Annotated in this window: 103 protein-coding genes and 1 tRNA gene (2 of these 104 only partly in view); 57 read left to right on the top strand and 47 right to left on the bottom strand. The window is 63.8% G+C overall.

Annotated features, from left to right (window positions below; translation table 11 throughout):
- The 7 genes from NKJ80_RS02875 to NKJ80_RS02845 all read right to left on the bottom strand — a co-directional run.
- A protein-coding gene (locus tag NKJ80_RS02875) for an ABC transporter ATP-binding protein (protein ID WP_352497009.1) crosses the window boundary here: on the bottom strand, nt 1–18 show its 5' portion. The gene continues 1,077 nt to the left of window position 1, outside the view; 18 of the gene's 1,095 nt are visible here — the first part of the coding sequence; it begins with the start codon at nt 16–18; the stop codon falls past the left edge of the window.
- A 2-nt stretch (nt 19–20) separates the two neighbouring features.
- Nucleotides 21–1,067: an NAD(P)-dependent alcohol dehydrogenase gene (locus NKJ80_RS02870; protein WP_023729773.1), complete on the bottom strand. Its 1,047-nt coding sequence runs from the start codon at nt 1,065–1,067 to the stop codon at nt 21–23.
- Between the two features lie 15 nt (nt 1,068–1,082).
- Nucleotides 1,083–1,895 carry a carbohydrate ABC transporter permease gene (locus NKJ80_RS02865; protein WP_023729772.1) on the bottom strand — a complete coding sequence of 271 codons (813 nt, stop codon included), beginning with the start codon at nt 1,893–1,895 and terminating at the stop codon, nt 1,083–1,085.
- Nucleotides 1,896–1,906: 11 nt separating this feature from the next.
- Nucleotides 1,907–2,773, bottom strand: a complete 867-nt coding sequence (locus tag NKJ80_RS02860) for a carbohydrate ABC transporter permease (RefSeq protein WP_023729771.1) — start codon at nt 2,771–2,773, stop codon at nt 1,907–1,909.
- A 98-nt stretch (nt 2,774–2,871) separates the two neighbouring features.
- Nucleotides 2,872–4,143 carry an ABC transporter substrate-binding protein gene (locus NKJ80_RS02855; protein ID WP_023693095.1) on the bottom strand — a complete coding sequence of 424 codons (1,272 nt, stop codon included), beginning with the start codon at nt 4,141–4,143 and terminating at the stop codon, nt 2,872–2,874.
- 229 nt (nt 4,144–4,372) lie between these two features.
- On the bottom strand, nt 4,373–5,290 hold the full coding sequence (locus tag NKJ80_RS02850; RefSeq protein ID WP_023671262.1) for an AraC family transcriptional regulator: 918 nt from the start codon (nt 5,288–5,290) through the stop codon (nt 4,373–4,375).
- 94 nt (nt 5,291–5,384) lie between these two features.
- Nucleotides 5,385–6,194 carry a helix-turn-helix transcriptional regulator gene (locus tag NKJ80_RS02845; RefSeq protein ID WP_023745861.1) on the bottom strand — a complete coding sequence of 270 codons (810 nt, stop codon included), beginning with the start codon at nt 6,192–6,194 and terminating at the stop codon, nt 5,385–5,387.
- Between the two features lie 113 nt (nt 6,195–6,307).
- On the opposite strand from NKJ80_RS02845, the gene NKJ80_RS02840 reads away from it, so the two are divergent.
- The 9 genes from NKJ80_RS02840 (at nt 6,308) to NKJ80_RS02800 (ending at nt 15,396) form a co-directional block, all read left to right on the top strand.
- Entirely contained in the window at nt 6,308–7,444 is a 1,137-nt protein-coding gene (locus NKJ80_RS02840) for an ABC transporter ATP-binding protein (protein WP_023745860.1), read from the top strand.
- A complete protein-coding gene (locus NKJ80_RS02835) occupies nt 7,425–8,588 on the top strand; it encodes an ABC transporter substrate-binding protein (protein ID WP_023711362.1) in 1,164 nt (387 codons plus the stop codon). The genes NKJ80_RS02840 and NKJ80_RS02835 overlap by 20 nt, the downstream gene beginning before the upstream one ends.
- A 61-nt stretch (nt 8,589–8,649) precedes the next feature.
- Complete coding sequence (locus NKJ80_RS02830; RefSeq protein WP_023693099.1) at nt 8,650–9,513, top strand: ABC transporter permease; 864 nt, start codon at nt 8,650–8,652, stop codon at nt 9,511–9,513.
- Nucleotides 9,513–10,325, top strand: a complete 813-nt coding sequence (locus NKJ80_RS02825) for an ABC transporter permease (protein WP_023671267.1) — start codon at nt 9,513–9,515, stop codon at nt 10,323–10,325. The genes NKJ80_RS02830 and NKJ80_RS02825 overlap by 1 nt, the downstream gene beginning before the upstream one ends.
- A 28-nt stretch (nt 10,326–10,353) precedes the next feature.
- Nucleotides 10,354–11,115 (top strand): SDR family NAD(P)-dependent oxidoreductase, encoded by a 762-nt coding sequence (locus tag NKJ80_RS02820; protein WP_023745859.1) that lies wholly within the window; start codon nt 10,354–10,356, stop codon nt 11,113–11,115.
- Nucleotides 11,116–11,302: 187 nt separating this feature from the next.
- Nucleotides 11,303–12,706, top strand: a complete 1,404-nt coding sequence (locus NKJ80_RS02815) for an MATE family efflux transporter (protein ID WP_352497008.1) — start codon at nt 11,303–11,305, stop codon at nt 12,704–12,706.
- Nucleotides 12,707–12,856: 150 nt separating this feature from the next.
- Nucleotides 12,857–14,656, top strand: a complete 1,800-nt coding sequence (locus NKJ80_RS02810; protein WP_352497007.1) for a winged helix-turn-helix domain-containing protein — start codon at nt 12,857–12,859, stop codon at nt 14,654–14,656.
- A gap of 155 nt (nt 14,657–14,811) precedes the next feature.
- Nucleotides 14,812–15,108: a DUF4242 domain-containing protein gene (locus NKJ80_RS02805; protein ID WP_112625763.1), complete on the top strand. Its 297-nt coding sequence runs from the start codon at nt 14,812–14,814 to the stop codon at nt 15,106–15,108.
- A gap of 129 nt (nt 15,109–15,237) precedes the next feature.
- Nucleotides 15,238–15,396 carry a DUF1127 domain-containing protein gene (locus tag NKJ80_RS02800; RefSeq protein WP_352497006.1) on the top strand — a complete coding sequence of 53 codons (159 nt, stop codon included), beginning with the start codon at nt 15,238–15,240 and terminating at the stop codon, nt 15,394–15,396.
- A gap of 262 nt (nt 15,397–15,658) precedes the next feature.
- On the opposite strand, the gene NKJ80_RS02795 is transcribed toward NKJ80_RS02800, so the two are convergent.
- From NKJ80_RS02795 to speB, 8 genes are all read right to left on the bottom strand, one after another.
- Entirely contained in the window at nt 15,659–16,462 is an 804-nt protein-coding gene (locus NKJ80_RS02795) for an ABC transporter permease (protein ID WP_023671272.1), read from the bottom strand.
- Nucleotides 16,459–17,313 (bottom strand): ABC transporter permease, encoded by an 855-nt coding sequence (locus tag NKJ80_RS02790; RefSeq protein ID WP_023695891.1) that lies wholly within the window; start codon nt 17,311–17,313, stop codon nt 16,459–16,461. The genes NKJ80_RS02795 and NKJ80_RS02790 overlap by 4 nt, the downstream gene beginning before the upstream one ends.
- Nucleotides 17,310–18,347, bottom strand: coding sequence for an ABC transporter ATP-binding protein (locus NKJ80_RS02785; RefSeq protein ID WP_023671274.1), 1,038 nt, complete (start codon nt 18,345–18,347; stop codon nt 17,310–17,312). The genes NKJ80_RS02790 and NKJ80_RS02785 overlap by 4 nt, the downstream gene beginning before the upstream one ends.
- 95 nt (nt 18,348–18,442) lie before the next feature.
- Nucleotides 18,443–19,531, bottom strand: coding sequence for an ABC transporter substrate-binding protein (locus NKJ80_RS02780; RefSeq protein WP_023671275.1), 1,089 nt, complete (start codon nt 19,529–19,531; stop codon nt 18,443–18,445).
- 68 nt (nt 19,532–19,599) lie between these two features.
- The gene (locus tag NKJ80_RS02775; protein ID WP_352497005.1) at nt 19,600–20,247 is read right to left on the bottom strand and encodes an amino acid ABC transporter permease; all 648 of its coding nucleotides are present in this window, start codon (nt 20,245–20,247) and stop codon (nt 19,600–19,602) included.
- Nucleotides 20,244–20,900 carry an amino acid ABC transporter permease gene (locus tag NKJ80_RS02770; protein ID WP_023671277.1) on the bottom strand — a complete coding sequence of 219 codons (657 nt, stop codon included), beginning with the start codon at nt 20,898–20,900 and terminating at the stop codon, nt 20,244–20,246. Before NKJ80_RS02770 ends, NKJ80_RS02775 begins: the two co-directional genes overlap by 4 nt.
- Nucleotides 20,901–20,906: 6 nt before the next feature.
- Entirely contained in the window at nt 20,907–21,701 is a 795-nt protein-coding gene (locus NKJ80_RS02765) for a transporter substrate-binding domain-containing protein (RefSeq protein ID WP_352497004.1), read from the bottom strand.
- 83 nt (nt 21,702–21,784) lie between these two features.
- Entirely contained in the window at nt 21,785–22,846 is a 1,062-nt protein-coding gene (speB, locus tag NKJ80_RS02760) for an agmatinase (RefSeq protein WP_023700439.1), read from the bottom strand.
- Nucleotides 22,847–23,058: 212 nt separating this feature from the next.
- Here speB and gcvA point away from each other — a divergent pair, with 212 nt between their 5' ends.
- The 8 genes from gcvA to NKJ80_RS02720 all read left to right on the top strand — a co-directional run bounded on the left by gcvA (nt 23,059) and on the right by NKJ80_RS02720 (nt 32,150).
- Nucleotides 23,059–24,027, top strand: coding sequence for a transcriptional regulator GcvA (gene gcvA / locus NKJ80_RS02755; protein ID WP_023671280.1), 969 nt, complete (start codon nt 23,059–23,061; stop codon nt 24,025–24,027).
- Nucleotides 24,028–24,198: 171 nt separating this feature from the next.
- Nucleotides 24,199–25,503: a nicotinate phosphoribosyltransferase gene (gene pncB, locus NKJ80_RS02750; RefSeq protein ID WP_352497003.1), complete on the top strand. Its 1,305-nt coding sequence runs from the start codon at nt 24,199–24,201 to the stop codon at nt 25,501–25,503.
- A gap of 191 nt (nt 25,504–25,694) precedes the next feature.
- Nucleotides 25,695–27,137, top strand: coding sequence for a hypothetical protein (locus NKJ80_RS02745; RefSeq protein ID WP_352497002.1), 1,443 nt, complete (start codon nt 25,695–25,697; stop codon nt 27,135–27,137).
- Nucleotides 27,138–27,289: 152 nt separating this feature from the next.
- Entirely contained in the window at nt 27,290–28,594 is a 1,305-nt protein-coding gene (locus NKJ80_RS02740) for an ABC transporter substrate-binding protein (RefSeq protein WP_023671283.1), read from the top strand.
- A 259-nt stretch (nt 28,595–28,853) separates the two neighbouring features.
- Nucleotides 28,854–29,735 (top strand): branched-chain amino acid ABC transporter permease, encoded by an 882-nt coding sequence (locus NKJ80_RS02735; protein WP_023671284.1) that lies wholly within the window; start codon nt 28,854–28,856, stop codon nt 29,733–29,735.
- Complete coding sequence (locus tag NKJ80_RS02730; RefSeq protein ID WP_023689192.1) at nt 29,732–30,694, top strand: branched-chain amino acid ABC transporter permease; 963 nt, start codon at nt 29,732–29,734, stop codon at nt 30,692–30,694. Before NKJ80_RS02735 ends, NKJ80_RS02730 begins: the two co-directional genes overlap by 4 nt.
- A complete protein-coding gene (locus NKJ80_RS02725; RefSeq protein ID WP_352497001.1) occupies nt 30,691–31,416 on the top strand; it encodes an ABC transporter ATP-binding protein in 726 nt (241 codons plus the stop codon). Before NKJ80_RS02730 ends, NKJ80_RS02725 begins: the two co-directional genes overlap by 4 nt.
- Complete coding sequence (locus NKJ80_RS02720) at nt 31,413–32,150, top strand: ABC transporter ATP-binding protein (RefSeq protein ID WP_023736901.1); 738 nt, start codon at nt 31,413–31,415, stop codon at nt 32,148–32,150. The genes NKJ80_RS02725 and NKJ80_RS02720 overlap by 4 nt, the downstream gene beginning before the upstream one ends.
- Here the strand turns inward: NKJ80_RS02720 and NKJ80_RS02715 are convergent, their stop codons facing one another.
- Together NKJ80_RS02715 and pncA are read right to left on the bottom strand one after the other, a co-directional pair.
- Nucleotides 32,151–33,518 (bottom strand): sodium:proton antiporter, encoded by a 1,368-nt coding sequence (locus NKJ80_RS02715; RefSeq protein ID WP_050586861.1) that lies wholly within the window; start codon nt 33,516–33,518, stop codon nt 32,151–32,153.
- An 85-nt stretch (nt 33,519–33,603) separates the two neighbouring features.
- Entirely contained in the window at nt 33,604–34,218 is a 615-nt protein-coding gene (gene pncA, locus NKJ80_RS02710) for a bifunctional nicotinamidase/pyrazinamidase (protein WP_023695900.1), read from the bottom strand.
- Between the two features lie 283 nt (nt 34,219–34,501).
- Between pncA and NKJ80_RS02705 the strand changes: the two genes are divergently transcribed.
- From NKJ80_RS02705 to NKJ80_RS02680, 6 genes are read left to right on the top strand one after another with little or no spacing between them, the layout of a single operon-like run.
- Entirely contained in the window at nt 34,502–35,365 is an 864-nt protein-coding gene (locus NKJ80_RS02705) for an FAD binding domain-containing protein (protein WP_352497000.1), read from the top strand.
- A gap of 11 nt (nt 35,366–35,376) precedes the next feature.
- Nucleotides 35,377–38,340: a molybdopterin-dependent oxidoreductase gene (locus tag NKJ80_RS02700; protein ID WP_352496999.1), complete on the top strand. Its 2,964-nt coding sequence runs from the start codon at nt 35,377–35,379 to the stop codon at nt 38,338–38,340.
- Nucleotides 38,337–39,878 (top strand): hypothetical protein, encoded by a 1,542-nt coding sequence (locus tag NKJ80_RS02695; RefSeq protein ID WP_023695902.1) that lies wholly within the window; start codon nt 38,337–38,339, stop codon nt 39,876–39,878. The genes NKJ80_RS02700 and NKJ80_RS02695 overlap by 4 nt, the downstream gene beginning before the upstream one ends.
- Nucleotides 39,878–40,762: a UPF0280 family protein gene (locus NKJ80_RS02690; protein WP_023832560.1), complete on the top strand. Its 885-nt coding sequence runs from the start codon at nt 39,878–39,880 to the stop codon at nt 40,760–40,762. Before NKJ80_RS02695 ends, NKJ80_RS02690 begins: the two co-directional genes overlap by 1 nt.
- Nucleotides 40,755–41,339: an amino acid synthesis family protein gene (locus tag NKJ80_RS02685; protein WP_023832561.1), complete on the top strand. Its 585-nt coding sequence runs from the start codon at nt 40,755–40,757 to the stop codon at nt 41,337–41,339. The genes NKJ80_RS02690 and NKJ80_RS02685 overlap by 8 nt, the downstream gene beginning before the upstream one ends.
- Entirely contained in the window at nt 41,336–41,797 is a 462-nt protein-coding gene (locus NKJ80_RS02680; RefSeq protein WP_023711349.1) for a MarR family winged helix-turn-helix transcriptional regulator, read from the top strand. The genes NKJ80_RS02685 and NKJ80_RS02680 overlap by 4 nt, the downstream gene beginning before the upstream one ends.
- A gap of 1 nt (nt 41,798) precedes the next feature.
- Here NKJ80_RS02680 and NKJ80_RS02675 read toward each other — a convergent pair whose 3' ends face one another.
- Entirely contained in the window at nt 41,799–42,914 is a 1,116-nt protein-coding gene (locus NKJ80_RS02675) for an aminomethyl transferase family protein (protein WP_023711348.1), read from the bottom strand.
- A 70-nt stretch (nt 42,915–42,984) separates the two neighbouring features.
- Nucleotides 42,985–43,755 (bottom strand): ABC transporter substrate-binding protein, encoded by a 771-nt coding sequence (locus NKJ80_RS02670; protein WP_023700430.1) that lies wholly within the window; start codon nt 43,753–43,755, stop codon nt 42,985–42,987.
- Nucleotides 43,756–44,009: 254 nt separating this feature from the next.
- Between NKJ80_RS02670 and NKJ80_RS02665 the strand changes: the two genes are divergently transcribed.
- Complete coding sequence (locus NKJ80_RS02665) at nt 44,010–44,900, top strand: SGNH/GDSL hydrolase family protein (RefSeq protein ID WP_023689203.1); 891 nt, start codon at nt 44,010–44,012, stop codon at nt 44,898–44,900.
- Between the two features lie 22 nt (nt 44,901–44,922).
- On the opposite strand, the gene NKJ80_RS02660 is transcribed toward NKJ80_RS02665, so the two are convergent.
- Together NKJ80_RS02660 and NKJ80_RS02655 are read right to left on the bottom strand one after the other, a co-directional pair.
- Entirely contained in the window at nt 44,923–46,605 is a 1,683-nt protein-coding gene (locus tag NKJ80_RS02660; RefSeq protein WP_023700429.1) for a hydantoinase B/oxoprolinase family protein, read from the bottom strand.
- Between the two features lies 1 nt (nt 46,606).
- Entirely contained in the window at nt 46,607–48,691 is a 2,085-nt protein-coding gene (locus NKJ80_RS02655; RefSeq protein WP_023700428.1) for a hydantoinase/oxoprolinase family protein, read from the bottom strand.
- Between the two features lie 219 nt (nt 48,692–48,910).
- Here NKJ80_RS02655 and NKJ80_RS02650 point away from each other — a divergent pair, with 219 nt between their 5' ends.
- From NKJ80_RS02650 to NKJ80_RS02630, 5 genes are all read left to right on the top strand, one after another.
- A complete protein-coding gene (locus tag NKJ80_RS02650) occupies nt 48,911–49,738 on the top strand; it encodes a ferredoxin--NADP reductase (protein WP_023700427.1) in 828 nt (275 codons plus the stop codon).
- Between the two features lie 218 nt (nt 49,739–49,956).
- A complete protein-coding gene (deoC, locus tag NKJ80_RS02645; protein ID WP_023703681.1) occupies nt 49,957–51,006 on the top strand; it encodes a deoxyribose-phosphate aldolase in 1,050 nt (349 codons plus the stop codon).
- Between the two features lie 226 nt (nt 51,007–51,232).
- Nucleotides 51,233–53,605, top strand: a complete 2,373-nt coding sequence (locus NKJ80_RS02640) for an aldehyde dehydrogenase family protein (protein WP_023742296.1) — start codon at nt 51,233–51,235, stop codon at nt 53,603–53,605.
- A 292-nt stretch (nt 53,606–53,897) separates the two neighbouring features.
- Complete coding sequence (locus tag NKJ80_RS02635; protein WP_023693125.1) at nt 53,898–54,629, top strand: SDR family oxidoreductase; 732 nt, start codon at nt 53,898–53,900, stop codon at nt 54,627–54,629.
- 146 nt (nt 54,630–54,775) lie between these two features.
- A complete protein-coding gene (locus NKJ80_RS02630; protein WP_023693126.1) occupies nt 54,776–55,621 on the top strand; it encodes a fumarylacetoacetate hydrolase family protein in 846 nt (281 codons plus the stop codon).
- Nucleotides 55,622–55,702: 81 nt separating this feature from the next.
- Here NKJ80_RS02630 and NKJ80_RS02625 read toward each other — a convergent pair whose 3' ends face one another.
- A complete protein-coding gene (locus NKJ80_RS02625; protein ID WP_023683546.1) occupies nt 55,703–56,722 on the bottom strand; it encodes an LLM class flavin-dependent oxidoreductase in 1,020 nt (339 codons plus the stop codon).
- 340 nt (nt 56,723–57,062) lie between these two features.
- Here NKJ80_RS02625 and msuE point away from each other — a divergent pair, with 340 nt between their 5' ends.
- From msuE to NKJ80_RS02600, 5 genes are read left to right on the top strand one after another with little or no spacing between them, the layout of a single operon-like run.
- Nucleotides 57,063–57,620, top strand: coding sequence for an FMN reductase (gene msuE / locus NKJ80_RS02620; protein WP_352496998.1), 558 nt, complete (start codon nt 57,063–57,065; stop codon nt 57,618–57,620).
- A 58-nt stretch (nt 57,621–57,678) separates the two neighbouring features.
- Nucleotides 57,679–59,055, top strand: coding sequence for an LLM class flavin-dependent oxidoreductase (locus NKJ80_RS02615; protein ID WP_023806228.1), 1,377 nt, complete (start codon nt 57,679–57,681; stop codon nt 59,053–59,055).
- A gap of 25 nt (nt 59,056–59,080) precedes the next feature.
- Nucleotides 59,081–59,974, top strand: a complete 894-nt coding sequence (locus NKJ80_RS02610; RefSeq protein WP_352496997.1) for an ABC transporter permease — start codon at nt 59,081–59,083, stop codon at nt 59,972–59,974.
- On the top strand, nt 59,971–60,969 hold the full coding sequence (locus tag NKJ80_RS02605; RefSeq protein WP_023695917.1) for an ABC transporter substrate-binding protein: 999 nt from the start codon (nt 59,971–59,973) through the stop codon (nt 60,967–60,969). Before NKJ80_RS02610 ends, NKJ80_RS02605 begins: the two co-directional genes overlap by 4 nt.
- A gap of 24 nt (nt 60,970–60,993) precedes the next feature.
- Entirely contained in the window at nt 60,994–61,758 is a 765-nt protein-coding gene (locus NKJ80_RS02600) for an ABC transporter ATP-binding protein (protein WP_023671311.1), read from the top strand.
- 49 nt (nt 61,759–61,807) lie between these two features.
- On the opposite strand, the gene NKJ80_RS02595 is transcribed toward NKJ80_RS02600, so the two are convergent.
- The 3 genes from NKJ80_RS02595 to NKJ80_RS02585 all read right to left on the bottom strand — a co-directional run bounded on the left by NKJ80_RS02595 (nt 61,808) and on the right by NKJ80_RS02585 (nt 62,941).
- Nucleotides 61,808–62,197 (bottom strand): hypothetical protein, encoded by a 390-nt coding sequence (locus tag NKJ80_RS02595; protein ID WP_023693130.1) that lies wholly within the window; start codon nt 62,195–62,197, stop codon nt 61,808–61,810.
- 102 nt (nt 62,198–62,299) lie between these two features.
- Nucleotides 62,300–62,375: transfer RNA gene (locus NKJ80_RS02590), tRNA-Ala, on the bottom strand.
- A gap of 173 nt (nt 62,376–62,548) precedes the next feature.
- A complete protein-coding gene (locus NKJ80_RS02585; protein ID WP_023683538.1) occupies nt 62,549–62,941 on the bottom strand; it encodes a TIGR02300 family protein in 393 nt (130 codons plus the stop codon).
- 206 nt (nt 62,942–63,147) lie between these two features.
- On the opposite strand from NKJ80_RS02585, the gene aroA reads away from it, so the two are divergent.
- The 5 genes from aroA (at nt 63,148) to NKJ80_RS02560 (ending at nt 68,711) form a co-directional block, all read left to right on the top strand.
- Complete coding sequence (aroA, locus tag NKJ80_RS02580; RefSeq protein WP_023703673.1) at nt 63,148–64,506, top strand: 3-phosphoshikimate 1-carboxyvinyltransferase; 1,359 nt, start codon at nt 63,148–63,150, stop codon at nt 64,504–64,506.
- 59 nt (nt 64,507–64,565) lie between these two features.
- Nucleotides 64,566–65,069 (top strand): hypothetical protein, encoded by a 504-nt coding sequence (locus tag NKJ80_RS02575; protein ID WP_023695919.1) that lies wholly within the window; start codon nt 64,566–64,568, stop codon nt 65,067–65,069.
- Nucleotides 65,070–65,095: 26 nt separating this feature from the next.
- Nucleotides 65,096–65,740, top strand: coding sequence for a (d)CMP kinase (gene cmk / locus NKJ80_RS02570; protein WP_031195781.1), 645 nt, complete (start codon nt 65,096–65,098; stop codon nt 65,738–65,740).
- Nucleotides 65,741–65,945: 205 nt separating this feature from the next.
- Nucleotides 65,946–67,643 carry a 30S ribosomal protein S1 gene (rpsA, locus tag NKJ80_RS02565; protein ID WP_352496996.1) on the top strand — a complete coding sequence of 566 codons (1,698 nt, stop codon included), beginning with the start codon at nt 65,946–65,948 and terminating at the stop codon, nt 67,641–67,643.
- 246 nt (nt 67,644–67,889) lie between these two features.
- On the top strand, nt 67,890–68,711 hold the full coding sequence (locus NKJ80_RS02560) for an MOSC domain-containing protein (protein WP_352496995.1): 822 nt from the start codon (nt 67,890–67,892) through the stop codon (nt 68,709–68,711).
- Nucleotides 68,712–68,847: 136 nt separating this feature from the next.
- On the opposite strand, the gene NKJ80_RS02555 is transcribed toward NKJ80_RS02560, so the two are convergent.
- From NKJ80_RS02555 to NKJ80_RS02540, 4 genes are all read right to left on the bottom strand, one after another.
- Complete coding sequence (locus NKJ80_RS02555; protein ID WP_023815973.1) at nt 68,848–69,555, bottom strand: SDR family NAD(P)-dependent oxidoreductase; 708 nt, start codon at nt 69,553–69,555, stop codon at nt 68,848–68,850.
- 188 nt (nt 69,556–69,743) lie between these two features.
- Nucleotides 69,744–71,324: a 5-guanidino-2-oxopentanoate decarboxylase gene (locus NKJ80_RS02550; RefSeq protein ID WP_352496994.1), complete on the bottom strand. Its 1,581-nt coding sequence runs from the start codon at nt 71,322–71,324 to the stop codon at nt 69,744–69,746.
- Nucleotides 71,321–71,989 (bottom strand): TetR family transcriptional regulator C-terminal domain-containing protein, encoded by a 669-nt coding sequence (locus tag NKJ80_RS02545; RefSeq protein ID WP_352496993.1) that lies wholly within the window; start codon nt 71,987–71,989, stop codon nt 71,321–71,323. Before NKJ80_RS02545 ends, NKJ80_RS02550 begins: the two co-directional genes overlap by 4 nt.
- Complete coding sequence (locus NKJ80_RS02540; RefSeq protein ID WP_352496992.1) at nt 71,959–72,831, bottom strand: dimethylarginine dimethylaminohydrolase family protein; 873 nt, start codon at nt 72,829–72,831, stop codon at nt 71,959–71,961. Before NKJ80_RS02540 ends, NKJ80_RS02545 begins: the two co-directional genes overlap by 31 nt.
- On the opposite strand from NKJ80_RS02540, the gene NKJ80_RS02535 reads away from it, so the two are divergent.
- From NKJ80_RS02535 to NKJ80_RS02500, 8 genes are all read left to right on the top strand, one after another.
- Entirely contained in the window at nt 72,758–72,913 is a 156-nt protein-coding gene (locus tag NKJ80_RS02535) for a hypothetical protein (protein WP_196813600.1), read from the top strand. The two genes, NKJ80_RS02540 and NKJ80_RS02535, sit on opposite strands and share 74 nt — an antisense overlap.
- A 144-nt stretch (nt 72,914–73,057) precedes the next feature.
- Nucleotides 73,058–73,873: an ABC transporter ATP-binding protein gene (locus NKJ80_RS02530; protein WP_023671322.1), complete on the top strand. Its 816-nt coding sequence runs from the start codon at nt 73,058–73,060 to the stop codon at nt 73,871–73,873.
- A 54-nt stretch (nt 73,874–73,927) separates the two neighbouring features.
- Nucleotides 73,928–74,728, top strand: coding sequence for a transporter substrate-binding domain-containing protein (locus NKJ80_RS02525; protein ID WP_023671323.1), 801 nt, complete (start codon nt 73,928–73,930; stop codon nt 74,726–74,728).
- Between the two features lie 139 nt (nt 74,729–74,867).
- Complete coding sequence (locus NKJ80_RS02520; protein WP_196813869.1) at nt 74,868–75,581, top strand: ABC transporter permease; 714 nt, start codon at nt 74,868–74,870, stop codon at nt 75,579–75,581.
- Nucleotides 75,581–76,390 carry an ABC transporter permease gene (locus NKJ80_RS02515; RefSeq protein WP_023729737.1) on the top strand — a complete coding sequence of 270 codons (810 nt, stop codon included), beginning with the start codon at nt 75,581–75,583 and terminating at the stop codon, nt 76,388–76,390. Before NKJ80_RS02520 ends, NKJ80_RS02515 begins: the two co-directional genes overlap by 1 nt.
- A 112-nt stretch (nt 76,391–76,502) precedes the next feature.
- A complete protein-coding gene (locus tag NKJ80_RS02510; RefSeq protein ID WP_023745829.1) occupies nt 76,503–77,504 on the top strand; it encodes an Ldh family oxidoreductase in 1,002 nt (333 codons plus the stop codon).
- Between the two features lie 327 nt (nt 77,505–77,831).
- On the top strand, nt 77,832–78,284 hold the full coding sequence (locus NKJ80_RS02505) for a DoxX family protein (RefSeq protein WP_023755780.1): 453 nt from the start codon (nt 77,832–77,834) through the stop codon (nt 78,282–78,284).
- 104 nt (nt 78,285–78,388) lie between these two features.
- Entirely contained in the window at nt 78,389–79,369 is a 981-nt protein-coding gene (locus tag NKJ80_RS02500; protein WP_023693143.1) for a complex I NDUFA9 subunit family protein, read from the top strand.
- A gap of 15 nt (nt 79,370–79,384) precedes the next feature.
- On the opposite strand, the gene NKJ80_RS02495 is transcribed toward NKJ80_RS02500, so the two are convergent.
- A complete protein-coding gene (locus NKJ80_RS02495; RefSeq protein ID WP_352496991.1) occupies nt 79,385–80,755 on the bottom strand; it encodes a cytochrome P450 in 1,371 nt (456 codons plus the stop codon).
- A gap of 216 nt (nt 80,756–80,971) precedes the next feature.
- Here NKJ80_RS02495 and NKJ80_RS02490 point away from each other — a divergent pair, with 216 nt between their 5' ends.
- From NKJ80_RS02490 to gyrB, 3 genes are all read left to right on the top strand, one after another.
- Nucleotides 80,972–81,541 (top strand): NADPH-dependent FMN reductase, encoded by a 570-nt coding sequence (locus NKJ80_RS02490; protein ID WP_352496990.1) that lies wholly within the window; start codon nt 80,972–80,974, stop codon nt 81,539–81,541.
- A gap of 39 nt (nt 81,542–81,580) precedes the next feature.
- The gene (locus NKJ80_RS02485) at nt 81,581–84,247 is read left to right on the top strand and encodes a caspase family protein (RefSeq protein ID WP_352496989.1); all 2,667 of its coding nucleotides are present in this window, start codon (nt 81,581–81,583) and stop codon (nt 84,245–84,247) included.
- A 145-nt stretch (nt 84,248–84,392) separates the two neighbouring features.
- A complete protein-coding gene (gene gyrB, locus NKJ80_RS02480; RefSeq protein WP_023834796.1) occupies nt 84,393–86,864 on the top strand; it encodes a DNA topoisomerase (ATP-hydrolyzing) subunit B in 2,472 nt (823 codons plus the stop codon).
- Between the two features lie 36 nt (nt 86,865–86,900).
- On the opposite strand, the gene NKJ80_RS02475 is transcribed toward gyrB, so the two are convergent.
- Complete coding sequence (locus NKJ80_RS02475; RefSeq protein ID WP_352496988.1) at nt 86,901–88,349, bottom strand: hypothetical protein; 1,449 nt, start codon at nt 88,347–88,349, stop codon at nt 86,901–86,903.
- A 331-nt stretch (nt 88,350–88,680) separates the two neighbouring features.
- Between NKJ80_RS02475 and NKJ80_RS02470 the strand changes: the two genes are divergently transcribed.
- The gene (locus tag NKJ80_RS02470) at nt 88,681–89,598 is read left to right on the top strand and encodes a hypothetical protein (RefSeq protein ID WP_352496987.1); all 918 of its coding nucleotides are present in this window, start codon (nt 88,681–88,683) and stop codon (nt 89,596–89,598) included.
- A gap of 92 nt (nt 89,599–89,690) precedes the next feature.
- On the opposite strand, the gene NKJ80_RS02465 is transcribed toward NKJ80_RS02470, so the two are convergent.
- The 10 genes from NKJ80_RS02465 to NKJ80_RS02420 all read right to left on the bottom strand — a co-directional run bounded on the left by NKJ80_RS02465 (nt 89,691) and on the right by NKJ80_RS02420 (nt 101,705).
- Entirely contained in the window at nt 89,691–91,088 is a 1,398-nt protein-coding gene (locus tag NKJ80_RS02465) for an NAD(P)(+) transhydrogenase (Re/Si-specific) subunit beta (RefSeq protein WP_023671337.1), read from the bottom strand.
- 6 nt (nt 91,089–91,094) lie between these two features.
- Entirely contained in the window at nt 91,095–91,520 is a 426-nt protein-coding gene (locus NKJ80_RS02460; RefSeq protein WP_032885960.1) for a proton-translocating transhydrogenase family protein, read from the bottom strand.
- Entirely contained in the window at nt 91,520–92,797 is a 1,278-nt protein-coding gene (locus NKJ80_RS02455) for a Re/Si-specific NAD(P)(+) transhydrogenase subunit alpha (RefSeq protein WP_352496986.1), read from the bottom strand. The genes NKJ80_RS02460 and NKJ80_RS02455 overlap by 1 nt, the downstream gene beginning before the upstream one ends.
- A gap of 101 nt (nt 92,798–92,898) precedes the next feature.
- Nucleotides 92,899–93,123: an aa3-type cytochrome c oxidase subunit IV gene (locus NKJ80_RS02450; protein ID WP_023671340.1), complete on the bottom strand. Its 225-nt coding sequence runs from the start codon at nt 93,121–93,123 to the stop codon at nt 92,899–92,901.
- Between the two features lie 164 nt (nt 93,124–93,287).
- Complete coding sequence (locus NKJ80_RS02445; protein WP_023671341.1) at nt 93,288–93,437, bottom strand: DUF3096 domain-containing protein; 150 nt, start codon at nt 93,435–93,437, stop codon at nt 93,288–93,290.
- A gap of 99 nt (nt 93,438–93,536) precedes the next feature.
- Entirely contained in the window at nt 93,537–94,307 is a 771-nt protein-coding gene (locus NKJ80_RS02440; protein WP_023683521.1) for an N-acyl amino acid synthase FeeM domain-containing protein, read from the bottom strand.
- A 167-nt stretch (nt 94,308–94,474) separates the two neighbouring features.
- Entirely contained in the window at nt 94,475–96,790 is a 2,316-nt protein-coding gene (locus tag NKJ80_RS02435) for a putative bifunctional diguanylate cyclase/phosphodiesterase (protein WP_023689230.1), read from the bottom strand.
- Nucleotides 96,791–96,881: 91 nt separating this feature from the next.
- Entirely contained in the window at nt 96,882–100,352 is a 3,471-nt protein-coding gene (locus NKJ80_RS02430; RefSeq protein ID WP_352496985.1) for an indolepyruvate ferredoxin oxidoreductase family protein, read from the bottom strand.
- A gap of 221 nt (nt 100,353–100,573) precedes the next feature.
- Nucleotides 100,574–101,104 carry a hypothetical protein gene (locus NKJ80_RS02425; protein WP_352496984.1) on the bottom strand — a complete coding sequence of 177 codons (531 nt, stop codon included), beginning with the start codon at nt 101,102–101,104 and terminating at the stop codon, nt 100,574–100,576.
- Complete coding sequence (locus NKJ80_RS02420; RefSeq protein WP_352496983.1) at nt 101,097–101,705, bottom strand: CGNR zinc finger domain-containing protein; 609 nt, start codon at nt 101,703–101,705, stop codon at nt 101,097–101,099. Before NKJ80_RS02420 ends, NKJ80_RS02425 begins: the two co-directional genes overlap by 8 nt.
- A gap of 148 nt (nt 101,706–101,853) precedes the next feature.
- Between NKJ80_RS02420 and NKJ80_RS02415 the strand changes: the two genes are divergently transcribed.
- The 4 genes from NKJ80_RS02415 to NKJ80_RS02400 all read left to right on the top strand — a co-directional run bounded on the left by NKJ80_RS02415 (nt 101,854) and on the right by NKJ80_RS02400 (nt 106,399).
- Complete coding sequence (locus NKJ80_RS02415; RefSeq protein ID WP_023746552.1) at nt 101,854–102,759, top strand: branched-chain amino acid ABC transporter permease; 906 nt, start codon at nt 101,854–101,856, stop codon at nt 102,757–102,759.
- Between the two features lie 197 nt (nt 102,760–102,956).
- Nucleotides 102,957–103,562 (top strand): TRAP transporter small permease subunit, encoded by a 606-nt coding sequence (locus tag NKJ80_RS02410; protein ID WP_023683517.1) that lies wholly within the window; start codon nt 102,957–102,959, stop codon nt 103,560–103,562.
- A complete protein-coding gene (locus NKJ80_RS02405) occupies nt 103,559–105,337 on the top strand; it encodes a TRAP transporter large permease (protein ID WP_023750422.1) in 1,779 nt (592 codons plus the stop codon). The genes NKJ80_RS02410 and NKJ80_RS02405 overlap by 4 nt, the downstream gene beginning before the upstream one ends.
- Before the next feature lie 33 nt (nt 105,338–105,370).
- Complete coding sequence (locus NKJ80_RS02400; RefSeq protein WP_023689236.1) at nt 105,371–106,399, top strand: zinc-dependent alcohol dehydrogenase family protein; 1,029 nt, start codon at nt 105,371–105,373, stop codon at nt 106,397–106,399.
- A 251-nt stretch (nt 106,400–106,650) separates the two neighbouring features.
- Here NKJ80_RS02400 and NKJ80_RS02395 read toward each other — a convergent pair whose 3' ends face one another.
- Entirely contained in the window at nt 106,651–107,760 is a 1,110-nt protein-coding gene (locus NKJ80_RS02395) for a TRAP transporter substrate-binding protein (RefSeq protein ID WP_023671351.1), read from the bottom strand.
- Between the two features lie 294 nt (nt 107,761–108,054).
- On the opposite strand from NKJ80_RS02395, the gene NKJ80_RS02390 reads away from it, so the two are divergent.
- The gene (locus NKJ80_RS02390) at nt 108,055–108,828 is read left to right on the top strand and encodes a gamma-glutamyl-gamma-aminobutyrate hydrolase family protein (protein ID WP_023671352.1); all 774 of its coding nucleotides are present in this window, start codon (nt 108,055–108,057) and stop codon (nt 108,826–108,828) included.
- Between the two features lie 10 nt (nt 108,829–108,838).
- Here the strand turns inward: NKJ80_RS02390 and NKJ80_RS02385 are convergent, their stop codons facing one another.
- The 5 genes from NKJ80_RS02385 to NKJ80_RS02365 all read right to left on the bottom strand — a co-directional run bounded on the left by NKJ80_RS02385 (nt 108,839) and on the right by NKJ80_RS02365 (nt 113,409).
- Complete coding sequence (locus NKJ80_RS02385) at nt 108,839–109,249, bottom strand: hypothetical protein (RefSeq protein ID WP_023683514.1); 411 nt, start codon at nt 109,247–109,249, stop codon at nt 108,839–108,841.
- Between the two features lie 82 nt (nt 109,250–109,331).
- Complete coding sequence (locus tag NKJ80_RS02380) at nt 109,332–110,315, bottom strand: 2-hydroxyacid dehydrogenase (RefSeq protein ID WP_023671354.1); 984 nt, start codon at nt 110,313–110,315, stop codon at nt 109,332–109,334.
- The gene (locus NKJ80_RS02375; RefSeq protein WP_023671355.1) at nt 110,312–111,334 is read right to left on the bottom strand and encodes a LacI family DNA-binding transcriptional regulator; all 1,023 of its coding nucleotides are present in this window, start codon (nt 111,332–111,334) and stop codon (nt 110,312–110,314) included. The genes NKJ80_RS02380 and NKJ80_RS02375 overlap by 4 nt, the downstream gene beginning before the upstream one ends.
- 67 nt (nt 111,335–111,401) lie before the next feature.
- The gene (locus NKJ80_RS02370) at nt 111,402–112,286 is read right to left on the bottom strand and encodes a DMT family transporter (RefSeq protein ID WP_032886143.1); all 885 of its coding nucleotides are present in this window, start codon (nt 112,284–112,286) and stop codon (nt 111,402–111,404) included.
- Nucleotides 112,287–112,443: 157 nt separating this feature from the next.
- A complete protein-coding gene (locus NKJ80_RS02365) occupies nt 112,444–113,409 on the bottom strand; it encodes a LysR family transcriptional regulator (RefSeq protein ID WP_023689239.1) in 966 nt (321 codons plus the stop codon).
- Nucleotides 113,410–113,537: 128 nt separating this feature from the next.
- On the opposite strand from NKJ80_RS02365, the gene NKJ80_RS02360 reads away from it, so the two are divergent.
- On the top strand, nt 113,538–113,743 hold the 5' end (the start) of the coding sequence (locus tag NKJ80_RS02360) for an alpha/beta fold hydrolase (RefSeq protein WP_023689240.1). Its footprint extends 583 nt past the window's final position; the window shows 206 of its 789 coding nt (coding positions 1–206); it begins with the start codon at nt 113,538–113,540; its stop codon lies beyond the right edge, outside the window.

Genomic DNA, 113,743 nt, shown 5'->3' with positions numbered 1-113,743 from the left:
GCAAACGATCGCGGACATGGTCAGCCCTTCTCGCCGGTAAGAAGGATTTGCAGCTTGACGTCTTGCGGCTTGCCTTGCGCCGCCCGCTCGAAGGCCTCGATGCTGTCCGAGAAATCATAAGTGCCGGTGATCAGCGGCTTGAGGTCGACCTTCCCCGAGGCGATCAGCTGCAGCGCGCGGTCGAAGATGTTGGCGTAACGGAACACCGTCTCGATGCGCACTTCCTTGGAGATCGCCGCCGGAACGTTGAGGCTGACCGGTTCGACCGGCAGTCCGACCAGCACCACCGCGCCGCCCGGCCGCGCGACATCGAACAGGTCGGCGAATGCCTTCGGGCTGCCGCTCGCCTCGAACACGATATCCGCGCCCCAATTGTCGGTCGCGGCGGAGACTGCGTCGACCAGCGATTGCTCACCTATATTGACCGGCACGATGCCGGGATATTGCGCGGCAATCTTGAGCTTGGGTGCGGAAAAATCGGAGATCAGCACCTTCGAGCAGCCGCCGGCCAGCGCCGCCAGCGCGATCATGATGCCGATCGGGCCGCAGCCGACGACGACGGCGACGTCGCCAGGCACGATGCGGGCGCGGCTCGCCGCCTGCATGCCGATGGCAAAGGGTTCGACCATCGCGCCTTCGGCGAAGGTGACATTGTCCGGCAGTCTGTAGGTGAAGGCGGCCGGGTGTACGGCATAGGGCGCCAGCACGCCATGAACAGGCGGCGTCGCCCAGAAGGAGACGTCAGGGTCGACATTGTAGATGCCGAGCCTGGTCGCGCGCGACGACAGGTTCGGCACGCCCGGCTCCATGCAGACGCGGTCGCCGACCTTCAGCGTGCCGACATTGGCGCCGATCTCGACGATCGTTCCCGCGGCTTCGTGGCCGAGCACCATCGGGGCCCGCACGACATAGCTGCCGATGGCGCCATGGGTGTAATAGTGCACGTCGCTGCCGCAGACGCCGACCGTGTGGATGGCGATCTTGACATCGCCCGGTCCGACGTCGAGCGGCAGCGCGATCTCGCGCAGCGACAGTTCGCCTTTTTTCTCAAGCACCAGTGCCCGCATAGGTAAGTCCTCGCATCAAGTCTTTTTTTGCCGGAAAACGGAATTCAGGAAGCCGCTGAGCACGCCGAGGAACAGCAGCGGCGGTAGCGACAACAGCACGACCGAGGCGTTGAGGATTCCCCACGGCACGTTCATGCCTTGCTGTGAAAGTTCGGAAGCGACGATCGGCAATGTCTTGGCGTTGGAACTGGACAGCATCAGCGCGATCAGGAATTCGTTCCACACCAGCACGAAGCTGAAGGCGACGGCGCCGATCAGCGAGCGCGCCGCTACCGGCAGCGCAATGCGCCAGAACACCGAGTAAGCGCCGTAGCCGTCGACGAAAGCGGCTTCCTCGATTTCCTTCGGCACGGCCTGGAAGGCGGGAATGGCGAGCCACATGATCACCGAGATGGTGAGCAGCGAATAGGTGACGATCAGCGCCGGCAAGGTGTCGTAGAGCCCGATCTGCAGCCAGATCACCATCAGCGGAATGGCGACTGCCACCGGGGGCAGGAAGCGCAGCGACAACACGAAGAACTGGATGTCGCCAGCGAAGCGATTGGGATAGCGCGCCACCGCATAGGCTGCCGGAAGGCCGAGCATGACGCCGATCAGCACGGCGACGCCGCAGGAAATGACCGAGTTAAAGAGACCGGTCATTACGCTGTCGCGGCCGATGATGTAGCTGATATTGTCGAAGGTCGGGGTAAACACCAGGCGCGGCACGCGGGTGATGATGTCGACATTGCTCTTCAGCGAATTGACCGCCGTCCAGGCGAGCGGAAACACCGCCATGAAGCCGGCGAAGGCCAGGATGATCTTGCCGATGAGGCGGCCCGGTCTCATGCGATACGGCCTCATGCCTGCACCCGCTTCCACAGCATGGTGAAGGTGATGACAGTCGCGATCATCATCAGCACCGCCATGGCCGAGGCATAGGACACCTTGCCGGATTCGATGAAGCCTTGCGAGAAGGCGTACATGTCGAGCGTCTCGGTCGCCACGCCCGGCCCGCCGCGCGTCATCACATAAATCAGGTCGAAGGAGCGCAGCGATTCGATCATCTTGACGAACATCAGGCTGATCAGCGGCGCCTTCAGCATAGGCAAGGTCACATAGGCATGGATCTGCCAGCGTTTGGCGTGGTCGAGCCGCGCCGCTTCGATCGGCTGCGGCGGCAAGGTCTCCAGAAGCTTCAGCACGATGACCGCGAAGAACAGTCCCCACTGCCAGACATCGACCGAGGCGACGGCAAACAGGGCCGTCGACGGCTTCGACAGCGGGTCGAAGATCAACCCGCCGGTGATCAGCCTGTAGGGATAGGTGGCGATGCCGTAGAGCGGATGATAGGCAAACTTCCACACGAAGGCCGCCGAGACACGCGGCAACAGCACCGGGATGATGAACAGCAGGCAGTAGATGTTGCGCAGCCGCGGCGACGCTACTTCGAACATCAGCACGCCGAGCCCGATCGCCACCATCATCGTCGCCACCACGGTGACGATTTCCCACTTCACCGAAACCCAGACCGCGTTGAGGAAACGCCGGTCGGCGAACAGGTCGATGAAGTTCGACAGCCAGACCCAGGAATAGTTCGACGAGCTCAGCTCGCGGTTCTGCAGCGCAATGACGATGGCGTACAGCGTCGGCACCATCGACAGCACCAGAAGAATGGCGAGCGTCGGAACCAGAAACGTCACGGGCAGGGAAGAGCGTCGGCGCATTGCCTATCCTCGGGCTGTGCCTTTTTGGGGAGAACCCGCGGCGCACAGGTCCCGGCATCCGGTCGAATGCCGTGGACCGCGCGCCGCGGGCGGGAGGATTACTTCTTCTTCACCAGCTCGTTGGCGTAGGCCTCGAGTTCGTCGAGGCCGCCCTTGACGTCGGTGCGCGTGCCGGTGACCAGCTCTTCCAGGATGATGCCCCAGCGGTCGCCGAGATCCGGCCAGCGCGGATCCTGCCAGAAGTTCACCGCCGTCACCTTGCCGGTATCGGCAAGCGCCTGGCCGAGATCGGCGCCATAGATGTCGGCGAACTCCTTGCTGGACAGCACGCTGGTGCGGTTGAGCTCGCCGAATTGGTGCGCGTCGAGCCGGCGCTTCTCGTTCTCCTTCGACGTCGCCCAGGCGATGAACAGGCCGGCGCATTGCTTCGCGGCGTCATCGGCATTGGCCTTGGCGGCGATGGCGAGGCCGTGGCCGTAGCCGCCGCCGGTCAGTGGCGAGGGCGGCGGCAGGAAGCCGATCTTGCCGACCACTTGCGAGGTCTTCGGGTCGACCGCCATGCCCGACAGCGGCGTCGATTCGACCAAGATGGCAACCTGGCCCGACAGGAAGGCGCCGGTCGATTCATCCCAGCTGCCGGTCTGCGTGCCGGGCGCTGAATCCTTGAACAGTTTAAGATAGGTCTCGGTCGCTTTGACCGCGGCCTCGGAGTTGAAAGCCGGCTTGTCACCGTCGAACCATTTTCCGCCATAGGCCTTGAAGAACGGCATCCAGCGCCAGACATTGGCGCCCGAGCCACGCGCGCCGCGCAGCGCGATGCCGTACATGCCCTTGTCGGGATCGGTCAGCTTCGGCACGTCGGCGATCAACTCGTCCAGCGTCTTCGGCGGCTGGATGCCGGCGGCTTCCAGAATGTCCTTGCGGTAGACCATCAGGTCGCCGCCGCCGGTCAGCGGCGCGAACCACACCTTGCCGTCATAGGTGGCGACCTTCTGCCGGCCCGGGTCGAAATCGGCGTAGTCGTAGTCAGCCGGGTAATAGTCGGTGAGCGGCACGATCCATTTCGACGAGGCGAACAGCGCGACATTGGCTTCGTCGACATAGTAGACGTTGTAGTTGCCGACCGTGGACGCATCGGCGCGCGACTTTGCCCGGCGGTCGTTCTCGTTGAGATAGTCGATCTGGAAGCTGGCGCCGGCCAGTTTCTGGAACTCGTCCTTGGACGCTTCCAGCAGCGTCAGCCCGTCACGCGGTTGCGCCAGCACCTTGACCGGCGCCGAGCAGACCGGCGCCGCCAGCGCCATGGTCGAGAGGGTCGTGGTAAGCATGAAAGCTGCGCTTATGCTCGCAGCGAGCCGAATTGGTTTCATTGGTTTTCTCCTCCAGGAACAGTCGCAGGAAGCGGAAGTCTTCGGTTGCGCGATCCTCGCCATCGCCCGAGCGACAAGCCACCCATCGCCAAAATGAGGAGTTGCTAAAGGCCGCGCTAGAAGCCCCGCTGCAGCAGACCTGTACTTTTATGCATTGTGCGCTGCAAAATTCGGCCCGCCTGCACGGCCTCTGTCACATGAGTACCGATGGAGTGAGGAAGGCCGGTTTTCAGGCGCGCATCGTCATCCGCTGCTTCGACAGCTTGCGGTAGGATGACGGCGTCATCCGGTGCTTGCGCAGGAAGGCGCGGTTGAAGTTGGAGATGTTCATGTAGCCGACCTGGAAGCAGATGTCGGTGATCGGAATATCGGTGTCCGCCAGCAGCTTGCAGGCTTGCCAGAGCCGGAGCTTGGCGATGTGGTCGCTGAAACTGTTGCCGGTGTTTTTCTGGAAGAAGCGCGAAAACGTGCTTTCGCTCATCCCCGCCAGCTCCGCCGCCTCCGGCAGCTTCAGGTCCTCGGCGAAGTGCTGGAAGAGATAGGTCAGCGTGCGCTGGATGATGTCCAGCGAGGTTGCGTCGAGCGCGGGTGAGAAATCCGGCGAGGACAAAAGCTCGTATTCGTCTGTCCTGGCCAGCAGATCGACCAGTTCGAGGAAGAGGCAAAACCGGGCGAGCCCGTGCACGGTGCCCATCCTTTCCATCAGCGCAGCGCCGTCGAGCGCGGCGCGGCCATGGAAGACGATGCCGCGCAGCGATCGCTCCAGGAACGGTTCTAGTTCGCGCAGCTCCGGCAGCAGTCCCGCCGAGCCGCGCAGCCGCTGCGGATCGAATTGCAGCACGATGTCGCGTCCTTCGATCAGCTCGCCGGGTTGCACCGATGTCACCCAGTCATGCGGCAGCCCGCCGCCGACGATGCTCAGGTAGCCCGGCCCGAATTCGCCGATGTGATCGCCGACCAGCGCGACCCCGGAAGACTTCCTCAGGAGATGGATCTCGTATTCCGGATGAAAATTCCAGACATTGCGCTCCCAGGGATAGTCGTCGAGCCGCCACAGGAAACTGTCGCTCGCCTCGGTGACGATGTGCTCGAAAGCCGGCACCGTGCGAGGGATCGCGGCCGTGTTCTTTCTGCGCCTGAATGCCATCGTCTGCTCTCCGGGGCGTATGAGGAAGCGACTGGTTTCGGGTAATCCGTAGCAGTCTGTTGCCCGCAAGTGAACGATGTCTGCCTCAGCGATTTCAACGCCGGCTCTCGATGATCTCGATGAAGCGGGCGAACAGCCCGGCTTGGGATTTGACGCCGAGTTTGCGATGGATGTTGCGGCGATGAACCTTCACCGTTCCCGGCACGATGCGCATGGCTCTCGCGATCGACTCGGTGGAATGCCCCTGCAGCACCAGATCGACGACATGCTTTTCGCGCGGGGTCAGCGACAGGCTTTCCCAAATGTGGGCGCGGTCGAACTCGTTGACGGCGGCGATCGTCTCGCCCTGCTCCGCTTCGTCCTGCTCCTCGGCCGCAAGTGCGGGCCAGCGCAACCGGGCGAAGTTGATGACCGCCGGCGCCATGTCGCGCAGCAGCCTGGCATCGGCGGTGCCGAAGGGGCCGGAGGCCTGCAATCGCATCAGCGACAGCACCAGCGCATCCTTGCCGGGCAATGGCACGAAGAAGCCGACCTCCTCGGCGAGCCTTGTCTGACTGTAGTAGGTGCGAAAATACTCGCTGGCATAGAAGCGGTCGGGCGCCAGTTCGCGCATGCGCCAGAACCCCTCCTTGCGCTCCACCGCCGCGTGATGAAACGGGTCGAGCAGGTAAGGCCCTTCCTGATAAAGCGTGACGAAGACATGGCTCTCGTCAGGCGAGAAGGTTTCGAACAGCAACGGCGGCCGCGAAGCGCCGCGATAGCCGAAGATCACGCAGTGGTCGAAGCTGACATGCTGCCTCAACCAATCGACCATAGCCTGGCCGAACAGGTCGCCGCTGGTCTCTCGCGTTGCCGCGACAAGGGCAGCGAGCCGGCTGTATTCGTCGCTGCGAGATGCGCTCAAAATATACCCCCTTAAACGAGAAAATAGATCAGATATACCACCAGCGAGGTATATACTAGCCGCCATTGGCTCTGGTAGCGTCCTGAAATAGCCCTGTTGCTGGAGCCAGCACTTTGACCGCAGTGCCCGACATCGAGTTTCGCGGCGTCACCAAGCGCTATGGCGCCGTGACCGCTGTCAGCGGCATCGATCTGGCTGTGCCGCCCTCCGCCTTTGTCGCCCTTCTCGGACCGTCCGGCTGCGGCAAGACCACATGCCTGCGCATGATCGGCGGCTTCGAGCAGCCGAGCGAAGGCCAGGTGTTCATCCGTGGCCGGGACATGGCCGGAACGCCACCCTATCGTCGGCCGGTCAACATGGTGTTCCAGCAATACGCGCTGTTTCCGCACCTCGATGTGGAAGCCAATGTGTCCTACGGGCTGCGCCAGGCACAGCCACGCCTGTCGTCGCAGGAAATCGGCCGGCGCGCCGGCGAGGCGCTCGAAATGGTGCGGCTCGCCGGCTATGGCCGCCGCAAGATCCACGAACTCTCCGGCGGCCAGCAGCAGCGCGTCGCGCTGGCGCGCGCACTGGTCAACAAGCCGGCGGTGCTGTTGCTCGACGAGCCGCTGGCGGCGCTCGACAAGAAACTGCGCACCGATATGCAGATCGAGTTGCAGAACCTGCAGCGCGAGATCGGCATCACCTTCGTGCTGGTCACCCACGACCAGGAGGAAGCGCTGTCGATGAGCGACTTCGTCTGCGTCATGAATGGCGGCCGCATCGTACAGCTCGGCCAGCCGAGCGAGATCTATGACGAGCCGGCCGACCTGTTCGTCGCCGACTTCGTCGGAAAGACCAATCTGTTGAGCGGCAAGGTTGCCGGGCATACAGGCGATCTTGTCAATGTGGCGCTGGCGGACGGAACCGTCATTGCCGCGCGCAAACGAACCGCCTTGCAGCAGGGCGAGACCGTTTCTGTCAGCCTGCGTCCTGAATCGCTAAGCCTCGGCGCCACCAAAGGCAGCCCTTTCAAGGGCATCGTGCGCAACCGGATCTTCTTGGGCTCGACGGCGGAATACGCCATCGAGGTGCAGGGCATCGGAACGCTGCTGGCCAAGGCCGACCATGTGATCGGCCATGGCAACCTCTTCAAGCCGGGTGAACCCGTCGCCATCGGCTTTGCCTCCGGGACGCCGCTGGCGTTTCCGGAGACCAAGAACAACGGGACCAACCAGAGGGTAGCAAAAAATGTCGAAATCATATCGTGACGGACTGCCGATTAGCCCTGAGAACTTCGTCGACCAGCTGATGCGCCTGAAGCGCGGCTCGATCGGCCGCCGCGACTTCCTCCGCCTCACCGGCCTTGGCATCGCAACCGCGGTGATGGCGCGCGAGCTCGGCATCATGCCGACGCCGGCCTTCGCCGCCGAAAACCTCGGCGACCGCATGTCGATCGCCACCTGGCCGAACTATCACGACCCGCAGACCTTCGAGAATTTCAAGAAGGACACCGGCGTCGCCGTCGAGGTCAACGTGTTCGGCTCCAATGAGGAGATGCTGGCCAAGCTGCAGGCCGGCGCCTCGGGCTGGAGCCTGTTCGTGCCGACCAACTACACGATCTCGACCTACAAGAAACTCGGCATCATCGATCCGCTCGACATGGCCAAGCTGCCGAATTTCGACAGCTCCCAGGAGGACCCGCGCTTCACCTCGGAAGGCACGATCGACGGCACGACCTACGCGGTGCCGAAGAACTGGGGCACCACGGGCTTTGCCGTCAACACCAAGAAGCTGGCCAAGCCGATGACCAGCTGGAAGGAATTCTGGGACGTCGCCATGGCCGAGGGCGATGGCCGCACCATGGTCCACGACTACCAGCTGACCACAATCGGCAACGCGCTGAAATATCACGGCTATTCCTTCAACTCGCTGAAGCAGGACGAACTCGCCAAGGCCGAGGAGCTGCTGCTCAAGGTCAAGCCGCATCTGTTCGCGGTCTCGTCCGACTACCAGCCGGGCATGCGGGCGGGCGACGCCTGGATGACCATGTGCTGGACGAATGACGGCGCACAGCTGCATCGCGATATCCCGGAGATCGCCTATGTGCTGGGCAAGGAGGGCGGCGAAATCTGGACCGATTTCTACGCCATCCCGAAGGACGCGCCGAACAAGCCGGCCGGCTATGCCTTGCTCAACTATCTGATGACCCCTGAGGTCGCGGTGAAGGAGCATCTGGCCAACGGCGCGCCGTCGACCGACGCACGCGTCAACAAGCTGCTGCCCAAGGAAGTGCTGGACAATCCGATCCTCTATCCGGCGGCCGACCTGTTGACACCGCTGGAATTCGGTGCGGCGGCGACGCTGACCGATCCCGGCCGCGCCGAGCTGATGGCGCGCTTCAAGTCGGCTTGAGGCCGGCCTGACGCAAACGGAAACCGGTGGGCCTATGTCCGCCGGCATCGGGGCGGTTTCCATGCACGGCAACAGATTTCGGTATAACATCCTGACAGCGCTGCTGCTCGCTCCGGCTACAGCGTGGCTGGTGGTGTTTCTGGTGTTGCCGTTCGTCGCCATTGCCGTGTTCAGCGTCGGCGAGCGGGCGCCGGAGGGCGGCTACCAGGCCGCCTTCACGCTGGCGCAATATGCCAACCTCCCGGCGCGGGCGACTGCCTTCTGGAACACCATGATGCTGGCGCCGGTGGGCGCGCTTGCCTGCCTGCTCGTCGCCTACCCCGTCGCCTACTACCTTGCCCTGAAGGCGCCGCAACGCTGGCGGCTGATCCTGCTTGCGCTCGTCGTCATTCCGTTCTGGACCAGCCTTTTGATGCGTACCTATGCCTGGATGTACATTCTGGGCGGACGCGGCATTCCCGCGCTGCTGGCCTTTGTCGGTATCGAGGATGTCAGGCTGATCAACACGCCGGGCGCCGTGCTGCTCGGCATCGTCTATGGCTATCTGCCGCTGATGATCCTGCCGATCTATGTCAGTCTCGAGCGGCTCGACCGAAGGCTGCTGGAAGCCTCCGCCGATCTCGGCGCGACCCCGCTCTCAACCTTTCTGGGGGTGACGCTGAAGCTGTCGCTGCCGGGCGTCATGACCGGCTTCTCGCTGGTCATGATCCTGCTGCTCGGAGAATACCTGATCCCGACGCTGCTTGGCGGCGGCAAGGTGTTCTTCATCGGCAATGCGCTGGTCGACCTGTTCCTGCAGTCGCGCAACTGGCCGTTCGGATCGGCCATCGCCATCACGCTGGTGGCGGTTTCGGTGGTGGTGCTGATCGCGGCAAACCGCATTTCGACACGGGTGTCGGGCGCCCGCAGGGTGGATCTGATCTGATGCGCGCCTTCGTCACAGCCGTCTTCGCCTTCCTCTATCTGCCGATCGCGTTGGTCGTGCTGTTTTCCTTCAACGCCGGCCGCCATGCCAGCGAGTTCACCGGCTTTTCGGTGCAGTGGTACGGCACGGCGCTGTCGAACCCGTTCCTGGTCGAGGCGTTGAAGAACAGCCTGTTCATCGCCACCACCAGCGCCCTTCTGGCGGCGGTGTGCGGCACGGCGGCGGCACTCGGCCTGGCGCGGGTCGGGCTCAGAACCCGCGCCGTCTTCGACGCGCTGATGGGTGCCGCGATCGTCGTTCCCGGCGTCGTCATCGGCATCTCGACGCTTGTCGCGCTGGTCCAGCTGTTTGGCGTGCTCAACCCGTTCCTCGCCTCGATCTGGCCAAACGACCAGCCGCCGCGCCTGTCGCTCGGCTATGGATCGATCATCGCCGCCCACGGCCTGTTTTCGATGGCGTTGGTGACGATGATCGTCGGCACGCGTCTCGCCAGCCTCGACCGCAACCTGGTCGAGGCCTCGAGCGATCTCTACGCCACGCCGCTGACGACGTTTCGCTCGATCGTGCTGCCGCAGATCATGCCGGCGGTGATCGCCGGCTTCCTGCTCGCCTTCACCTTCTCCTTCGACGATTTCATCGTCGCCTTCTTCGTCGCCGGCGCGCAGACGACGCTGCCGATCTATGTCTTCGCCTCGATCCGGCGCGGCGTGACGCCGGAAATCAACGCCATCGCCACCATCGTGCTCGTCGCCTCGGTTCTTCTGGTGGTGCTTGCCCAATGGCAGCTGCGCCAGCGCCAGCCGTCAAACTGAACAAGCCATCCAGCTGAAAGACAAATTCATGATCCTTAGAGACCGCATCGCCGTGGTGACGGGCGCCGGTTCCGGCATCGGCCGAGCCGGCGCCATGATCATGGCCAGGGAAGGCGCTGTGGTGGTCATCGCCGACCGGGATAAGACCAGCGGCGAGACGACAGCGGCGGACATCCGGGCAGTGGGCGGGCAGGCCGAGGCGATTGTCACCGACGTCTCTGACGACGCGGCGGTCGGGCAGCTCATCACAGGCACGCTCGGCAAGTATGGCCGCATCGACATCCTGCACAACCACGCCGGCATTCAGGTCGGCGGCACGCTGACCGAGGTCGAGGTCGATGGCATGGATGCGTCCTGGCGCATCAATGTACGGGCGCAGTTCCTGGCCGCGCGGCTGGCCATGCCGGCGATGGTCGCGCAAGGCGGCGGCGTCATCCTCAACACGGCTTCGAATTCGGGCGTCTTCTACGACCGCGAGATGATCGCCTATGCCACGTCCAAACATGCGGTGGTGGCGATGACCAGACAGATGTCGCTCGACTATGCCCGCCACAATGTGCGCGTCAACGCGCTCTGCCCGGGCTGGGTCGACACGCCTTTCAACGAGCCGTTCATCGCCCAGATGGGCGGACGCGAGGCGATCGAAACCTATGTCCGCACCAAGATTCCGATGGGCCGCTGGGCGAGCGCCGAAGAGATCGCAGAAGCGATCCTGTTCCTCGTCTCCGACCGCTCATCCTTCATGACCGGCCAGGCACTGGTGATCGACGGCGGCGAAAGCATCGGCTGACCCAAGGGCAGCCGGATAGGAGGGTTCCCGCTTCTGGCTCAATCGCCGGCTGCCCGTCCTCCCTTGCCTTCATGCCGCATTTCGTCCAATAGAACGACGCAAACGCTGCGAAACCGAAGGTTTTGCCGTTTGGAAGTGCGGCTTCCGGCCTCGTTGCCGACGCGCCGCAATCGGAAAGAGCAGGACAATGTCTGCGATCGAAGCCGGCGCTCGTGCGCCGGAAAATCTTTGGCGTCAGGAAATCAGGGCGACGCTGGCGCTGGCCTGGCCGATGGTGCTCACCAATCTCGGCCAGACCGCGATGACCGCCACCGACGTCATGATGATGGGGCGTCTGGGCGCGGACACGCTGGCCAGCGGCGCGCTCGGCGCCAACCTCTATTTCATGCCGCTGATCTTCGGCCTCGGCCTGATGCTGGCGACCTCGCCGATGATCGCCACCGAGCTTGGCCGCCGCCGCTATTCGGTGCGCGATTTGCGCCGCACCGTGCGGCAAGGGCTGTGGCTGGCGATCCTGATCTCGATCCCGATCTGGATGGTGCTGTGGCATGGCGAGGCCATTCTGCTGGCCATGGGCCAGGAGCCGGCATTGGCACATCAGGCCGGCATCTATCTGCGCTGGCTGGAATGGGCGGTGCTGCCCTTCTACGGCTATATCGTGCTGCGTTCCTTCATCTCGGCGCTGGAGCGGCCGGGCTGGGCGCTGATCATCGTCTTCGTCGCCGTCGCCTGCAACGCCTTCTTCAACTGGGTGTTCATGTTTGGCAATCTCGGCGTCACCTCGATGGGCATTGCCGGTTCGGGGCTGGCGACCACCCTGTCGAGCACGCTGATGTTCTGCGGCCTGGCAGCCGTGGTGATGCTGGAGAAGAAGTTCCGCCGCTACCGCCTGTTTGGCCGCTTCTGGCGCTCCGACTGGCCGCGCTTCAAGGGTCTGCTGCGGCTCGGCATGCCGATCGCCGGCATCCTCGCCTTCGAGGTGACGATCTTCAACGCCGCAGCCCTGCTGATGGGCCTGATCGATGCGGATTCGCTCGCCGCGCACGCCATCGCCATCCAGATCGCCTCGATCTCCTTCATGGTGCCGCTCGGTCTCAACCAGGCCGTCACCGTGCGCGTCGGGCTGGCCCACGGCGCCGGCAATCCGGCAGGCGTTTCGCGCGCCGGCTGGACCGCCTTCGTCATCGGCGTCTCGTCCATGGCGCTGATGGCGCTGGTGATGGTGCTGTGGCCGCATCTGTTGATCAGCGCCTTCATCGACATGACCGATCCGGCGAACGCCAGGGTGATCGCGCTGGCCGTGTCGTTCCTGGCCTTTGCCGCGCTGTTTCAGATCTTCGACGGTGCGCAAGCCGTTGCCGCCGGCATGCTGCGCGGCCTGCACGACACCAAGGTGCCGATGATCTATGCCGCGATCGGCTATTGGGGCATCGGCCTGCCGCTCGGCGTGCTGCTCGCCTTCCATTTTGGCCTGCACGGCGTGGGCATCTGGATCGGCCTTGCGTCGGGGCTCGCCGTGGTGGCGGTGCTGCTGTTAGCGCGCTGGCTGCGGCGCGACCGCATCGCACCGCCACTTGTCTTCAGGCACTGAACACAAAAAGCGGACCGTCCAGTTTTGGATGGAGGACTATCGCTGGAGCTGCCGTTAGCTACTGACCTAACCTACGCGCTTGCGACCTATCGGCCCAAGCCTCTCCCATAGTCAGAGCCGATAATGTAGATTGTCGCATCGGGAAAGGTGATGCGACACTCATTTGGACAATTCGAACTTGATGAAGCTGCCCGCAAGCTGTCACTAGGCGGCGTTAGGCAGAAGATTCAGCCGCTTGTCTTTGATCTGCTGGTGTACCTGGTGCGCAATGCCGGCCGGGTGGTCCCCAAAGACGAACTGATGGACACCCTCTGGCCGAATGTCATCGTGACGGAAGCATCGCTTCAGCGGGTCGTCAGCCTCACCCGAAAGGTGCTTGCAGCAGGCGGGTTGCAGGATGCAATCCACAGCTACGTTCGCCACGGCTATCGCTTCGCCATCGATGAACCGGGACTGGGTTACGTGCGGCCCGCGTCGTTGCAAGGCGATGACCAGCTTGCCGACGCCCGCAGGCTGGCCGCGGCACGCGATTGGAGCGCGGCTGCAAAACTTTTCGCCCATTTGGCGGCCACTGAAGATCTGTCTCCTGCCGATGTCGATCTTTGGGCGCTGGTCGTCGAATGTGGTGGGCGACCGACCGAGGCTATCCCTGTGCTGGCCCGCGCGGTGGCGGCTCATGTCGACTCCGGGGACTTGGCCCGCGCCGCCAGATCCGCCGTCACACTTGCAAAAATACAGGCCGAGCGCGGATCCGGCTCCGTCGCAGAGGGATGGCTGGAGCGTGCTGCGTCGCTTCTGTGTCAGTCGCCAGACGATAGTACGCAAGCCTATCTGCTTTGGATGAGGTCGCGCCTGGCATCTTCTGGCGGCCACCCCGAGGAAGCGCTGCAACTGGCGTCAGCTGCTTACGCGATAGCTGAACATTGCGACGATCCCGGCCTGCGAGCTCTGACACTGACATACAAGGGATTTTTCAATCTCGCCCTCGGCAAGATCGACGAGGGCAGCGAGCAGCAGAACCATGCGGCGGCCATCGCTTTGTCGAGCCAGGTCGACCCGATCACCGGCGGTCTGGTTTACTGCAATATCCTGTGGAGCTGCAGGACATACGCCGATTGGCCCCGTGCTCGCCAGTGGAGCGAAGGCTTCGAAAGCTGGTGCACCGCAAGTTTTGCGCAGACCTCGGGCGCCTGCGACCTTCATCGAGCCGAAGTGGTGGCGGCACAGCAGATATTGCCTGAAGCCCTGACCTGCATAAACGAAGCGCTTCCCAAACTCTCCGCGGAGGAATCCTGGTCGCTCGGCGAAGGCTTCCGTGTCCGCGGCGATATCTTCGCGATGATCGGCGACCTCGCATCGGCGCGCGCCGACTACGACCAGGCTTATGCGCTGGGCTGGGACGCGGAGCCGGGCAATGCCGTGCTTTTGTTCGAAACAGGCGATCTGGACGGGGCGCTTGCGGCACTCGACAGGGCTCTGCAAGGGATGTCGTGGTTCCATCTGCAGCGGCGCGGAAACCTGCTGGTGAATGCGGCCTGCATTGCAGCGCGCGGCGGGCGCTCAGCCCAGGCGTCGATCTATCTCGACGAAATCGATGCGCAGCCCGAACGCTGGCGGCAACCGGCAACGCAAGCATTGATAGCCGAAACCAAGGCCGCACTTTGCGAGCCAGGCGACCCGAACGGACATCGGCTTCTGCTATTGGCCCGGCAGCTCTGGACCAGTGCAGGCGTCGAGTATCACGCGGCAAGGGTCCGGCTGCAGCTCGCCAGTGCCTTGTTGAGTTCCGGCGACATCAGCGGAGCGAAAGTGGAGATCACCGCAGCTGAGAGATCGGCCCGCCAGCTGGGATCACGGCGCCTGGAAGAGAAAGCCGCAACGCTCCGCCATAGCTTTTCCCGCGATAGCCAGCCGCTTGTCGATGGCTCTACGCAGGAACTCACCCTCTGACGAGCTTATCAGCGGTGACAGCGAAAGATCAGCCAGAGATCAGGTCCCGGTAAGGACGATCGGTCCCCCTAGAGGTAATTTTCCCCAGCCAGGCAGACACGCCTGCGATCAATGGCGCCGCGAAGAAGCTGGCGCGAAATCGAAAGGGAAAGATCATGAACCTGTTTGTCATCCGCCGCCCCAGCGCTTGGGCATCTCTGCAGGAACTCGAAGCCGCCGGCGCCAAATCGGCAAAGGTCGCCAAGGAACAGATGTCGGGCACGGTCAGCTGGATCCGCAGCTATGTCGTGCACGAACCCGACGGGCGCATCGGCACCTTCTGCATCTACGAGGCGAAAGACGGCGAGGCCATCCGGGATCACGCCAAGCGCGTCGGCATGCCCGGTGAGGAATTCTACCCGATCCTCGACACGGTCATCCTTCGCAACGATCCGATGACGGCCGCGGCCTGACGACCTCCAGTCGCTGCCTCGCGTGATCAAAGCGGGGCAGCGTCATCCAACCAGCAAGCAATGAACAGACGGCGCTCGGGGCGGCATGCCGCTTCCCGGCGCTGCAATTCCCCACGTATGGAGAAACCAATGTTTAACTACCTGAAACGCGTTTCGATCGGTCTGAGAGCACGCAGGGCCGAGAGGGCCTTGCAGGAACTGCCTGACCACATCCTGAAGGACATAGGCATTCGCCGCGGTGCGATCTCCTATGCCGTTCGTGAGCACTTCAAGGACCGTCTTGTCTGAGTGCCAGCGAATTGGAAACCAGGGACATGGAACTTCTGATAAACATGGCGAACATCATGTATGTGATCGCCTACTTCACGCTGGACATTTTGCGGCTGAGGATTCTCACCACAGCCGCTGCGATCTGTCTTGCCGTGTATTTCTACAGCCAGCCGGCGCCACTCATGAACGTCGTCGGCTGGAACGTTTTCTTTGTCGTTCTGAATCTGGTCCAGATCGGCCGTATTCTGAAGTCTCGCCATGCAAAGTTGCCTGGGTCCGCTCAGCTCCCGTCCGACGACATCGCGCCGAGCAGCCTGCGTATATCGCCAAATCGCGCGATCGAGCCGAACACCAGTGCCGCCACCGCGACGAAGAACACCGACACCGAAGCCATGGTCGGCGTGTAGCCATAGCGCAGCGCGTTGAAGATCTTGATGGGCAGCGTCTCGGTGGTGAAGCCGATCGTCATGTAGGCGACGATGTATTCGTTGAGCGACAAGACGAAGGCGAAGGCGTAGCCCGAGACGAGGTAGGGCAGGATCAGCGGCAGCACCACGGTCTTCAGCACCGTCCGGTCGTCGGCGCCCATCGTGGCGGCGGCCTCTACCAGCGAGCGGTCGATCGAGGCAAAGCCCAGCGACAGCGTCACCAGCGGCAGCGTCACGAAGAAGATAGCGTGGCTGATGATGGCGGTGAAGAACTGGCCGAACAGCCCGACCGTCGCCCAGAAGGAGAGGAAGCCGAGCGCGGTGATGACCGGCGGCAGGATGAAGGGGGCAAGCCCCAGCACCTGAAAGATGTTTGCCCAGGGCGCGATGCGCCGCCACAGGAACCAGGCCAGCGGCAGCGCCACCGCCACGGCAATCGCCGCCGAGCAGACGGCCAGCGTCACCGAATGGATCAGCGCCAGGCGCCATTCCGGATCGGTGAAGATCTGGGCGTACCAGGCGAGCGAGAAGCCGACCGGCGGGAAGGAGAGCTCCTGCCGCGAATTCACCGACACGCCGGCGACGACGATCAGCGGCGCCGCCAGGAACAGCGCGACGATGGTGAAATAGACACGGCGCAGCAAGGTCGCGGTCATAGGGCGTTCTCCCGGCGTCCGACGAGCAGCGTCAGTCCGACCAGCGCCAGCGAGATCAGCACCAGGAACACCGCCATTGCGGCCGCGAACGGCATGTTGGACTGGTAGATCGCCTGGTCGGTGATCAACACCGACAGCGTCCAGTGCTGCGGCCGTCCCAGAATCTGCGGTAGCAGATAGGAGCCGAGCGCAAAGACGAAGACCATGATCAGCGTCGCCACGATGGTGTTGCGCAGCGCCGGCGCGACGACGTTGAAGAAGGCCCGGATAGGCGAGGCGCCGAGCGTGCGCGCGGCCTCTAACAGAGTCGGATCGAGGCGGACCAAAGCGGGGTAAAGCACCAGGATCGTATAGGGCAGCGCCTGGTAGACCATGCCGGTCAGCACCGCGCCAAAGGTCGGCAGCAGCGCCACCGGCTTGTCCATCAGCCCGATCGCCACGAACAAATTGGTGATGCCGGCGGTGCGCGAAAACAGCGTCGACCAGGCAAAGCCGATAATGACTTCCGACAGCGACAGCACCGACAGGAGGCCGACCAGCCACAGCGTCTGCACGCGGCGCGGCCGACGGGTCAAAAGGTAGGTGAAGGGGAAGGCGATGGCGACGCAGCAGACGGCGACCAGCACCGCCAGCATCAGCGAAAAGCCGAGCACGCCGCCGAAGAACACCGACAGGAAGCGGGCGTAATTGTCGAACACGAAATCCGGCGTGTAGAAACCGGACGGATTGCGCTTGAAGAAGCTCACCGCGATCATCGTCGAGAACGGCACGACGAAGAAGACGATCAGCATCAGCGCCGGAAAGAACAGCGGCGTGTAGTCGGCTAGCGACTTCGGAGCCTCGCGTCTCATGCGCCGAGCACCACGCAGCTCGCCGGCGGCAATGTTACGCCGACCTTGGCGCCGACCGGCACGTCATGCCGTTCGCGCGGCGTGGTCACGGCAATGATGCTGGTGCCGCCGACGTCTACGAAGGTCTCGATGGTGCCGCCGAGATCGCGAACGAAACTCACCTCGCCGGTAATGGCCGAGCCGCCGGGGCTGCCGAGATGCACGTCCTCCGGGCGAACCGAAACAGACGCTTTGGTCTGACCCGCCGGCATGGCAAGACCTGGAATGGCTGTGCCCAGAATGGTGGTGCGCCCGGTGCTGTCGATCTCGGCCGGCAGCAGATTGGTGATGCCGATGAAGTCGGCGACGAAGGCGTCGGCCGGCTTGCGGTAGATCTCGATCGGCGGCGCTGCCTGCAGGATCCTGCCGTGGCCCATGACGACGACGAGGTCGGCCATGGTCATGGCTTCGCGCTGGTCGTGGGTGACGACGATGGTGGTGATGCCCAACCGCTGCTGCAACTGGCGCAGTTCCACCTGCATGGCCTCGCGCAATTTGGCGTCGAGCGCCGACAGCGGCTCGTCGAGCAGGAACAGTTTCGGCGACAGCGCCAAGGCCCGCGCAATTGCCACGCGCTGGCGCTGACCGCCCGATAGTTTGGCCACCGGACGGTCGGCAAAGCCGGTCAGATGGATGAGGCCCAGCAACTCGTCGACGCGTTTCTTCTGCTCCTCCTTCGAGGCGCCGCGAATGCGCAGCGCATAGGCGATGTTGTCGCCAACGGAGAGATGCGGAAACAGCGCCAGCGACTGGAACACCATGCCGAGATTGCGCTTGTGCGTCGGCAGCGGGGTGATGTCCTCGCCGTCGAGCACGATGGCGCCGCTGGTCGGCTCCTCCAGCCCGGCGATCATGCGCAGCAGCGTGGTTTTGCCGCAGCCCGACGGGCCGAGCAGGCACACGAACGTGCCGTGCGGCACGTTGAGCTGCACATTGTCGACGGCGGCGAAGTTGCCGAATTTTTTGGTGACGGCGTTGATATCTAGTCCGGACATGCTCATCCCTCTCAGGCTGTGCGCTGGAGCAATTCCAGGAAATGGCCGCCGGAGGAAATCCGGCGGCCGATCAGTTTTCAAGCGGAACGGGCGGCTCAGCCGACGATCAGCTCGGTCCACTTCTGGTTGATCCAGTCGGCCTTCGACGTATAGAGGTCATAGCGCGGGATGATCGGATCGATATCCGACGACACCGCGGCGAACTCTTCCGGCTTGAGGTCGAGCACCTCTTTCTTCAGCGTAGGCGTGGTGCCGACCTTGCGCGACATCAGACCCTGCATCGACGGCTGGCTCATATAGTCGATGAATGCATGCGCCTCGTCGACCTTGGTCGAGGCGCGCGACAGCACCCAATTGCCGGAGTCCTGGATGCCGCCTTCCTTCGGGAAGGTCGAGCGGACATGGAAGCCGTCGGCGACCGCGAGGCCGGTGACGTCGTGATAATACTGGCCCATCGGGATCTCGCCCGACTTCAGCGCCTGCTCGAACTGCGCCTCGTCGCGATACCACAGCCGGACATTCGGCTTGAGCTCGGCGAGCTTTTCGAACGCCTTGTTCAGTCCGTCCTCGGTGTCGAGCGCATTGGTGCCGCCCATGAAGGTCTTGGCTGTCACTTCGAGCAGGAACGAGTTCGAGGCAAGTGCCAGAAGGCCAAGCTTGTCCTCATTGGCCTTGTCCCACAGCGTCTCCCATGAGGTCGGCGCATCTTTGTAGACATCGGTGTTGGAGACCAGCGTGATCCACCAGGCGACGGCGCCGATGCCGGCGACGCGACCATCCGGATATTTGTTGACGAAGCGCGGCAACAAATCGTTGTAGTGCTTGAACTTCGACGTATCGAGCGGCGTCCACAATTCGGTCGACTGGCCCTTCAGCGTCGAGGTCTGCGACATCATCGAAAGGTCCGCCGGGGCTTGGCCGGCCTTGGACGCCTGTTCGAGCTGCACCAGCCAGGCTTCGCCGGTCGGCTCGGCGACCGACTCGACCGCAATGCCGGTCGCCTTGGTAAAGTCGGGGAAGACGTGCTCGTCGAAGGATTTCTTGAAGTAGCCGCCATAGACGCCGACCTTCAGCGACTTGTCCTGCGCGCGCAGGATCGACGGCATGGCGAGCACGCCGGCTGTAGCGAGGCCCGCACCAAGCACGCCGCGCCGTGTCAGGGATTTTCCAATCAGTCTGTTCATCTGGTTTCTCCTCAGTTGATGCCGTTCTATTCCGGCAGGTTCCCTTCACGCACTGTCGCCGCCTGGCGTCAGTGGGCCGCCGCTCGTTGTTCGAGCGTACGGGCGTATTGCGTCAGTGGAAAGCACAGGACGAAGAAGATCAGCGCCACCAGCCCGTAGACCTTGAACGGTTCGAAGGTGGCGTTGTTGATGGCGTTGGAGGTTCTGACCAGCTCCTCGAAGCCGATGATCGAGGTCAGCGCCGTCGACTTGATCAACTGCACCAGGAAGCCGACGATCGGCGCCCTTGTGATCGAGAACGCCTGCGGCAGGATGATCAGCCTGAGCTCCTGCAGGCGGTGCAGGCCAAGGCTGGCGCCGGCATCCCACTGTCCCAGCGGCAGCGCATCGACGCCGCTGCGCCAGATCTCGGCCAGATAGGCGCTGGCGAAGAAGGTCAGGCCGAGCACCGCTGCCGTCCATGGCTCGATGCGCAGGCCGAGCATCGGCAGGCCGAAGAACATCAGGAACAGCTGCATCAACAGCGGCGTTCCCTGGAACAGGGCGATGTAGCCGGAAGCGACCCGCTGGCTCCATTTATTCTCTGCGATCCTGAAGAACAGCACGATCAGCCCGACCAGCGCGCCGCCGACAAAGGCCGCCAGTGACAACAGCACCGTCCAGCGGGCGGCGAGCAGCAGATTGCGAACGATGTCCCAGAAGGTGAATTCGATCATGTGACACCTGCCCCCAATACGCGGCGCCCGCCTGTGACCAGCAGCCGGCGCAAGGCCATGGACAGGACGAGGTAGACCAGGGTCACGACGAAATAGGTTTCGAAGGACCGGAAGGTGCGGGCTTGCAGCATGTCGGCCTCATAGGTCAGCTCGCGCACGGCGATCTGCGACACCACGGCCGATTCCAGCATCATGATGACGATCTGGCTGGTCAGCGCCGGGTAGATCACCTTGAGCGCCTGCGGCAGCACGATCTTGATGAACACCTGGCGCGGTCTCAAGCCCAGTGCAAGCGCTGCTTCCGTTTGTCCGCCGGGCACGGCATCGAGACCGGCGCCGACGATTTCAATGGTGTAGGCTGCCATGTTGAGCGTCATTGCCAGCATGGCGGCCAGGATCGGATCGAGCCTTATGCCGAGGCTGGGCAGGCCGAAGAAGATGAAGAACAGCTGCACCAGGAACGGCGTGTTGCGCATCACCTCGACATAGACCGCGATGGCGCGCTTCACGAATACCGGGCCGTTGCGCCGGCCGGCAGCGCCCAGGATGCTGAGCAGCGTGCCCACGAGCGTGGTCACGACGATCAACAGGATCGTCGTGGCCGCGCCGCGCGCGATGTCGCCCACAGCGCCTGGGAGCCAGGCAAAGGCCACGAGAACTCAATCCTTGAGGTTGTCGGGATTGAGCGGCGTCTTCAGCCAGGCCTTCGAGCTCTCGTCGAGCTTGCCGTCGGCCAGCATCTTGGCAACCGCATCATTGACCGCCGTCTTCAGCCGGTCCTCTTTCTTGTTGAGGCCGATATGCGAAGGCGAGGTCAAAAGCTGGAACTTCTGCTCCGGCTTCAGCGCGTCCTGCTTGGCCAGCACCTGGGCGCCGACATCATTGCCGACCACCATCAGCTGCGTCTGGCCGGAGATGAAGGCCTGGATGACGGAGTTGTAGTTGTCGAAGCGCTTGATGTCGGCCGATGCCGGCGCCGCTTCGGTCAGCGACGTATCCTCCAGCGTGCCGCGATTGACGGCGATCGACTTGTCGGCAAGGTCTTCCTTGCCTTTGACGGAGAGCGCTGCCGGACCGATGACGGCGATGTAGTAGGGCGCATAGGCGGCGGCGAAATCGATCACCTCCTCGCGCTCCTTGGAATAGCCGACGCTCATCAGGATATCGACGCGCTTGTCGGTGAGATACGGGATGCGGTTCTGGCCGGTGACGCTGACCAGATTGAGCTTCACCTTAAGTGAATCGGCGATCGCCTGCGCGACGTCGACGTCGTAACCCTTGATGCTCATATCGGCGCTGGCCGAGGAGAAGGGCGGAAAGTCGGAGAAGATGCCGACATTGATGGCGCCGGCCTTGGTGATGTCGTCGACGGCGTCGGCATTGGCCTGGGAGGCGAAGCCGAGGCCGGCGAGCATCAGCGCGGCGGCGATGGTTGATTTCATTTGGATTGTCATTGGTATTCCCCTTCTGGAAGCTTGTTTGTTTTGGAAACGGCCGCCGGCTCCAGCGCGGCGGCCGCCTTTGCATGTGAAATCCGTCAGGCCCCCTTGCCGGTGATCGCCGGGCTGAACACCATCAGGCTCAGGATCTCGAACAGGACCTGGGCGCCGACATGGGCGGTGTTGGTGGTCGCGTCATATTGCGGCGCCACCTCGACGACGTCGCCGCCGACAATGTTGAGGCCTTTCAAGCCGCGCAGCAGTTCGAGCACCTCGCGCGTCGTCAGGCCGCCTATTTCCGGCGTGCCGGTACCCGGCGCGAAGGCCGGATCGACACTGTCGACATCGAAGGAAATGTAGGTCGGGCCGTCGCCGACGATTCTGCGCGCCTTCTCGATGATGGCCGGAATGCCGAGACCCGTCACCTCTTCGGCATGCACGACCGTCATGCCGGATTCATAGGTGAACTCCCACAGATACTCCGCCGAGCCGCGGATGCCGATCTGGATGGTGCGGGTGGGGTCGAGCACGCCGTCCAGCACCGCGTTGCGGAACGGTCCGCCATGATGGAACTTGGTCATGTCGAACAGCCCGCTTGTGTCGCAATGAGCGTCGATATGGATCATGCCGACCGGCGCCTTTTTGCCGACCGCCTTCAGGATCGGATGGCTGATCGAGTGGTCGCCTCCGACCGAGAGCGGCAGCACGCCGGCATCGACGATCTGGTTGGTGCGGCGTTCGATATCCTCGTGGCTGATCTCCAGCCGGTAACGGCTGCGGAACGGCGTATCGCCGATGTCGGCGACGCGAAGCTCATGCGTCGGCGCGCATTCCAGCACATGATTGTAGGGGCCTATGCGCTCGATGGCGCGCAGCGCCCTGGGTCCAAAGCGCGAGCCGGGCCGGTTGGTGACGCCGAGATCCATCGGCACGCCGATGATCGCCACCTGCAAATCGCCGAAATCCGGATTGTCGGCAGCGATTTCACGGTAGGGCGCGGCGAGGAAGGTGGGGATGCCGGCATAGGGCGCCAGCCTTGTGCCGCTCTTGGAGAAGATCTTGTCGGCGACCTTGCGGAACTTCGGGTCGAACATCTCGCCGCCATGGCTCTCGCCATACTTGCGGCGCAAGGCTTCCAGCTTGCCTCTGTCATAACCCATGTCGGTCTCCTCCTGCGGGCTGATGCATGCGACCGTGGCGACATCTGCGAACTGACCATCATCCGGCCGGGTCGCTGTCCCGCTGGCTGCCTGTAGATTTCACGTCATTGATGCTGTTGACCTGCCAAAGTGTCCGGCAGCCGCATTGAAAAATCAATTGATATTGTTACGGTGCCGATTGTGAGAAAATCTCACAGAGTATCCGGTTGCTCATGGCCAAGCGTCTGCCCCCCTTGAATCCCCTGCGCGCCTTCGAGGCGACGGCGCGTCACGCCTCCCTGACCAAGGCGGCGAGTGAGCTCAATGTCACCCATGGCGCGATCAGCCACCAGATCAAGGCGCTCGAGCAATCGCTCGGCGTAAAACTGTTCGAGCGCACCGGACAGCGGGTCAAGCTCACCCCGCACGGTGCCGAACTTCTGCCGGCGGTCTCGACCGCCTTCGACGGCATCGCCGCCGCCACCCAGCGCATGACCAGGCCGGCCAGCGCCGGTACACTGTCGGTGTCCTGCGTGCCTGCGCTGCTGCTTTTGTGGATGACGCCGCGGCTCGGCAGCTTCATGGCGCAATACCCCGACATCAGGCTGACGCTGATCCCGTCCAACGACCCCAAGGACATCCGCGCCCCACAGGTCGATGTGTGCGTGCTCTATGGCGACGGCAGCTGGACCGATTGCTGGATGCGCAAATGGTCGGGCCTCGAACTGTTCCCGGTGGTCAGCCCGACGTTGATCAACAACCGGCCGCTCCGCATCTGCCGGGATCTTGCTGGCCATGTCATCCTGCATGGCGATGATGGCCGCGAATGGCACACCTGGCTGGCCGCCGCCGACGGGCTCGACCTCGAACGTGGCCGCCGTCACCATCTCGGCGACGCCCGTACGGCGATCGAAGCCGCGGTGCATGGCCATGGCGTGGCGCTCGGCGATTCCGTGACCGCCAGCATGCTGCTCGCCAGGGGCCTGCTGGTGGCGCCGTTCAGCCTGTCGGTGCCGGCGGTCGACGATTTCTATGTCGTCTGCCGCAACGAGATGCGTTCGGCGCCTATCGTGCAATTGTTCGTCGACTGGCTGTTTGCCGAAAAGGAACAGGCCGACAGCCGGGCCGACGCCCCGGTGGCCGGCCGCATCGGCAGCCGCCGGAAGCGTCCGGCACTGCGGGTGGTGGGCGCCAAGAGTTGAGGCTGGACCGGGAGCGACTGCTTTTTGTCGGGCCAGCCCGGAAAGCGGGAGGCGCTTTCAAAAATTCAATGCTAATAAGCTCTTGCCAGGCAATTCCAGGAAAACTGTGCGGCGGTTTCCCGTCCCGGAATTGCGTAAGAAGGACGTGAGCAGCGAAGGCGACGGCAGGACATGGCAAGAACCGATATAGCGCGGCGCGTCTATAATCACACCTGGAAGCTGGACCCGATCGTCCGCAGCCTGCTCGACACCGATTTCTACAAGCTTCTGATGCTGCAGATGATCTGGGGCATGTACCCCAAGGTCGACGCCACCTTTTCGCTGATCAACCGCACTACCTCGGTGCGGCTTGCCGACGACATCGACGAAGGCGAATTGCGCGACCAGCTCGACCATGCCCGCACGCTGCGCTTCTCCAAGAAGGAGATGATCTGGCTTGGCGGTAACAATTTCTATGGCCGCAAACAGATCTTCGAGCCGGAATTCCTCGCCTGGCTAGAAGGTTTTCGGCTGCCCGACTACGAGCTGTCCAAGCGCGACGGTCAGTACGAGCTCTCCTTCAGCGGTCCCTGGATGTACACCACCCTGTGGGAAATCCCGGCGCTGGCGATCATCAATGAGCTTCGTTCCCGCGCCGCCATGCGCGCCTTCGGTCCCTTCGCGCTTGACGTGCTGTATGCACGCGCCAAGGGGAAGATGTGGGCCAAGACCGAACGCTTGAAGGCGCTGCCCGGCATCCGCATCTCTGATTTCGGCACCCGCCGCCGCCATTCGTTCCTGTGGCAGCGCTGGTGCGTCGAGGCGCTCAAGGAAGGCATTGGCGAAGCCTTCACCGGCACCTCCAACGTGCTGCTGGCGATGGACAACGACCTCGAAGCGCTCGGCACCAACGCGCATGAATTGCCGATGGTTTTTGCCGCCCTTGCCAAGTCGGAAAAGGAATTGAAGGAATCGCCCTACAAGGTGCTGCAGGACTGGCAGCGCTATTATGGCGGCAACCTGCTGATCGTGCTGCCCGACGCTTTCGGCACCGCATCCTTCCTGCGCGACGCGCCGGACTGGGTCGCCGACTGGACCGGCTTCCGCCCCGACAGTGCGCCGCCGATCGAAGGCGGTGAAAAAATCATCGACTGGTGGCGCGAGAAGGGCAAGGACCCCAGGCAGAAGCTGCTGATCTTCTCCGACGGGCTCGAGGTCGAGACCATCGAGGAGACCTACAAGCACTTCAAGGGCAAGGTGCGCATGTCCTTCGGCTGGGGCACCAACCTCACCAACGATTTCGAAGGCTGCGCGCCGACCGAAACCAACAGCCTGGATGCGATATCGCTGGTCTGCAAGGTGACGGAGGCCAATGGCCGGCCGGCGGTGAAGCTGTCGGACAATCCGGCGAAAGCGACGGGCGACAAGAAGGAGATCGAGCGCTATCTCCGGATTTTTGGGGCGAAGGACCGCGTGGAGCAGCTGGTCAAGGTTTGAGGGTCGGCGGGTGCCTTGCTGGACGAAATGGAAATCGCGATAGCGTGAGTTCCCGCCCAACCCCCTCTGTCCTGCCGGACATCTCCCCCGCAAGGGGGGAGATTGGCAGCGTCGAGTACCGCGCCTCTTTCTTTACCCTTGAAAGTTGGCGAAAGCCCCGGCGACATCCAATCTCCCCCCTTGCGGGGGAGATGGCCGGCAGGCCAGAGGGGGGTGTGAAGGATCGCGTCAGGCTGACATATGTCGCCTGCTCCCCCACCCTCACACTCCTCCCCACCCCTGCCTTCGCCCACGCCTCCGACCGCGGCCACGTCCTCCTGCTTCCCACCGGCTACTACATCGCCGGCGGCGCGCTTGCCGTCGCGGTCAGCTTCCTCGTCCTCGCCCTGCTGCCACCCGCAACCCTCGACCGCTTCTGGCGCCGCCGCTTACAACTTTTCACCTTCAGCGACACCGCCCGCACAATCATCAGCCTCATCTCCTTTGCCGGCTTCGCAACCCTCATCGCCGCCGGCCTGTTCGGCAGCCGCGACCCGCTCTCCAATCCGCTGCCGCTAACCATCTGGACGCTGCTCTGGGTCGGCCTTGCCATCGCCCAAGGCCTGTTCGGCGATCTCTGGTCGTGGCTGAACCCATGGTATGGCCCGTGGCGGATCGTAAGCCGCCTGTTCGAGCTTCGTGGCGGTGAGGGACAGGAATCGCGTTTGCCTTCATGGCTCGGCTGCTGGCCGGCCGTTATCCTGTTCTTCGCCTTCGCCTGGTTCGAGCTGATCGACCCGGCGCCCGACGATCCGGCGCGGCTGGCCTATGCCGCCGGCCTCTACTGGTTGCTTACCTTCATCGCCATGCTCGCCTTCGGCTACCGCGATTGGAGCCGGCGCGGCGAATTCCTGACGATCTTTTTCGCCATGGTGGCTCGTTTCGCCATCGTCGAGCGCGATGAACACGGCCGCCTCGCTCTCTGCTGGCCCGGCGCAAAACTGCTCGGCGCAGCGCCCCTGCCGGCAAGCGGTATCGCCTTCCTGCTGCTCAGCCTGTCATCGGTGTCCTTCGACGGCCTGTCGAAAACCTTCTTCTGGCTCGGCCTGTTCGGCATCAACCCGCTGGAATATCCCGGCCGCACCGCGCTCATCGGCATAAGCAGCTTTGGCCTCGTGCTGACCTTCGTCTTGCTCGCGGCGGCATTCCTGCTGGCCGTCATACTCGGCCAGCGCCTTGCCGGCAGCCGACATTCCCACGGCGAGGCCGCCGGGCTGCTAGTCTGGTCGATCGTACCGATCGCGCTCGCCTATCATGTCGCGCACTATCTGACGGCGCTGCTGGTCGACGGCCAGTATGCGATCGCCGCTTTGTCCGACCCGTTCGCGCTGGGATGGAACCTGTTCGGCGCCGCCGACATGCAGATCGAGGCCGGCATCGTCGCCGGGGCCCACTCCGCCTGGTGGCTGTGGAACCTGCAGGCCGGCATCATCATCGCCGGGCACATGCTGGCGGTGCTCGTTGCCCATGGACTGGCCTGGCGACTGCACCAGGTGCCATCGCGCGCCGCCCTCAGCCAGTTGCCGCTCACCATGCTGATGATTGCCTACACGATCTTCGGCCTGTGGTTGCTTGCCACGCCGACGGCCGGATGAGACAAGCTGATCCACATGCCTTTGCGGAAAGCCCGCTTGCAAGCTCTGTGCTTTGGTGATTTAGTTTGTACACATGCAATTTCTGCCCCTCCTGCAAGGGAGTGGCCTTGCCTCGTTACAGACAGTCAAAACTCAAAAACAGGGGAACTGCCGTGACTGACAAGAATGGGTTTTTCGATCTCTCCAAATCCACCCTTAGCCGCCGCACCGCGCTGAAAGGTCTCGCCGCCGGCGCCGGGCTGACGCTCGCGCCCGGCTTCGTCCGCTACAGCCAGGCGCAGAGTTCGGCGCCAATCAAGATCGGCTTCCAGTCGCACCGCACCGGCATCGGCGCCGCCTATGGCCGCTGGTATGAAAAGACCAGTGCCGCCGCGGTCAAGGCGATCAACGACGCCGGCGGCATCAATGGCCGACCTGTCGAACTGGTGATCGAGGATGACGGCACCGATCCCGGCCGTGGCGCCGAGGTGGTCGGCAAGTTCGCCACCCAGCACAAGACCGACATCGTCTTCGGCACGCTGTTCTCGCATGTGGTGATCGGCTCGGCGCCGGCCGCCGGCGAAAACAAGATCCCTTATTTCGTCGTCAGCGAAGGCCACCACGTCGCTTCGACCAAGCTCAACCGCTATGTCTTCCAGCCTGGCATCACCGATGTGAAGAGCCAGATCCAGTCGATGGCGCCATGGATCGCGGCCAATGCCGGCAAGAAGGTGACGCAGATCTTCCCCGATTTCGCCTTCGGCTACGACCATCGCGACTACCTGCCGCCGGCGCTGAAGGCGCAAGGCGCCGAGGTCATCGCCCAGATCGCCATCCCGCCGACAGAGTCATCTTTCACGAAATACTTCCCGCAGATCCCGGCCGAGACCGAAGTCATCTACCACGTGATGGTCGGCCCGGCCGTGCTCACCTTCGTCAAGGAACTCGGCGAGTTCTACGGCTCCAACCGGCCGCAACTGTTCGGCTTCATCGATTCGCTCGAAGCCACCGACATCAACAGCCCCGGCCTCGAATTTTTGGACGGCAGCCATTTCTGGGAAGGTTCGCCGCGCTATGCGCAGGCCAATGACTCGGCCGCCCAGAAAGCCTACCGCGCCGCTGTCGGCATCGACGACAATGGGGCTGCCGTCGGCGACCCCAAGGACGTCTCCACCGCCGCCCACATGTTCGGCTGCTGGGAGACGCTCTATGTCGTTAAGAAGGCGATGGAAGATGCCGGCTACAAGGGCCCGGAAGACCGCGCCAAGCTGGTCGAGGCGACCGAGGCTCTGACCGAATTCGCCGAAGGCCCGGAGCATCCGCAAGGCCCCAAGACCTTCAACGGCAAGATCCACCAGTGTTTTGGCATCCAGAACATCTCCAAGGTCGAAGGCGGCAAGATGAAGGTCGTCCACAAGACCAAGATCGAGGACGGGCTTTACGAGGCCGAAGGGGATTATACGACGCAGGCGCTGTGAGGCGCCTTACCCTCCCCCTTGTGGGGAGGGTCGGCGCGCCAGCATCGCACGTTTTCGGAGGTTGGGAGAAGGGGTGGGGGGAGCGCCGGCCCCGGGCCAACCCCCCCCCCCCCGCGGGGGGGGGCCCCCCCACCCCCCCCCCCCCCCCACCCCCCCCCCCCCCCGCCCGGCGGGCCGCCCCCCCGACGGCCCGTGCCCAACCCCCACCCGACCGCTGCGCGGTCACCCTCCCCACAAGGGGAGGGTAAGGGCGCCCTGAATGCATTTCGGACCCCACCTCCTCCTCGCCGCCCTCGAAGGCCTTGTCACCTCCGCCGTGTTGGCGCTGACGGCGCTTGGGCTGTCGCTGGTGTTCGGCGTCATGCGCGTCGTCAACGTCGCCCATGGCGAGTTCTTCATGCTGGGCGCGGTGCTGGCCTGGGCGATCTCGACGGCGATACCCGGCCATCCCACGCTCGGCTTCCTGGCGGCGCTGGTGATTGCGCCGCTGATCGTCGGCGCCATTGCGCTGGTAGCCGAGCGGCTTGTGCTGCGCCGGCTCAATTACAATCCGGAAGCCACCATCGTCGCCACGATCGGCATGCTTTACATCATCCAGCAGCTGGCGTTGAGCTTCTATGGCCCGGAAGCGCGCCCGGTGGAGCCGCCCTTCAGCTACCGCATCCTTTTGCCCTGGTTCGGCTATTCCGGCTACAAGCTGTCGATCATTGCCGCTTCGGCCCTTCTGCTCATCGCCACCTGGCTGGTGCTGACGCGCACCAAGATCGGCCTCATCATGCGCGCCACCCAATATGACAGCGAGACGGCGCAGGCCTTCGGCATTCCGGTCGACCGCGTCTATGCCGGCGTCTTCGGGCTCGGCGCCATGCTGGCGGCCATCGCCGCCGTGCTGATCGTGCCGATCAGTCAGGCGCATTATCTGATGGGACAGGACCCGCTGCTGTTGTCCTTCATCGTCGTCATCATCGGCGGCCTCGGCTCGCTGCGCGGCACCGTCGTCGCCGCCGTGCTGATCGGCCTGTCCGACGGCATCATCTCGGTGTTCTTTTCGCCGACTTTGGCCAAGATCATCGCCACGCTGCTGGTGGCCATGGTGCTGGTATTCCGGCCGCAGGGCCTGTTCGGGCAGGCGTCGCGATGAGCGAAGCTTCGCCGGCAAAAGCCTATGCATTGCATCTCGGCGTCATCGCGCTACTGTTTGCGCTGAGCTTCGTCCTGCCCGACTACCATCATGGCCTGCTGGCCCGCATCATGGTGCTGGCGGTGTTCGCCATGGGCTACAACATGCTGTTCGGCTATGTCGGCCTGCTCAGCCTCGGCCACGCCATGTTCTTCGCCGCCGGGCTCTATGGCGCTGGTCTCGCGGTCATCCATCTCGGCTGGAGCGTGCCTTTGGCTTTCCTCGCCGGCATCGCCTGCGGCGCGCTGCTGGCACTGGTGATCGGCCTGCTGGCGCTGCGCACCACCGGCGTCGCCTTCATGATCGTCACCATGATGTTCGCGCAGGTGTTTTACCTCGTCATCCTCTATTTCGCCGCCTGGACCGGCGGCGACCAGGGTCTGGTCGTGCCGCAGCCGGCGCGGGTTCTGGCCTTCGGCGCGACATCGCTCGACCTAACCAACCCGACCGTGCGCTACATGAGCGCGCTGGCGCTGTTCTCGGTCGTGCTGCTGATCACCCTCGCCATCGTCCGCTCCCGCTATGGCCGCGTGCTGGTCGCGGTGCGCGAGAACGAGGAGCGCACGAAAATGCTGGGCTACGACACCTTCTCCAACAAGCTGATCGCCGTCGTCGTCTCCGGCACCATCTGCGCCGCCTCGGGTGCGGCCTATGCGCTGCTGTTCGGCTATGTCGGCTCGAGCTTTGCCTCGGTGCAGTATTCCATCCTGCCGCTGCTCTGGGTGCTGCTCGGCGGCGCCGCCACGACGCTGGGCGCGCTGCTCGGCACGGTGTTCATGTACTATGTCATCGACACCGCCAGCGGCTACACCTCCGCCTATCTCCTGATCGTCGGTATTGCGCTCATCCTGCTGGTGCTGTTTTTCCCCAAAGGCATTCTGGGCACCATCCGCCAGCGCTGGCTCGGGTGGCTCCCATGATGCCGTTGCTGACCACCAAAGGCCTGGCGCGCAGTTTCGGCGGCCTGCGCGCCGTCGACGGTGTCGATTTTCAGCTGATGCCGGGCGAGATCCGCGCCGTCATCGGCCCCAATGGCGCCGGCAAAACCACCTTCGTCAGCCTGGTCAGCGGCCGCATTCAGCCATCGTCCGGCATGATCGTCTTCGACGGCGCCGACATCACCAGCCAGCCGGCCTATCTCAGGGTGCGCCGGGGCATCGCCTACACCTTCCAGATCACCAGCGTCTTCGCCAACCTCTCTGCCTACGATAATGTCGCGCTGCCGGTGCAGCGCACGCTGACCGATGCCCGCTCGAAAGGTGCGGTGCGCACCGGCGTCATGGCCGCGCTGGAACGCACCGGACTGGCCGGCCGCGCCCATATGCCGGCCGGCCAGCTTTCCTACGGCCATCAGCGCATGCTGGAAGTGGCAATGGGCCTGGCGCTGAAGCCGCGGCTTTTGATCCTCGACGAGCCGACGCAAGGGCTGGCCGACAGCGAGATCGACAATTTCATCGACCTGGTGCGCGAGATCGCCAAGAGCGCCACCGTGCTTTTGATCGAGCACAACATGCCTGTCGTCATGCAACTGGCCGACCGCATCACCGTCTTCAACGCCGGCAGGATCCTGGCCGAAGGCACGCCCGAACAGGTCCGCGCCAACACACAGGTGCAGGAAGCCTATCTGGGAACGGCGGCATGAGCGAAGCCCCCAAAACTGATACCCACACGACTGAAGCGCTGACCATCTCCGGGCTCGACTGCTTCTACGGCGAGGTTCAGGTGCTCTACGGTCTTGATCTCGTGCTCAACAAGGGCGAGGTGCTGTGCCTGTTCGGTCGCAACGGCGCCGGCAAGACGACGACGCTGAAAGCGACCATGGGGCTGGTTCGGTCGAGCGCCGGTTCGATCCGGCTCGCCGGCAAGGAGTTGACCGGCCTGCCGGCGCATGAGGTGCCCAAGGCCGGCGTCGCCTATGTGCCGCAAGGCAGGCGGCTGTTCGCCGAGATGACGGTGGCGGAAAACATCGAGATCGGCCTGATGGCGCGCGGCAAGGGAAGAGCGACGCGCGAGAGCGTGCTCGACCTCTTCCCGTTGCTGCGCCAGCGGCTGCGGCAGCGCTCCGGCACTTTGTCCGGTGGCGAACAGCAGATGTTGGCCATGGCCCGCGCGCTTTGTCTGGAGCCGCAGGTGCTGTTGCTAGACGAGCCGACGGAGGGGCTGATGCCGTCGATGATCGCCAAAATCCGCGAGACGGTGGTGAAGCTGCGTGAGCTAGGTGTCTCCACCATTCTGGTCGAACAGCGCGTCGACGCCGTGCTGTCCGTCGCCGACCGCGTCTGCTTCATCGAGAACGGCCGCAACCGCGAGACCGTCGATGTCGAGCAATTGCGCGCCGACCCATCGGCAGTCAGGCGCTATGTCGGCGTCGGCTGATCAGCCGAAAAACAGGAACCCGGCGATCAAAAAGATCGGGATCAGCACCAGCCCTGACCATGCCATGTAGCCGAAGAAGCCCGGCATCTTCACACCGCGGTGTCGGGCGATGGCGTAGACCATGAAGTTGGGTGCATTGCCGATATAGGTGTTGGCGCCCATGAACACCGCGCCGGCCGAGATCGCGGCCAGCGTCGAGGCCGCCTCCGTCATCAGGTGCCGCGCGTCGCCGCCTGCGAGTTCGAAAAACACCAGATAGGTCGGCGCATTGTCGAGGAAGGACGACAGCCCGCCGGTCAGCCAGAAATAGGCGAGATCATTGGGCTGGCCGGTGGGTGACGTCACCAGCGCCACCAGCGGCGCCAGCGCGCCGTCATGGCCGGCGCGAAGGATGGCAATGACCGGCACGATGCAGATGAAGATGCCGGCAAACAGTTTTGCCACCTCCGCGATCGGGCCCCAGGTGAAGCCGTTGGCCTCGCGATGGCTCTTGAGGGAAACGACAAGCGACAGCCCGGCGAGCGCCAGGATGATGGCATCGCGCACCAGGTTCTGCAGTTCGAGGCCGACGCCGAGGATGGAGAAAGTCACGCCCGGCTTCCAGGCAGCTGAAAGCAGGATCGCGGCAATGACGCCGGCCAGCAACGGCAGATTGGCCAGGCCGCGAAGGCGCACCTTCGTATCCGGCGTCGGATCCTTGATCTTCGGCGCGCCGCCTTCACGGCGATGCAGCATGATGTCGATGGCCAGGAAGACAAGCAGCACCAGGCCGCCGGTAAACAGCGTCTCGCGCCAGAGGTTCGCCGACGTCCAGAAGAAGTCGACGCCGCGCAGGAAGCCGACGAACAATGGCGGGTCGCCCAAGGGCGTCAACGAGCCGCCGATGTTAGACACCAGGAAGATGAAGAAGATGACGACATGGGCGTTGAACTGCCGGTTGTCGTTGGCGCGCAGCATCGGCCGGATCAGGATCATCGAGGCGCCGGTGGTGCCGATCACCGAGGCCAGCATCGCCCCGACGAGCAGCAGCCCGGCATTGACCAGCGGCGTGCCATGGATGTTGCCGGCGACAAGGATGCCGCCCGAAATGGTGTAGAGCGCGAACAGCAGGATAATGAACGACATGTATTCGGTGAGCAGCGTGTGCAGCACGGCTTCACCGGCTACCGGAACGCCGAATGCAACCATCAGCGGGATGACCGCCAGCGCTCCCCAGCCGGCGGCGATCTTGCCGTAATGATGCTCCCAGACATGGTGGAACAGCAGCGGTCCGGTGGCGATCGAGAGCAGCAGGCCGGCGAAAGGCAGCGCCCACCACAGCGACATGGCAGCATCGGGCAGGCCGCGGGCCTCGGCCGCGAAGGCCATTTGCGGAGACACAGCGGAAGCGAGTACACCTGCCGCGAAAGCCTTCCCCAACTGTGTGCAGCCCCCTCGCTGCGTCACGATCCAGTCACTCCGAGATCGGGTCTTCGAGCTTCACCCCGGCATCGCGCATCCTCTTCAGCATCGCCTCGACCGAACCGTTTAGATCGATGCCGCGGCACGCGTCGAGCCGCACCGTCGTCTTGAAGCCTTGCTTGACCGCGTCGAGGGCCGAAAAGGCAACGCAGAAGTCGGTCGCCAGGCCAACCAGGGTCACACTGTCGATGCTGCGCTCCTTGAGGTAGCCGGCGAGCCCCGTCGGCGTCTTGTGGTCGTTCTCGAAGAAGGCGGAGTAGCTGTCGATATCAGGGCGAAATCCCTTGCGGATTACCAGCTCGGCCTTGGTCCAGGCGAGCCCCGAGTGAAAATCCGAGCCGAGGCTGCCCTGGATGCAATGGTCCGGCCACAGCGTCTGCGGCCCATAGGGCATCTCGATCGCGCTAAAGGGCTGCGCCCCCGGATGGTTGGAGGCAAAGCTCGAATGTCCGGCCGGGTGCCAGTCCTGCGTCAGCACGACATGCTCGGCATGCCGAATCAGATCGTTGACCAGCGGCACGATTTCGTCGCCGCCGGCAACCGCCAGTGCGCCGCCGGGGCAGAAGTCGTTTTGCAGGTCGATGACAACAAGCGCTTCGTCGGCCATGGCGCCTCTCCTCTTCTACGTCTCGAACGGGGGATCGAGTGAAATACGCCGCTGATGCGACCGGATGCTGAAACTTGACCGGATGGCCGCCTGCGTCAACCTCTGCAAGCGTAAGAAATGCTTGGCGGCCGGGTTCCCTTAAACTCCGGCTTTGACAATTTCCGCCAGCTTGATATCATTTGCATACGAATGAATTTGGCCTGATCAGACATTGGCGGGGTTCGGGAAGACCCCACCTTCTGAAGGCCCCAATGGGAAGGCCGATTTTTTTGGAAGGCAAAGCGTGATCCGTTACGCGAAACCCACCACGCTCGACGAGGCGCTCGCTCTGCTGGGCGAGGGCGCCTGGCGCGTGCTTGCCGGCGGCACCGATTTCTATCCGGCGCAGGGCGCCAAACCGTTCCGCGACAATGTTCTCGATATTAACGGCCTGGCCTCGCTGCGCGGCATTGCCGAGACCGAAACCCATTGGGTTTTGGGCGCCCGCACCACCTGGACCGACCTTGTCCGCCATCCATTGCCGGCGGCTTTCGATGCGCTGAAGCAGGCCGCGCGCGAAGTGGGCTCCCTGCAGATCCAGAATGTCGCCTCGATCGCCGGCAATCTCTGCAATGCTTCGCCTGCCGCCGATGGCGTTCCGGGACTGCTGGTGCTGGACGCCGAGGTCGAGCTGCGCTCTGCAGCCGGGACGCGTCATCTGCCGCTGCAGGAGTTCATTCTCGGCAACCGCCGCACCGCGCTGCTACCGGGCGATCTGGTCACCGCCATCCGGGTGCCGAAGCCCAGGGCCGCCGGCACGTCGGCCTTCGTCAAGCTCGGTGCGCGGCGCTACCTCGTCATCTCCATCGCCATGGTGGCGGCGCGCCTCGTTGCCGAGGCTGGCATCGTCATGGAAGCCGCTGTCGCGGTCGGGTCCTGCTCGGCCGTGGCCAGGCGGCTCGCCGCTGTCGAAGCCGTGCTGGTGGGCAAGCCTGTCGGCCCGGCACTCGCCGATGCGCTCCTGTCCGCGCCGATGGCCGAGCTCTCGCCGATTGCCGACGTGCGCGGCAGCGCCGAATACCGGCTCGACGCAGCGCGCGAGCTTGTCGCCCGCGCCGTGCTGGGGACTTGCGGGCTGACGAACGACAACAGCATGGTGGCGGCATGAGCCACTCCGAGATGATTGAAGCCCTGCCTGATCTCATGCCGGGTTTCGGCCCCGAGCGCGTAGACATCGTCTTCGCGGTCAATGGCGGCGCCGTCTCGGTCAACGTGCCGCCGTTGCGCCGGCTGTCGCAGGTTTTGCGCGACGAATTGCAGCTGACCGGCACCAAGGTTGGCTGCGATGCCGGCGATTGCGGCGCCTGCACGGTGCTGGTGGACGGCGACGCCGTCTGCGCCTGCCTGATGCCAGCGGCCTCCGCAGCCGGGACGTCCGTAACGACCGTCGAAGGCCTTGCCGATGGCCGGTTGTCGGCGCTACAGGCGTCTTTCCTGGCGCATGGCGCCGCGCAGTGCGGAATCTGCACGCCGGCGCTGCTGGTCGCGGCAACGGCGCTGCTGGATGGCACGCCGAATCCGACCGAGACCGAGGTGCAGGATGCGCTGGGTGGCATCCTGTGCCGTTGCACCGGCTACAGAAAGATCATCGCGGCAGTGATGGATGCGGGACGGTTCGAGACGTCGACCGGCGGCGCTGCCCCTCATCCGCCTGCCGGCACCTTCACCCCGTATAGTGACGGGGAGAAGGGAAGTGCTCCAGCGCCGACGCTCCCCGCTCCCCGTTCTTCACGGGGAGAGGGTAAGGGTGAGGGGCAGCGCCAACGTCATTCGTTGGAATTCAACTTTGAACGTAGAATGCCAACCACAGGGAATGCTGTAGGCGCCTCCCCGGTCCGGCTCGACGGCGTGCCAAAAGTCACCGGCGCTGAAAAATTCGGCGGCGATGCCTTTCCCGCCGATGCGCTGGCCGTGCTGGTGGTCCGCTCGCCGCATTATCATGCCGGCTTCGCCTTCGGCGACCTGGAGGGCTGGGTGAAGTCGCATCCCGGCATCGCCGGCGTCTTCACCGCCGCCGACATCCCGGGAAAAAACTGTTTCGGCGTCATCGGTCCGTTTGCCGACCAGCCGGCGCTGGCCGAAGGCTTTGCGCGGCTGCGCGGCGAGGCAGTGGCGCTGGTCGCCGGCGAGCGCGAGGCCATGCTCGATCTCGACCTCCAGGATTTCCCGGTCCGCTGGACCGAGCTGCCGCATTTTCTGCAGCCCGGCGACGCGCAGGCAGAAGGGGCTGCGCTCATCCACGCGAACCGCCCGGCCAATTTGTTGACCAAGGGCTTTGTCGAGCGCGGCGACCCCGAGACGGCGCTTGGCGAGGCTGCTTACACGGTGTCCGGTGCCATCGACACCTCCTATGTCGAGCACGCCTATATCGAGCCGGAAGCCGGCCATGCCTACATGGACGGCGACACGCTGGTCGTCGTCGCCTGCACCCAGGCCCCCTATATGGACCGTGACGAAACGGCAAAGGTGCTCGGTCTTGCCGTCGACAAGGTGCGCATCGTGCCGACCGCGACCGGCGGCGGCTTCGGCTCGAAGCTCGACGTGTCGCTGCAGCCGCTCATCGGCCTTGTGGCACTGAAAACCGGCCGGCCGGCGGCGCTTGCCTACACCCGCACCGAATCGATGATGTCGACCACCAAGCGCCACCCCGCCGAGATGAAGGCGACCATCGGCACTGACGCCGAAGGCCATGTCACCGGCATGATCTTTTCCGGCGATTTCAACACCGGCGCCTATGCCAGTTGGGGGCCGACTGTCGCCAACCGCGTGCCGGTGCATGCCTCCGGTCCCTATGCGACGCCGAATTACCGCGCCGAAGGCCGCGCCATCCACACCTACGGGCCGATTTCCGGCGCCTTCCGTGGCTTCGGCGTGCCGCAGGCGACGATCATGCAGGAGACGCTCTATGATGAGCTTGCCGGCAAGCTCGGCATGGACCGGCTCGATTTTCGCCTGAGAAACTGCCTTCGGAACGGATCCGAAACGGTTACCGGACAGCGACTGGAGTCGGGAGTCGGTATTTTCGAGTGCCTCGACTCCTTGCGGCCGCATTGGGCTCGCGCGAAGGTCGACGCAGATACATTCAACAATGCCAATACGAGCAAAAAGCGCGGCGTCGGCATCGCGTCCTGCTGGTATGGCTGCGGCAACACCTCGCTGCCCAATCCGTCGACCATAAGGGTCGGTATCTCGCCAGACGGCGACGTCATCCTGCACCAGGGCGCCGTCGATATCGGCCAGGGCTCCAACACCGTCATCGCCCAGATCTGCGCCGACGCACTCGGCCTGCCGCTGGAAAAATTCAAGCTGAGAAGCGCCGACACCGCGATCAGCCCCGATGCCGGCAAAACATCGGCCTCGCGCCAGACTTTTGTCACCGGCAAGGCGGCCGAAAAAGCCGGCCGCGCCTTGCGCGAAAAGATCCTGCGTTTTGCCAATGTCTCGGAGAAAGCTGCCCTGCAATTGGACGGTCCGGCGATCGTCATTCGTGAGGGCGAAGCCACTCGGCGTATCGATCTCGCCGCGCTCGATGTCGATGCGGACAGTTTCGTCTTTCGCGCCGAGGAGACCTACGATCCGCCGACGCTGCCGCTCGATGCCAAGGGCCAGGGCAAGCCTTACGCCGTCTACGGCTATGGCGCGCAGATCGCCGAACTGGAGGTCGACCTCAAGCTCGGCACGGTGAAGCTCTTGAAAATCACCGCCGCGCACGATGTCGGCAAGGCTATCAACCCGCTGCTGGTCGAAGGCCAGATCGAAGGCGGCATCGCGCAAGGCATCGGCATGGCGCTGATGGAGGAATACATCCCCGGTCGCACCGAGAATTTGCACGACTATCTCATCCCGACCATCGGCGATGTGCCTGAGATCGAGCACATATTGATCGAGGTTCCCGATCCGGAGGGACCGTTCGGCGCCAAGGGCCTGGGCGAGCATGTGCTGATCCCGACCGCACCCGCCATCCTCAACGCCATACGCCACGCCACCGGCGTTCTCATCACCAAGGTTCCGGCGACGCCGGCGCGCATCCGCGCCGCCATCCGCGAAAAAGATGGCATCCGCGACAAGGAGGCACGCCGATGAGCGAGCTTGCCGAACGCTTCGAAACCCACGATCCGGGCGAAAAGCTGGTGGCGGAAAAGATCCGCTGCGATGCCTGTCCGGTGATGTGCTACATCGCCGATGGCCGCACCGGCGCCTGCGACCGCTACGGCAATGTCGGTGGCCGCATCGTGCGTATGGACCCGCTGACCATCCTCGACCATGCGGCAGAGAGTGGCGCCGCGGTCGTGCCCTTCACCGCCGAGGGCGAGCAATGGGACGGCGAACTGGTCAACACCGGCCGCCGCTTCGTCACTGCGATCGGCGCCGGCACCACCTATCCCGACTACAAGCCGGCCCCCTTCATCGTCAGCCAGGAGGTCGAGGGCGTCGATCTGGTGACCGTGGTCACCGAAGGCATTTTTTCGTACTGCGGCGTCAAGGTGAAGATCGACACCGACCGCCATCTCGGTCCCGAAACGGCAATCGTGCGCGCGCAAGGCGAGCCGATCGGCCACGTCACGACAGGCGAATATGGCTCGCAGATGCTGTCGCTGGGCGGCGTGCATCATCTGACCGGCGGCTCCAAGGCCGAAGGCCGGGCAACCTGTGACGCGATGCTCAGTCTGTGCAATCGCAAGCCGGTCGAACTGACCATCGATGGCGGCGCCACCATCATCGTCGAAGCCGGCAAACCACCTGTCATCGACGGCAAGCAGGAACACCGTATGCGGGTCGGCTGCGGCTCGGCCACGATCGGCATGTTCGCCACGCAATGGCGCGGCCTAGTCGACGAGGTGGTGGTGGTCGACGACCATATCACCGGCGTTGTCTCCGAGCATCAGGCCGGCAAGGTGCTGGGCTGGCAGGACACCGGCATCAAGATCATCGGCCGCCGCTCGACGCCGGGCCGCTATTTCAAGGTCTCCGAGCCCGGCCTTGGCTGGGGCGGCACCTCGATTTCCGACCCGCTGTCGATCCTCGGCGGATGGAACGCCAAGAAGGGCGCCCGCCCCGGCCTGTCGCTGCTGATGGTGTCGACCACCGGCGAGCAGTTCGCCTATTACGAACTCGACGACGAGTTGAAGCCGGTTGAAAAACCGTTCCCCGAGCGGCTGCAGAAATCGGTCGGCCTGATCGAGGACAATTGCGAGCCGGCGCTCTGCACCGTGCTGTTCATCGGCGGCGCCGGCGGTTCGCTGCGCGCCGGCGTCACCGAAAACCCGGTCAATCTCACCCGCTCGGTGCAGGGCTTGAAGACCTATGTTACCGTTGGCGGCGCGCCGGTCTATGTCTGGCCGGGCGGCGGCATCACGCTGATGGTCGACGTCATGCGCGTGCCGGAAGGCGCGTTCGGTTATGTCCCGACCCCGGCACTGGTGGCGCCGATCGAATTCACGCTGCGTCGCGACGACTATGTCCGGCTGGGCGGCTACGAGGCCGAGATACGAAGCGTCGAGGATATCGTTGCCAAAGGCGGCGAGTATCTCAACCCGCGTCGCGGTTCAGCCGCCGAGGCTCAAAACCCATGGCCGCCGCTGGCGCAATTGCGCCGCGCCGGCTCGAATGGGGCCGGGTGATGCAACGCCCGCAGGTCAACTGGCTGCAGGACGGCAAGCGGCTGCATCTCAACCACGGGCCGATCGACCTGATCGTCCAGGCCTTTGGCGAGGCGGATGAGTGTCGTGCCGCCTACGAGCAGGCGATCGAGCGCTTCCAGACGATCCTGATCGAGTTGGTCGAGGAGCTTCCCGAATTGCGGCTGCCGGCATTTTTCCTGGCGCCGCGCACCTTCGCCGGCCCGACGGCGCGGCGCATGGAAGCAGCCGTCATGCCCTTGGCGGAATGCTTCATCACGCCGATGGCCGCCGTCGCCGGATCGGTAGCCGACGAAATGCTCTCGGCATTGCTTGCCGGTCGCAAGCTCGACCGGGCCTATGTCAACAATGGCGGCGACAGCGCCCTCCATATCGGCAAGGGCCAGTCGATGAACCTGGCGATCGCCGGCACCGGCAACGGCATGGCCGACCGCCTCACCATTCGCTCGGCGGACGGCGTGCGCGGCGTCGCCACCAGCGGCTGGCGCGGCCGTTCGTTCTCGCTTGGCATTGCCGACGCCGTCACCGTGCTGGCCCGCACCGGCGCCGAGGCCGATGCGGCGGCGACACTCATCGCCAACGCCGTCGACCTGCCCGGCAATCCCGCCATCAAGCGCATTGCCGCGCAAGAACTGGCGCCCGACAGCGATCTCGGTGCACGGCTGGTGACACAAGCCGTCGGCATGCTCGTGCGTGGCGATGTGGAGCGGGCGCTGGACAATGGCCTTGCCGTCGCCGAAGATTTTCGCCGGCGCGGCCTGATTGCCGCATCGGCGCTGTTTCTAGGTGGGGAAGCGCGCATCAGTGGTTCCATGGCGCTTGCCGCGCCCAACAAAAATCCAGGGAAGGAAGTTGCCCATGCTTGAGTTTCCGATCCGCAAAATCGCGGTTCTGACCGAAGAGATCTTTCACGATGGCGGGCCGGTCGCTGCTCTGCCGCGCCGCCGCGCTGCAGCCGTGGCCTTGGTGAAGAACCCGTTCGCCGGCCGCTACGTCGAAGAACTGCAGAGCGCCATGGACGATCTGAAGCCGCTCGGCCTGCTGCTCACCGGCAAGCTCATTGCCGCATTGGGCGGCGACATCAAGCAGATCGACGCCTACGGCAAGGGCACCATTGTCGGCTCGTCGGGGGAGCTGGAGCACGGCGCGCTGTGGCACGTTCCTGGCGGCTACGCCATGCGCGAGCGGCTCGGCGACGCCAAGGCGATCGTGCCGTCGGCAACCAAGGTCGGCGCCTTCGGCTCGCGGCTTGACGTGCCGCTCGGCCACACCAACGCTGCCTATGTCCGCAGCCATTTCGACGCCATGGAAGTCGGCATCAGCGACGGGCCGCGTGCCGACGAAATCCTGTTCTGCCTCGCGATGAGCTGCGGCCCGCGCGTGCACGACCGTATGGGCGGCCTCGCGGTTGGCGATATCAAGGCTTGGGACGGCTTGCGATGAGCGGCGGTGACAATCTTCTGAAACTGGTCGAGGCCGAAGAGCCTGACGATCATGACTACCGCCTGCAGGAGCAGGTCGGCTTCATCCTGCGCAAGGCGCATCAGCGCCATGTCTCGATCTTTGCCGCCCAGATCAGCGACCTGACGCCGCCGCAATTCGCAGCGCTCGCCAAATTGCACGATGTCGGCGAGACCTCGCAGAACCAGTTGGGAACGCTGATCGCCATGGATGCGGCGACCGTCAAGGGCGTGATCGATCGGCTGAAGGCGCGTGGCCTGGTCGACCTGACCAAGCATGAGGTCGACAAAAGGCGCCTGCTGGTCAGTCTCACGCCAGAGGGACGCGAGGCGATCGAACGGCTGATCCCGTTGGCCCGCGCCATCACCCAGGAGACACTGGCGCCGCTGACGGCCAAGGAAGCGGCCACGTTTATGCGGCTGCTAGCGAAGTTAGCCTGATTTAGGCCCGCAGCCGAGCGCCTTCAGGATCGAAGAATGGCATCGGCGCCACCACCGCGCGGGTCGGCTTGCCGTCAATGTCGATGCTGAGTTCGGTCCCGATGGCGGTGAACGGCAGCCGCAAATGCGCCGTCGCCAGAACTTTGCCTAAGGAATAGCCGTGATCGCTGTAGGTGACGACGCCGGCATCCTCGCCGTCGGCGAAAACCCTGGCATCCGTCGCGGCCGGCTTGTCACCGTCGAGAATCAGCCCGGTCCAGCGTTCGTCGAGCCCCTTGTCGCGAATTGTGCGCAATGCCTCGCGGCCGATGAACTCGCCCTTGTCGAACTTGATCCAGCGATCGAGCCCGACATGGAAGGGCGTACGGCTCTCGTCCATGTCGATGCCATGCGCCGGATAGGCCTTTTCCAGCCCGAGCGTGAACATGGCCAGCACGCCGTATGGCTTCAGGCCGAAATCGCTACCGGTCCGCATCAGCGCGTCCCAGACGGAAGTGGCCTCGTCCGCCGGCACGAACAGTTCGAAGCCGAGCTCGCCGGTCACCCCGGTGCGTGAGATCAGGACTTTGGTCTCGCCGACGCGCCCTGAAGTGAACGCCCAGCGTTTCAACTCATCGAGATCGGCATCCGAAACCAGTGCTTTCAGCAGCTCGCGTGAACGCGGCCCCTGTATCGTCGGAAAGGCGACGGCCGCCGTGATGTCGGTGACATAGGCCTTTCGCGCTTCAGCATGATGCTGCAGCCAGGGCAGCATCTTCAGCCGGTTGACCGAACCGGTCACCAGCATGAAATGCTCCGATCCCAGCCGGAACACGGTGAGGTCGTCCATGATGCCGCCATCGTCGCGGCAGACGGTGGAATAGCGCACCTGGCCGGGGCTCATCGCGGCCGCATCGTTGACGATGATGTGGTTGACCAGCGCCTCGGCTTCCGCCCCCTTGATGTCCATCTTGCCCATGGTGCTGAGATCCTGCACGCCGACATTCTTGCGCGTGTTCAGGTGCTCGTCGGCAATGCCGGAGTAAGTTTTGGCCGAGACGAAATCGCCGCCGACCCGGCCCATCGTGGCGCCGAGGCCAACGATGCTGGTGTAGAAAGGGGAGCGCCGCTCAACCAAGAAACTTCTCCGTCATCTCATGAAAACGGCAGCGCCTGATGGCGCTGCCGAGGTAGGAGCGGTGAAGGGGTTAACTTCCGTAGACGTCGAACAAGAAGTATTTGTCGTTGATTTCCTTGTACTTGCCGTTGGCACGCAGGGCGTCGATGGCGGCATTGAACTTGTCGGCCAGTTCCTTGTTGCCCTTTTGCAGGGCGATGCCGACGCCGGGTCCATGAATGGCCGGATCGGCGGCCAGCGTGCCGAGCAATTTGCAGCAGGCGCCATCGGGCTTCTTCAGCCATTCGGTCAGGATGATCGAGCCGTCCATCATCGCGTCCAGCCGGCCATTGGCCATGTCGGTGCGGGCGTCGTCGCCGGTCGGATAGGCCTTGACGGTCGAGCCGGAGTATTTCTTCTCGGCGAAATTCTGGTGGATGGTGGCGCTCTGCACGCCCAGCACCTTGCCCTTCAGATCGTCAGGCGACGTGCCTGCAATGGTCGAATCCTTCGGCACGGCGATGGCCGGTGGCGTCTGGTAATATTTGTGGGTGAACTCGACCTTCTCGGCCCGTTCCGGCGTGATGGTGATGTTGATGATGGCGTCGAACTTGCCGGCCTGCAGCGCCGGAATGGAACCATCGAAATCCTGTACGGAGAATTCGCACTCGGCCTTCATCTCGGCACACAGCGCCTTGCCGAGGTCGATGTCGAAGCCGCCCAGCGTGCCGTCCGAATTGGCATAGTTGAAGGGCGGATAGGCGCCCTCGGTCCCGATCCTGAGTTTCTCGGCGGAGGCAGCACCGGTCCCAAGCAGCAGGGCGGCGGAAGCGGCAAGCACGAAACGACCGAAAAGACGCATGTTCCTGATCTCCGTTGACTAAGCAATTCCAGGGAAGGTGTTGGCGGTTTCCCGTCCGGAATTGCGCGAAAACAAGGATAGAAGTCTATGGTCTTTTGCAGGCCCCACGGAGACGGAAACGACATGCTCTGCGGCGATCACGGCGTGGCAAGCCGTCCTTCCCCAGGAATCTTACTGTGATCTAAATTACAGACCGATCATGGACATGGGCGCATGCTCAGCTGGAAGTAGACGGTCGTGGGAGGGACCTGGGGATGGACCAGCAGGAATTCGTGCAGGAAGCCGCGCAGCGGCGCATAGACGACGACATCGCCAAGCGCATCAGGGTTCACCAGGCCAACATCGAGCGGCTCGAAACCGCAAGGGAAAGTGCCGGCAATCTCGAGGCGGCCGTCGCCAACCGGCCGCTGGTGATGCTGGCGCAGGGCGATTCCTGGTTCGACTATCCGCTCACCGGGAACGGATTTCCGTTCGTCGACACCGATGTGATCGCGCAGCTGCGCCGCATCGGCTCGATGCCGCCGACCATCCTCAACCTTGCCCATCATGGCGATGCGGCGACCGACGAGATGTCGCTGCCCAAGCAGCAGCGCATGATCGCCGCCCTGCGCAACAAGGCCAACTGGCTGGACGGCAAGCCCGATGCCATCCTGTTCTCTGCCGGTGGCAACGACATTGCCGGCGACCAGTTCTGCATCTTCCTCGACTTCAATGACGGCCACGCCCCCGGGCTGAACAAGAACCGCTTCACCAAGGCGCTCGGCATGGTCGAGGCCTGCTATCTCGATTTGTTCGCGCTGCGCGACCGCGTCGCGCCAGGCGTGCCGATCTTTGGCCATTGCTATGATTTTCCGATCCCGAACGGAGCGCATCCGTCCTGTGTCGGCCCGTGGCTGAAACCGTCGCTCGATTTCTGCAACTGGACGGTCGCCAAGGGCACGGTCATCGTTCACGACGCGCTGGCGGCGTTCCGCGATGTGGTGAAGCGCCTGGCCGACGATCCCAACAACAATTTCCATCTGGTCGACACGCAGGGAACGTTGAAGGTGGCCGACTGGGCCAACGAACTGCATCCCGATCCCGCCGGCTTCAAGAAGATCGCGCAAAAATTCGCCGATGCGCTGAAGGCCAAGCTGCAGACCTGACGCGGCTCGGGCCTGTCGGCTGTCAGGTTCCGAACAGCTCTTTGGCTTGTTCAACGGTGTAGTAACCAAGCCTGATGTCTTCGGCGACCAGTTTCGGGTCGCGCTCACGCGGATCGCCATAGCCGCCGCCCCCGGGCGTGCCGACCCTCACGCGGTCGCCGGCCTTGAGCGCGATGTCCTGTTCCTTGGACAGATGCGGCGGCACATGTGCCTCGCCGTCGCGGAACACGGTCACCGTGTTCACCGCGCCGTCCTTGCCGCCGAGCGCGCCTTGCGGGCCGAAACGGCCATGGTCCATGACGAAGGACGCGCGCGCCTCTCCTCGCAATATCTCGACCTCATAGGCGAGGCCGAAGCCGCCGCGCTGCTTGCCGGCGCCGCCCGAGCCTTCGCGCAAGGCATAGTGGCGGTAGAGAACCGGAAAGGCCTGCTCCATGATCTCGACCGGCGGCGATTTCGAAATGCCGATGGTCGAGCAGCCATTGGTCAGGCCGTCATGGCCGGAATTGCCGCCATAGCCGCCGCCGGAGATCTGATACATCACATAGTCGCGGCCGCGCGCCGGATCGTTGCCGCCCAGCGCGAAATTGCCGCTGGAGCCGGCGGGCGCGGCCGTCACCTTTTCCGGCAGCGCCTGCACCATCGCCGCGAACACCGCCTCGGCGATGCGCTGCGAGACTTCAGCCGCACAGCCGGAGACGGGACGCGGGTATTTGGCGTCGAGGAACGTGCCTTCCGGCCGCTTGACGATCAGCGGCTCGAAAGCGCCGGCGCTGATCGGCACATCAGGGAAAATATGGCGCATGGCGAGATAGACCGACGACAATGTCGTCGCCAGCACGCTGTTCATCGGCCCGGCACAGGGTTTTGACGAACCTGTGAAATCGAAGGTCAGCGTATCGCCCTTCTTCTCCACCGCGAGCGCGATGGTCAGCGGCTCGTTGACCACGCCGTCCGAGTCGACAAAGGCCTTCGAGCTGTAGGTGCCGTCGGGAATGGCGGAGATGTTGGCGCGCATCTGCTCGGCGGCGCGGCGACGCAGTTCGGCGATCGCCCCGACGACGGTTTCGTCCCCGTAACGATCGAGGATTCCATTGAGCCGGTCCTGACCGATCAACAGTGCCGCGGCTTGCGCCCTTATATCGCCGATGCGCTGGTCGGCGACGCGGATGTTGGAGCAGATGATGGCGTAGATTTCGGTGTCGAGCACGCCCTTCTTGAACAGCTTGACCGGCGGCAGCCGCAGGCCTTCCTGCTCGACGGCTGTGGCGGAGGCGGAGAAGCCGCCCGGCACCGAGCCACCGATATCGGGCCAGTGGCCGGTATTCGATAGCCAGCAAAATATCTTGCCGTCGCGGTAGACTGGCATGGCGAAGCGCACGTCCATGAGATGCGTGCCGCCGAGATAGGGATCGTTGACGATGTAGATGTCGCCCGGCTCAGGCGGCAGGCAACGGCCGTCGGCGATCATCTCGATCACCGTTTTGGTCGAATACTGCATGACGCCGACGAACACCGGCAGGCCCTGGCTGCCTTGTGCGATCAACGAACCATCGACGGCCGAGTAGATGCCGTCGGAGCGGTCATTGGCCTCGGCGATGACAGGCGAGAAGGCAGCGCGGGAGAAAGTGAGATCCATCTCGTCGCAGACCTGCTGCAAGGCTGCCTGCAGGACCGAAAGCGTGATGGCGTCGAGCTTTTGCATCTCAGGCCTCGCCAATGTCGATGATGATGTTGCCGTCGGCGTCCGATCTTGCGCGGTCGCCGGGTTCGAGCACGGTGGTGGCGTCCATCTGTTCGAGGATCGCCGGCCCTTGGATAACGGCATCGAGCGGCAATTTTTCGCGTGCGTATATCGGCGTATCGTGCCAGCGTCCGGCATACCAGACCGGCCTTGTCTCGCGCAGCGCCTCGTCTAGCGTCTTTGTACGTCCGGCCGGGTCGATCAGCCGTGACAGGTCGATTGCCGGCCGCACGCCCGTCACCGACGTGTTGAGGTTGACCAGATTGGCGCGGATCTCCGGCAACTCGACCTTGAAGCGGGCGAAATAGGCTTTTTCGAACAGCGCCTGCAACTCCTGCCTTGTCACCGATGAAGACGGCAGCGCCACGTTGATGATGTGGGTCTGGCCGACGAACTGCATGTCGGCAGAGTGCGTAACGCGGATCGTTTCCGGCTTCACCGCTTCCTTGCCGATCAGTTCCTCGCCTTCCCCGCGGTGACGTTCCAGCACCTCGCGAAGCCGGGCTTCATCAAGCACGGCGACCGGCTGGTTGATGGTGTTGACGAAGTCATGGCGCAGATCGGCCACGACGCAGCCGAGCGCGTTGGTGATGCCCGGACGGGCCGGCACCAGCACGCGGGGCAGGCCGAGTTCGCGCGCCAGCGCGGTTGCATGCAGCGGCCCGGCGCCGCCGAAGGCGAACAGCGCGAAATCACGCGGATCATGGCCGCGCGACACCGAGACCATGCGGATGGCGCCGGCCATTTTCATGTTGCCGAGCCGCAGGATTGCACCCGCCGCCTCGACGCCGGAGAGGCCGGTGGCCTTGCCTATTCTGTCTTCGAAGATGCCGGTGACGCGCTCGACGGTGACCGGATTTTCGACCGCCAGCAGTTTTTTCGGCGCCAGCCGTCCCAGCACCAGATTGGCATCGGTGATGGTCGGCTCCAAGCCGCCGCGGCCGTAGCAGATCGGACCGGGATTGGCGCCGGCACTTTCCGGGCCGATCTGGATCAGGCCGGCCGCATCAACGCGCGCGATCGAGCCGCCGCCGGCGCCGACCGTATGCACCGCCACCATCGGCACATGGATCGGCATCGCATATTCGATCTCGATCTCGTTGGAGACCGCCGGCTCGGCGTTGCGGATCAGCGCCACATCGGTCGAGGTGCCGCCCATGTCGTAGGTGACGAGGTTTTCAAAGCCGGCGCGCTTGCCCGTATAGGCGGCCGCGATGACACCCGAAGCCGGGCCTGACATCACGGTCTTGGCCGACTCGCGCGTGACGAAGCGGGCCGAGATCATGCCGCCATTGCCGTTCATGATCAGGAAGTCGCGGGCATAGCCCTTGGCAGCCAATTCCTTGCGCAGCCGCTCGACATAACGCTCGAGGATCGGCTGCACCGAGGCGTTCACCGCGGCGGTCACGCCGCGCTCGAATTCGCGGGCTTCCGACAGCAGCGCATGGCCAGTCGTGATGTAGCCGTTCGGCCAAAGCTCGGCGGCGATTTCGGCCGCGCGCCGCTCATGCGAAGGGTTGGCGTAGGAATGCAGGAAATGGATGACCAGGGACTCGCAGCCGGCCCCGATCAGCGTCTTCACGGCGTCGCGCATCTCGGCCTCGTCGAGCGGCGTGCGCACCGCGCCCGACGCCTCGACGCGCTCCGACACTTCGAGCCGGAGATCGCGCGGGATGATCGGAACGAAGCTTCCGGTCATGCCGTAGGGCTGCGGCCGTGTGCGGCGGCCAAGCTCGATCACGTCGCGAAAACCGCGCGTGGTGATCATGCCGGTTTTCGCCAGCCTGCGTTCCAGCACCGCATTGGTGGTGGTGGTCGTGCCATGCACGATGAGGTCGATGCCGTCTATGGCAAAGCCTGTGGCGCCCAGCGCTGAAACCACGCCGAACGCCTGGTTGTCGACCGTCGTCGGCGTCTTGGCGATATGCACCTTTCCGCCGTCATTTCCGTCGATCAAAATGAGGTCGGTGAAGGTTCCGCCAACATCGATGCCGGCAACGACGTCGCCTGCGGAATCCGGCTGCTTCACCGAAAAATTCTCTTTCATTGTCGAAATCCGAAATGGCGGAACTACGAATATGCCGCAGTTTGGAAAGCTGTTTTAGCGTGGTATCTTGACACAAATATCGTTTGTATACTAATAAATTTGGGACACAAGAGCTCACTGCTTTGGAGTGTGTGAACGGCTCGCCGGGACCTGAATGGTCTGGGCGCGCAGGAAACGGTTTGGCGCCCGCACAGGCGTGGGCAAGACAGAGTTGGATTGATGAACACCACATCCGCACTCAACACAGCCGGCGCCCGTCCGCTGCAGTTTCCGATTCCGGCCAATGTCTATGCCGAAACCGTCGTCTCGGTGAAGCATTACACCGACCGCCTGTTCTCGTTCCGCATCACCCGTCCGCAGTCGCTGCGCTTCCGCTCCGGCGAGTTCGTCATGATCGGGCTGCCCAATGCCGAAAAGCCGGTGTACCGCGCCTATTCGGTCGCCAGCCCGGCCTGGGACGAAGAGCTGGAATTCTTCTCGATCAAGGTGCCGGATGGTCCGCTGACCTCCGAACTGCAGAAGATCCAGGTCGGCGACACCGTCATCATGCGCCAGAAGTCGACCGGCACGCTGGTTGTCGACGCGCTGACCCCGGCAAAGCGCCTGTTCATGATCTCGACCGGCACCGGCATCGCGCCCTTCGCCAGCCTTCTGCGCGACCCCGATACCTACGAAAAATTCGATCAGGTCATCCTGACCCACACCTGCCGCGACAATGCCGAACTGACCTATGGCCAGGAACTGGTGGCCGCGCTCGAGAACGATCCCCTGATCGGCGAACTGACCGGCGGCCGCGTCACCCTCTACAATTCGACGACCCGCGAAGAATCGGCGCGCATGGGCCGCATCACGGCGCTGATCGGCTCGGGCAAGTTCTACGCCGACCTCGGCATCGAGAAGCTCAATCCGGAGACGGACCGCATCATGATCTGCGGCTCGATGCATATGCTGAAGGACGTCAAGGAAATGGCCGAAGGCCTCGGCTTCCATGAGGGCTCGCTCAGCCATCCCTCGACCTTCGTCGTCGAGCGCGCTTTCGTCGGCTGACATCAGCAGGCGCCTCGGCGCCTGCTTCTCGATTGGAATTTTGACCATGCGGTCAAAATTCAGCTGCTTTCGCCGCCTTTTTCCGCTATGACCGCTTGAAGGACTCGTGAAGCGATGCTTCACGGGCTATCTTCGGTGTGCGTCGCCTAAAGCCGCCGTGCGGTCCGGGAGCAACGACACGCACCACGACGTAAAATCGTCGAGCGAAAGGGCAGGAGATGAGCAGCACAATCCGCGAAGCCGATCTCGGCGCGTCCAAGGTCACGCCGCTGCCGGCGCGTGCCGCAGCCAACACGCCCGTTCCGCAATCGCATGGCATCGCCCGCAACACCGGCATGCGGCTCGATCTCGGCTTCATGGAATCGGTGCGCTCGGTCAATCGCTCGGCGCTGGAGCGCCGCGTCGCCAGCCTGACCAAGCGTCGTTCGATCAAGGCCGACAACCAGGCGGCATGGCTGCTGCGCGCCGTCTCCTGCATGGATTTGACGACGCTGAATTCCAACGACACCGAAGAGCGCGTGCGCCGCCTGTGCGCCAAGGCGATCAACCCGTTCCGCCGCGACATCGTCGAGGGGCTTGGCATCGAGGGCGAAAAAATCCGCCCGGCGGCGGTCTGCGTCTATCATCCATTCGTCGCGACGGCTGTTGATGCCGTGCGCGGCACCGGCATCCATGTCGCCGCCGTCTCCACCGCTTTCCCGCACGGCCTTGCGCCGCTGTCGACCCGCCTGCAGGAGATCGAGGCATCGGTGCGCGACGGCGCGGACGAGATCGACGTCGTCATCCCGCGCGGCCTGGTCTTCGGCGCCAAGTGGCAGGAGCTCTACAACGAGATCGTCTCGATGCGCGAAGCCTGCGGCGATGCGCATCTCAAGGTCATTCTCGGCACCGGCGACCTCGCCACGCTGCGAAATGTCATGCTAGCCTCGATGGTGGCGATGATGGCCGGCGCCGATTTCATCAAGACCTCGACCGGCAAGGAAAGCGTCAACGCCACGCTGCCCGTCGGCCTTGCCATGGTGCGCGCCATCCGAGCCTATTTCGAGGAGACCGGCTTTCTCATCGGCTTCAAGCCGGCCGGCGGCATCTCTACCGCCAAGGCCTCGCTCGACTGGCTGGTGCTGATGAAGGAGGAGCTCGGCCGGCCCTGGCTGGAGCCAGACCTGTTCCGCTTCGGCGCCTCGAGCCTCCTCACCGATATCGAGCGCCAGCTCGAGCATCATCTGACCGGGCATTATTCGGCCAATCACCGCCACGCAATGGCGTGAGGCGGATGAAGGCCTTGAACGTCGTGTTCCTTCGCGCCTCCCTCTGTCCTGCCGGACATCTCCCCCACTTGGGGGGAGATTGGCTAACGTCGGCGATTTCGCCAATTGTCGACGTTTCAGAGCCGACAGGCGCGAAGGCTAATCTCCCTCCTTGTGGGGGAGATGTCCGGCAGGACAGAGGGGGGCGCCACAGAGCGCCTGCCAAGACGATTATCTGGAGCGCGTCATGAACATTCTCGAACGCTATCACGCCATGGAATACGGCCCGGCGCCGGAAGCCCGCACCGAGGCCGATGCCTGGCTTGCCGGACGCGATTTCGGCAAGGCGCTGTTCATCGACGGCGGCTGGAAGGCAGCAGGCGGCGGCAAGACCTTCGAGACCAGCGAACCCTCATCCGGCAAGCTGCTGGCCAAGATCTCCGATGCCGGCGCCGCCGATATCGACGCAGCCGTCGCCGCAGCCACCAGGGCGTTGCCGAAATGGTCGGCATCCTCGGGCTACCAGCGCGCAAAAGTGCTTTACGCCATTGGCCGCGCGATGCAGCGTCATCAGCGCCTGTTCGCAGTGCTTGAGTCAATCGACAACGGCAAGCCGATCCGCGAAAGCCGCGACATCGACGTGCCGCTGGCCATCCGCCATTTCATCCATCATGCCGGCTGGGCGCAGGCGCTGGACAAGGATTTCCCAGGCCACAAGGGTGTCGGCGTGGTCGGCCAGATCATCCCATGGAATTTCCCGCTGCTGATGCTGGCCTGGAAGATTGCGCCGGCGCTCGCCGCCGGCTGCACGGTGGTGCTGAAGCCGGCCGAGTTCACGCCGCTCACCGCCATCCTGTTTGCCGAGATCTGCGAGCGTGCCGGCGTGCCCAAGGGCGTCGTCAACATCGTCCAGGGCGGGCCGGAAGCGGGCGTCGCCATCGTCAACCATCCCGGCATCCAGAAGATCGCCTTCACCGGCTCTTCGGAGGTCGGCAAGATCATCAGGAAAGCCACGGCTGGATCGGGCAAGAAGCTGTCATTGGAGCTTGGCGGCAAATCGGCCTTCATCGTCTTCGAGGACGCCGATCTCGACAGCGCCGTCGAAGGACTGGTCGACGGCATCTGGTTCAACCAGGGCCAGGTCTGCTGCGCAGGCTCGCGGCTTCTGGTGCAGGAAGGCATTGCCGACGCGTTGATCGCAAAGGTCAAGGTCAGGATGAGCCGGCTTCGCGTCGGCAGCCCGCTCGACAAGAACACCGATATCGGACCGCTGGTCGACGCCACACAGCTCGACCGCGTCAAGGGCCTGGTCGCAGAAGGCGCCAGACAGGGCGCCGTCTGCTGGCAGCCCGACGCGGTGCTGCCGTCTTCCGGCTACTACCACCTGCCGACGCTCGCCACCGGTGTTTCGCCGGCAAATATATTGGCGCAGGAAGAGGTGTTCGGCCCGGTTCTGGCCACCATGACCTTCCGCAACACCGAGGAAGCGGTCGAACTCGCCAACAACACGCGCTATGGGCTGGCCGCCTCGGTGTGGAGCGAAAACATCAACCTCACGCTGCATGTCGCGCCGCAGCTGAAGGCCGGCGTCGTCTGGGTCAACGGCACCAACATGTTCGACGCCGCCTGCGGCTTCGGCGGCTATCGCGAAAGCGGCTTTGGCCGCGAGGGCGGGCGCGAGGGCATGTTCGAGTATCTCTCGGCAAAGCTGCCGCTCGGCCCGGTGATCAAGCCGACGGCGGCTTCGGCGCAGCCGGTCGAGCAATCGGATGGCGGCGCCATCGATCGTACCGCAAAGCTGTTCATCGGCGGCAAGCAGGTGCGGCCCGACGGCAATTATTCGCTGGCGATAGCCACTGCCAAGGGCAAGCTCGCCGGCGAAGTCGGTCTCGGCAGCCGCAAGGACATCCGCGACGCCGTTGCCGCCGCCCGCGCCTGCAAGGCCTGGCCGGAGGCGACCGCCTACAATCGCTCCCAGGTGCTATATTATCTCGCCGAAAATCTGTCCGGCCGTGCCGGCGAGTTTACCGCACGCTTGACCGAACTGACCGGCGCCAACGCCAAGGCCGCGCGGGAGGAAGTGGAACAATCGATCGAGCGCCTGTTCCTCTATGCCGGCCTTGCCGACAAGTATGAGGGCAGGGTGCATCAGCCACCGGCCCGCGCCGTCACGCTCGCTTTGCACGAGCCGGTCGGCGTCGTCGGCATCGTCGCCCCGGACAGCGCGCCGCTGCTCGGCTTGATCTCCCTGATCGCACCTGCGCTTGCCATGGGCAACACGGTGGTGGCCGTGCCGTCGGAAAAATACCCGCTGCTCGCCACCGATCTCTACCAGGTGATCGAATATTCCGACGTTCCGGCAGGCGCCATCAACATCGTCACCGGCCGCACGGCGGAGCTTGCCGGCGTGCTGGCCAAGCATGACGATGTCGACGGGTTGTGGCTGTTCGCCGATGCCGACACCTGCGCCAGGGCGGAGGCCGATTCCATCGGCAATCTCAAGCGCGTCTGGACCGGAAACGGCCGCAGCCTCGACTGGGCCTCCGACGAGGCCGCCGGCGATGCCCTGTTGCGGCGGGCCATCGAAGTGAAGAACGTCTGGGTGCCATACGGCGACTAATGCCGCCTGAAACGCGCTGTGCTTGAGCGAACCATGGCAGCGTCACTCGTTGCCCGGTTGTCATACATGTTGTTGCATCAGAGCAAGCGATGTGCATTACATCGGCCGTCGTGAAGGTGATCGCGTTCGGGCTTGACGCCCGGACGTGTGTTCTTTAACCAGAAAAAACATTTGTTATTTTGGACTGATGGATTGTGCAGGCCGCATAGTCTCGCCTGTCTGGCACAGGACGCCCCGGTCAGCCGGCATTAAATCGGGCCGAGAAGTGGCCAAAGAGGGCGAGGAGAAACGCATGGCGGATCTGGCAGGCAAGGTCGTTGTCGTCACGGCGGCGGCGCAAGGCATCGGCAGGGCGAGCGCATTGGCCTTCGCCAAGGCAGGCGCCGTCGTGCACGCCACCGACATCAACGAGGCGCTGCTGGCCGAACTCGCCAAGACCTCCGGCATCAAGACCCGCAAGCTCGACGTCCTCAACGATGATGCCGTCACATCGGGCTTCGCTGAAATCGGCCGCGTCGACGTGCTGTTCAACTGCGCTGGCTTCGTTCATTCCGGCTCGATCCTCGAGATGAAGGATGCCGATCTCGACTTCGCCTTCAACCTCAATGTCCGCGCCATGATCCGAACCATTCGGGCCGTACTGCCCGGCATGCTGGAACGCGGCGATGGTTCGATCATCAACATGTCGTCCGTCGCCGGCGCCGGCAAGGGCGTGCCCAACCGCTTCGCCTATGGCGTCTCCAAGGCGGCCGTGATCGGTCTCACCAAGGCGGTTGCCGCGGACTATGTCGCCAAGGGCATTCGCTGCAACGCCATCTGCCCCGGCACCGTCGAGAGCCCGTCGCTGCAGGACCGCATGCATGCGCAGGGCGATTACGAGGCGGCCCGCGCGGCCTTCATTGCCCGCCAGCCGATGGGCCGTCTCGGCACGCCCGAGGAAATCGCCGACCTTGCCGTCTACCTCGCCGGCGCCACGTACACCTCAGGCCAGGCCTATAATATCGACGGCGGCTGGTCGATCTGAGCAATAGCCTCGATCCGCAGGTCCAGGCTCGAACAGTTCTAAAGTCCGGCTTGCCCCAGGTCGGGTCCGATAGCCAGAGTCCGCCCAGTCATCGCTTGGCGGAGCGAGTTTTGAAAACGGCCTTGGGCCGCAATTTGGAGAGCAAGATGAAACTGCTGCGCTATGGCGAGATAGGGAGCGAACGCCCCGGCCTGCTCGATGCGGATGGAACGATCCGCGATCTTTCGGGTCATGTCACCGACATTGCTGGCAAGGCGCTCGATCCGGCGTCGCTCGAGACATTGTCGAAGCTCGATCCGAACTCGCTGCCGGCGGTTTCCGGCAAGCCGCGCCTCGGCGCCTGCGTCGCCGGCACGGGCAAGTTCATCTGCATCGGCCTGAATTATTCCGACCATGCCGCCGAAACCGGCGCCACCGTGCCGCCGGAGCCGATCATCTTCATGAAGGCGAGCTCGGCCATTGTCGGCCCCGACGATGATGTGCTGATCCCGCGCGGCTCGGAAAAGACCGACTGGGAGGTTGAACTCGCCGTGGTCATCGGCAGAAAAGCCAAATATGTCAGCGAGGCCGATGCGCTGGATTATGTCGCCGGCTATGCCGTTGCCCATGACGTGTCCGAGCGCGCCTTCCAGGCCGAGCGCCAGGGCCAGTGGACCAAGGGCAAGAGCTGCGACACGTTTGGTCCGACCGGGCCGTGGCTTGTCACCAAGGACGAGGTTGCCGATCCGCAGAACCTCAAAATGTGGCTGACGGTCAACGGCAAGACGATGCAGAACGGCTCGACCAGGACCATGGTCTACGGCGTCGCCTATCTCGTTTCCTATCTCAGCCAGTTCATGTCGCTCCACCCCGGCGACATCATCTCCACCGGCACGCCACCCGGCGTTGGGCTGGGCATGAAGCCGCCGGTGTTCTTGAAGGCTGGCGATGTGGTGGAACTGGGCATCGAGGGGCTCGGCCAGCAGAAGCAGACCTTCAAGGCGGATGCCTAGCCGCCTCTTCCCTTAGAGCGTTTCACCGTTTGCCGGCGAAACGGTCTATCTCTTTGTTTGCCCGGCGGCTGGCGCCTCTTGTCAGCGCCAGCCGAGAGCTGGCGCGACGTGCTTCAGGATCGCCTCGATGACGTGGGCGTTGTACTCGACGCCGAGCTGGTTGGGGACGGTCAGAAGCAGCGTGTCGGCCTCGGCGATCGCTTCATCCTCTTTCAGCTGCTTGACCAGCACATCGGGCTCGGCGGCATAGGAGCGGCCGAAGACGGCAAGCTTCTCAGGCTCGATATAGCCGAAATGATCTTCGCTGCTGCCGCCGCCGAAATAAGCGCGGTCGCGGTCGTTCACCAGCGCAAAGATGCTGCGGCTGACCGACACGCGCGGCTCGCGTGTATGGCCGGCTTCCTTCCACGCCGCACGATAAGCGCGGATCTGTTCGGCCTGCTGGATGTGGAGCGGCTGGCCGCCCTCATCGAACTTCAGCGTCGAACTTTGCAGGTTCATGCCGAGCTTGCCCGCCCATTCGGCGGTGGCGTTGGTAGCGGCGCCCCACCAGATCCGGTCGCGTAGGCCGGCCGAGAACGGCTCGAGCCGCAGCATTCCCGGAGGATTGGGGAACATCGGCCGCGGATTGGGTTGCGCGAAACCTTCGCCGCGCAGCACGTCCAGAAACACCTCGGCATGGTTGCGCGCCATGTCGGCATCGCTTTTGCCGTCCTGCGGCACGTAGCCGAAGTAGCGCCAGCCGTCGATCACCTGCTCCGGCGAACCGCGGCTGATGCCAAGCTGCAGCCGGCCACCGGCGATCAGGTCGGCAGCACCCGCATCCTCGGCCATATACAGCGGATTCTCATAGCGCATGTCGATGACGGCGGTGCCGATCTCGATGCGGCTGGTGCGGGCGCCGACCGCGGCCAGAAGCGGAAACGGCGAAGCGAGCTGGCGGGCAAAATGATGGACGCGGAAATAGGCGCCGTCCGCGCCCAGCTCCTCGGCGGCGACGGCAAGGTCGATCGACTGCAGCAGCGCGTCGGACGCCGAGCGCGTCTGCGATTGCGACGAGGGCGACCAATGGCCGAAGGAAAGAAAGCCGATCTTTTTCATGCGCGCATCCTGTTCTTTGATTGCAGTTGCCTACTTCATCGCCCACGCGATCGGGTTCAATCGACACTCACACAACGCAGTGTCAATGCCGCCGGCCCTTGACGGTTTCGCGACGATACCCATCAGTGCGCAAAGGACCAAGGCCATGGTCCCCGGCGATGCCTTTCGCGACCGCGTCAGCATCTGCCGCGGCGCTTTTGGGGCCAAATGAACCAACCAAAGGCGATGTACCGCAAACTCCATTCGCTTCAGAGCCCGGTTTTGAAATCTTCTCGCTCATTTAATTCTACAAAATCGGTAGGCTTAATGCGGATAGTGCGTTTGCGAGAAGGAGCCTCGGATGTCAAAAAAGCTGGTGGTGGGGTGGTCCGGCAACCTGACCCGTCCGTCCAAGACGAAGGCATTCGTCAGCCACATCGCCGGTGAGGTGTCGAGCCGGGCCGGCTCGGCTTTGAGCGTTTTCGACATCGAGGATCTCGGCCCGTCCTTTGCGCCTGCAAGACAGCTTGGCGATCTCGATCCGGCGGCGCGCGGTATTATCGAGCAGCTGCTCGGCGCCGACGTGCTGGTGGTCGGCTCCCCGACCTTCAAGGGCAGCTACACCGGGCTGTTCAAGCACTTCTTCGACCTGCTCGACCCGTCGTCGCTGCGCGGCAAGCCGATCATCCTGGCGGCAACAGGCGGCGGCGAGCGTCATTCGCTTGTCGTCGAACACCAGTTGCGGCCGTTGTTCGGCTTCTTCGAGGCGCAGACCCTGCCGACCGCGATCTACGCCTCGGACAAGGACTTTGCAGATGGCGTGCTGGTGTCAGAGGCAGTCAAGGCGCGAGCCCGGCAGGCGGTCGCTGAGGCATGCCGGGTGGCCGGCGTGCCCTACAGCGTCGTCCTTGCCGCCTGAAAACCAACGATCCGCGACGCAATATTCCATCCCGCATAGACCAGAAGGACGCCTGCAAATGACTCGAGCCAGCAAGTCCGATAGCAAACCGCGGCAGATCAAGCTCGGCGCCTTCCTGCCCGGCGGCGGACAGCATATTGCCGCCTGGCGTCATCCCGATGCGCCGGCCGACGGCGCCACCAATTTCGAGTTCCACAAGCAACTGGCGCTGACCGCCGAGCGCGGCCTGTTCGACGCCTATTTCCTGGCCGACAACCTGACCGTCGGCCTCGGCGCCCGCGAGGGCGGCAACGCCAAGATCGCCGGCTTCGAGCCGGTGACGCTGTTTGCGGCGCTGGCGCCGCTGACGACGCATATCGGTTTCATCGCCACGGCCTCCACCACCTATGAGGAGCCCTACACGCTGGCGCGCAAATTTGCTTCGCTCGACCTGTTGTCGAACGGCCGCGCCGGCTGGAACGTGGTGACCTCGGCCGGCGACGAAACGGCGCGCAATTTCAACCGCGACGTCCAGCCCAGCCATGCCGAGCGCTATGCCAGGGCGCATGAGCATGTCGAGACGGTCAAGGCGCTGTGGGACAGCTGGGAGGATGACGCCTTCATCCGCGACAAGCAGTCGGGCCGTTTCTACGACAAGGACAGATTGCACGACATCGACCACAAGGGCGAGCATTTCAGCGTCAAGGGTCCGCTCAACGTGCCGCGCCCGGTGCAAGGACATCCGGTTGTCGTACAAGCGGGGCAGTCGGAAGACGGCCGTGGGCTTGCCGCGCACTCGGCCGAGGTCATCTTCACCGCCCATCAGAAGCTCGAGACGGCGCAGGAATTCTACCGCGACATCAAGGCGCGCGTGGCTGAAGTCGGCCGCGATCCCGATCAGGTGCTGATCATGCCGGGCGTCGCGCCCTTCGTCGGCCGCACCGAGGACGAGGCCCGTGCCAAATACCAACAGCTTAACGACCTTATCCTGCCCGAGGACGGTGTCGCCCTGCTCAACGGGCTCGCCGGCCAGACGCTCGACATCAGGGGCTATCCGCTCGACGGCCCGTTGCCGCCGAGCAAGGAAACCGAGGGCATGAAGAGCCGCCAGGCGCTGATCCGGCAGATCGCCGACGAGCACAACTTCACCATACGCCAGCTTTACCAATGGGTAGCGACGGCGCGCGGCCACTACACCATCGTCGGCAGCGTCACGCAGGTCGCCGATCAGCTGGAGGAATGGTTCACCAGCGAGGCGGCCGACGGCTTCAACATCCTGCCGCCCTGGCTGCCCGGCGCGCTCGACGATTTCGTCGACCTGGTCATTCCCGAGCTGCAGCGGCGCGGCCTGTTCCGCACGGCCTACGAAGGCCGCACGCTGCGCGAGAATCTCGGCCTCAGGCGCCCGGAAAATCCATGGACCGTCGCCCGCTCGACCGTCCTTGCCGCCGAATGACCTTGGCAATCGAAGGGGTGAAGCAATGACGCTGCAGCACATCGATCGGCAGATCACGGTTCGCCGCAGTGGTGGCGAAACTGGGCTCGGCACCGACTTCCTGAACCTCGGTAGCAAGGCGGCTGTTCGCTTCCTGAAGCGCTACGGCGTGCTTGCCGGCTTCCTGGCGCTCTGGCAGGTGGCGAGCAGCGTCGGCTGGGTCAACGCGGCGGTGCTGCCGCCGATCGACATGATCGTCGTCGCACTCTGGAAGGGGCTTGCCGGCGGCAGCCTGCTCGGCGACATCGCCATCAGCCTGCAACGCGCCGGCATCGCCTTTGCGGCGGCTGTCGCCGTTGCCATTCCGCTTGGCCTGTTCATGGGCCAGGTGCGCCCGGTCGAAACCGCGCTCGATCCGATCCTGCAGGTGTTCCGGCAGACGTCGGCGCTGGCGCTCTATCCGGTGTTCATCCTGCTCTTGGGACTTGGCGAGACCTCGAAGATCTTCGTCATCTTCTGGGCGACGCTGTTTCCGCTGCTGCTCAACACCATCAGCGGCGTCAAGGAAGTCGATCCCAAGCTGCTTGAAATGGCGCGCGTCTATGGTGCGAGCCGGCTCACCGTGTTTCGCCGCGTCGTACTGCCGGGCGCCGTGCCGTCGATCTTCGTCGGCTTGCGGCTGAGCGCCACCACGGCGCTGCTGCTGCTGATCGCGTCCGAGATGATCGGTGCCAACAAGGGCATCGGCTTCCAGGTGATGAACGCGCAGTACAATTTCCAGATCCCGCTGATGTTTGCGGCAATCGTCATCCTCGCCGGGCTTGGCCTGATCGCCAACCAGGCATTGGTCACCCTGCAGCGGCGGCTCTGTCGCTGGAGCAATCTGTCAACTGAGCAGTCCGCCCCTCACCGTTTACCTCCAGGAAGGACCCGATCATGAAAATCACCCGCCGTTCGCTGCTTGCCGGCGCGCCGCTTGCCGCCGGCCTCATCGCCGCCGGCCTGCCGCGCATGGCCTTTGCGCAAGCCGCAGCCGTCAAGTTCCGCTACCTCGCCAGCCGTGGCAGCATCTCCCCGCACGAGCTGGCCGACGAGCTTGGCTACTTCAAAGGGCTCGGCGTCGAGCTGGAGAATGTCGGCTATTCCTCGGGCGGACCGGAATCGCTGTTTGCGCTGTCTTCCGGCAGCGTCGACATCGGCTCGGCCGCCACCGCGGCGGTGATCAACTCGATCTCCGGCGGCAACGACTTCGTCGCGGCGTATCCGAGCAACGGCATCAACAAGGATGTGAAGAGCGTCTTCTACGTGCTGGAAGACAGCCCGATCAAATCGATCGCCGACATTGCCGGCAAGACCATCTCGGTCAACACGCTCGGCGCTCATCTCGACTATACGGTGCGTGAGGCCCTGCACAGCGTCGGCCTGCCGCCGACCGCCGCCAACCTCATTGTCGTGCCCGGCCCGCAGCTTGAGCAGACGCTGCGCTCGCGCCAGGTCGACATTGCCGGCCTCGGCTACTGGCAGGCGACCTTTGCCGGCGCGCTGGTCGCCAACGGCGGCGTGCGCGGCGTGTTCGACGACACCCAGGTGCTCGGCGAACTCGCCGGCGGCTTCGTCGTACTCAGGCGCGACTTCATTGCCGCCAACCCGGATGCGGCGCGCAACTTCGTCGAACAGTCGGCGCGCGCCTCGGACTGGTCGCGCCAGAACCCGGACGAAGCCCGCAAGGTGCTGGCCACTATCCTCGACAAGCGCGGCGAAAACGGCGATCTCGCCCGCTACTGGACCGGCTTTGGTCTGCGCGAAGGTGCACAGGCGACCGACCGCGACATCGACTTCTGGGTCGCCGTGCTGGAGCGCGACGGCCGTCTGGCCCAGGGCAAGCTGAAAGCCGCCGACATCCTGTACCGGCCCGGCGAAACCAAGATCAACTGAGCTTTGAAATAGCTGAGAGACAAGATGGCCGGTTCCAACCGTGGCGGAGAGGTCTCGATCCGCGACCTCTCCAAATCCTTCAGCCTCGGCGGGCGCCAGCTTGCCGTGCTGCGGACGCTCAACCTCGACATTCGTTCGGGGGAATGCCTGGTCATTGTCGGCGCCAGCGGCTCCGGCAAGACCACGCTGCTGCGTATTCTGGCCGGGCTGGAGGCGGCCGACAGCGGCGGTGTCGCGATCGACGGCCAGCCGGTGCATGGCGTCGGCGCCGAGCGTGCCGTGATCTTCCAGGAGCCGCGGCTGCTGCCGTGGCTGAGCGTGCTCGGCAATGTCGCGTTCGGCCTCGAAGTGCGCGGTGTTCCCAAGAGGCAGGCCGAGGAACGCGCCCGCTTCTACGTCGCCCTGGTCGGCCTTGCCGAATTCGCCGATGCTTTTCCGAGCCAGCTTTCCGGCGGCATGGCGCAGCGCGTCGGCATCGCCCGAGCGCTCACCGTGCAGCCCGAAATCCTTCTGCTCGACGAGCCGCTGGGGGCGCTGGACGCCATGACCAAGATCGGCATGCAGGAGGAACTGGCGCGCATCTGGAGCGAGGAGAACGTCACCATGGTGATGGTCACCCACGATCTGGAGGAGGCGATCTATCTGGCTGACCGGGTGCTGATCCTGCCCAAGGAGAAAGGCGGCGCGGCGCGGTTGATCGACATCGACCTGCCACGCCCGCGCGAGCGCAGCGAGAGCCGCTTCGTGCGCTATCGCGAAGAACTGCTGCGCGAATTCGGCCTGCATTGATTAAGGGAAGGAGCCAGCCGTGGCTTCCCCGGAAGATTAGCTCTCGCGATTACTGCTTGGTGAACGTGCCCGTATAGGTGCGGTCGGCAAGCCCATAGGTGACGGCCAGCGTTCCGTCCGCCTGAATGACCGCGCTGACGTCCGCGCCATTGGGAAGGCGCCGCAGTTTCAACGTGTTGCCGAAAATCTTGCCTTCGCCGTCGGCCACGCCCGGTTTGTTGTCGCCGACATCGCCCCAGGCATAGGTGGCGGTGACATTGCCGCCGCGCGTAATCGTCAGCACAGCGAGCTTGCCGTCATACATCCCGTCCAACTGTCCGCCCCATATGCCGGAAAACGCGACATACTTGGCCGGGACTCCTTCGCCGGGCGGCATGACCCGCACGGATGGATCGAGGACCGCCGCACCATCCGGAGCAGAGATCGCGGCAGGCGCCATGGGCTGAGGTGCGGGCGCTGGCGGCGGCGATGATGGTTCAGGCGCCGACTGGCAGGCGACAAGCATGAATGCCGCGAAACCGAGCGTCGGAAAGAGACTGTTTGGTGGAGCCAATCGGGATCGAACCGACGACCTCTTGAATGCCATTCAAGCGCTCTCCCAACTGAGCTATGGCCCCACTCCGGCAGTCAGCCGTCGCCGTTGCCGGCGAGAGGTCCGGCGCGGGTTTCAGGACCGCGCCGTTTAGTGCAGGCGGCTTCTAACCCCGCCTTCCCTGAAGATCAAGCCTTCGAGGCCCGCTTTTTCATCATAGCCCGTGAACGCCGCTAAATGCATGGGTTCGAAGCGTTCCTAGACTTCGTCGTCGTCGTCGCCGACGCCGATCATGTCGGCGACGTCGTCGTCTTCTTCCTCTTCGTCGGCAAGGAAAGTATCGTCCTCATCGTCGCCTAGATCGACATCGTCCTCGTCGTCGCCCAGGTCGGGAAGCTCGTCGCCGGCCTTGACGTCTTCGTCGGCCTCTTCAAGCGAGACGACTTCAACGCCTTCTTCTTCCTCGGCGTCCACTTCCTTCTCGGCCACTTCCTCTTCCTCTTCGAGGGCGGCGATCTTGCCGTCCTCGAAATAGGAACGCGGATACGTCTTGCCCGTATAGGGCGAGACGATAGGGTCCTTGTTCAGGTCGTAGAATTTTCGGCCCGTTTCAGGGTCGACACGCTTTGTGCCAAGTTCGTTTTTTGCCACGTCAAGCCTCGTCAGTAAAAGAGTGGTCCCCTTAACCACAGTTTACCGCGCTGTCAAAGCGAAAAGCCGGCGTCACAAAACCAAGCACTGAAAGGCCTCGCGCCAAGCGACGACCATGGGGATGACCATTCGTGCCCGCCGTGATACGAGACCGCCGCAACAAATGAAAAGCGCCGGCGCGCCGGCATTCCGTCCAGGGAAATTCCATGTCTCACGCCGCCGCTGCCAAGCCGGCCACCGCCCGCAAATCATCCGCCCTTTCCGGCACCGCTCGCGTGCCGGGCGACAAGTCGATTTCGCACCGTTCCATGATGTTCGGCGGCCTTGCCTCCGGCGAAACCCGCGTCACCGGCCTGCTCGAAGGCGAGGATGTGATGCGCACGGCGGCCGCCATGAAGGCGATGGGCGCGCATATCGAGAAGCGCGGCGCCGAGTGGGTGATCCGCGGCACCGGCAATGGCGCGCTGCTGCAGCCGGAAGGCCCGCTCGATTTCGGCAATGCCGGTACCGGCTCCCGCCTCACAATGGGCCTCGTCGGCACTTACGACATGGAAACGACCTTCATCGGCGACGCATCGCTGTCGGGACGGCCGATGGGCCGCGTGCTCGAACCCTTGCGCCAGATGGGCGTGCAGGTGCTGAAGGCGACGCCGGGCGACCGCATGCCGATCACGCTGCATGGGCCGAAACACGCCGCACCCATTACCTACCGCGTGCCGATGGCCTCGGCGCAGGTGAAGTCGGCCGTGCTGCTGGCAGGCCTCAACACGCCCGGCATCACCACCGTGATCGAACCGGTGATGACGCGCGATCATACCGAAAAGATGCTTAGGGGATTTGGCGCCAATCTCTCGGTCGAGACCGACGAGCGCGGCGTGCGCCACATCTTCATCGAGGGCCAGGGCAAATTGACGGGGCAGACCATCGCCGTGCCCGGCGACCCCTCCTCGGCCGGCTTCCCGCTGGTCGCGGCACTGATCGTGCCGGGTTCGGACATCGTCATCGAGAACGTGCTGATGAACCCCACCCGCACCGGCCTGCTTCTAACGTTGCAGGAAATGGGCGGCCAGATCGACATCTTGAACCCGCGCAATGCCGGCGGCGAGGATGTTGCCGATCTGCGCGTGCGCTACTCCGAGCTCAAGGGCGTCACCGTGCCGCCCGAGCGGGCCCCGTCGATGATCGACGAATATCCGGTGCTGGCGGTTGCCGCGAGCTTCGCCGAGGGCGAGACGTTGATGCAGGGGCTGGAAGAGCTGCGGGTGAAGGAATCCGACCGACTGGCAGCGGTTGCCAATGGGCTGAAGCTCAACGGCGTCGACTGCACCGAAGGCGAAGCTTCGCTCGCGGTGCGCGGAAAGCCCGGCGGCAAGGGGCTGGGCGGCCATCCCAATGGCCAGGACACGACGGTGCAGACGCATCTCGACCATCGTATCGCCATGAGCTTCCTGGTGATGGGGCTGGCAACGGAAAAGCCGGTAACCATCGACGACGCCGCAATGATCGCGACGAGCTTCCCGGAGTTCATGGGGCTGATGACGGGGCTCGGTGCGGAGATCGGGTGATTTCCCCTGTCTCAATGTGCAGTATTCGTGCATGAGAGTGCAATGTCGGAATCGCGGCAATGATGGGCAGGCAGGTCAATTTCTGGTTGTCAGACAAAGATCAAACTGAGCTTCAGTCCATCGTGCTTTCAAAGGGGGTATTCGCGGTGATCAACAGCCAGTCGAAGACCCCCGCACCCTCGCTGAAAGAAAAATTTGAACGAGTGCACCCGGGCCGTAAGGTCGAGGGCTTTCATCTCGTTCCCAAGGCACTGAGGGAGGAAATTGTTTGGAAGCACAATCCATACAACGATACGTATGATCCCGATCTCAGCCGCTCATCTGTGATACAGTACAACCCATCCCGGACCGAAGGCAGTTCAATTTTTCAGGGCCGATTTTATTTCCAAGCGCGCGACTTCGACGATCTTGGGCAGTTGATAGAGAAGCATGCGGCATTCACCAAGATTGGCGACGCGCTGCTACGCCTGGTGCGGAAAAATCTAAATCATCTGCACAGTGGCTTTTACGCTGGAAATGAAGCTCTGAAGCTGAAAGATGCGGGTTTCCAGTTTCGATCCTGATAGCAGCAAATCTTCGAGGTCGCGAATTGCCGTTCACCATCGCCATCGACGGCCCGGCCGGCGCCGGCAAGGGCACGCTGGCCCGCCGGCTGGCCGACCACTACCGTCTCAACCTGCTCGACACCGGCCTCACTTATCGCGCGGTCGCCCATGCGTTGATCCGGCACGCGCTGCCGCTCGACAATGTCTCGGCCGCCGAAACCGCTGCCCGCCAGGTCAATCTAGCCAAGCTCGACCGGGCGGTCTTGTCGGCGCATGCTGTCGGCGAAGCGGCTTCGAAGGTAGCGGTTTACCCTACCGTTCGGCGCATCCTGGTCGAAAAGCAGCGCGATTTCGCCAAGACACCGCCGGGCGCGGTGCTCGACGGGCGCGACATCGGCACGGTCGTGTGCCCTGACGCCGACATAAAGCTCTATGTGACGGCGAGTGCGCAGGTGCGGGCGCAGCGCCGGCTGGCGGAAATCGAGAGCATCGGCGGCACTGCCAATTTCGCCGAAATCCTTGCCGATATCATGCGCCGCGACGAGCGCGACATGGGCAGGGCCGACTCGCCGCTGAAGCCCGCCGCCGACGCGCACTTGCTTGATACCTCCGAAATGGCTATAGAGGCCGCGTTTCTGGCGGCCAAAGCGATCATCGACGACGCCTTGGCCAAGAGAGATAAAGCCTGATCCAGGGTTTTCCCGCTGCCACCGATTGCCGGAAGCGAAGAAAATACCCATATCGGGCACGAACCAGCCTGCCAGCATTCTTCATGCGCCGGAATTGCCGCTTAGGCGGCCCAGGGCTTTTGTAGCCCGGAACGCCGGCAGGCCAACGCAACGCTAACCCACGGCGCCCGTCCCGCAAGAGATGCGGGGCACTCCAGGAGAAAATATGTCAGCTGCAAATCCCACTCGCGACGATTTCGCGAGCCTGCTCGAAGAATCATTTACCGCCGGCCACTCCGGCGAAGGTCAGGTCGTCAAGGGCACGATCCTGGCGATCGAAAAAGACATGGCCATCATCGATGTCGGCCTCAAGGTCGAAGGCCGCGTGCCGCTGAAGGAATTCGGCGTCAAGGGCAAGGACTCGACGCTCAAGGTCGGCGACACGGTCGAGGTCATGGTCGAGCGCATCGAAAACGCGCTGGGCGAAGCCGTCCTGTCGCGCGACAAGGCCCGCCGCGAAGAGAGCTGGGTCAAGCTCGAAGAGAAGTTCACCAAGGGTGAGCGCGTCGAAGGCGTCATCTTCAACCAGGTCAAGGGCGGCTTCACCGTCGACCTCGACTGCGCCGTGGCCTTCCTGCCGCGCAGCCAGGTCGATATCCGCCCGATCCGCGATGTCTCTCCGCTGATGCACAACCCGCAGCCCTTCGAGATCCTCAAGATGGATCGCCGCCGCGGCAACATCGTGGTGTCGCGCCGCACCGTGCTCGAGGAAAGCCGCGCCGAACAGCGTTCGGAAATCGTGCAGAACCTCGAAGAAGGCCAGGTTGTCGAAGGCGTCGTCAAGAACATCACCGATTACGGTGCGTTCGTCGACCTCGGCGGCATCGATGGCCTGCTGCATGTCACCGACATGGCATGGCGCCGCGTCAACCACCCGACCGAGATCCTCAACATCGGTCAGACGGTCAAGGTGCAGATCATCCGCATCAACCAGGAAACCCACCGCATCTCGCTCGGCATGAAGCAGCTCGAGAGCGATCCGTGGTCCGAGATCGGCACCAAGTTCCCGATCGGCAAGAAGATCAAGGGTACCGTCACCAACATCACCGACTACGGCGCGTTCGTCGAGCTGGAGCCGGGCATCGAAGGCCTCATCCACGTTTCGGAAATGTCGTGGACCAAGAAGAACGTGCACCCCGGCAAGATCCTGTCGACGACGCAGGAAGTCGACGTTGTGGTGCTCGAGGTCGATCCGGCCAAGCGCCGCATCTCGCTCGGCCTCAAGCAGACGCTGGAAAACCCGTGGCAGGCTTTTGCCGCGAGCCATCCGGTCGGCAGCCAGGTCGAGGGCGAGGTCAAGAACAAGACCGAGTTCGGCCTGTTCATCGGCCTCGAAGGCGACGTGGACGGCATGGTGCACCTCTCCGACCTCGACTGGACCCGTCCGGGCGAGCAGGTCATCGAAGAGTACAATCGCGGCGACATGGTCAAGGCGCAGGTACTCGACGTCGACATCGACAAGGAGCGCATCTCGCTCGGCATCAAGCAGCTGGCCAAGGATACGGTCGGCGAAGCCGCGACTTCAGGCGAACTGCGCAAGAATGCGGTCGTCACCTGCGAAGTCACCGGCATCAAGGATGGCGGTCTGGAAGTGCGGCTGGTCGACAGCGGCATCGAGACCTTCATCAAGCGCAACGACCTCAGCCGTGACCGTGACGAGCAGCGCCCCGAGCGCTTCTCGGTCGGCCAGAAGCTGGACGCCCGCGTCATCGCCTTCGACAAGAAGACCCGCAAGCTGCAGGTCTCGATCAAGGCGCTGGAAATCGCCGAAGAGAAGGAAGCCGTCGCACAGTACGGCTCGACCGACTCCGGCGCTTCGCTGGGCGACATCCTTGGCGCCGCGCTGAAGAAGCAGGGCAGCTAAGCCGCTTCGCGCGCAGCGCGTAAGCCGCTTCGCGCAAGCGTAAGCCTCGGCTGCGCCTCGCGCGCGGCCTGAACAAGAAAACCCGCGGGCCGCAAGGCTCGCGGGTTTTTCATGCTCGGCTGCGCGATTGGCACAAGACTAAGACCGTGCAACCCCTTCAATTCCGCACGACGGTTGTAGGCTCGGCCGTCGTTGCAGACGTAAACACGGAAGTCCGGCCCTTCGGGCAACGGAGAAGCATGCGGGATGAAGGTCGTCGAACTCTATCGCTATCCGGTCAAGAGCCTGCGCGGCCATGCCGTGCCGAGCGCCGACATCGAGACAATGGGCATGGAAGGCGACCGCCGCTGGATGGTCGTCGACAAGGATGGGCAGTTCCTCACCATTCGCCAGATACCCGATATGACGACGATCGACGTCGAGCATCGCGGAACGGGCGTCCTGTTGAAACATGACAGGCATGGCTCGCACTTCGTCGAGGCACCGGCTCCCGGCACCGCGCTCCGGCAAGTCAAGATCTGGAAGGATATGGTTGCCGCGCGGCCGGGCGATCCGGCCGCCGGCGCCTATCTCTCGGCTATTGTTGGCCGGCCCGTCGATCTCGTCTATTTCGACGATCCGCGAAACCGGCCGGTCGATGCGGAATTCGGCCAGCCTGGCGATTACGTCGGCTTTGCCGACGGTTTTCCGCTGCTGATCGCCACGACGGGCTCGCTGAACCATCTGAACAGCCATCTTGCCAGGCCTATCGAGATGGCGCGGTTCCGGCCAAACATCGTCGTCGACGCAGAAGGCGCATGGCTTGAAGACAGCTGGAAGACGATCCGCATCGGCACGGTGGAGTTGCGGATCGCAAAGCCCTGCTCGCGCTGCGTCATCACCACCCGAGATCCGTTGAGCGGCGAGCAGCCGGACCCGAGCGAGCCGTTGCAGACGCTTGGCAAACTCCACCGCTCCGCCAAGGGCGGCATCATCTTCGGCCAGAATGCCATTCCCAACAACGCCGGCGCGATCGCCATCGGCGACGCAGTCGAGGTCGTGCAAGTGGGGGTCTCGAACCTGACGTAATCGCAGGCCTTCTAATGCCGTGGAGGCGTCGGCGGTCGCCATGATTGGATGGCCAACCTCCGCTGTAGATCAGGCGAGGTCGGCAAAGGCCGCCATCGGAAGCCAAACCAAATGAGCCGCTCTGGGCGGCGGAACTTCAGGCGCGGCCGTAGAGCGGCACCAGCGTGCCGTTCATCGCCAGATTGGCCGGTGATGCCAGATAGGCGATTGCCTCGGCGGCGGCTTCGAGGCTGACCCATTTGCCGAAATCGGCGTCTGGCATGTCGGCGCGGTTGGCCGGCGTATCGAGCGTCGAGGGCGCCACCGCGTTGACCAGTATGCCTTTGTGCTTCAGCTCTTCCGCCATCGCCACGGTCATCGCTGCCACTGCCGCTTTGCTGGCGGCATAGGCGACCATGCCGGCGCCTCGGCGCGGATCGAGCCCAGCACGCGCCGTGACATTGACGATGCGGCCTGCAGTGGCCGAGCCCAGCATGGAGCGCACCGCAGCGCGGCAGCACAGAAAGGCGGTGCGGGCGTTGGTGTCCATCAATTCGGCAAAGGATGCGGATTCGATCTTCTCGACCGGGGCTGCGGCAAAGCCGCCGGCCAGATGGATGGAGGCCCACAATTCGGGAACGCTGTCATAGAAGGCATCGACCTTGGCAGGATCGGCGAGATCGACATTGTGCGCCAGCCGGACGCGATCATGGGCCGCGAAGGGGAAATGCGAGGGGGCCGACGCGTGGGCATTGGGCACATGGCAGATCGCGCCGTCCGCCAGCAATTTGCCGACGACCGCGGCACCCAGCGCCCCAGTGCCACCGGTCACCACGATATGCTTGCCCTGAACTGTTTCCGTCATCCTGGACGCTCCTGTCGTTTCTTGTGATTATGTCGCTTGTCGTGCCGCGCCGACGCAGAGCGTCGCGCCTTTTGCACGATCACTCAACCGACATCTCGACATGGCAGTTGTTGCGTCTTTGCATCGCTCGAAGTCGCCGACCGCCCCTTCCGACCCCCGCGCATGGACATCCGGCGCGCGGCCAGCTGTCAGTCGATGGTGATTTCGACGACGTGAGGCATGCCCGTTGCGCGTGCGCGTTTGAGCGCATCGGCGAGACCGGCAGTACCGGCAACCCGTTCGGCTGATATGCCATAGGCCTCGGCCAGCTTGCAGAAATCCGGCGGCGCCGGGGACACGCCGACCGGCTCGACGCCGACATCGAGCATCGACGTTTCGATCTCGCGATAGCCTCTGTTGTTCCAGACGACGAAGATGACCGGTGCGGGTGCATCGAGCGCCGCGCCTAGCTCCGACAAGGTGAACTGGAAGCCGCCGTCGCCGGTCAGGCAAACCACCGGCACGCCGGGCATGGCGAGCGCTGCGCCGATCGCCGCCGGCGGCCCGTAGCCGAGCGCGCCGAAACCGGTGGCGGCGTTGAACCAGCCGCCTGGCCGGTCATGGTCGTAATAGAGATTGGCGGCGTAGATCGGCTGGGTGGAATCGCCGACGATGATGGCGCCCGGCAGTGCGTCGCGGATGGTTTCCACCGCACGCACCTGCGCGGCATAGGCCGGGCTGAGCTCGGCAAAGGCCGCCTTTCTCGACGCGGCTGCGCGGCTCTCGCCGTCCTTCGCTGCGGCATGATCAGGGTGGAGCGCGCCTAGCAGTGCGCCAAGCGCCTCCGCGCAATCGGCCTGGATGCCGACGCTCACCGGGCGGCGGGCGAGCTGGTCGGCGCCGATATCGATGCGGATCAGATTGGCGGGCAGCACGAAGCCGCCGTCGCTGTAACCGTCATAGTCGGTCGGGCCGAATTCGGTGCCGGCGGCGATGACCAGATCGGCGTCTGCCATCAGCGCACGCACCGCCTTCAGGCTGGGGCTGGCCGGCACGCAAAGCGGATGTGCATGCAGCAGACCGCGCGCATTGGCGGTCTGGGCGACAGGCGCGCCGAGCCGCTCGGCCAAAAGCTGCAATGGCTGTTCGGCGCGCTTGGCGCCGCCACCGGCAAGGATCAGCGGCCGGCGCGCGGCTGCGATCAGCCTGGCTGCCTCGGCAATGGCCGCGCCATCCGGCGCCCGCGGCGCTGCATTGGTGAGCGAAGCAGCGATGCCGTCGGCCGGTTTGACCATGACGTCGGTCGGGATCTCGATATGGACGGGGCCCGGCCGCGACGACGAAAACAGCGCGAAGGCCCGCGCCAAAGCGCCAGGCAATTCGCTGGCCTCGGTGACACGCTGCGAAAACAGCGCCACCTTCTCCATCATGCCGCGCTGGTCCGGCAGTTCGTGCAGGAAGCCCAGCCCCTTTCCCAGCGTCGGCATCGCGTTGACGCCCGAAATCACCAGCATCGGCACCGAATCGGCGCGCGCCTGGCCCATTGCGGTGATGGTGTTGGTCAGCCCCGGTCCGGTGATGACAAAGGCAACGCCCGGCCGGCCGCTGGCACGGGCATAGCCGTCGGCCATGAAGCCGGCGCCCTGTTCGTGACGCGGCGTGACATGGCGTATCTTTGAACGCGCCAGCCCGCGGTAAAGCTCGACAGTGTGGACGCCAGGAATGCCGAAAACGGTGTCGACGCCATGCGCTTCGAGCAGCGTGATCAGCGCTTCGCCGATGGTGGTCATAGCTTCTCTCCCTTTTGCGGCGCCAGGCCGAGCTCGGCCTCTATGGCTTTGACGCCGATCGCCGCCAATTCGCCAGGCGAGAACATCTCTGCGGCCAGACAGCCTTCGATCCAGAGCCCGTCGATGATCGCGTTGATGGCAATGGCATGGCGGCGCAGTTCATTTGCGTTTGGCCTGCGCTGCTCGGCGCCGAGCACTTCGGCAACGACTGCTTCCACCTCGTTGCGAAAGCCAAGATAGCCTTCGCGGTGGGCGCGAGCCAGGCTCGGATCCGCGCCGGCGCGGCCGATGAAGGTTGCCCAGAGCGAAAACACGCGTGCATCGATGATCGGGGCGTTGAGGTTGGCGGTAACGAAGGCCGCAAGGCGCTGGCGCGGCGCGGCGTCTTCCATGAGCAATGCTGCCTTCGCCTGCTCGGTCATACGGCCCATCAGCGCCGCGTACGCTTCCTGCAGCAAGTCTTCCTTGCCGGGGAAATAGTGCCGGATCAGCCCCGCGGTGACGCCGGCGCGCAGTGCGATGGTGCGCAGGCTGGCGCCCTCCAGCCCATGTTCGGCCACGCAGGCAAGCGTCGCGTCGATCAAATCCTGCCGCCGCCGCTCCTCGCCCTCGCGGCGGAACTTGCGGCGCTCATTCATTGCCGCAGGATGGGCCGCGTCAGGCATGTCGGCCCACCTTCGCAGGCGATGCAGAGGGCATCCGCCTCGAAGATTTGAACCGTGCAGCCGGCGGCTTCCATCGCGGCCTTGGTCTTGGGAAAGCCGGCGACGGCAATGACCTTATGCGGGCTGGTCGGCAGCACGTTCAGGCTGAGGCCGTTGGACGCGGCAAACTCTTCGGCGTCGCCTTCCACCAGCCGGATGCCGCGCGCCTTCAGCAACTGGTAGAACGGCGCCGGCAAAAGCGGTGAATAGACCAGGGCCAGGTCGTCGGCCAGCGGGCTGATCACCGACATCAGATGCAGGCACGCCTCCTCGCCCTGCCACAGCGGCAGATCGAAGCCGTAGACGGAAATGCCGAGCGGCGTCAGCAGGTTGGAAACCTGCTGTATGCCTTCCTGGTTGGAGCGCACCCCGCGCCCGATTACCAGCGTGTTTTTATCCAGCCATACGCAATCGCCGCCTTCGACCTGGCCGGGAGCCTCGACGCGGCCGAGGATAGGAATACCCAGGCGTGTGTAGGTTTCCTCATGCAGCGATGGCTCCCTGGCGCGCAGTGGCTTGCCCATGGACAGGATCAGCGCGCCGCGGTCGGTCATCAGCGACGGGTCGTGGGTGAATACGGAATCCGACAGCCCATCGGCCTTGTCATCGATCCATTCGATTTCGGCGCCGGACGCCGTCACCAGCTCAGCGAGAGCCGCGTGCTGCGCCGCCGCTTTCGCCGGGTCGAAACCCGGGCCATAGTGCCAGATAACCCGGTCGGCACCGCGCATGGCATTGGCCGCCGACCGCATCAGCACGCGCCGCAACGGCGCCGCCATGGATTGTGATCCGAAAGCGCTCATCAGTGCCCTTTTCAATGCCGTGTTCAAGGTGAAAAAAATGGAAAAAATTTCATCGGAGGCTATTTATACACTTGCACAATAAGGCCGCAAGTGCCGTAATGAGCGGGATTGACGGGCTCGCGCTGTTGGGTCCATGCTGAAGTCTGGAGTGGGCATTACAGCGTATGTTGATTAGCCGGATAGACGTTCGACGATCTGCCGTGGACCCTGTGGCAGAGGTTCCCCGGTGAGCGCGGCGGGAACCGCCGCAGTCCAATCCGGCAAGGCGCAGGACGGCGCCGCCGAAGCCATCCATGTCGAGAACCTGCACAAAAAATTCGGCCATCTGCATGTGCTGAAAGGCGTTTCGCTGTCGGCGCGCGACGGCGAGGTGATCGCCATTATCGGCGGCTCGGGTTCCGGCAAGTCGACGCTGCTGCGCTGCATCAACTGCCTGGAAAACCCGACCAGCGGCATCATCCGCGTCAATGGCGAGGAGATCAAACTCAAGGCCGACAGCCACGGCCACACCGTGCCCGCCGACCGCCGGCAGATCGAACGCATCCGCGCCAAGCTCGGCATGGTGTTCCAGAACTTCAACCTGTGGAGCCACATGACGCTGATCGAGAACGTCATCGAGGTTCCGGTGCATGTTCTGGGCGTCAGGCGCGACGTGGCGATCAGGGAAGCCGAAAAGCTTTTGGCGCGCGTCGGCCTGGCCGAAAAGCGCGACGTCTATCCGGCCTATCTCTCGGGCGGCCAGCAGCAGCGCGCGGCGATCGCCCGCGCCCTGGCCATCAACCCGCGCGTCATGCTGTTCGACGAGCCGACCTCGGCGCTCGACCCGGAGCTGGTCGGCGAGGTGCTGAAGGTGATCGGCGACCTGGCGCGCGAGGGCCGCACCATGGTGCTGGTCACGCATGAAATGAAATTCGCCCGCGAGGTCGCGACCCATGTCGTCTACCTCTGCAACGGGCTGGTCGAGGAAGAGGGGCCGCCGGAGCAGATATTCGGCGCACCGAAATCCGAAAGGCTGAAGCAGTTCATCCGCAACATCGGCTAGGACAAGCCGGGACGGAAGAAAACCGGGAACCAACAACAAACTGGGAGTCGTGACATGAAGACTGTTCTGAAAACATTCGCCGCAGCGCTGCTGCTCGGCGTCGCCGCCATGGGCGTGGCCAAGGCCGATCCGGTCAAGATCGGCGTCGCCGCCGAGCCCTATCCGCCCTTCACCTCGCCGGACGCTTCCGGCAAATGGGTTGGCTGGGAAATCGAGTTCATCGACGCCGTCTGCGCCGAGGAGAAGCTCGACTGCGTCATCACGCCTGTCGCCTGGGACGGCATCATCCCGGCGCTGACGACCAAGAAGATCGACGTCATCGCCAGTTCGATGTCGATCACTGCCGAACGCGAGAAGACCATCGACTTCTCGGATAAGTACTACAACACGCCGACCGCCATCATCGGGCCGAAGGACCAGAAATTCGGCGCCACGCCGGACGATCTCAAGGGCAAAGTGCTCGGCGTGCAGGTGTCGACCACCCATTCGGCCTATGCCAAGAAGCATTTCGGGCCCACGGCCGCCGAGATCAAGGAATACCAGACGCAGGACGAAGCCAACAACGATCTGGCCGCAGGCCGCCTCGACGCCGTCCAGGCGGATTCGATCGCGCTCGACGCATTCCTGAAGTCGGACCAGGGCAAGGCCTGCTGCGATCTGAAGGGCATGGTGGCTCCGGACGATGAAGTGCTCGGACCGGGCGTGGGCGCCGGCGTGCGCAAGGAAGACACCGACCTTAAGGCCAAGATCAACGCCGGCATCAAGGCGATCCGCTCGAACGGCAAATATGACGAGATATCGAAGAAATACTTCGATTTCGACATTTACGGTGGTGGCGGCGCGCAGTCGAACTGACGATCCTCGCATGAGCTAGGGGGCACGGCGTTAGCGCCATGCCTCCCTGCCCCCGCCGGCGCTGCCGTCGGCGGTGGTTGAAGCCAGCAATCCGGGGGCGACGCTGATCGACGCACTTCTTTCGGCCTCGGCGGCCGGCATAATCGAGCTTCTTTCGCCCAATCCGCCGGGCTGGGGCGGCACGCTCTTGCTTGGGCTGCTCCATTCGATCGAGATCGCGCTCGGCGCCACGGTCCTTGGTCTCCTGATCGGCACCGGGGGCGCCTTTGGCAAGCTTTACGGCGGGCCGGTCGTACGCGACTTGCTGGCGGTTTACACCACCATCGTGCGCGCCGTGCCCGAACTGGTGCTGATCCTGCTGCTCTATTATGCCGGAACAGACCTGATCAACCAGGCGCTGACGGCAATGGGCTACCAGCGCGTCGACATCAGCGGCCTTGCGGCAGGCATCGCCGTGCTCGGCTTTGTCCAGGGCGCCTATTCGACCGAAGTGATTCGTGGCGCCATCCTGGCCATACCGCAGGGCCAGATCGAAGCCGCCCGCGCCTATGGCATGTCACCCGGGCTCATGCTGCGGCGCATCACCTTGCCGGCGATGCTGCCCTTCGCCATACCCGGGCTCGCCAATCTGTGGCTGATCGCCACCAAGGATACGGCCCTTCTGGCGGTCGTCGGCTTTTACGAGCTGGCGCTGGCGACGCGGCAGGCGGCGGGCGTCACCAAAGCCTATTTCACCTTCTTTTTCGCCGCGGGCGTGCTCTATCTCATCTTGTCGCTGGTCTCCAACCTCCTCATCGGCCGTCTCGAGGCCTGGTCGCGGCGCGGTATGCCGTCGCTCAAGGATGCGCGCTGATGGCCGGAGAAGCGATCATCATCAATGTTGCCGCGCGGACGTCGCTGTGGCTGCAGCCGCATCGCATCGTGCTGATCCTGATCGCGATCGGGCTGGTGCTGAGCGCCGCCTTCTTCATGCGCTGGGACTGGCTGCCGCAATATTATGAAATGGGGCTTCTCGGCATCTGGCGGTCGCTGTGGATCCTGGCCGTCACCTGCTTTCTCGGCTTCCTGCTCGCCGTGCCGCTCGGGCTCGCGCAGGCCGCCGGCTCTTTCTGGTTTTCCGCGCCCGCCAGGACATTCTGCACCGTCATCAGGGGCACGCCGCTGCTGATCCAGCTATGGCTGCTCTATTACGGGCTGGGCTCGCTGTTTCCGCAATTTCCCTGGATCCGCGAATCCTGGATGTGGCCGTATCTGAGGCAAGCCTGGCCTTATGGAGTGCTGGCGCTGACCTTGTCCTTCGCCGGCTATGAGGGCGAAGTGATGCGCGGGGCCTTTGCCGGCGTGCCGAAGGGGCAGTTAGAGGCGGCCCGCGCTTTCGGCATGAGCCGCTGGAAGATTTTCCGCCGCATCTGGCTGCCGCAGGCCATCTACCGGGCGCTGCCGACGCTGACCGGCGAAACCGTGCTGCAGCTGAAGTCGACGCCGCTGGTGGCGACGATCAGCGTCATCGACATCTTCGCAGTCTCGTCCAAGGTCCGGCAGGACACCTACCTCACCTACGAACCCTTGCTGCTTTTGGCGCTGATCTACATGATCATCACCGGCATACTGGTGTTTGCATTCAGCAAGATCGAGGCGCGCATACCGAACAAGGTGGGCTAGGGAATAGTGAGTAGGCAGTAGTGAGTAGTCAGCATATGACCGGGAAACCGCTTGCTTTCGCTACTCCCTACTGACTACTCCCTAATCACTCACCACCAATCGGGTCCGCACCATGCAACTCTCTCTCGACCAGGCAACAGGGCTGTGCCGGATGGCGGCGCTCGGCGCCGGCGCCAATGAGGAGGCGGCGAAGTCGCTCACCGCCTCGATCATTGCCGCCGAGGCGGAAGGGCTTTCGACCGTCGGGCTGACCCATTTCATCGATTACCTCGAAGCGCTGGAAGCCGGCCGCATCGACGGCAATGCCGATCCCGTGATCACCAGGCCGGCGCTCGCCGTCTATCAATCCGATGCGCGTGGCGGCCTCGCCCATACCGGCTTCGACCGCACCATCGACGACCTCGCCAAGGCGGCAAAGCTGTTCGGCGTCGCCATCTTCTCGCAGAAGAACGCTTATACCTGCGGCGCACTAGGCTATTTCACTGGGCGTCTGGCGCAGCTGGGATTGGTCTCCTTCGCCGCCACCAACGGGCCGGCGGTGCTGGCAGGCTCGGGCTCGGTCAAGCCGGTCTATTGCACCAACCCGATGTCGTTTGCGGCACCCGCCGCCGATGGCGCGCCGCTGGTCATCGACCAGTCGTCGAGCGCCACCGCCTTCGTCAACATCCGCAAGGCGGCCGAGGACGGCAAGAAGATCCCCGAAGGCTGGGCGCTGGACGCCAGCGGCAATCCGACCACCGATCCGGCCGCGGCCATGAAGGGCGCCATGCTGGCCTTCGGCGGCCAGCGTGGCGCCAACATCGCGCTGATGGTCGAAGTCCTGGCTGCCGGCCTGTCGGGCGCCAACTGGTCGCTCGACGCGCCGTGGTTCTCCGGCGGACCGGACAGCCCCGGAACCGGCCTGTTCGTGCTCGCTGTCGAGCCCAAGCTGCTCGACCCGGATTTCGAGCAGCGCATGAAGGACCAGCTCGACCGGCTGCGCCGGCGCTTTGGCGTGCACGTGCCGGGCCGGGCGCGGGCCGAAGCGGCCGAGAAGGCGCAGGCGCGCGGCATCAATGCCTCCAAAGCCGTAGTGCAGCGCATTTCCGAATTCGCCGAGCGCTATTCGGGCTGAAGCAGTCCTGCGACAACGAATTTTTACGCGACCTGGCTGAACCTTTCTACCGATCGCAACGACCAATAGCTGCCGGGTCGGGTTTGCCCGGTCGGTGTCTTCTGTCGGATGCGTTTAGGGCCCGGGCGGGCGTATGCCGTCTCAGGTTATCCGCCGCGTTGCGCTCTGTCCCGACAGTTGCGTCACCCGGAAAACCCCGCTTCGGCGGGGTTTTCTGCGTTCGTGCTCTGTGTGCTAAAACATGATGGCGGAAGTTAACTTTTGTTAACTTGACTTGCCGGAACCATCGGGCGTTTGCAAGGGATCGTCACAACAACAGGAGCTACGATGTCCGCAACCACCGACGCTTCCCGGGGCAAACTTATCGTTCCGGTGTTTGGCCGCCTGTATTCGTCGCTGTATGATGGCGCCGAAACCCTTCTGCGCGTCGTCGCCGGCGGGTTTCTCACCATTCACGGCTCGCAGAAGATCACCAACCCTTTCGGCACCGCCGAGATGGTCGAAGGCCTCGGCTTCTATCCCGGCGCGTTCTGGTCGCTGCTTTTGTCCTGCACCGAATTCTTCGGCGGCATTCTGATCGCCATCGGCCTGTTGACTCGGCCCGCCGCCTTTGCCGGTATGATCGTGCTGCTGGTCACCGTCTGGTTCCACTGGATCACTGTCGGCCAGGGCTTTTCCGGCGCTGAAAAGTCGCTTCTATGGGCGGCCATCCTGCTGTTCTTCGTTATCCGCGGCGGCAACCGCCAGTCGGTCGACGCGCGCCTCGGCAAGGCGTTCTGAAGGGTCCATAAGAGGGTGGCAGCGACGACGCGTCACCCTTTGCCTTTGGCCCAAAACGGACTATGAAACGGCTTCAGCCAAGCTTTCGAGCGCCGGAGCCAGCCATGACCGAAATCCTGCAGATCCCCAAGCTCGTGGTCGTCTTCGGCGGCTCCGGCTTCGTCGGCCGCCACATCGTGCGGGCGCTGGCCAAGCGCGGCTACCGCATCAGGGTGGCGGTGCGCCGGCCCGATCTGGCGGGACATTTGCAGCCGCTCGGCAATGTCGGCCAGATCCAGCCGGTGCAGGCCAATGTGCGCGTGCGCTGGTCTGTCGACCGCGCCGTGCAGGGCGCCGACCATGTCATCAATCTGGTCGCCATCCCGCATGAAAGCGGCCGGCAGAAATTCAACACCGTGCACGAATTCGGCGCCCGCGCCGTCGCCGAAGCCGCACGCTCGGTCGGCGCAGGGCTCACCCACATCTCGGCGCTGGGCGCCGACCTCAACGCCGAATCCGACTATGCCCGCACCAAGGCGCTCGGCGAAAAGGCCGTCCTGGAGACGATCCCGGACGCCGTCATCTTCCGTCCGTCGATCAATTTCGGACCCGAGGACAGTTTCTTCAACCGCTTCGCCGACATGGCGCGCTATTCGCCGGTGCTGCCGCTGATCGGCGGCGGCCAGACCAAGTTCCAGCCGGTCTATGTCGGCGATGTCGCCGAAGCCGTGGCGCGTTCGGTCGAGGGCAAGATCAAGGGCGGCCAGATCTATGAACTCGGCGGGCCGCAAGTGCTCACCTTCAAGCAGTGCATGGAAGAGCTGCTCACTGTCATCGAGCGCAAGCGGCTCCTGGTGCCGGTGCCGTGGTGGATGGCCAATCTGCAGGCCTCGATCCTCGGCCTGCTGCCCAACCCGTTGCTGACCAAGGACCAGGTGCTGCTGCTGCGCCAGCCCAACATCGTGTCGGAGGAGGCCAACAAGGCCAACCGGAACCTTGCCGGCCTCGACATCCAGCCGCAGTCTATCGGCACCATCCTGCCCAGCTATCTCTGGCGCTTCCGCGCCGCAGGCCAGTTCCAGCGCAAGCCCGCCGGTATCGCGTAACAAGGCGTTGCGCCGTTAAACGCGCCGCGTGACCTGCATCGGCAGGCCGCCTTGCGGCTGTGTCGTCAGTTTCTGCACCGGCCACGGCTTGGTCTCGGCCGTCACGTCGAAGCGGAAGCGCGACAGCATGATGGCCAGCGCAATGATCGCCTCCTGCATGGCGAAGCTGGCGCCGATGCAGATGCGCGGACCGGCGCCGAATGGCAGATACTGGAAGCGGTCGATCTTCTCGCGGTTTCCCGGATGGAAGCGCTCGGGCATGAAGGCGTCGGGCCTGTCCCACAGTTTTCTGTGGCGGTGGACGACCCAGGGCATGACCAGTACGGCCGCGCGCTTGGGGAGCACCAGATCGTTCCAGGTCTCCGTCTCGATCGGCTCGCGGTTGATCGACGGCGCCGGCGGATAAAGCCGCAGCGCCTCCTCGAAGGCGGCGCGGGTGAACGGCATTGCGTCGAGCCATTTCGTCGGGTCGGGTTCGCGCGCCAGCACGGCCTCGATCTCGCGCTCGACCTTTTCACGCTCCCACGGCGCTTCGGCGAGGCAGTAGATCGTCCAGCCCAGTGCCCGCGCGGTGGTCTCGTGGCCGGCGCCGATGAAGGTGATGATGTTGTCCTCGACTTCCGCCCGCGTCAGCCCGTCGGGGCCTTCGGCGCGCAGCAGAAGCGTCAGGAAATCCTGCGGCGCGGTGTCGGGGTCGCGCTTCAGCCGCTCCTCGCGCATCTTGACCGTATCGGTGACGATCTTGCGGAAATAGGCCATGGTCTTGCGGCCGCGGATGCGGGTCAGCCGCGGCAGCCATTCGGGCGCGCGCAACAGGTCGAGCGGATCGACACGGCCCATGGTTTCGAACAGGCGGTCGATCTCCTGCGCGAAACTGCCGGGCTCGCCCGCAATCTCGCCCGAAAACAGCGTCTCGGCCAGGATATCGTAGGTGAGCAGCGTCATGTCATGGGCGACATCGGTCATGCCGCCTTCGTCATAGCGGGCGACGAACTGCATCGTGCGGCGCAGCATCGGCTCGGCGAAGCCGAAGATATGCCGCGGCGTGAACACCGGCGCCATCGCCTTGCGCGAGCGCTTCCACACCTCGCCTTCGGCGGTCAACAGCCCGTCGCGCAAGATCGGTCGCAGGATCATCTGGCGCACCGTCGCCATCTTGTAGTTCTTGGCGTTGTCGATCAGCACGTGGCGGATAAGGCCGGGATCGTTGGCGACGATCAGATGCCCGCCGACGCCATTCGCCGAAATCCAGGGCTCGTTGTAGGTGTGCTCGCCCCACAGTTCGAGCGGATTGCGGTAGACGATCCGCATCATCTCCAGCGTCGAAGGCGGCGTCGTGCGCGGCCTGGGCGCCGGCGGCACGAAGGGGACGGGCTGCGTGTCCATGAGGTGCTCCGCTGATAGCTTAGATGTAGTGGCTGGCAATCCGGGCGTCCATGTGACCGAAGGGCAAACCAAAACGCTGCGGCGCGGGCAAGCTCGACAGACGGTGTGTTCATCGGATCGTGACCGCCGGTGAAACGGTTGCGGCTTGTCCGGTTGGACACTCTGCCATAGGTGACAGTTACCAACAGCTACTGCTAATCGCCCAGGAGAGTCCGCTTGAAGCACAAGCTGAACATCATCATCGGCAGCACGCGGCCGCGCCGCGCCGGGCCGGTCTTCGCCCACTGGCTGGAGGATTTTGCCCGCGAGCACGGCAAATTCGAACCGGTGCTGACCGACATTGCCACGTTCCATCTGCCGGTTCTGGACGAGCCGCATCACCCCAGGCTCGGCAATTACCAGAACGACCACACCAAAGCCTGGTCGAAGGTCATTGATGCCGCCGACGCCTTCGTGTTCGTGGCGCCGGAGTACAATTATTTCGTGGCGCCTGCGATCGTCAACGCGATCGATTATCTATCGCGCGAGTGGAAATACAAACCCGCCGCCATCTTCAGCTATGGCGGGGTTTCCGGAGGCCTGCGCGCCGCGCAGGCGCTGAAGCCGCTGCTGACCGCGGTGGGCGTCATGCCCATCTCGGAAGGCGTCGCGCTGCCGATGTATCAGAAACTGCTGGAGAGCGACGGCTCCTTCCAGGCTAGTGAGCAGGTAGAGGGTGGGACCAAGACCATGCTGGACGAGCTCTCGCGCTGGAGCGAGGCGCTGAAGCCGATGCGGCCGACGTAAACAGCCGGCCCCGGCTTGCTCGCGCCATAAAGAGGTGGAATGGTCGGCAAGTCACTGAGCCGGGGGCGGTTCGACTTGCGCCTGCTGTTTGCCATTTTGCTGATGCTTGCGACCACCGCCACAGCGGTGGCGGAGCGGCGCGTGGCGTTGGTCATTGCCGAGGACGACTACCGGCTGGTGCGGCCGCTGGCCAATCCGGTCAATGACGGCGAGGCGATGGAAGCGGCGCTGAAGAAGCTCGGCTTCGAAGTCGTGCTTGAGACCAATCGTGATCTCAGGCGCATGCGCCGGGCTCTCGACGATTTTCGCGAGGACGCCAAGGGCGCCGACGTGGCGCTGGTGTATTTCTCCGGCCATGGCTTCGAAATCTCCGGCGACAACCGGCTGCTGCCGGTCGATGCCGATGCCTCCTCGCTCGACCAGCTGGAGAAGACCAGCCTGCCGCTGGAGGAAGTGCGCGATGCGGTTGCCGCCACGGCGAAAGTCGGGCTGATCGTGCTCGACGCCTGCCGCAGCGATCCGTTCACGGGCGGCAGCGGCGACGGGCGTGGCGCCACATCGCTGATCAAGGATCTGGTGGACAAGATCAAGCCGGGCCTCGGACGCGTCGGCAAGGCGGAAAACATCCTGTTCGCCTTTTCGGCGGCGCCCGGCGAGACGGCTGCCGACGGTACCGGTGCGAATTCGCCCTTTACAGTGGCGCTGACCAAATATCTCGGCACCGACGGGCTCGAAATCCGCTCGGTGCTGACGCTGGTGCAGCAGGAGGTCTACGACCTTTCGCGCGGGAAACAGCTGCCCTACGTCGAGAGCGGGCTGCCGAAGCTGTTCTTCGCCTCGGCGGCCAAGGAACAATTGCCGGAGCGCGAGCGGCTGCTGCTTGCCATGGCCGATGTGACGCCGGAAATGCGCGGCGCGGTCGAACGGGTCGCCAGCGATGCCGACATGCCGCTGGCGCCGCTCTATGGCGCGCTGATCAGTTCCGACACCAGCCATCTCTCCGGCGAAAGCCTGGACGCCAAGCTGCGCGAGGCCGCCGACGCCTTCGTCAAGGTGCGCGGCGAGATGAAGACGCTGGCCGCCGACGACCCGCAGGTGACCGAACTGCGCCGCCAGGCCGAGGAACAGTTGGCGCTCGGCGCTTTCGATGGTGCACGCGTGATCCTCGCCAAGGCCGCCGACGTCGACAATGTCTCGCGCCAGGCGTTGAAGGCCAATTTCGTCAGCCGCACCCTATCCGAAGCCGCGACGCGGTTTCTCTCGGGCGGCGCGGCGCGCGCCACCCTGGACTATGCCACCGCCATCAAGGACTATGAAACGGTGCTGGCGCTCTATGGCGAAGCCGGACAGACCTCGCTCAGCCTGGAACAGGCCGACCGCCAAAGCCGCACGCTGGAAGAGCTCGGCATCCTCTACACAACGATTGGCAAAACCGACGCCGCCGGCCGCGCCTTTGCGGCGCTGGTCGCCAATCTTGAGCAGCGAGCGCGTCAAGAAACCGATCCGAGCGTCAAGCGGGACCTCGCCATCGGCCATATCAAGTTCGCCAACATCAAGATGGCGCAAGGCGATCTGCCGGCCTCCCTGCAAAACTATGAGGCGGCCAGGGACATGTTGCAGGGCCTGACCACAAACGTGCCGGACAAGAAGGACTGGCTCGGCGATCTCGCCATGGCCCATGATAAGATCGGCAATGTGCTGGCCACGCAAGGCGATGTGGGTGCGGCAGCCCAAGCCTATCGGCAAAGCCTGTCCATCAAGCAGCAATTGGCCGATGCCGAGCCGAACAGCGTCTATCTGCTGCGCGACCTGACCATTACCTACGACGAAATCGGCGGTCTTGCCCGCACCGCCGGCCAGCTGGATGGCGCCCAGACTGCATTCGAAGAGAGCCTGAGAATTCGGCTGGCGCTGGCGCAGAACAACCCCGACGACCCCAGGCATCAGCGCGCCGTCTCCGTCAGCTACACCAGGATCGGCGACGTCCTGCGCGAGCGTGGCGACGCTGGGGGCGCGCTCGACGCCTACAACAAGAGCCAAATAATCGCCGAAGCGCTGGTGCGCCGCGACTCAAACGACACCGATTTGAAGCGCGACCTGTCGGTCGGTTACGCCAAGATCGGCAATGCTTACGGCGACCAGAAGGACTGGCCACTCGCGTTGGAGGCCTACCAGCAGGCGCTGGCCACGGCGCGAGACCTTGCCGCCAGCGACCCAGGCAACACCGATTGGCAGCGCGACCTGTCGGTCTGTCTGGAAAAAATTGCCGGCGTGTTTGATGCCCAGGGCGATATCGCCGGTGCTTTGCAGAACTACCAGGACAGTCTCGTCATTGCCGACCGGTTGGCAAATCTCGACCCGGGCAATTCCGACTGGCAGCGCGACCTGTCGATCACGTTCGAGGAAATAGGCCTGCTGGAGACCAAGCAGCGCCACTATGAGGGCTCGAAGAAGGCCTTCGAAGCCAGCCTGGCCATCCGCCAGCGGTTGGCCCTGTCCGATCCGGACAATGCGATCTGGCAATTCGATCTGGTACAGGCCTACATCAACTATGCCTATGTGGCGAAGAATCCGAAGGCTGTGTTGTCCCAGGCGTTAGACCTGACGCTGGAGCTTGACCGCACAGGCAAACTGGCGCCGAGGGACAAACCCACGATCAAATATCTGCGAGGTCTTCTGGCCAAATTGAAAGCCGCGAAAAAATAGCCGGCTGCCAGCTCGGGATTCAGCCCTGAAATGCCCGCAAACCTTGGAAAAACCGCCTTTTGTGCCTATATCTAGGACATCAAAGCGGCGTGATTCGAAGCCATTTTTTCGCGCTGAGCATGCGGCATCAATCAGACAGGTTTTCATGAGCGATCAAAGCGACAACGCCAACGGCGCTGAGGCCGAATACGGCGCGGATTCCATCAAAGTTTTGAAGGGGTTGGACGCTGTCCGCAAGCGGCCGGGCATGTATATCGGCGATACCGACGACGGCTCGGGCCTGCATCACATGGTCTATGAGGTGGTCGACAACGCCATCGACGAGGCGCTGGCCGGCCATGCCGATCTCGTCACGGTGACGCTCAATCCCGACGGTTCGGTCACCGTTATCGACAATGGCCGCGGGATTCCGACCGATATTCACACTGGCGAAGGCATTTCGGCGGCCGAAGTGATCATGACGCAGCTGCATGCCGGCGGCAAATTCGACCAGAATTCCTACAAGGTGTCCGGCGGCCTGCACGGCGTCGGCGTCTCGGTGGTCAACGCGTTGTCGGCCTGGCTGAAGCTGAAAATCCGCCGCAACGGCCAGATTTTCGAGATGAGCTTCACGCATGGCAATGCCGATGCGCCGCTCAAGGCCACCGGCAGCTATGAGCAGAACAAGCAGCCCGGCACCTATGAGGGCCGCAGCGGTTCCGAGATCACCTTCTTTCCGTCGTCCGAAACCTTCACCATGGTCGAGTTCGACTTCGGCACGCTGGAGCACCGGCTGCGCGAACTCGCCTTCCTGAATTCCGGCGTACGCATCATCTTGACCGATGCCCGCCATGCCGATCTCGTGCGCCACGAACTGCACTATGATGGCGGCCTGGAAGAGTTCGTCAAATATCTCGACCGGGTCAAGAAACCGCTGATCGACAAGCCGATCGCCATCAAGGCCGAGCGCGACGGCATTACCGTCGAAGTGGCGATGTGGTGGAACGACAGCTACCACGAGAACGTGCTGGCCTTCACCAACAACATCCCGCAGCGCGATGGCGGCACCCATCTGGCCGGCTTCCGCGGCGCGCTGACGCGCCAGATCACCGGCTATGGCGAATCGTCGGGCCTGACCAAGAAGGAAAAGGTGGCGCTGATCGGCGACGACTGCCGCGAAGGCCTGACGGCGGTGCTGTCGGTCAAGGTTCCCGATCCGAAATTCTCCTCGCAGACCAAGGACAAGCTGGTCTCGTCAGAGGTGCGGCCCGTGGTCGAAGGCCTGGTCAACGAGGCGCTCGGCACCTGGCTGGAAGAACACCCCAGCGAGGGCAAGGTGGTTATCGACAAGGTGATCCAGGCGGCTGCGGCGCGCGAAGCCGCGCGCAAGGCCCGCGACATCACCCGCAAAAGCTCGCTCGGCGTCACCTCTCTGCCCGGCAAGCTTGCCGACTGCCAGGAACGCGACCCGGCGAAATCCGAAATCTTCATCGTCGAGGGTGACTCGGCCGGCGGCTCCGCCAAGGGCGGCCGTTCGCGCCAGAACCAGGCGATCCTGCCGCTGCGCGGCAAGATCCTCAATGTCGAGCGCGCCCGCTTCGACCGCATGCTCGGCTCCGAGATGATCGGCACGCTGATCACCGCGCTCGGCACCTCGATCGGCAAGGACGAGTTCAACGCCGACAAATTGCGCTACCACAAGATCATCCTGATGACCGACGCCGACGTCGACGGCGCCCATATCAGGACCTTGCTGCTCACCTTCTTCTTCCGCCAGATGCCGGAGCTGATCGAGCGCGGCCATCTCTACATCGCCCAGCCGCCGCTCTACAAAGTGACGCGCGGAAAAAGCTCGCAATACATCAAGGACGAGAGCGCCTTCGAGGAATTCCTGATCGGCTCCGGGCTGGAAGAGGCGTCGCTGACGCTTGCCTCCGGCGAGGCGCGGGCCGGACAGGATCTGCGCGGCTCGATCGACGATGCACTGGCAGTACGCCAGCTCATCAACGGGCTGCATACGCGCTACAACAGGGGTGTGGTCGAACAGGCGGCGATCGCCGGCGCGCTCAATGCCGACGTGTTGAACGATCTCGGCCGCGCCAACGCCATGGCCGAGCGCGTCGCCCAGCGCCTCGACATCATTGCCGAAGACACCGAGCGCGGCTGGACCGGCCGGCTGTCGACCTCCAATGAGGGCGTCGGCGGCTACGTGTTCGAACGCACGGTGCGCAGCGTCAAGGAATTCGCGCAGCTCGATGCCGGGCTGATAAATTCGGCCGACGCACGCCAGCTCGACCGCTATGCCCCGCGCCTCATGGAAGTCTATGGCGAGCCGCCGGTGCTGCGCCGCAAGGATGTCTCCGAAGTCATTTCGGGGCCGCTGGCGCTGCTCAACGCGGTGTTTGCGACCGGCCGCAAGGGCCTGACCATGCAGCGCTACAAGGGCCTCGGCGAGATGAATGCCGAACAGCTCTGGGAAACCACGCTCGACCCGAATGTGCGCTCGCTGCTGCAGGTCAAGGTGAATGACGCCACCGATGCTGACAGCTTGTTCTCGCGGCTGATGGGCGACGAGGTCGAGCCGCGGCGCGAATTCATCCAGGACAACGCGCTGTCAGTTGCCAATCTGGACATTTGATGGCTGGGCGCCTTGCCGCCGGAGCTCCACTCCGGGTCAGGCCTTTGGCTCCAGCTTCCGACCAAGGTCCACCGCGTCGCGCAGCACTTGCAGATGCGAGCGCGGCGCGGTGCCCGCCGGCAGGGCGATTTCGACGCCGTTTGCCGTCGATGACCAATAAAGCGTGTGGGTGAAGATACGGCCAAGTGAGCTGCGAAGCTCGATCTGGATGTTCTCCACACCGGGGCCGAAGTTTTCCGTCATCGGACCGGAAATCGGATCGCCTGTCGCCCAGCCATTGCCGCGGTCGTAGACGTTCGTCCAGCGCGTTGCCGCAAACACCGCGCCATGATGCACCGCGCGCTGCGCCTTGCCTGCTTGGCTGTGTCCTTCCTGGTAAAGCACGGTGCCGCCGGCGCGCCCGTCATCGGCAATCGGCGGGCAGGCCGAGAACAGGCGCTCGGCAAGGCCACGCCTGAATTCCGCGAGATTGTAGGTCACCAGGAACTCGCTGTGGGAGAGCGGACTGCCAAGCGTGACGAAATCGCTGATCTTCCAGGGCAGCGGGTGGTCGGCGTCCTTGGTCCGAAGCTGCTGGTAGAGCGCCCATTGACCGCGCCGGAATCCGGCGAGCTCTTCAAGGTTCTTTGGCCACGCTGACCCATCAGAGCCGAGCGTTGCCTTGTCGACGGCCTCGACCGCCGCCAGTTTGGCCTTGTCGCGGACCGCTTCCAGCCTTCGCGGCCGGAACTCGGCCCACAGGATCTGCAGCAAATCATAGGCGATGATCGACCCAAGGCTGTGCGAGACTAGCACGATGCGGTCGTAAGCATCGTCCTTCATCAGCGTCTTGAGCATCGTCAGGCCGCGGTCGCGGATCAGCGCACGCTTCTCGATCGTCGCCGCCTCGGCGCGCACATAAGCGGCGACGTCACCGAAATAGGGCAGGGCGAACTGATCCACCGCCCAGATGACAAAAGAAGCGAGGGTGGTGATCATCAGGCCGGTCGTCAAGGTAACGGCCTGTTGCCAGACCGATGTTGCCAGCACGAGTGCTGCGCCCAGAATGACGATAACGATCAGAAGTGTGGCGACGTAAAGCTTGCGGGCGTCGAGCGGAATGTCGGCGGGCTTGCGCCACAACAGGTTCGTAACCCAGGCGGCCAGCCGGCCGCGCGTCGTGCCTTGCGTGATGTCGGCCCAATAAAGCTCGTAGAAATCGGTACGGCGGCCATCGACGTCGTAGGGCGTGGTGATGCGGCGCAGCTCGTGTGACTTGGTCCGGCTGTCGGGCGTGATCCAGCTCTGGTTGATCGTGGCGCCGGAAACGGCCGGATCGGGAATCTGGGCGTAGGGTGGAGCACGGGTGGGATCGCTGCTCCAGACCGCCTGGACGAATCCCCTCAGCGTACCCATCGGCCGCTGCTCGCCCATGCCGTGCACGATCACCACCGCCTGGCCGGGCTGCGCCTTTTTGTAAGCCAGCGATGCGACAGTCTTGGGCATCAGCGTCTCCGTTGACGACATCCGACGGCGGGATCGCTCATGCTACCCCCGGCTCACCGAGCCAACAATACACGGCAGCCCATGTGGAACTCCGTGAACCAATCCACAGTTTCGCAGTCGTGCCTCGGGCCGCGCGGAAAATGGTTCCGTTCCCGGCAAGCAAATCATTTCATTGCCCTTCGGAACGGAAATCGCTCAGGAACATTGTGACGACATCGATCAATTTCTCGCAGGGAGGCTCTTTATGGGACGCGGTATTTTGCTCTGGTTGCTCGGTATTCCGATCCCGATCATCATTCTCATCATGCTGTTCGTACGGTAGGAGGCGTCGATGCAGTCCACCGTATCGGCTGTCGACGTATCCGCCTCAACAGAATCCTCCGCCCCGGCCGTCAGCTGGGGTCCGATCATCGCCGGCGCCTTCGCGGCCTCGACGCTGACCTTCATCCTCATGCTGCTCGGTTCGGGGCTGGGGCTGACCATGGTCTCGCCGTGGTCCGGCGCCAGTGCCTCGCTGACCACCTTCGCGGTGTCCGGCGCCATCTGGCTCATCATCGTGCAATGGCTGTCCTCCGGGGTCGGTGGCTATCTTGCCGGACGCCTGCGCACCAAATGGGTCGGCATCCACACCGACGAGGTCTATTTCCGTGACACCGCGCACGGCCTCCTCGCCTGGGCGCTGGCGACATTGCTGGTCGTCGGCATTCTCGGGTCGGCGCTGTCGGCAGTGCTTGGTTCAGGCGTGCAGGCGGCTTCTACTGTTGCCTCGGGCGCCGCCATGGGTGCTTCGGCCGGCGCGTCCGCCAATGCCGGCAGCGCACCGACCGACAATGCGACATCCTATCTCGTGGATACGCTGTTCCGTCCGGCTGATGCCGCCAGGCTCGCGGCGGCCAATCCGGACAGCGATGCGGCTGCGGCCGGGCAGGCTTCGCGCATCCTCATCGCCAGTGCGGCGGCAGGCGAAATTTCGGCTGACGACAAGACCTATCTGTCGCAGCTCGTCGCCGCCCACACCGGGCTTTCCGAGGCTGACGCCAAGGCGCGTGTCGACGCCCTGGTGGCCAGGGTCGAGGACGCCAAGGTCAAGGCCAAGCAGGCCGCCGACGCCGCCCGGAAAGGCAGCGCCACCTTCGCCCTGCTTGGCGCCCTGTCGCTGGTTATCGGCGCCTTCATCGCCAGCGCTGCGGCAGCACTGGGCGGCAGGCAGCGCGACGACGAGGAAGCGGTTTTCCTGACCAGCCGCTGAACCGGTCTTCAACATAAAAAGCCCGGTCGAACCGGGCTTTTTTTGTTTCCGATGATGGACCGACAACCTTCCAGTGGAAAGTTGCGGCGGGATCAGTGATCCATGGCCTTGACGATTTCCTCGGTCATCTTCTTGGCGTCGCCGAGCAGCATCATGGTGCCGTCCTTGTAGAACAGCGTGTTGTCGATGCCGGCATAGCCCGAGCCGAGCGAGCGCTTGACGAACAGGCAGGTGCGGGCCTTGTCGACGTCGAGGATCGGCATACCGTAGATCGGCGACGACTTGTCGTCGCGCGCGGACGGATTGGTGACGTCATTGGCGCCGATGACATAGGCGACATCGGCCTGCGCGAACTCGGAGTTGATGTCTTCCAGTTCGAACACTTCGTCATAGGGAACATTGGCTTCGGCGAGCAGCACGTTCATGTGGCCGGGCATGCGGCCGGCCACGGGGTGGATGGCGTATTTGACATCCACGCCATTGGCCTTGAGCTTGTCGGCCATTTCGCGCAGCGCGTGCTGGGCCTGGGCGACCGCCATGCCGTAGCCCGGCACGATGATGACCTTCTGTGCGTTCATCATCAGATAGGCAGCGTCGTCGGCCGAGCCCTGCTTGACCGTGCGTTCGATGCCGTCATCGGCAACCGCCGCGGTCTCGCCGCCGAAGCCGCCGAGGATGACCGAGATGAACGACCGGTTCATGCCCTTGCACATGATGTAGGACAGGATGGCGCCGGACGAGCCGACCAGAGCGCCGGTGATGATCAGCGCCAGATTGCCAAGCGTGAAGCCGAGTGCGGCCGCCGCCCAGCCGGAATAGGAATTCAGCATCGAGACGACGACCGGCATGTCGGCGCCGCCGATCGGGATGATCAAGAGGACGCCGAGCGCCAGCGACGCCGCGACGATGAGCCAGAACACCAGCTTGGCCTCGGTGGTGACCAGAAGCACGATCAGCACGATCAGCGCGATGCCGAGGACCGCGTTGATGATGTGACGGCCGCCGATCATGATCGGCTTGCCCGACATGCGGCCATCGAGCTTGAGGAAGGCGATGACGGAGCCGGTGAAAGTGATGGCGCCGATGGCAACGCCAAGGCTCATCTCGATCAGCGCCTGGGCGTGGATGTCGCCATTGGTGCCGATGCCGAAACTTTCCGGCGCGTAGATGGCGGCTGCCGCGACCATGACGGCGGCAAGGCCGACCAGCGAGTGGAAGGCGGCGACCAGCTGCGGCATCGACGTCATGGCGATGCGACGCGCTGTAACGGCGCCGACGCCGCCGCCGATGGCTAGACCAAGCACGATCAGGCCGAAGCGCCCGGCGGACGGAGTCGCCAGCGCCAGCGTGGTGGCAATGGCAATGCCCATGCCGATCATGCCGTAGAGATTGCCTTGGCGGCTGGTGGTCGGATGAGATAGGCCGCGAAGCGCCATGATGAACAGGACGCCAGAGACCAGGTAGAGGAAGGACGCGAAGTTGGCGTTCATGGCGCTCTACCGGTCCTTCTTCTTGTACATGGCCAGCATGCGCTGGGTGACCAGGAAGCCGCCAAAGATGTTGACTGAGACCAGCATCAGCGCGACGAAGCCGAAGCCGGTGGCAATGCCGGAGGCCGAGATGCCGACGGCCAGCAGCGCGCCGACGACGATGACCGAGGAGATGGCGTTGGTGACCGCCATCAGCGGCGTGTGCAGCGCCGGCGTCACCGACCAGACGACGTAGTATCCGACGAAGATCGCAAGTACGAAGATGGCGAAGCGGAAGACGAAGGGATCGATGGCGCCGCCGGACAGTGCGTGCGCGGCATCGCCCGCCGCATCGGCGCCACCGGGCGCGTTGGCCAGGTTCTGCACAGCCAGCCGGACGGCGGCACTTGCCTGGTCGAGCTGATCGAGGGCTTTCTGCAAGGTCTGATCCATCACGCGATCCTCTTCGGCTTGGCGGCGGACTTGCCGGCAGTGGCTTTGTCGGACGCCTTTTTCGGTGCAGCCTTCTTCGGCGTGGCATCAGCCACCATGGTCTCGGCCGGAATGGCCGCCGGTTCGATATGGGGCTGTTCCGCCGCCTTGGCGAAGGCCGGATGCACCACGCGGCCAGCGTCGGTCAGCATCGTCGCCTTGACCAGATCGTCTTCGCGGTTGATGGCGAGCGTCTTGCTGGTCTTGTCGACCAGCGTCTCGAGGAAGGCGAACAGGTTCCTGGCGTAGAGCAGCGAGGCCGATGCGGCGACGCGGCCGGGCACGTTGAGGTGGCCGACGATTTTCACGCCATTGGCCGTGGTCACCACCTGGCCTGCAACTGCGCCTTCGACATTGCCCCCGCGCTCGACGGCGAGGTCGACGATCACCGAGCCCGGCTTCATCGAGGCGACCATCGCCGCCGACACCAGCTTCGGCGCCGGACGGCCGGGGATCAGCGCCGTGGTGATGACGATGTCCTGCTTGGCGATGTGCTCAGCGGTGAGCGCTGCCTGCTTGGCCTGGTACTCCTTCGACATTTCCTTGGCGTAGCCGCCGGCGGTCTCGGCCGCCTTGAACTCCTCGTCCTCGACGGCGAGGAACTTTGCGCCGAGCGACGCCACCTGTTCCTTGGCGGCGGGACGAACGTCGGTGGCGGTGACGACGGCGCCGAGACGGCGCGCCGTGGCGATCGCCTGCAGGCCGGCAACGCCGACGCCCATGATGAAGATCTTCGCCGCCGGCACGGTGCCGGCCGCCGTCATCATCATCGGCAGCGCGCGGTCATACTCCGATGCGCCGTCGATCACGGCCTGGTAGCCGGCGAGATTGGCCTGCGACGACAGCACGTCCATCGACTGGGCGCGGGTGATGCGCGGCATGAATTCCATCGAGAAGGCGGTGACCCCAGCCTCGGCAAGCGCCGCGACCGCGGGATCATTGCCGTAGGGATCCATGATGGCGATGACCGCCGCACCCGATTTGTAGCCCTTCAGCTCGGCGTCGGTCGGCCGGCGCACCTTCAGCACCACATCCGCCCGGCTCGCATCCGAAGCCTTGCCGATCGCGGCGCCCGCCTTGGCGAACTCCTCATCGGGAATGCGCGACCTGGTGCCGGCGCCCGTCTCGACGGTGACGTCGAAGCCCAGCGCCGCCAGCCGCTTCACGGTATCGGGCGAGGCCGCGACACGAGGCTCGCTGGCATCGAGCTCGCGAGGGATGAAAACCGTCTGTCCCACCGCATGATCCTTTCGGCTGGAACCTGTTTGCGCAAGAGTGCGGCTTTGCGAAAGAGTGCGGCCGGATGTCCGGCTACGCCCCTGGCAAGGGTCTGAAGAGACTATCGGAGAATGAAGGCGCCGAGGGCGAGGATCAGCACGAACAGGATGGTCGCGGAGAAGAAGCCGCCTGCGAAGAAGCCGAAAGCCATGGCCAGGAGCAGGGCGCCGCAGAACAGCGAGCCGTATTTGGCCAGCGCCAGAAAGCCATGATAGGTGCGGTCATGTTCGGCATAGTCCATCTTCGCGCCCAGTTCGACAGGACCGGTCGGCGTGTGATCAGCCATAGGAATACCCCTTCGAAGACATCTTTGAGGCACATAGCGAAAAGCCGGGCCAAGAGCAATGGCGCTATTGCCGCACGACCAGCGACAACAGCCTCAAAGGAATGTTGAAAGCCGGCGGTAGGGCTTGTCGCCGGCCTAACGTCGAACGTTGAGGGTTTTGCGTTTCAACCGGCTAGATGCGGAAACAGCCCGAGCAGCCCAATGACGATCAGATAGAGCGCGACGATGTAGTTGAGCAGCCGCGGCATCACCAGGATCAGCACGCCGGCAATCAGCGAGATCAGCGGGGTCAGTGCTAGCTCGGGAATATGCATGTCGGTTCCTTTCTATGGCCGCGTCGGCGTCGTCCAGAACGCGGAAGCGGCGGGAAAGCTCCAGAGTTCGCGTGCCAAATTACGCAGGCTTCAGTGGTGTCAGGCGGCTTCGCGGAAAAACTTGGCGGTGGGCAGGATGGTTAGCGGTGCGAGTTCGCCGCTCTTGGGGCGTTGGAAGAGCATGCGCTGCTCGAACGCCGTGGAGTTGAAGAACGGGAAGCGATCCAGCGTCGCCTGCATGTTTTCGGAGCACTTCGACTGGAACAGATGCACGGGAACGGTGAGACCGGGATAGATGCGCGGGGGCACCGCCTGCTCGGAACGGAAGATGCGATGATAGAAGCCGGCATGCTCTTCCTTGACCGCCGTCAGGCAATATGTCGGTTTGAAGTGGCTGCAAGCTACGACCGCAAGCCTGAGCGTCACGTAGGGCAGCACGCGCAGGCTGGTCGACCACTCGATATCGGCAGCGAAACGGCTTGGATCGACGAACGTCTCGCCAACTGCCAGCCGCCGCGCCAGCGTGTCGCCGAACACGGCGGTGCTGGGGGAAACAGGGTATTTCGCGCAGGCGTAGTGGATTCTGATGGTGCTGACCAGAACACCATCGAAGAACACGCCAAATCGGTAGGAATTGCGCAGATCGTCGAAGTCGTCCTTTACCATACGCGAGGCATCGGGCTTCACCATGCCAGCATGAAGGTAGGATTTGTAGCGAAGTCGATAGATGGCTTCCAAATCCTCGGCACCGTCGCAAAGTCGATACTCGACGTGCTCCAGGACGTCCATGATATGACGAGAAAACACCGAAGGAGACTGAGCGGTGGCCCTAGAAGCCACCAGAGGCATACCTGCTAGCTGAGTTTCCATTGTTACCCTCGTGCCGTCGCAACTAAACCATACCGGACGACCGAATGAACAAGAAGATGAAACTCTAATCGTCTGTGTTTACCGAATATTAACGTTAACAATAGGTTAACGCTTTGGCAATACACAGCTTTTTTGACGGCTTTCAAGCGCGATTTAAAGGTTGGGCTTCATGTGGTCGCGAGTTTGGCGACGGGCCGCAATTCCGCGGCGAAGGGCCAGGTCACATTGGACATCGTTTCGATGCCGGACGCGCTGAGAGCTGCGCCGAAGAGGAAGCCCTGGACGAGGTCGGGTTTCACCGAATGCACCAGGATCTTCAGCTGTTCGAACGTTTCCACACCTTCGATGGTGACGGTCAGCCCGAGCACGCGGGTCAGGTCGACGATGCCCTTCAACAAGTCGAGCGAACGCTTGTTCTGGGTCACGTCCATCAGGAACGAACGGTCGATCTTGATCTTGTCTAGCGGCAGCTTGTGGAGGTAGCTCAGGCTTGAATAGCCGGTGCCGAAATCGTCGAGCGCGATGCGCACGCCAACCTGCTTCAGTTCCTCGATATACTGGCGCGTCAGCGATTTGTCGTCGAGCAGCGCGGTTTCGGTGACTTCGATCTCGAGGCGGCCAGCGGCGAGCCCCGAAGTGGCAAGCGCGTCGCGAACCTTCTGGACGACGTCGCGGCTGCGGAAATCCTTGGCCGAAAGGTTGACCGAGACGCTGGTCTGTGCGGGCCATTTGGCGCATTCGGCGCAGGCCGCCGCGAGCACGAAGGTGCTGATCTCGGAAATGATGCCCATTTCTTCGGCCAGCGGAATGAAGACGCTGGGCGAAACCGGCCCGAGGTCGGGATGATCCCAGCGGCACAGCGCCTCGCAGCTGGCGATGCGCATGGTGTTCATCGCCACGATGGGCTGATAGACCACCCGCAAGGCCTTGCCTTCCACAGCCGTGCGCAGGTCGGCCTTCATCATCTGGCGGTTGCGGAACGCCGCATCCATCGCCGCCTCGAAGAGTCGCCAGTTGTTCTTGCCGAGTTCCTTGGCCTTGTAGAGCGCCAGATCGGCCTTGACGATCATGGCGTCGACATCGGTGTCCTCGACCCTGGACAGCACGGCGCCCGCGCTTGCCTGGATGCGCAGGCTGTGACCAGCGACATCGACTTCGCCCTGCAGATCGGCAAAGATCTGGTCGAGCAGGCCCGTCAGATGGCTTTCATCCTCGACGCGGTCGAAGAAGATCATGAACTCGTCGCCGCCGAAACGGCTGACATTGACGCCTTGCCCGGCGACGGCCGCCAGTCGCTCGGCAACGGCATAGATCAGCCCATCGCCGACCGGATGGCCAAGTGTGTCGTTGACGCTCTTGAAATCGTCTAGATCGAGCACCGCCAGCGCGCACAGCCGGTCGCGGCTGCCCGACGCCATGGCCTCGCCGACGAGCTCATGGAAATAGGCGCGGTTCGGCAGGCCGGTGAGGCTGTCATAGCGCGCCATGAAGCGGATCTTTTCTTCGGACTCGACGCGGGCGGTGACGTCCTCGAAGGTGATGACGCCGAGGTCCTGATTGCCCTCGCGGGCCGAGAACTCGTAGTGCTGGCCATTGGAGAAGGAGACCAGCACCTTGCGGTCACGGCCTTCGCGCAACGCGCGCGTCAGCTGCGCTTCGACATAGCGGCAGTCTTTCGGCGCCAGCATGCCGCCCGCAACGCCGCGCAGGAGCAGCGAATGGATCGACCGCCCGAGCAGCTGGTCGGGCGAGCGCAGCGACATCAGATGCGCTGCTTCGGCATTGCCGACCACGACCTTGCCGTCGGGTCCGAGCATGACCAGGCCATGCGACATGGTGTTGAGTGCGCGGTTGAAGCGCTGCGCGATTTGCCTCGCCTGCTTATGCCCGACCACGGCCGAGAACAGCACGTTGCGCACATGGTCGGCACTGCCCTTGATGATGAACATGAACGGGATGATGAGCAGCCCAAGCACGACACTGGGGATGTCAAACCTGAGGATAAGGGCTGCTGCGATCGGCCCGACGAAGGTTACCGCGAAGATCGTGACCATGCGGGGCGAGCCGTAGTTTCGGCCTACGACCGTGACCAGAGAGCCAAGCGTTATGGCGAGCGCTGCGATCTCGGCATACGCATCCGAGTAGACATAGATCGAAATGAAGCAGAACAGGCCCAGCATCAGCCCCTGGATGCTGCCGTTCAGGATATATTCGCGCTCCCATCGTGTCGCATCCAAGGCATCGTGGATGGAACCACCTAGGCGATGGAACCGCCGCAAGCTGAAATACCGCCAAACGCCGATGCCAAGCAGTGCTCCGGCAAGAACCAGGAAGACAGGCTGGCCGTTGCGCCAATAGACCATAAGGCTGGCGGTTGCGTGGCAAAGCGCGCCAATGACCAGCATATGCGCGTTGTCGAACAACGAGCGCACAAACTGGATATAAACATCCACAGGGATGTTATCGGTCTTTGTTCTGCCCATTACTGGCGCCCAACTGAACCACAGCCTTGGCATAGTCCCATTAAAAAACCTTTAGCTCGCGCTGAAGGGCCTGTTTTTCCGGCCCTTTTGGCTACTCAGCGGCTTGTAATGCGCTTGGCTGCACCGGCAACTTGAATCGTTCAAGAAGGCGATTTCGTTCATCCGCCGCCTTTTCGGCGCTGGCCTGCCTGACATGGCCGTAGCCGCGAATGAGCGCCGGCACCGAGGCAAGGGCGATGGCGGCCTCGATCCTGCCTGGCGCAAGGGCCTTGGCGACAAGCTCCAGATCGGCCTCATAGCGGGCCAGAAGCTGCCGCTCGATGCGCCGCTCAGTGCTGTAGCCGAACACGTCGAAGGCCGTGCCGCGCAGGCCTTTCAGCGCCGCCAGCAGGCGAAATCCCTTCATCATCCACGGGCCGAAGCTCGATTTCCTCGGCTTGCCGTCATTGCCGCGCCTGCCCATGATCGGTGGCGCCAGATGAAATTCGAGTTTGTCGTAGCTCTGGAACTGCTTTGACAGTTCAGTAGTGAAGGACCCGTCGGTGTAGAGCCGCGCCACCTCATACTCGTCCTTGATCGCCATCAGCTTGAACAGGTTTTTGGCCGCGGCCTCGGTCACCGCGGTCGAGCCAGGCACGGCCTTAGCCTCGGCGGCACGCAAAACCGCCAGCTTTTCGGCGTAGCGCTTGCCATAGGCAGCGTTCTGATAGGCAGAGAGGAAAGCGACGCGGCGGGCGATGATTTCGTCCAGCGTCTCGGCGATCTCAGTGGCCTTGCCCGGCTGCGCGATGAGGCCGCGCACAAAGTCCGGCTGATGCGCGGCGCGCCGGCCCCAGCGGAACGCGGCGATGTTCATCGCCACCGCCTCGCCGTTCAATTCGATTGCTCTTTCAACGGCTTGCGCCGACAGCGGCAGCCCGCCATGCTGGAAAGCGAAGCCGAGCATGAACATGTTGGCGCCGAGCGAATTGCCGAACAATTGGGTGGCGGTGCGCGTGGCGTCGAAGAAATGCGTCTTGTCTTCGCCGGCGGCAGCACGGATCGCCTTTTTCAGGCGCTCGATCGGCAGCGAGAAATCGGCCGAACGGGCGAACTCGCCGGGCATGATCTCGGCGGTGTTGGCGAGGAAGATGGTATGGCCTTCGCGTACCGCGCCAAGCACCTTCTTGGCGCCCGAGACGACGAGGTCGCAGCCGAGTACCAGGTCGGCCTTGCCGGCCGAAACGCGGATCGCGTGGATGTCGTCCGGCGTGCGGGCGATACGGACATGGGTGAACACCGAACCGCCCTTCTGGGCGAGGCCGGCCATGTCGATCATGCCGCAGCCCTTGTCCTCGAGATGGGCGGCCATACCGAGCACAGCACCTATGGTGACGACGCCGGTGCCGCCGACGCCGTCGATGATCGCCGCCCAACCCTCGCTACCGAGCGGGAATTCGGCTGGCACCGGCACGCCGTCAAGCGGGTCGGAGCGCCCGGCAATGCCTTCGGCCTTCCTGATCTTGGCGCCGTGCACGGTGACGAAGGACGGGCAGAAGCCGTTGACGCAGGAGAAGTCCTTGTTGCAGCTCGACTGGTCTATTCTGCGCTTGCGGCCGAACTCGGTTTCGACCGGCTGGATCGAGACGCAGTTCGATTGCACCCCGCAATCGCCGCAGCCCTCGCAGACCAGTTCGTTGATGAAGACCCGCTTGTCGGGATCCGGGAAGGTGCCGCGCTTGCGGCGGCGGCGCTTTTCGGCGGCGCAGGTCTGGTCGTAGAGCAGCACCGAGACGCCCTTGACGTCGCGCAGCTCGCGCTGAACGAGGTCGAGGTCGTCGCGGTGGTGGATGGTGGCGCCGAAGGGGAATTCGGCCTTCCCCGCATATTTGTCCGGCTCGTCGGTGACGATGGCGATGCGCTCGACGCCTTCGGCGCGCACCTGCCTGGCGATCATGTCGACAGTCAGGCCGCCCTCATGCGGCTGGCCGCCGGTCATGGCGACGGCGTCGTTGTAGAGGATCTTGTAGGTGATGTTGGCATCGGTCGACAGCGCGAAGCGGATCGCCAGCGTGCCGGAGTGATTGTAGGTCCCGTCGCCGAGATTCTGGAAAATGTGGCCGCGCTTGGAGAATGGCGCCTGGCCGACCCATTGTGCGCCCTCGCCGCCCATGGCGGTGAAGCCGACCGTGTTGCGGTCCATCCACAGCGCCATGAAATGGCAGCCGATACCGGCGGCGGCGATCGAGCCGTCCGGCACCTTGGTCGAGGAATTGTGCGGGCAGCCGGAGCAGAAGAACGGCGTGCGCGAACCGATATCGCTGGTGTCGGCAAGCATCGCCTGGAACTGGCGCAGCTTTGCCACCTTTGCAGTGATCTCTTCCGAAGGGCCGATTGTGCGCAGGATGCGCTCGCCCAGCGCAATGGCGATCTCGTTGGGGTCGAGCGCGCCCTTGGCCGGGAACAGCCAGTCGCCGCGCTCGTCCTTCTTGCCGACGATCATCGGCTGGGTGGCGGTGCCGTAGAGGTTTTCGCGCAGTTGCACCTCGATCAGCGAGCGCTTCTCCTCGACGACGACGATGGTGTCGAGGCCGCGGGCGAATTCGGCGATATGCTGCAGGTCGAGCGGCCAGGGGCAGCCGACCTTGAACAGGCGGATGCCGATGCGGTTGGCGGCGGCCTCGTCGATGCCGATGTCTTCCAGCGCCTGGCGGACATCGAGATAGCTCTTGCCCAGCGTGATGATACCGAGCTTCGGCGCGCGGCCGCCCGAATAGACGATGCGGTTCAGGCCGTTGGCATGGATGAAGGCGGATGCAGCGGCGCGCTTGTATTCATGCAGCCGCTCCTCCTGGCCGAGCATGTCGATCTCATCGCGGATGTTGAGGCCGCCGGGCGGCATATCGAACTCCGGCACGACGATGTTCAGGCGCTCGAGCGCGGCATCGACGGAGGCCGTGGATTCGATGTTGTCCTTGACGCATTTGATAGCCGCCCAGGTGCCGGCGAAGCGCGACATGGCAAAGCCGTAGAGGCCGTAGTCGATGATCTCCTGAACGCCGGCCGGGTTGAGGATCGGCACCATGGTGTCGACGAACAGGAATTCGGTGGCGTGCGCATTGGTCGATGATTCGGCCATATGGTCGTCGCCCATCAGCGCAAGCACGCCGCCATACTTCGACGTTCCCGCGAGGTTGGCGTGGCGGAAAACGTCGCCGGAGCGGTCGACGCCCGGTCCCTTGCCGTACCAGACCGAAAACACCCCGTCATGCTTGCCTTCGCCCATTAATTCCGTCTGCTGAGAGCCCCAGCAGGCGGTGGCGGCAAGCTCCTCGTTGAGGCCGGGCTGGAAGACGATGTCGGCCTGCGCCAGCTGCTTTTTCGCCCGCCACAGCTGCATATCGAGGCCGCCGAGCGGCGAGCCGCGATAACCGGACACGAAGCCGGCCGTGTTGAGGCCGGCCCGGCGGTCGCGCTCGCGTTGCATCAAAAGCATGCGGATGACCGCCTGTGCGCCGGACAGGAAGATGCGCTCCTTACCAAGATCGAACTTGTCGTCGAGCGCGACGTCGTGCAGCGTCATCAGGCATTTCCTCTGCGGAGACAGCACCGGGGGCGCGCAGCCAACGTAGGAGTGAGATGGCGCAGTCTTTCTCCGCTTGCAAGGCAGGTCAAACGAAATCGAAAGTGCCAGGCAAAGCGCAACGAACGATCCGCTGCCGTCGCGTATTCGGCACGAAATCGGTCCGCGGCGGTTGTCCGGCGACCAGAAATTTCCACGCAGTCGCGCCGGGCAAAGACGCGTCAGCCTTTCGAGCAATCCGGCTTCGGCTCACCCGGCAGCTTGCCGTCGGGATGGCCGGCAAGATCGGGATTGGCCGTATAGAGCTGGTCGACCACCAGCGGCCGGTCGGGAAGGATCGACTGGTCCTCGCTCGACATCAGCGTCGTGTCGATCTTCTGCAGGAACGTGCCGTCAGGACCCCTGATGCTGATCGAAATCGCATAGGGCTTGTCCTTGATGATACAGGTCAGCGCCGGGCTTTCCAGGCTGACCTTGTCGAGCTTCGGCCAGACCTTCTGCTCGATCACCAGGGGAGGACCGCCAGCCGGATTCTGGAAGCTGGCGACCGCAACCTGGCCTTCGCCCATCGGCTGCAGGGGCCGCAGCGTCACGACATAGGTCGCCCGGGCGAGGCGGTAATTGAAGACGACGACCTTGCCGGAAACCTCGAACAGCTTGCCGTCGCCGCCGGTGTCGCGGCAGGCGCCAAGCGCAACGGCTGCAATGAGCGCAGCACCGACAAGGATCGAACGAAAAACAACCCTAAGCATTGTTGACCTCATGTGCCGCCGTGCGGCGGCGATAGTGACGGCTTGCTTTCTGGCGGTTGCCGCACACAGCCATATCGCACCAAAGGCGGCTGGAATTGCGGCTCCTGTCGACGAACAGCCAGCTGCAATTGGGACAGATCCTGAGCCTGGCGACCGTGTCGTCGCGCAGCAGCGACAAGGCCGAAACCGCCAGCGCCGCCTCGAACGCGATCGGCGTCAATGGATCGCCGAACGGTCTACCCGGTGCGCCGATTTCGGCAGGGCTCCGATCGAGGCCGTTGGCGCAGGCCTTGAGAAAAGCGGCGAGGTCGCCGGCGGCAAGCGCACCTTTCGACACCGCGCCGCGAAACAGGCGGTCGGTCGTCTCGCGGATCGCCAGCACCACCGGGGCGATCCTGTCCGGCGAGGTCGCCTCCAGCGGTCTGCCGCCAAGCTCGGCACCGCGAAAGCCGGTTGCGGCGTTGGCGAAGCGCGCGATCTCGGCCGGATCGGCAAAACGGTCGAAAGTCTTTTCCGGATCGTTGCGCAACACCACGGTGTTGGCCGTATCGAGCGCAAGAATGCCGCCGGTGAAGCGATGTGGGGTCCAAGATACTGTCATATCAGAAATCTAACCGATAAATCGCGTTTGACAAGTTAGATTTTACGATGCAAACCTTGGCGCGGGCTCCGGCGCAGGATTTTGTTGAGGCAAGTCGTTGCCCCAAAACCGCTTTGCACTTTTGGGCGACATGCCCTGAAAGCTGTCCATGCTCTATTTCTTCCAGCAGGTGCTGAACGGGCTGCATTCCGGCGCGCTCTATGCGCTGCTTGCCTTCGGCTACGTGCTGACCAACGGCATCCTGCACCGGACCAATCTCGCCTATGGCGCGCTGTTCGCCTTTTGCGGCCAGACGATGATCCTGACCGTGGCCTTCGGCTATCAGGTATTGTGGCTGACCTTGCTGGCGGCAGTGGTGCTCGGCGTCGTCACGGCTTTCTTTTATGCCGCGCTGATCGGCCACGTGCTGTCGCGCAGCGTCTTCGAACCGCTGGCCGACCGCACGCCCAATGCCATTGTGGTGACGACGCTCGGCATCCTGCTGGTGCTGTCGGAAGCAAGCCGTATCGCCGCCGACACGCATGATTGGTGGCTGCCGCCGATGCTGGCGCAGCCCATCGTTTTTGCTCAGGATGCCGGCTTCCAGGCGACGCTGACGCTGATCCAGCTCATCGATTGCGCGGTGGTTCTGGCGGCAATCATGCTCGCTGCATGGGCGTTTGCCCGCTCGGGCTTCGGCCGCCGCTGGCGCGCCGTCTCCGACGATCCCAAAGCGGCTGCCATGTGCGGCGTGGACGTGCGTGCAGTGTTCCGGCATGCGGTGCTGTTCGGCGGTTTCTGCGCCGCGCTGGCCGGAATCATGGCCGCCCTTTACTACGGCAATGTCAGCTTCGGCTCCGGCCTTGTCTACGGGCTGAAAATCCTGTTCGTGACGGCGGTGGGCGGCTATCTCTCTCCGCCTCGGGCCGCGCTCGGTGCGGCCGCCTTCGGCATGGCGGAGTCGCTATGGGCCGGCTATTTCCCGGTCGAATGGCGCGATGGCTGGATGTATCTGTTCCTGGTCGCGGCACTTGTGCTGATCGGTCCTGGCCGCGACCAGCAGAAGATCGCCTGATCGCCGCATCCGCTGTCAGACTTTGGTTGCATGACGCAGCAGCCGGTCGGCACTTTATCCCCTGCCTCCCGTCACGACGGCGTTGATCGCGCCATGCCATGTTGACCCGCCGAACCACGCACGGCATACCGTTGGGCCACAGCGGCGCGACGGAAAATAGGGGAGCCGGCGCGCCTTCGACCTGAGGGAGGAAATGCATGGCAGGGCTGCTCGCTCTATCGAGAACGATTGACCGTATGAACGAGTTCATCGGCAGGTGGATATCGTGGCTGATCCTGCTGGCAATCCTGGTCAGCGCCGCCAATGCCATCATCCGCAAGGTCTTCGACGTCTCGTCGAATGCCTGGCTGGAACTGCAGTGGTACCTGTTCGGCGCCGCCTTCATGCTGGCCGCCGCCTATACGCTGAAGCAGAATGACCATATCCGCATCGACATCGTCTACGGCATGTGGTCGCGCCGCGTGCAGCACTGGATCGACCTGCTCGGCCATGTCTTCTTCCTGATGCCGTTCGTGACGCTGATGGTGATCTATTTTGTCCCCTACGTGTCGCTGTCGTTCCGCAGCGGCGAAATGTCGAACAATTCCGGCGGCCTGATCATCTGGCCGGCCAAGGCGATCCTGCTCGTCGGCTTCTTCCTGCTGGCGCTGCAAGGCATCTCCGAGATCATCAAGAAGATAGCCATCATGCGCGGCGACATGGACGATCCCAATCCGTTCATCTCGGTGCACGAACAGGCCGAGCTCGAGGCTAAAGCCCTTGCTGAAGAGGCCAAGGCGCTCGCCCAGGAGGCGCGCCCATGATCGAGTTCATCGCCCAGAACATGGCGCCGATCATGTTCGCTTCGCTGATCATCTTCCTGCTGATCGGCTATCCCGTCGCTTTTTCACTCGCCGCAAACGGCCTGATGTTCTTCTTCATCGGTGTCGTGCTGTCGCCCTATTCGGGCGGCTCGATCAACCTGGCGTGGCCGCTGCTGCATGCGCTGCCCGACAATTTCTACGGCAGCCGGGTGATGTCGAACGACACGCTCTTGGCAATCCCGTTCTTCACCTTCATGGGCATCGTGCTGGAACGATCGGGCATGGCCGAGGACCTGCTCGACACGATCGGCCAGCTGTTCGGCCCGGTTCGCGGCGGCCTTGCCTATGCGGTGATTTTCGTCGGCGCGCTGCTTGCCGCTACCACGGGCGTGGTCGCGGCTTCGGTCATCGCCATGGGCCTGATCTCGCTGCCGATCATGCTGCGCTACGGCTATGACCGACGACTGGCGTCGGGCGTCATCGCGGCATCCGGCACACTCGCCCAGATCATCCCGCCGTCGCTGGTGCTGATCGTTCTGGCCGACCAGCTCGGCCGTTCGGTCGGCGACATGTATGCCGGCGCGCTGATCCCCGGCCTGGTGCTGACCGGCCTTTACACGCTCTACATCCTGACCATGTCGATCGTCCGGCCGAACTCGATGCCGGCGTTGCCGCTGGCGGCCCGCACGCTTGGCCACGGCGTGCTGTCGCTGCTCGCGGCACTGCTGGTGGCAGTCGCGGCTTCATATGCGGCCTATCGCTACCTTGCGCCGGCGCATGGCGACAATGCCGATATCCTTGGCGCCAGCATCGGGGTGATCCTGATCTATATCGTGGCGATCGCCGACAAGGGCCTGAACATCAACATGATGTCCAGGTTGGCGCAGCAGGTGATCATCGTTTTGATCCCGCCTCTGGCGCTGATCTTCCTGGTGCTGGGCACCATCTTCCTCGGCATCGCCACCCCGACGGAGGGCGGCGCCATGGGCGCGGTTGGCGCCCTGGCGATGGCGGCAATGAAGGGGCGGTTGTCGCTGGATGTCATCAAACAGGCGCTCGCGTCGACCACCAGGCTTTCCTCCTTCGTGCTGTTCATCCTGATCGGCGCGCGGGTGTTCTCGCTGACCTTCTACGGCGTCAACGGCCACGTCTGGGTCGAGCATTTGTTGACGTCGCTGCCGGGCGGCGAAGTCGGGTTCCTGATCGGCGTCAACATCCTGGTCTTCGTGCTCGCCTTCTTCCTCGATTTCTTCGAGCTCGCCTTCATCATCGTGCCGCTTTTGGCGCCGGCAGCCGATAAGCTCGGCATCGACCTGATCTGGTTCGGCGTGCTGCTCGGCGTCAACATGCAGACCTCCTTTATGCACCCGCCTTTCGGCTTTGCGCTGTTCTACCTGCGCTCTGTCGCCGCGCGCGTGCCCTATCTCGATCGCCTCACCGGCAAGCAGATCGCGCCGGTGACCACCGGCCAGATCTATTGGGGCGCCGTGCCCTTCGTCTGCATCCAGGTGATCATGATCGGGCTGACCATCGCCTTCCCGCAAATGGTCATGCGCTACAAGGGTGCGGCCGTCGATCCGGGAACGATCGAGATCAACTTGCCTGATATGCCAGGCCTTGCGCCTCTCGGCACACCACCACCAGCCAACGGTGGCCCATCACCCGCGGCGCCACCGTTGAACGATCTCTCGCAGCCGCCGAATTTCGGCGAGACGCCGCCCGCCAAGCCGGCGGCGCCGGCGACCGACCTGTCGCAGCCGCCGAACTTCAACTGATGTGTGAACACTGAGAACCTGAGTGAGGATGTTATGAGAGCCGTGCGCCTGGAAGCCGTGGGCAGCATTGCGCTACGGGAGGTCGACAAGCCTGTTGCGGGACCGCAGGACGTTCTGGTGCGCGTCGAAGCCTGCGGCGTTTGCGGCACCGACCGTCACCTCCTCCACGGCGAATTCCCTTCGAGCCCACCGGTGACGCTTGGTCACGAATTCTGCGGCATCGTCGAGGCTGTCGGTGATGCGGTTTCCGGCATCGCCATCGGTGACCGTGTTACCGGCGATCCCAACATCTTCTGCGGACGCTGCAGTCATTGTCGGGCTGGCCGGGTCAATTTGTGCAGCAATCTCAGGGCCATCGGCATCCATCGCGACGGCGGCTTCGCCGACTACGTCGTGATGCCGCAGAGCCAGGCCTTTCTTCTGCCTGCGAACCTCAAGCCAACGCATGGCGCCTTCTGCGAGCCGCTGGCCTGCTGCCTGCACGCTGTCGACCTCGCCGGAATCAGACCCGGCGCTGCCGTGGTGGTGCTTGGTGGCGGCGTCATCGGCCTGCTTACCGTGCAATTGGCGAGGCTCGCAGGAGCGGCGACCATCATCCTGTCGACGCGGCAGGCCTCCCGCCGTGCGCTCGCCGAAGAGCTCGGTGCAACGACGACGGTCGACCCAAGCGCGGTCGACCCGATCGAGGCGATCGCCGGCCCAGCCGGCCTTGTGCCCGGCGGGGCCGACGTGGTGCTCGAATGCGCCGGTGTCCCCGATACCGTCGAACAATCGATGCGGCTGGCGAAGTCCGGCGGCTCGGTGGTGATCGTCGGCGTGATGCCGCAAGGCGTGAAAGTGCCCTTCGAACCGTTCGACATCCTGTTTCGCGAGCTGAAGGTTCTCGGCTCGTTCATCAATCCCTTCACCCACAGGCGGGCGGCGGACCTTGTCGCGTCCGGCGCAATCGAGATCGACAAGCTCATCTCAAGGCAGGTCGGCCTGGAGGAAGCCGCCTCGGTGATCGCCAATCCGGCAGCGCCGGGCGAGGTCAAGGTGTTGGTGGTGCCGGGCAGGGAATGAAGGGCAGCCTCAATCCTGCGGTGTTGGCGATTGGCGAAACGGCGATGACCGCGCCCCTCTCCCCGTCACTATACGGGGAGAGGATGCCGGCAGGCAGGTGAGGTGCAGCGTCAACGCTTGGAAAGATAAGCTATAATTTCGGGGCGGCTACCAAGCCCAAGGCGATCAATCGCCGAAGTTTGCGCCGCCCCTCATCCACCTGCCGGGACCTTCTCCCAGTATAGTGACGGGGAGAAGGGACAGATCCCAGCCTACAGTTTGCCGTTGCGCTGCTGGACCATCATGAAGGTGTCGTAATTGTACTCGGCCACCTGCGCCCACAGATAGTGCTCCTTGCGGAAGCCCTTGATCGAGTCCCAGATCTTCTTGAACGGTGCGTTGGTGGCTTCCATTTCGGTGTAGACCTCATTGGCCTTCTCGAAACAGGCGGCCATGATGTCCTGGCTGAACGGGCGCAATTTCGCGCCGCCGGCCACCAGCCGCTTCACCGCCGCAGGATTGAGAAAATCGTATTTCTGCAGCATGTTGGCGTCCGCCGCCTGCGCGGCGGTGTGCACAAGCGACTTGTAGGCGGGCGACAGCTCCTCGTACTTGGCCTTGTTGAACAAGAGATGGACGGTCGGGCCGCCTTCCCACCAGCCGGGATAATAGTAGTAGGGCGCGACCTTGTAGAAGCCGAGCTTCTCGTCGTCATAGGGGCCGACCCATTCGGCGGCGTCGATCGTGCCTTTTTCCAGCGCCGGATAGATGTCGCCACCGGCGATCTGCTGCGGCACGACGCCGAGCTTCTGCACCACTTTGCCGGCAAAGCCGCCGATGCGCATCTTGAGGCCGGACAGGTCGGCGACGGTGTTGATCTCCTTGCGGAACCAGCCGCCCATCTGCACGCCGGTGTTGCCGCCGGGCAGGCCGAAAAGACCCTGCGTGGCAAGAAACTCGTTGAACAGGTCGATGCCGCCGCCATGATAGTGCCAGGCGTTCATGCCGCGCGCGTTGAGCGAGAACGGCACCGCCGCACCGAGTGCCCATGTCGGGTCCTTGCCCCAATAATAGTATGACACCGTGTGGCAGGCCTCGACAGTGCCGGCAGTGGTGGCGTCGGCGGCCTGCAGGCCGGGCACGAGTTCGCCGGAGGCGAAGACCTGGACCTGGAAATTGCCGTCCGTCGCCTCAGACAGCATCTTGGAGAAGACTTCGGCGCCGCCATAGATCGTATCGAGTGACTTGGGAAAGGATGACGCCAACCGCCACGTCACTTTCGGATTGGACTGGGCGATTGCCGGTGCGGCTAGCGTAGCGGCAGCCGCCGCTGCGCCCACGCCGGTGACCCCGGCCTTGCGGATGAATGAACGACGATCCATGCAGTTCCTCCCTATTGGACCAACAACCGATATCAGGGACATCTCCTCACGTCCGGTATCGATTTGCCCGAAACAATACACGGGCAAAAGGTCGAGTCCAGCATGGTGGCGGGATTTGACGGCGGCGCTGGCGACAAATCCGCGGGCCGGCCGGCCAGCCTGCAACTATAGTCTAACGTTCGCCGCGTGGCCCATGCGAGATGGCGAAACTTGCCATGGAAAAGCGCCTTCGGATCGCCTATTTTGCAGGCACAATAGCTATTCGCTTCGCGCCAAATGGAATCCAGACCCAAAATGCACCAGCCGCTCGTCGCCATATCAACCGACGTCCGTCAGTTCGACAACTACACCTGGCATGCCGTCCCGCAGCAATATATCGAGGCAGCACTTTCCGGCGCCGGCGTGTTCCCGCTTTTGGTGCCGTCATTCGGTGACCGGCTCGACTTCGACGAGCTGTTGTCTTCGGTCGACGGTGTCATGGTCACTGGCTCGAAGTCCAACGTGCATCCATCGCTCTATGGCGGCGACGCCAGCGAAGCCAACGGCCCCTACGACCCGGCGCGCGATTCCACCACGCTGCCGCTAATCCGCAAGGCGATCGAGCGCGGCGTGCCGCTGCTTGCCATCTGCCGCGGCATCCAGGAGTTGAACGTTGCGCTGGGCGGCACGCTTGGCACCGAGATCCAGGAGCGCGAAGGCTCGCTCGACCATCGCGCGCCGGTGAGCGACAACCAGGACGAACGCTTCGCCATTCACCAGACCATTTCGATCAAGCCGGGCAGCTGCCTGGCCGGCGTGTTTGGCGCCGGCGACATCAAGGTCAACTCGCTGCACCGCCAAGGCATCGACCGGCTCGGCTCGAAGCTGCAGGTCGAGGCGGTTGCCGGCGACGGCACGGTGGAGGCAGTTTCGGTGAAGGACGCCCGCGCCTTCGCCGTCGGCGTGCAATGGCACCCCGAATACTGGGTCAAGTCGGACAACAACTCGGCCAAGATCTTCCGCGCCTTCGGCGATGCGGTGCGGCTGCATGCGGCGGCGAAGGCCGGCGCGCGGGCGGCGGCGGAATAAATCCCGACGATCAATTGCCGGCGGATTGATCCCGTTCGCCGGTTGTCGCCAGCGAAAGCAGCGGCGTGGCCGGAGCGTAGGATTCGTAGCCGTCGCCATCCGCAACCGAGAAGGTGACGATCGGGTCGGTGCCGTCGGCGCTGAACGCGATCGTGCCGTCCTCGCCCTCTCGCCAGAATTTTGCCCGCTCGATCCCCGGCAGCAACCCGCGGCAGTTCGGCGCCACGGTCAACAGCGACAGGCCATCGTCAATCGCGGCGCCGCGGCTAACCGCGCAGTCGCCTTCGTCGCCATTGGCGACCAGCCTGAAGGTGGTTGCCGGCCTTGCTTCATTGGCCGAACTTTCACTGCTGCCGCCGTGAAACAGCTGAAAGCCGGCGAAAAGTGCCGCTGCCGCAATCAATGCCGGAAGTTTCGTCATCTTGCACTCCGCGCCCCCCGGCGCAGATGCAGAATGATTCCAAAGCGTTAAGCCGACGTTAACGAGTGTGGCAGACAGCCGCTCAGCTTCGTGGCTTGACTTGCGCCGTCTCCGGCACCGGGGTCAGTGGCCGGCGCTCGCTGAACCAGGATACCAGATTGTCGACGCACAGATCCGCCATGGCGCGGCGCGTGTGGTGCGAGGCCGAACCGACATGGGGCAAAAGCGAGGTGTTGGGCGCCTCCAGCAAAGCCTTGGGCACATTCGGTTCATCGGCGAAAACATCGAGCCCGGCCGCGGCGATGGTGCCGTTGGCAAGCGCTGCGGCGAGGTCTGCCTCGTCGACCGTGCTGCCACGGCCGATGTTGACGAAAACGCCGTTGGCGCCAAGCGCCGCCAGGATTTCGGCATTGACCGCCTTCTCCGTGGAAGCGCCGCCCGGCACTACGGAAATCAGCGTATCGACCGCTTCGGCAAGGCCCTTCAGCGTCGGGTGGTATTCATAAGCCAGACCTTCGACCTTGCGCCTGTTGTGGTAGGCCACCGGCAGCCCGAACGCTTCCAGCCGGCGCGCAATGGCAAGGCCGATGCGGCCCATGCCGAAAATGCCGACATGCCGACCGCGCAAGGTCAGCCGGCTCAGGGGATAGTTGCCCTTCTTCACCCAACTGCCGTCGCGCAGCCATTTCTCGGCGTTGTAAAGTTCACGCACGGTGTTGAGCAAAAGGCCGATCGTGGTGTCGGCGACCTCCTCGGTCAAAACATCGGGGGTGTTGGTGACCATGATGTTTTTCTTGGCCGCATGGCCGGCATCGACCGAATCATAGCCGACGCCGAAGGAGGCGATGAGTTCGAGGTTGGGCAATGCATCCATCAATGCCGCATTGACGCCGGCAAAGGACGCAATGGCGCGCACGTCATGGCGCATCTCCTCGGTGACCAGGGCGGGATCGGCGCGCTCTATCTTGACCCGCTTGAAGGTGCGGTCGATGCGCTCGACCGCATGGTCGTTGAAATGTCCCGGCACCAGAACGGCGACGGTCTGCAACGCATCAGTCTTGGTCATGCACGCTCCACCGGCTTGCCGGTCGACTGGCGCACATGCAGTTCCGGCTTGATCAGTTCCTGTGACGGCCGTACCGCCTGTCCGTTCAGCTTGTCGAGCAGCGCGCTGGCGGCACGGCGGCCGACCTCTCGCTGGCCATTCCAGACTGTGGTGAGCGCCGGTGTCGCGATTGCCGCCTCCTCGAGATCGTCATAGCCGGTCACCGAGATGTCGGCGCCCGGCACCAGGCCGGCGCGGGCAATGCCGTTCATCAGGCCGATGGCGACCAGATCATTCCAGCAGCAAGCGGCGGTTGGCTTGTCTTTAAGCGCCAGAAACTGTCCAGCCGCCTCGAATCCCCCCTGCTTGGTGCGCGGCCCGGCGATGCGCCAGGACGGCCTGACCTCAAGCCCGGCGGCCTCCATGGCGTTGAGATAGCCCTGGTAGCGGTCGCGCCCGGTCGAGGTCTGGTCGGTGCCGCCGATCATGGCGATGCGCTTGTGCCCGAGCGAGATCAGATGATTGGTGGCAAGTGCCGTGCCATAGGCATCGTCGCCGCGAAACACCGGCACGTCGGCGCCTTCCACGCTGCGTGCGATCAGCACCGCCGGCAGGCCGTTTTCCTCGGCCATGACGATGTCGGAGGCCGGCGTGCCGATGGCCGGGGACATGATGACGCCGTCGGCGCCGAGCTGCAGCAGCGTGTCGATGAAGGTGCGTTGCTTTTCCAGCTGGTCGTAGTGATTGGACAGGATGAAGGTCTGCCGGCTGCGATCGAGTTCGCTCTCGATCGAGCGCAGGATCTCGGCGAAGAACGGGTTCATGATGTCATGCACGACGACGCCGACAATGCCCGAGCGCGAGGTGCGCAGTGAGGCGGCGCGGCGGTTGTAGATATAACCGATGGCCCGCGCATGTTCCTTGATGCGGTCACGCGTGGCGCCGGCGACCAGCGGGCTGTCGCGCAAGGCGAGGGAGACCGTGGCCGTGGACACGCCAAGCGCATCCGCGATCGTCGAAAGCTTGATCTTTTGTGCCAGCCCTTCGCTCCCCGAGTTTTTTTAAAATTTTTTAAATGCGGCGTTATGCCATCGGATTCGGAGCAAATCAAAGTTTTTTCGCCAGCGCCTCCGCCTCGGCATCGACGGTCGTGCGATTGCGCAGCCGCAAACGGTGCTCGCGATGGATGATGTAAAGGCCGCTGGCGACGATGATGGCAGCACCCACCAGCGTCCAGCGGTCGGGGAACTGGTGGAAGATGATCCAGCCGGACAGGATCATCCAGACCATCTGCGAATAGGGGTACGGCGCCAGCGCCGTGGTAGTCGCCAGGCGGTAGGCCTGCACCAGCAGCCAGTGGCCGCCGGCGCCGAACACGCCCAGCATCACCAGTATGAACCAGTGCCAGCCATCCTGCGGCAGCCCATGCGAGAACGGCAGCATCGGCAGAAGCAGCACGGCCGGCGCCAGCGCCGAAAACAGGATCAGGCTTTCCGAGGTTTCGCTGGCTGACATCCGCCGCGTCATGATGACGTAAAAACTGTTCGACAGCATCGAGCCGAGCGCGAAAAGATGGCCGATGCCGAACACGCCGATGCCCGGCCTTGTAATGACGAGCACGCCGACAAAGCCCGACAGGATTGCCAGCCAGCGCCGCCAGCCGGCCCATTCACCAAGCAGCGGTCCGGCAAGGGCGGTGATCACCATCGGCCCGAAGAAGTAGATCGAGGTGGTCTCGGCCAGTTGAAGCGTTTTGAGCGCCATGACGTTGCACATGGTCGAGCCGAACAGCAGACCGCCGCGCAGGATGTGGGCCGGCAAATTGTTGGCGCGGAAGCGCGACGGCTCGCGCCAGCCGCGCAGGAAGACGCCGACAAGCAGGACATGGACGGTGAAGCGGGCCCAGGCGACGATCAGCGCCGAGACGCCGGCCAGCACCAGATATTTGCTCGAGGTGTCGAGAAAGGTGAAAAAGACATAGGTCGAAAGCATGAACAGCATCGCCGCGGGCGGCGTTGCGCTTTCGTCTGATTTTGCGGGAACGTTCAAATGTCAGGCCGGGCAGGGAGGATCAACGCTTAACCTTTGCGGCAATCGCCTGCGCCCGGCAAGCCAAAAGCGACTGGCACAACAGGCGTCTGAGACAGGTTCAGCGCAGGCCGATCCGATGCCAGCTAAGGCGCTTTGCGTTCCGCTGCGACGTTCTGACATCCGGTGCTTTGCCGTCGGATGCCACTTGCGCCTGGAGATGAAGCCACAACGCCTCGGCGACGGGTCCATGCGGTCGGTCGCGCCGGCGCACCGCCGCCAGGATCTCCGTCCGGCCGGGCAGATGTGCACCAGCGATCGAGATCAGCCTCCTATCCCGCAGTTCGTCCTCGATCAGCCATGCCGGCAGATGGCCCCAGGCCAGTCCGTGAAGGATCAGTTCCTTCTTCATCAGATGATCCGGCGCCGAGCACTGATGCGCACCGTCGATGAGGAAATAGCTCTCCGGCGCTGGCCGCCGCGCCGTGTCGCGGATCACGCACTGGGTGAAGGGCCGCATCTGCTCCGGCGCAATCTCGCGGCCAGGCGCGAACGGAAGGAACCCAGGCGCCACCACCGGCACGAGGGGCACCGCGCAGAGATCGATCCGCTCGAGATGCGGATCGGAAGGATCCGCGCGATGGAAGATGAGGTCAGCCGAGCCTTCCATCAACCGTTCGAGCGGACCGCCGACCGCCTCGTACTCCAGGTGCAGGCGTGTCCCGGTGCGTTCGGCAAAGAAGCCGCTGAGCATACGCAGGATTTGCGGTCGCGGGCAGAGATCACCCATGACGACACGCAGGACCGTCTCCTCGCCACTCGCCAACTGGCCCGCATAGGTTCGCAGATGGTCGAGCTCGCGCAATGTCAGCTGCGCTCGCGCGTGAAACTCGCGGCCCGCCTCCGTCAGCCCCACCCGATATCCGCTGCGGTCGAGAAGTGTGAGCCCGAGCAACTGCTCGAGGCGTGCGACAGCGGCGAAGACGGATGGATGCGATCGGTTCAAGGCAAGGGCGGCCGCCTGGAAGCTGCCCTCGCTTGCCACGGCGTCAAAGCACCGTAGGTCGTGGAGTTTCAGACCATTCATTATCGCCAAAACCTACTGAGATTGTCCAATCATAGTAATTTTCCTGGATAATTACGAGGCCTAGGGTGGCTCATTCAAAGGGCGGCGGGAGCATCGAACTCCTTTCGCCAGGGTGAGATGAGGACCAGATGACTGACACGCTTTATTTTACTACGGGCGACGGCTGCCGGATCGCCTATCAGCTGGCGGGGGCCGGCCCTGTGCTTGTGCTCTCGAATTCCATTGCGACGAACCTGCATATGTGGGACCGGCAGCTTGCGGAATTTGCCGGATCTTTCCGGGTGCTGCGCTATGATCTGCGCGGCCACGGCAGTTCCGATGCTCCGGCCGGAGC

It is taken from the genome of Mesorhizobium sp. M0030, from assembly GCF_040323695.1.
Classification (GTDB): Bacteria; Pseudomonadota; Alphaproteobacteria; order Rhizobiales; family Rhizobiaceae; genus Mesorhizobium.
This window is presented reverse-complemented; position numbering and strand designations above follow the sequence as displayed.

Excerpts from the sequence above, each read along its gene's own strand:
- NKJ80_RS02870 (WP_023729773.1), bottom strand. The coding sequence starts at position 1,067 with ATGCGGGCACTGGTGCTTGAGAAAAAAGGCGAACTGTCGCTGCGCGAG.
- NKJ80_RS02865 (WP_023729772.1), bottom strand. The coding sequence starts at position 1,895 with ATGAGACCGGGCCGCCTCATCGGCAAGATCATCCTGGCCTTCGCCGGC.
- NKJ80_RS02860 (WP_023729771.1), bottom strand. The coding sequence starts at position 2,773 with ATGCGCCGACGCTCTTCCCTGCCCGTGACGTTTCTGGTTCCGACGCTC.
- NKJ80_RS02855 (WP_023693095.1), bottom strand. The coding sequence starts at position 4,143 with ATGAAACCAATTCGGCTCGCTGCGAGCATAAGCGCAGCTTTCATGCTT.
- NKJ80_RS02850 (WP_023671262.1), bottom strand. The coding sequence starts at position 5,290 with ATGGCATTCAGGCGCAGAAAGAACACGGCCGCGATCCCTCGCACGGTG.
- NKJ80_RS02835 (WP_023711362.1), top strand. The coding sequence starts at position 7,425 with ATGTCGAAATCATATCGTGACGGACTGCCGATTAGCCCTGAGAACTTC.
- NKJ80_RS02830 (WP_023693099.1), top strand. The coding sequence starts at position 8,650 with ATGCACGGCAACAGATTTCGGTATAACATCCTGACAGCGCTGCTGCTC.
- NKJ80_RS02825 (WP_023671267.1), top strand. The coding sequence starts at position 9,513 with ATGCGCGCCTTCGTCACAGCCGTCTTCGCCTTCCTCTATCTGCCGATC.
- NKJ80_RS02820 (WP_023745859.1), top strand. The coding sequence starts at position 10,354 with ATGATCCTTAGAGACCGCATCGCCGTGGTGACGGGCGCCGGTTCCGGC.
- NKJ80_RS02815 (WP_352497008.1), top strand. The coding sequence starts at position 11,303 with ATGTCTGCGATCGAAGCCGGCGCTCGTGCGCCGGAAAATCTTTGGCGT.
- NKJ80_RS02810 (WP_352497007.1), top strand. The coding sequence starts at position 12,857 with ATGCGACACTCATTTGGACAATTCGAACTTGATGAAGCTGCCCGCAAG.
- NKJ80_RS02805 (WP_112625763.1), top strand. The coding sequence starts at position 14,812 with ATGAACCTGTTTGTCATCCGCCGCCCCAGCGCTTGGGCATCTCTGCAG.
- NKJ80_RS02800 (WP_352497006.1), top strand. The coding sequence starts at position 15,238 with ATGTTTAACTACCTGAAACGCGTTTCGATCGGTCTGAGAGCACGCAGG.
- NKJ80_RS02795 (WP_023671272.1), bottom strand. The coding sequence starts at position 16,462 with ATGACCGCGACCTTGCTGCGCCGTGTCTATTTCACCATCGTCGCGCTG.
- NKJ80_RS02790 (WP_023695891.1), bottom strand. The coding sequence starts at position 17,313 with ATGAGACGCGAGGCTCCGAAGTCGCTAGCCGACTACACGCCGCTGTTC.
- NKJ80_RS02785 (WP_023671274.1), bottom strand. The coding sequence starts at position 18,347 with ATGTCCGGACTAGATATCAACGCCGTCACCAAAAAATTCGGCAACTTC.
- NKJ80_RS02780 (WP_023671275.1), bottom strand. The coding sequence starts at position 19,531 with ATGAACAGACTGATTGGAAAATCCCTGACACGGCGCGGCGTGCTTGGT.
- NKJ80_RS02775 (WP_352497005.1), bottom strand. The coding sequence starts at position 20,247 with ATGATCGAATTCACCTTCTGGGACATCGTTCGCAATCTGCTGCTCGCC.
- NKJ80_RS02765 (WP_352497004.1), bottom strand. The coding sequence starts at position 21,701 with ATGACAATCCAAATGAAATCAACCATCGCCGCCGCGCTGATGCTCGCC.
- speB (WP_023700439.1), bottom strand. The coding sequence starts at position 22,846 with ATGGGTTATGACAGAGGCAAGCTGGAAGCCTTGCGCCGCAAGTATGGC.
- gcvA (WP_023671280.1), top strand. The coding sequence starts at position 23,059 with ATGGCCAAGCGTCTGCCCCCCTTGAATCCCCTGCGCGCCTTCGAGGCG.
- pncB (WP_352497003.1), top strand. The coding sequence starts at position 24,199 with ATGGCAAGAACCGATATAGCGCGGCGCGTCTATAATCACACCTGGAAG.
- NKJ80_RS02745 (WP_352497002.1), top strand. The coding sequence starts at position 25,695 with ATGGCCGGCAGGCCAGAGGGGGGTGTGAAGGATCGCGTCAGGCTGACA.
- NKJ80_RS02735 (WP_023671284.1), top strand. The coding sequence starts at position 28,854 with ATGCATTTCGGACCCCACCTCCTCCTCGCCGCCCTCGAAGGCCTTGTC.
- NKJ80_RS02730 (WP_023689192.1), top strand. The coding sequence starts at position 29,732 with ATGAGCGAAGCTTCGCCGGCAAAAGCCTATGCATTGCATCTCGGCGTC.
- NKJ80_RS02725 (WP_352497001.1), top strand. The coding sequence starts at position 30,691 with ATGATGCCGTTGCTGACCACCAAAGGCCTGGCGCGCAGTTTCGGCGGC.
- NKJ80_RS02720 (WP_023736901.1), top strand. The coding sequence starts at position 31,413 with ATGAGCGAAGCCCCCAAAACTGATACCCACACGACTGAAGCGCTGACC.
- NKJ80_RS02715 (WP_050586861.1), bottom strand. The coding sequence starts at position 33,518 with ATGGCCTTCGCGGCCGAGGCCCGCGGCCTGCCCGATGCTGCCATGTCG.
- pncA (WP_023695900.1), bottom strand. The coding sequence starts at position 34,218 with ATGGCCGACGAAGCGCTTGTTGTCATCGACCTGCAAAACGACTTCTGC.
- NKJ80_RS02700 (WP_352496999.1), top strand. The coding sequence starts at position 35,377 with ATGATTGAAGCCCTGCCTGATCTCATGCCGGGTTTCGGCCCCGAGCGC.
- NKJ80_RS02695 (WP_023695902.1), top strand. The coding sequence starts at position 38,337 with ATGAGCGAGCTTGCCGAACGCTTCGAAACCCACGATCCGGGCGAAAAG.
- NKJ80_RS02690 (WP_023832560.1), top strand. The coding sequence starts at position 39,878 with ATGCAACGCCCGCAGGTCAACTGGCTGCAGGACGGCAAGCGGCTGCAT.
- NKJ80_RS02685 (WP_023832561.1), top strand. The coding sequence starts at position 40,755 with ATGCTTGAGTTTCCGATCCGCAAAATCGCGGTTCTGACCGAAGAGATC.
- NKJ80_RS02680 (WP_023711349.1), top strand. The coding sequence starts at position 41,336 with ATGAGCGGCGGTGACAATCTTCTGAAACTGGTCGAGGCCGAAGAGCCT.
- NKJ80_RS02670 (WP_023700430.1), bottom strand. The coding sequence starts at position 43,755 with ATGCGTCTTTTCGGTCGTTTCGTGCTTGCCGCTTCCGCCGCCCTGCTG.
- NKJ80_RS02665 (WP_023689203.1), top strand. The coding sequence starts at position 44,010 with ATGGACCAGCAGGAATTCGTGCAGGAAGCCGCGCAGCGGCGCATAGAC.
- NKJ80_RS02660 (WP_023700429.1), bottom strand. The coding sequence starts at position 46,605 with ATGCAAAAGCTCGACGCCATCACGCTTTCGGTCCTGCAGGCAGCCTTG.
- NKJ80_RS02655 (WP_023700428.1), bottom strand. The coding sequence starts at position 48,691 with ATGAAAGAGAATTTTTCGGTGAAGCAGCCGGATTCCGCAGGCGACGTC.
- NKJ80_RS02650 (WP_023700427.1), top strand. The coding sequence starts at position 48,911 with ATGAACACCACATCCGCACTCAACACAGCCGGCGCCCGTCCGCTGCAG.
- deoC (WP_023703681.1), top strand. The coding sequence starts at position 49,957 with ATGAGCAGCACAATCCGCGAAGCCGATCTCGGCGCGTCCAAGGTCACG.
- NKJ80_RS02640 (WP_023742296.1), top strand. The coding sequence starts at position 51,233 with ATGAACATTCTCGAACGCTATCACGCCATGGAATACGGCCCGGCGCCG.
- NKJ80_RS02635 (WP_023693125.1), top strand. The coding sequence starts at position 53,898 with ATGGCGGATCTGGCAGGCAAGGTCGTTGTCGTCACGGCGGCGGCGCAA.
- NKJ80_RS02630 (WP_023693126.1), top strand. The coding sequence starts at position 54,776 with ATGAAACTGCTGCGCTATGGCGAGATAGGGAGCGAACGCCCCGGCCTG.
- NKJ80_RS02625 (WP_023683546.1), bottom strand. The coding sequence starts at position 56,722 with ATGAAAAAGATCGGCTTTCTTTCCTTCGGCCATTGGTCGCCCTCGTCG.
- msuE (WP_352496998.1), top strand. The coding sequence starts at position 57,063 with ATGTCAAAAAAGCTGGTGGTGGGGTGGTCCGGCAACCTGACCCGTCCG.
- NKJ80_RS02615 (WP_023806228.1), top strand. The coding sequence starts at position 57,679 with ATGACTCGAGCCAGCAAGTCCGATAGCAAACCGCGGCAGATCAAGCTC.
- NKJ80_RS02610 (WP_352496997.1), top strand. The coding sequence starts at position 59,081 with ATGACGCTGCAGCACATCGATCGGCAGATCACGGTTCGCCGCAGTGGT.
- NKJ80_RS02605 (WP_023695917.1), top strand. The coding sequence starts at position 59,971 with ATGAAAATCACCCGCCGTTCGCTGCTTGCCGGCGCGCCGCTTGCCGCC.
- NKJ80_RS02600 (WP_023671311.1), top strand. The coding sequence starts at position 60,994 with ATGGCCGGTTCCAACCGTGGCGGAGAGGTCTCGATCCGCGACCTCTCC.
- NKJ80_RS02595 (WP_023693130.1), bottom strand. The coding sequence starts at position 62,197 with ATGGCGCCTGCCGCGATCTCTGCTCCGGATGGTGCGGCGGTCCTCGAT.
- aroA (WP_023703673.1), top strand. The coding sequence starts at position 63,148 with ATGTCTCACGCCGCCGCTGCCAAGCCGGCCACCGCCCGCAAATCATCC.
- NKJ80_RS02575 (WP_023695919.1), top strand. The coding sequence starts at position 64,566 with ATGATGGGCAGGCAGGTCAATTTCTGGTTGTCAGACAAAGATCAAACT.
- rpsA (WP_352496996.1), top strand. The coding sequence starts at position 65,946 with ATGTCAGCTGCAAATCCCACTCGCGACGATTTCGCGAGCCTGCTCGAA.
- NKJ80_RS02560 (WP_352496995.1), top strand. The coding sequence starts at position 67,890 with ATGAAGGTCGTCGAACTCTATCGCTATCCGGTCAAGAGCCTGCGCGGC.
- NKJ80_RS02555 (WP_023815973.1), bottom strand. The coding sequence starts at position 69,555 with ATGACGGAAACAGTTCAGGGCAAGCATATCGTGGTGACCGGTGGCACT.
- NKJ80_RS02550 (WP_352496994.1), bottom strand. The coding sequence starts at position 71,324 with ATGACCACCATCGGCGAAGCGCTGATCACGCTGCTCGAAGCGCATGGC.
- NKJ80_RS02545 (WP_352496993.1), bottom strand. The coding sequence starts at position 71,989 with ATGCCTGACGCGGCCCATCCTGCGGCAATGAATGAGCGCCGCAAGTTC.
- NKJ80_RS02535 (WP_196813600.1), top strand. The coding sequence starts at position 72,758 with ATGGCATTGGCCGCCGACCGCATCAGCACGCGCCGCAACGGCGCCGCC.
- NKJ80_RS02540 (WP_352496992.1), bottom strand. The coding sequence starts at position 72,831 with ATGAGCGCTTTCGGATCACAATCCATGGCGGCGCCGTTGCGGCGCGTG.
- NKJ80_RS02525 (WP_023671323.1), top strand. The coding sequence starts at position 73,928 with ATGAAGACTGTTCTGAAAACATTCGCCGCAGCGCTGCTGCTCGGCGTC.
- NKJ80_RS02515 (WP_023729737.1), top strand. The coding sequence starts at position 75,581 with ATGGCCGGAGAAGCGATCATCATCAATGTTGCCGCGCGGACGTCGCTG.
- NKJ80_RS02510 (WP_023745829.1), top strand. The coding sequence starts at position 76,503 with ATGCAACTCTCTCTCGACCAGGCAACAGGGCTGTGCCGGATGGCGGCG.
- NKJ80_RS02505 (WP_023755780.1), top strand. The coding sequence starts at position 77,832 with ATGTCCGCAACCACCGACGCTTCCCGGGGCAAACTTATCGTTCCGGTG.
- NKJ80_RS02500 (WP_023693143.1), top strand. The coding sequence starts at position 78,389 with ATGACCGAAATCCTGCAGATCCCCAAGCTCGTGGTCGTCTTCGGCGGC.
- NKJ80_RS02495 (WP_352496991.1), bottom strand. The coding sequence starts at position 80,755 with ATGGACACGCAGCCCGTCCCCTTCGTGCCGCCGGCGCCCAGGCCGCGC.
- NKJ80_RS02485 (WP_352496989.1), top strand. The coding sequence starts at position 81,581 with ATGGTCGGCAAGTCACTGAGCCGGGGGCGGTTCGACTTGCGCCTGCTG.
- gyrB (WP_023834796.1), top strand. The coding sequence starts at position 84,393 with ATGAGCGATCAAAGCGACAACGCCAACGGCGCTGAGGCCGAATACGGC.
- NKJ80_RS02475 (WP_352496988.1), bottom strand. The coding sequence starts at position 88,349 with ATGCCCAAGACTGTCGCATCGCTGGCTTACAAAAAGGCGCAGCCCGGC.
- NKJ80_RS02470 (WP_352496987.1), top strand. The coding sequence starts at position 88,681 with ATGCAGTCCACCGTATCGGCTGTCGACGTATCCGCCTCAACAGAATCC.
- NKJ80_RS02465 (WP_023671337.1), bottom strand. The coding sequence starts at position 91,088 with ATGAACGCCAACTTCGCGTCCTTCCTCTACCTGGTCTCTGGCGTCCTG.
- NKJ80_RS02460 (WP_032885960.1), bottom strand. The coding sequence starts at position 91,520 with ATGGATCAGACCTTGCAGAAAGCCCTCGATCAGCTCGACCAGGCAAGT.
- NKJ80_RS02450 (WP_023671340.1), bottom strand. The coding sequence starts at position 93,123 with ATGGCTGATCACACGCCGACCGGTCCTGTCGAACTGGGCGCGAAGATG.
- NKJ80_RS02445 (WP_023671341.1), bottom strand. The coding sequence starts at position 93,437 with ATGCATATTCCCGAGCTAGCACTGACCCCGCTGATCTCGCTGATTGCC.
- NKJ80_RS02440 (WP_023683521.1), bottom strand. The coding sequence starts at position 94,307 with ATGGAAACTCAGCTAGCAGGTATGCCTCTGGTGGCTTCTAGGGCCACC.
- NKJ80_RS02435 (WP_023689230.1), bottom strand. The coding sequence starts at position 96,790 with ATGGGCAGAACAAAGACCGATAACATCCCTGTGGATGTTTATATCCAG.
- NKJ80_RS02430 (WP_352496985.1), bottom strand. The coding sequence starts at position 100,352 with ATGACGCTGCACGACGTCGCGCTCGACGACAAGTTCGATCTTGGTAAG.
- NKJ80_RS02425 (WP_352496984.1), bottom strand. The coding sequence starts at position 101,104 with ATGCTTAGGGTTGTTTTTCGTTCGATCCTTGTCGGTGCTGCGCTCATT.
- NKJ80_RS02420 (WP_352496983.1), bottom strand. The coding sequence starts at position 101,705 with ATGACAGTATCTTGGACCCCACATCGCTTCACCGGCGGCATTCTTGCG.
- NKJ80_RS02415 (WP_023746552.1), top strand. The coding sequence starts at position 101,854 with ATGCTCTATTTCTTCCAGCAGGTGCTGAACGGGCTGCATTCCGGCGCG.
- NKJ80_RS02410 (WP_023683517.1), top strand. The coding sequence starts at position 102,957 with ATGGCAGGGCTGCTCGCTCTATCGAGAACGATTGACCGTATGAACGAG.
- NKJ80_RS02405 (WP_023750422.1), top strand. The coding sequence starts at position 103,559 with ATGATCGAGTTCATCGCCCAGAACATGGCGCCGATCATGTTCGCTTCG.
- NKJ80_RS02400 (WP_023689236.1), top strand. The coding sequence starts at position 105,371 with ATGAGAGCCGTGCGCCTGGAAGCCGTGGGCAGCATTGCGCTACGGGAG.
- NKJ80_RS02395 (WP_023671351.1), bottom strand. The coding sequence starts at position 107,760 with ATGGATCGTCGTTCATTCATCCGCAAGGCCGGGGTCACCGGCGTGGGC.
- NKJ80_RS02390 (WP_023671352.1), top strand. The coding sequence starts at position 108,055 with ATGCACCAGCCGCTCGTCGCCATATCAACCGACGTCCGTCAGTTCGAC.
- NKJ80_RS02385 (WP_023683514.1), bottom strand. The coding sequence starts at position 109,249 with ATGACGAAACTTCCGGCATTGATTGCGGCAGCGGCACTTTTCGCCGGC.
- NKJ80_RS02380 (WP_023671354.1), bottom strand. The coding sequence starts at position 110,315 with ATGACCAAGACTGATGCGTTGCAGACCGTCGCCGTTCTGGTGCCGGGA.
- NKJ80_RS02370 (WP_032886143.1), bottom strand. The coding sequence starts at position 112,286 with ATGCTTTCGACCTATGTCTTTTTCACCTTTCTCGACACCTCGAGCAAA.
- NKJ80_RS02365 (WP_023689239.1), bottom strand. The coding sequence starts at position 113,409 with ATGAATGGTCTGAAACTCCACGACCTACGGTGCTTTGACGCCGTGGCA.